The 115,343-nt window shown below is 61.9% G+C and carries 87 protein-coding genes, 1 tRNA gene, 2 pseudogenes and 1 riboswitch (1 of these 91 running past the window's edge); of the genes and pseudogenes, 41 read left to right on the top strand and 49 right to left on the bottom strand.

Annotation, left to right across the window (positions count from 1 at the left end; translation table 11 throughout):
* Positions 1–237: 237 nt before the first annotated feature.
* On the top strand, positions 238–396 hold the full coding sequence (locus OEG82_RS05960; protein WP_267611517.1) for a hypothetical protein: 159 nt from the start codon (positions 238–240) through the stop codon (positions 394–396).
* A complete protein-coding gene (locus tag OEG82_RS05965) occupies positions 377–790 on the top strand; it encodes a hypothetical protein (RefSeq protein WP_267611518.1) in 414 nt (137 codons plus the stop codon). The genes OEG82_RS05960 and OEG82_RS05965 overlap by 20 nt, the downstream gene beginning before the upstream one ends.
* 93 nt (positions 791–883) lie before the next feature.
* Here the strand turns inward: OEG82_RS05965 and OEG82_RS05970 are convergent, their stop codons facing one another.
* Both OEG82_RS05970 and OEG82_RS05975 read right to left on the bottom strand, forming a co-directional pair.
* Positions 884–2,170 carry an NAD(P)/FAD-dependent oxidoreductase gene (locus OEG82_RS05970; protein ID WP_267611519.1) on the bottom strand — a complete coding sequence of 429 codons (1,287 nt, stop codon included), beginning with the start codon at positions 2,168–2,170 and terminating at the stop codon, positions 884–886.
* A gap of 12 nt (positions 2,171–2,182) precedes the next feature.
* Positions 2,183–3,616: a glutamine synthetase family protein gene (locus OEG82_RS05975; RefSeq protein WP_267611520.1), complete on the bottom strand. Its 1,434-nt coding sequence runs from the start codon at positions 3,614–3,616 to the stop codon at positions 2,183–2,185.
* A gap of 317 nt (positions 3,617–3,933) precedes the next feature.
* On the opposite strand from OEG82_RS05975, the gene OEG82_RS05980 reads away from it, so the two are divergent.
* Both OEG82_RS05980 and OEG82_RS05985 read left to right on the top strand, forming a co-directional pair.
* Positions 3,934–5,517, top strand: coding sequence for a HAMP domain-containing protein (locus tag OEG82_RS05980; protein ID WP_267611521.1), 1,584 nt, complete (start codon positions 3,934–3,936; stop codon positions 5,515–5,517).
* Entirely contained in the window at positions 5,414–6,466 is a 1,053-nt protein-coding gene (locus OEG82_RS05985) for a methyl-accepting chemotaxis protein (protein ID WP_267611522.1), read from the top strand. Before OEG82_RS05980 ends, OEG82_RS05985 begins: the two co-directional genes overlap by 104 nt.
* Positions 6,467–6,822: 356 nt before the next feature.
* Here the strand turns inward: OEG82_RS05985 and OEG82_RS05990 are convergent, their stop codons facing one another.
* A complete protein-coding gene (locus OEG82_RS05990) occupies positions 6,823–7,794 on the bottom strand; it encodes an IS110 family RNA-guided transposase (RefSeq protein WP_267610634.1) in 972 nt (323 codons plus the stop codon).
* Between the two features lie 1,507 nt (positions 7,795–9,301).
* On the opposite strand from OEG82_RS05990, the gene OEG82_RS05995 reads away from it, so the two are divergent.
* A complete protein-coding gene (locus OEG82_RS05995) occupies positions 9,302–10,507 on the top strand; it encodes a multidrug effflux MFS transporter (protein ID WP_267611523.1) in 1,206 nt (401 codons plus the stop codon).
* A gap of 150 nt (positions 10,508–10,657) precedes the next feature.
* On the opposite strand, the gene OEG82_RS06000 is transcribed toward OEG82_RS05995, so the two are convergent.
* Complete coding sequence (locus OEG82_RS06000) at positions 10,658–10,894, bottom strand: SMc00767 family acetate metabolism repressor (RefSeq protein WP_267611524.1); 237 nt, start codon at positions 10,892–10,894, stop codon at positions 10,658–10,660.
* 86 nt (positions 10,895–10,980) lie between these two features.
* Positions 10,981–12,270 (bottom strand): isocitrate lyase, encoded by a 1,290-nt coding sequence (aceA, locus tag OEG82_RS06005; protein WP_267611526.1) that lies wholly within the window; start codon positions 12,268–12,270, stop codon positions 10,981–10,983.
* Between the two features lie 247 nt (positions 12,271–12,517).
* Here aceA and OEG82_RS06010 point away from each other — a divergent pair, with 247 nt between their 5' ends.
* From OEG82_RS06010 to OEG82_RS06035, 6 genes are all read left to right on the top strand, one after another.
* Positions 12,518–13,957 (top strand): helix-turn-helix domain-containing protein, encoded by a 1,440-nt coding sequence (locus tag OEG82_RS06010; RefSeq protein ID WP_267611527.1) that lies wholly within the window; start codon positions 12,518–12,520, stop codon positions 13,955–13,957.
* 241 nt (positions 13,958–14,198) lie between these two features.
* Positions 14,199–15,293 (top strand): polyamine ABC transporter substrate-binding protein, encoded by a 1,095-nt coding sequence (locus OEG82_RS06015; protein WP_267611528.1) that lies wholly within the window; start codon positions 14,199–14,201, stop codon positions 15,291–15,293.
* A gap of 73 nt (positions 15,294–15,366) precedes the next feature.
* Positions 15,367–16,506 carry an ABC transporter ATP-binding protein gene (locus OEG82_RS06020; protein WP_267611529.1) on the top strand — a complete coding sequence of 380 codons (1,140 nt, stop codon included), beginning with the start codon at positions 15,367–15,369 and terminating at the stop codon, positions 16,504–16,506.
* 2 nt (positions 16,507–16,508) lie between these two features.
* Positions 16,509–16,892, top strand: coding sequence for a hypothetical protein (locus tag OEG82_RS06025; protein ID WP_267611531.1), 384 nt, complete (start codon positions 16,509–16,511; stop codon positions 16,890–16,892).
* Between the two features lie 10 nt (positions 16,893–16,902).
* Entirely contained in the window at positions 16,903–17,811 is a 909-nt protein-coding gene (locus OEG82_RS06030; RefSeq protein WP_267611532.1) for an ABC transporter permease subunit, read from the top strand.
* A 10-nt stretch (positions 17,812–17,821) separates the two neighbouring features.
* A complete protein-coding gene (locus tag OEG82_RS06035; protein WP_267611533.1) occupies positions 17,822–18,643 on the top strand; it encodes an ABC transporter permease in 822 nt (273 codons plus the stop codon).
* Between the two features lie 9 nt (positions 18,644–18,652).
* On the opposite strand, the gene OEG82_RS06040 is transcribed toward OEG82_RS06035, so the two are convergent.
* Together OEG82_RS06040 and OEG82_RS06045 are read right to left on the bottom strand one after the other, a co-directional pair.
* Complete coding sequence (locus OEG82_RS06040) at positions 18,653–18,895, bottom strand: DUF6460 domain-containing protein (RefSeq protein WP_267611534.1); 243 nt, start codon at positions 18,893–18,895, stop codon at positions 18,653–18,655.
* Between the two features lie 110 nt (positions 18,896–19,005).
* A complete protein-coding gene (locus OEG82_RS06045) occupies positions 19,006–20,883 on the bottom strand; it encodes an AsmA family protein (protein ID WP_267611535.1) in 1,878 nt (625 codons plus the stop codon).
* A gap of 273 nt (positions 20,884–21,156) precedes the next feature.
* Here OEG82_RS06045 and OEG82_RS06050 point away from each other — a divergent pair.
* A pseudogene (locus OEG82_RS06050) lies at positions 21,157–23,108 on the top strand (acetoacetate--CoA ligase).
* A gap of 408 nt (positions 23,109–23,516) precedes the next feature.
* Here the strand turns inward: OEG82_RS06050 and OEG82_RS06055 are convergent.
* The gene (locus OEG82_RS06055; RefSeq protein WP_267611536.1) at positions 23,517–27,629 is read right to left on the bottom strand and encodes an ATP-binding protein; all 4,113 of its coding nucleotides are present in this window, start codon (positions 27,627–27,629) and stop codon (positions 23,517–23,519) included.
* A gap of 244 nt (positions 27,630–27,873) precedes the next feature.
* Between OEG82_RS06055 and OEG82_RS06060 the strand changes: the two genes are divergently transcribed.
* On the top strand, positions 27,874–28,329 hold the full coding sequence (locus OEG82_RS06060; protein ID WP_267611537.1) for a phasin family protein: 456 nt from the start codon (positions 27,874–27,876) through the stop codon (positions 28,327–28,329).
* A gap of 172 nt (positions 28,330–28,501) precedes the next feature.
* A tRNA-His gene (locus OEG82_RS06065) sits at positions 28,502–28,578 on the top strand.
* Positions 28,579–28,688: 110 nt separating this feature from the next.
* Here the strand turns inward: OEG82_RS06065 and OEG82_RS06070 are convergent.
* Positions 28,689–28,925 (bottom strand): Lrp/AsnC ligand binding domain-containing protein, encoded by a 237-nt coding sequence (locus OEG82_RS06070; RefSeq protein WP_267611538.1) that lies wholly within the window; start codon positions 28,923–28,925, stop codon positions 28,689–28,691.
* Between the two features lie 340 nt (positions 28,926–29,265).
* Here OEG82_RS06070 and OEG82_RS06075 point away from each other — a divergent pair, with 340 nt between their 5' ends.
* The 5 genes from OEG82_RS06075 (at position 29,266) to OEG82_RS06095 (ending at position 33,809) form a co-directional block, all read left to right on the top strand.
* The gene (locus OEG82_RS06075; protein WP_267611539.1) at positions 29,266–30,408 is read left to right on the top strand and encodes an ABC transporter substrate-binding protein; all 1,143 of its coding nucleotides are present in this window, start codon (positions 29,266–29,268) and stop codon (positions 30,406–30,408) included.
* 70 nt (positions 30,409–30,478) lie between these two features.
* Positions 30,479–31,399, top strand: a complete 921-nt coding sequence (locus tag OEG82_RS06080) for a branched-chain amino acid ABC transporter permease (RefSeq protein ID WP_267611540.1) — start codon at positions 30,479–30,481, stop codon at positions 31,397–31,399.
* Positions 31,392–32,381, top strand: a complete 990-nt coding sequence (locus tag OEG82_RS06085) for a branched-chain amino acid ABC transporter permease (RefSeq protein WP_267611541.1) — start codon at positions 31,392–31,394, stop codon at positions 32,379–32,381. The genes OEG82_RS06080 and OEG82_RS06085 overlap by 8 nt, the downstream gene beginning before the upstream one ends.
* Positions 32,374–33,126 (top strand): ABC transporter ATP-binding protein, encoded by a 753-nt coding sequence (locus OEG82_RS06090; RefSeq protein ID WP_267611543.1) that lies wholly within the window; start codon positions 32,374–32,376, stop codon positions 33,124–33,126. Before OEG82_RS06085 ends, OEG82_RS06090 begins: the two co-directional genes overlap by 8 nt.
* Entirely contained in the window at positions 33,123–33,809 is a 687-nt protein-coding gene (locus OEG82_RS06095) for an ABC transporter ATP-binding protein (protein ID WP_267611544.1), read from the top strand. The genes OEG82_RS06090 and OEG82_RS06095 overlap by 4 nt, the downstream gene beginning before the upstream one ends.
* 42 nt (positions 33,810–33,851) lie before the next feature.
* Here the strand turns inward: OEG82_RS06095 and OEG82_RS06100 are convergent, their stop codons facing one another.
* From OEG82_RS06100 to gcvT, 6 genes are all read right to left on the bottom strand, one after another.
* Positions 33,852–37,145: an efflux RND transporter permease subunit gene (locus OEG82_RS06100; protein WP_267611545.1), complete on the bottom strand. Its 3,294-nt coding sequence runs from the start codon at positions 37,143–37,145 to the stop codon at positions 33,852–33,854.
* A 10-nt stretch (positions 37,146–37,155) separates the two neighbouring features.
* Positions 37,156–38,358 (bottom strand): efflux RND transporter periplasmic adaptor subunit, encoded by a 1,203-nt coding sequence (locus OEG82_RS06105; RefSeq protein WP_267611546.1) that lies wholly within the window; start codon positions 38,356–38,358, stop codon positions 37,156–37,158.
* A gap of 11 nt (positions 38,359–38,369) precedes the next feature.
* A complete protein-coding gene (locus OEG82_RS06110) occupies positions 38,370–38,993 on the bottom strand; it encodes a TetR/AcrR family transcriptional regulator (RefSeq protein WP_267611547.1) in 624 nt (207 codons plus the stop codon).
* 476 nt (positions 38,994–39,469) lie between these two features.
* On the bottom strand, positions 39,470–42,322 hold the full coding sequence (gene gcvP, locus OEG82_RS06115; protein WP_267611548.1) for an aminomethyl-transferring glycine dehydrogenase: 2,853 nt from the start codon (positions 42,320–42,322) through the stop codon (positions 39,470–39,472).
* A gap of 8 nt (positions 42,323–42,330) precedes the next feature.
* The gene (gene gcvH, locus OEG82_RS06120; RefSeq protein WP_267611549.1) at positions 42,331–42,693 is read right to left on the bottom strand and encodes a glycine cleavage system protein GcvH; all 363 of its coding nucleotides are present in this window, start codon (positions 42,691–42,693) and stop codon (positions 42,331–42,333) included.
* A gap of 19 nt (positions 42,694–42,712) precedes the next feature.
* Positions 42,713–43,852 carry a glycine cleavage system aminomethyltransferase GcvT gene (gcvT, locus tag OEG82_RS06125; RefSeq protein ID WP_267611550.1) on the bottom strand — a complete coding sequence of 380 codons (1,140 nt, stop codon included), beginning with the start codon at positions 43,850–43,852 and terminating at the stop codon, positions 42,713–42,715.
* A 148-nt stretch (positions 43,853–44,000) separates the two neighbouring features.
* Positions 44,001–44,088, bottom strand: a riboswitch (glycine riboswitch).
* Positions 44,089–44,627: 539 nt separating this feature from the next.
* On the opposite strand from gcvT, the gene OEG82_RS06130 reads away from it, so the two are divergent.
* Complete coding sequence (locus OEG82_RS06130) at positions 44,628–45,878, top strand: hypothetical protein (protein WP_267611551.1); 1,251 nt, start codon at positions 44,628–44,630, stop codon at positions 45,876–45,878.
* A 122-nt stretch (positions 45,879–46,000) separates the two neighbouring features.
* Here the strand turns inward: OEG82_RS06130 and OEG82_RS06135 are convergent, their stop codons facing one another.
* From OEG82_RS06135 to OEG82_RS06165, 7 genes are all read right to left on the bottom strand, one after another.
* Entirely contained in the window at positions 46,001–46,603 is a 603-nt protein-coding gene (locus tag OEG82_RS06135) for an SDR family oxidoreductase (RefSeq protein WP_267611552.1), read from the bottom strand.
* A 22-nt stretch (positions 46,604–46,625) separates the two neighbouring features.
* The gene (locus tag OEG82_RS06140) at positions 46,626–47,240 is read right to left on the bottom strand and encodes a glutathione S-transferase family protein (RefSeq protein ID WP_267611553.1); all 615 of its coding nucleotides are present in this window, start codon (positions 47,238–47,240) and stop codon (positions 46,626–46,628) included.
* Positions 47,237–48,613 carry an NAD-dependent succinate-semialdehyde dehydrogenase gene (locus OEG82_RS06145; protein ID WP_267611554.1) on the bottom strand — a complete coding sequence of 459 codons (1,377 nt, stop codon included), beginning with the start codon at positions 48,611–48,613 and terminating at the stop codon, positions 47,237–47,239. Before OEG82_RS06145 ends, OEG82_RS06140 begins: the two co-directional genes overlap by 4 nt.
* Positions 48,614–48,707: 94 nt before the next feature.
* Positions 48,708–49,604 (bottom strand): metal ABC transporter permease, encoded by an 897-nt coding sequence (locus OEG82_RS06150; RefSeq protein WP_267611555.1) that lies wholly within the window; start codon positions 49,602–49,604, stop codon positions 48,708–48,710.
* Positions 49,604–50,467, bottom strand: coding sequence for a metal ABC transporter permease (locus tag OEG82_RS06155; protein WP_267611556.1), 864 nt, complete (start codon positions 50,465–50,467; stop codon positions 49,604–49,606). The genes OEG82_RS06150 and OEG82_RS06155 overlap by 1 nt, the downstream gene beginning before the upstream one ends.
* The gene (locus OEG82_RS06160) at positions 50,464–51,369 is read right to left on the bottom strand and encodes a manganese/iron ABC transporter ATP-binding protein (protein WP_267611557.1); all 906 of its coding nucleotides are present in this window, start codon (positions 51,367–51,369) and stop codon (positions 50,464–50,466) included. Before OEG82_RS06160 ends, OEG82_RS06155 begins: the two co-directional genes overlap by 4 nt.
* Complete coding sequence (locus OEG82_RS06165; RefSeq protein WP_267611558.1) at positions 51,366–52,256, bottom strand: metal ABC transporter substrate-binding protein; 891 nt, start codon at positions 52,254–52,256, stop codon at positions 51,366–51,368. The genes OEG82_RS06160 and OEG82_RS06165 overlap by 4 nt, the downstream gene beginning before the upstream one ends.
* Before the next feature lie 177 nt (positions 52,257–52,433).
* Between OEG82_RS06165 and OEG82_RS06170 the strand changes: the two genes are divergently transcribed.
* Complete coding sequence (locus OEG82_RS06170) at positions 52,434–53,834, top strand: cytochrome ubiquinol oxidase subunit I (RefSeq protein ID WP_267611559.1); 1,401 nt, start codon at positions 52,434–52,436, stop codon at positions 53,832–53,834.
* Positions 53,827–54,834, top strand: coding sequence for a cytochrome d ubiquinol oxidase subunit II (locus tag OEG82_RS06175; RefSeq protein ID WP_267611560.1), 1,008 nt, complete (start codon positions 53,827–53,829; stop codon positions 54,832–54,834). The genes OEG82_RS06170 and OEG82_RS06175 overlap by 8 nt, the downstream gene beginning before the upstream one ends.
* Before the next feature lie 14 nt (positions 54,835–54,848).
* Here OEG82_RS06175 and OEG82_RS06180 read toward each other — a convergent pair whose 3' ends face one another.
* A complete protein-coding gene (locus tag OEG82_RS06180) occupies positions 54,849–56,075 on the bottom strand; it encodes an ROK family transcriptional regulator (protein WP_267611561.1) in 1,227 nt (408 codons plus the stop codon).
* Between the two features lie 224 nt (positions 56,076–56,299).
* On the opposite strand from OEG82_RS06180, the gene OEG82_RS06185 reads away from it, so the two are divergent.
* From OEG82_RS06185 to OEG82_RS06200, 4 genes are all read left to right on the top strand, one after another.
* Positions 56,300–57,334 carry a sugar ABC transporter substrate-binding protein gene (locus tag OEG82_RS06185; RefSeq protein ID WP_267611562.1) on the top strand — a complete coding sequence of 345 codons (1,035 nt, stop codon included), beginning with the start codon at positions 56,300–56,302 and terminating at the stop codon, positions 57,332–57,334.
* A gap of 133 nt (positions 57,335–57,467) precedes the next feature.
* Positions 57,468–58,529: an ABC transporter permease gene (locus OEG82_RS06190; protein WP_267611563.1), complete on the top strand. Its 1,062-nt coding sequence runs from the start codon at positions 57,468–57,470 to the stop codon at positions 58,527–58,529.
* Complete coding sequence (locus OEG82_RS06195) at positions 58,529–59,305, top strand: ATP-binding cassette domain-containing protein (protein ID WP_267611565.1); 777 nt, start codon at positions 58,529–58,531, stop codon at positions 59,303–59,305. The genes OEG82_RS06190 and OEG82_RS06195 overlap by 1 nt, the downstream gene beginning before the upstream one ends.
* Positions 59,306–59,309: 4 nt before the next feature.
* Positions 59,310–59,945 carry a nucleoside triphosphate hydrolase gene (locus OEG82_RS06200; RefSeq protein ID WP_267611566.1) on the top strand — a complete coding sequence of 212 codons (636 nt, stop codon included), beginning with the start codon at positions 59,310–59,312 and terminating at the stop codon, positions 59,943–59,945.
* Between the two features lie 143 nt (positions 59,946–60,088).
* Here the strand turns inward: OEG82_RS06200 and OEG82_RS06205 are convergent, their stop codons facing one another.
* From OEG82_RS06205 to OEG82_RS06265, 13 genes and pseudogenes are all read right to left on the bottom strand, one after another.
* Positions 60,089–61,192 (bottom strand): branched-chain amino acid ABC transporter substrate-binding protein, encoded by a 1,104-nt coding sequence (locus OEG82_RS06205; RefSeq protein WP_267611567.1) that lies wholly within the window; start codon positions 61,190–61,192, stop codon positions 60,089–60,091.
* 169 nt (positions 61,193–61,361) lie between these two features.
* Complete coding sequence (locus tag OEG82_RS06210; protein WP_267611568.1) at positions 61,362–61,712, bottom strand: DUF6867 family protein; 351 nt, start codon at positions 61,710–61,712, stop codon at positions 61,362–61,364.
* A 117-nt stretch (positions 61,713–61,829) separates the two neighbouring features.
* A complete protein-coding gene (locus OEG82_RS06215) occupies positions 61,830–62,561 on the bottom strand; it encodes an ABC transporter ATP-binding protein (protein ID WP_267611569.1) in 732 nt (243 codons plus the stop codon).
* Positions 62,558–63,538 (bottom strand): ABC transporter ATP-binding protein, encoded by a 981-nt coding sequence (locus tag OEG82_RS06220; RefSeq protein WP_267611570.1) that lies wholly within the window; start codon positions 63,536–63,538, stop codon positions 62,558–62,560. The genes OEG82_RS06215 and OEG82_RS06220 overlap by 4 nt, the downstream gene beginning before the upstream one ends.
* An 11-nt stretch (positions 63,539–63,549) precedes the next feature.
* A pseudogene (livM, locus tag OEG82_RS06225) lies at positions 63,550–64,906 on the bottom strand (high-affinity branched-chain amino acid ABC transporter permease LivM).
* Positions 64,906–65,832, bottom strand: a complete 927-nt coding sequence (locus tag OEG82_RS06230; RefSeq protein ID WP_047031134.1) for an ABC transporter permease subunit — start codon at positions 65,830–65,832, stop codon at positions 64,906–64,908. Before OEG82_RS06230 ends, livM begins: the two are co-directional and overlap by 1 nt.
* A gap of 233 nt (positions 65,833–66,065) precedes the next feature.
* Positions 66,066–66,845: a cephalosporin hydroxylase family protein gene (locus OEG82_RS06235; protein ID WP_267611571.1), complete on the bottom strand. Its 780-nt coding sequence runs from the start codon at positions 66,843–66,845 to the stop codon at positions 66,066–66,068.
* Entirely contained in the window at positions 66,832–67,554 is a 723-nt protein-coding gene (locus tag OEG82_RS06240; RefSeq protein WP_267611572.1) for a WbqC family protein, read from the bottom strand. Before OEG82_RS06240 ends, OEG82_RS06235 begins: the two co-directional genes overlap by 14 nt.
* A gap of 96 nt (positions 67,555–67,650) precedes the next feature.
* A complete protein-coding gene (locus OEG82_RS06245; RefSeq protein ID WP_267611573.1) occupies positions 67,651–68,799 on the bottom strand; it encodes a class I SAM-dependent methyltransferase in 1,149 nt (382 codons plus the stop codon).
* A complete protein-coding gene (locus OEG82_RS06250) occupies positions 68,762–70,078 on the bottom strand; it encodes an NAD(P)-binding protein (protein WP_267611574.1) in 1,317 nt (438 codons plus the stop codon). Before OEG82_RS06250 ends, OEG82_RS06245 begins: the two co-directional genes overlap by 38 nt.
* Before the next feature lie 23 nt (positions 70,079–70,101).
* Positions 70,102–70,614, bottom strand: a complete 513-nt coding sequence (locus OEG82_RS06255; RefSeq protein WP_267611575.1) for a hypothetical protein — start codon at positions 70,612–70,614, stop codon at positions 70,102–70,104.
* Positions 70,615–70,969: 355 nt separating this feature from the next.
* Entirely contained in the window at positions 70,970–72,145 is a 1,176-nt protein-coding gene (locus OEG82_RS06260; protein ID WP_267611576.1) for a glycosyltransferase family 2 protein, read from the bottom strand.
* The gene (locus OEG82_RS06265; protein ID WP_267611577.1) at positions 72,142–73,344 is read right to left on the bottom strand and encodes a glycosyltransferase family A protein; all 1,203 of its coding nucleotides are present in this window, start codon (positions 73,342–73,344) and stop codon (positions 72,142–72,144) included. Before OEG82_RS06265 ends, OEG82_RS06260 begins: the two co-directional genes overlap by 4 nt.
* A 184-nt stretch (positions 73,345–73,528) precedes the next feature.
* On the opposite strand from OEG82_RS06265, the gene OEG82_RS06270 reads away from it, so the two are divergent.
* The 6 genes from OEG82_RS06270 to OEG82_RS06295 all read left to right on the top strand — a co-directional run bounded on the left by OEG82_RS06270 (position 73,529) and on the right by OEG82_RS06295 (position 79,250).
* Positions 73,529–74,743, top strand: coding sequence for a mandelate racemase/muconate lactonizing enzyme family protein (locus tag OEG82_RS06270; protein ID WP_267611578.1), 1,215 nt, complete (start codon positions 73,529–73,531; stop codon positions 74,741–74,743).
* Positions 74,744–74,976: 233 nt separating this feature from the next.
* On the top strand, positions 74,977–76,071 hold the full coding sequence (locus tag OEG82_RS06275) for an ABC transporter substrate-binding protein (protein WP_267611579.1): 1,095 nt from the start codon (positions 74,977–74,979) through the stop codon (positions 76,069–76,071).
* Between the two features lie 18 nt (positions 76,072–76,089).
* The gene (locus OEG82_RS06280) at positions 76,090–76,713 is read left to right on the top strand and encodes a hypothetical protein (RefSeq protein ID WP_267611580.1); all 624 of its coding nucleotides are present in this window, start codon (positions 76,090–76,092) and stop codon (positions 76,711–76,713) included.
* A complete protein-coding gene (locus tag OEG82_RS06285; protein ID WP_267611581.1) occupies positions 76,706–77,419 on the top strand; it encodes a hypothetical protein in 714 nt (237 codons plus the stop codon). Before OEG82_RS06280 ends, OEG82_RS06285 begins: the two co-directional genes overlap by 8 nt.
* Positions 77,419–78,486: a FecCD family ABC transporter permease gene (locus OEG82_RS06290; RefSeq protein ID WP_267611582.1), complete on the top strand. Its 1,068-nt coding sequence runs from the start codon at positions 77,419–77,421 to the stop codon at positions 78,484–78,486. The genes OEG82_RS06285 and OEG82_RS06290 overlap by 1 nt, the downstream gene beginning before the upstream one ends.
* A complete protein-coding gene (locus tag OEG82_RS06295) occupies positions 78,480–79,250 on the top strand; it encodes an ABC transporter ATP-binding protein (RefSeq protein WP_267611583.1) in 771 nt (256 codons plus the stop codon). Before OEG82_RS06290 ends, OEG82_RS06295 begins: the two co-directional genes overlap by 7 nt.
* A 38-nt stretch (positions 79,251–79,288) precedes the next feature.
* Here the strand turns inward: OEG82_RS06295 and OEG82_RS06300 are convergent, their stop codons facing one another.
* Positions 79,289–79,681, bottom strand: coding sequence for a VOC family protein (locus OEG82_RS06300; protein ID WP_267611584.1), 393 nt, complete (start codon positions 79,679–79,681; stop codon positions 79,289–79,291).
* A 185-nt stretch (positions 79,682–79,866) separates the two neighbouring features.
* Between OEG82_RS06300 and rpe the strand changes: the two genes are divergently transcribed.
* Positions 79,867–80,529 (top strand): ribulose-phosphate 3-epimerase, encoded by a 663-nt coding sequence (gene rpe / locus OEG82_RS06305; RefSeq protein ID WP_267611585.1) that lies wholly within the window; start codon positions 79,867–79,869, stop codon positions 80,527–80,529.
* 85 nt (positions 80,530–80,614) lie between these two features.
* Here rpe and OEG82_RS06310 read toward each other — a convergent pair whose 3' ends face one another.
* The 5 genes from OEG82_RS06310 to rocF all read right to left on the bottom strand — a co-directional run bounded on the left by OEG82_RS06310 (position 80,615) and on the right by rocF (position 85,831).
* Complete coding sequence (locus OEG82_RS06310; protein WP_267611586.1) at positions 80,615–81,973, bottom strand: uracil-xanthine permease family protein; 1,359 nt, start codon at positions 81,971–81,973, stop codon at positions 80,615–80,617.
* 233 nt (positions 81,974–82,206) lie between these two features.
* Positions 82,207–83,142 carry a LysR family transcriptional regulator gene (locus tag OEG82_RS06315; RefSeq protein ID WP_267611587.1) on the bottom strand — a complete coding sequence of 312 codons (936 nt, stop codon included), beginning with the start codon at positions 83,140–83,142 and terminating at the stop codon, positions 82,207–82,209.
* Between the two features lie 125 nt (positions 83,143–83,267).
* A complete protein-coding gene (locus tag OEG82_RS06320; RefSeq protein WP_267611588.1) occupies positions 83,268–83,747 on the bottom strand; it encodes a YaiI/YqxD family protein in 480 nt (159 codons plus the stop codon).
* Positions 83,748–83,815: 68 nt separating this feature from the next.
* A complete protein-coding gene (locus OEG82_RS06325; protein WP_267611589.1) occupies positions 83,816–84,868 on the bottom strand; it encodes an ornithine cyclodeaminase in 1,053 nt (350 codons plus the stop codon).
* Between the two features lie 39 nt (positions 84,869–84,907).
* Positions 84,908–85,831 (bottom strand): arginase, encoded by a 924-nt coding sequence (gene rocF / locus OEG82_RS06330; protein ID WP_267611590.1) that lies wholly within the window; start codon positions 85,829–85,831, stop codon positions 84,908–84,910.
* A gap of 51 nt (positions 85,832–85,882) precedes the next feature.
* On the opposite strand from rocF, the gene OEG82_RS06335 reads away from it, so the two are divergent.
* The 5 genes from OEG82_RS06335 (at position 85,883) to OEG82_RS06355 (ending at position 102,485) form a co-directional block, all read left to right on the top strand.
* A complete protein-coding gene (locus OEG82_RS06335) occupies positions 85,883–86,098 on the top strand; it encodes a hypothetical protein (RefSeq protein WP_267611591.1) in 216 nt (71 codons plus the stop codon).
* The gene (locus tag OEG82_RS06340; protein WP_267611592.1) at positions 86,082–86,525 is read left to right on the top strand and encodes an Lrp/AsnC family transcriptional regulator; all 444 of its coding nucleotides are present in this window, start codon (positions 86,082–86,084) and stop codon (positions 86,523–86,525) included. Before OEG82_RS06335 ends, OEG82_RS06340 begins: the two co-directional genes overlap by 17 nt.
* 551 nt (positions 86,526–87,076) lie before the next feature.
* A complete protein-coding gene (locus tag OEG82_RS06345; protein WP_267611593.1) occupies positions 87,077–101,053 on the top strand; it encodes an inverse autotransporter beta domain-containing protein in 13,977 nt (4,658 codons plus the stop codon).
* 186 nt (positions 101,054–101,239) lie between these two features.
* Positions 101,240–101,806: a phage tail protein gene (locus OEG82_RS06350; RefSeq protein WP_267611594.1), complete on the top strand. Its 567-nt coding sequence runs from the start codon at positions 101,240–101,242 to the stop codon at positions 101,804–101,806.
* 208 nt (positions 101,807–102,014) lie between these two features.
* Positions 102,015–102,485: a GNAT family N-acetyltransferase gene (locus OEG82_RS06355; protein WP_267614883.1), complete on the top strand. Its 471-nt coding sequence runs from the start codon at positions 102,015–102,017 to the stop codon at positions 102,483–102,485.
* Positions 102,486–102,774: 289 nt separating this feature from the next.
* On the opposite strand, the gene OEG82_RS06360 is transcribed toward OEG82_RS06355, so the two are convergent.
* The 4 genes from OEG82_RS06360 to OEG82_RS06375 form a co-directional block, all read right to left on the bottom strand.
* Entirely contained in the window at positions 102,775–103,158 is a 384-nt protein-coding gene (locus OEG82_RS06360; RefSeq protein WP_267611595.1) for a hypothetical protein, read from the bottom strand.
* Between the two features lie 5 nt (positions 103,159–103,163).
* Positions 103,164–103,709: an invasion associated locus B family protein gene (locus tag OEG82_RS06365; protein WP_267611596.1), complete on the bottom strand. Its 546-nt coding sequence runs from the start codon at positions 103,707–103,709 to the stop codon at positions 103,164–103,166.
* Positions 103,710–103,858: 149 nt separating this feature from the next.
* A complete protein-coding gene (locus tag OEG82_RS06370; RefSeq protein ID WP_267611597.1) occupies positions 103,859–104,695 on the bottom strand; it encodes an amidohydrolase family protein in 837 nt (278 codons plus the stop codon).
* A 186-nt stretch (positions 104,696–104,881) separates the two neighbouring features.
* On the bottom strand, positions 104,882–106,015 hold the full coding sequence (locus tag OEG82_RS06375; RefSeq protein ID WP_267611598.1) for an aminotransferase class V-fold PLP-dependent enzyme: 1,134 nt from the start codon (positions 106,013–106,015) through the stop codon (positions 104,882–104,884).
* A gap of 304 nt (positions 106,016–106,319) precedes the next feature.
* Between OEG82_RS06375 and OEG82_RS06380 the strand changes: the two genes are divergently transcribed.
* Positions 106,320–110,672: a CHASE domain-containing protein gene (locus OEG82_RS06380; RefSeq protein ID WP_267611599.1), complete on the top strand. Its 4,353-nt coding sequence runs from the start codon at positions 106,320–106,322 to the stop codon at positions 110,670–110,672.
* A 117-nt stretch (positions 110,673–110,789) separates the two neighbouring features.
* Complete coding sequence (locus tag OEG82_RS06385) at positions 110,790–111,176, top strand: response regulator (protein ID WP_267611600.1); 387 nt, start codon at positions 110,790–110,792, stop codon at positions 111,174–111,176.
* Between the two features lie 211 nt (positions 111,177–111,387).
* Here OEG82_RS06385 and OEG82_RS06390 read toward each other — a convergent pair whose 3' ends face one another.
* From OEG82_RS06390 to OEG82_RS06400, 3 genes are all read right to left on the bottom strand, one after another.
* Entirely contained in the window at positions 111,388–111,738 is a 351-nt protein-coding gene (locus OEG82_RS06390) for an Hpt domain-containing protein (RefSeq protein WP_267611601.1), read from the bottom strand.
* Between the two features lie 105 nt (positions 111,739–111,843).
* A complete protein-coding gene (locus tag OEG82_RS06395; RefSeq protein WP_267611602.1) occupies positions 111,844–113,094 on the bottom strand; it encodes a response regulator in 1,251 nt (416 codons plus the stop codon).
* A 67-nt stretch (positions 113,095–113,161) separates the two neighbouring features.
* A complete protein-coding gene (locus tag OEG82_RS06400) occupies positions 113,162–114,523 on the bottom strand; it encodes a GGDEF domain-containing protein (protein ID WP_267611603.1) in 1,362 nt (453 codons plus the stop codon).
* A 794-nt stretch (positions 114,524–115,317) separates the two neighbouring features.
* Here OEG82_RS06400 and OEG82_RS06405 point away from each other — a divergent pair.
* A protein-coding gene (locus OEG82_RS06405; protein WP_267611604.1) for a TolC family outer membrane protein crosses the window boundary here: on the top strand, positions 115,318–115,343 show its beginning. The gene runs 1,363 nt beyond the window's last position; only the first 26 of its 1,389 coding nucleotides appear in the window; the start codon lies at positions 115,318–115,320; its stop codon lies beyond the right edge, outside the window.

The following is a 115,343-nucleotide window of genomic DNA, read 5'->3' on the forward strand; positions in this document are numbered from 1 at the left end:
ACCTTAACACGTTGTCATCAGGCATTCAGTGGATGGCGCCGCCTCGACATGGAAATCGGGGTAGCAATCCCCTAAACCAAAACCCTGGGCTGTTTTCCAGAAACAGAAGCCTGGGCATCCTGCTGTGATAGTGCGCGCAGGCCGTCACGGCTGTCAGTCGGCCTGAATCATAGTCTTGAAAACGCTCAGATCTACCGCGAGATGGATCGAGGTCCGCATGGACAGGGAAGCACACTGATGAAGACTTATGAATTCAGCATCATCGCTTCCGGGCTCGATCCTCAGGCGCGCGATTTCCAGTCCCGCTTCCGCAAGGGCGGTTGCAAGGATGCCAGGGTCTCGTTCCAGAAAGGCTGCATCATCCTGGCCTTTGCCAGTGCAGGCCGAGAGCTTTGACCAGGCGGTTGCCTCCGCGATTGACAATGTCCTGGGCGTCGGCGCCGATCTCGTCCGGGTCGAGCCGGACCCGCTGGTCAGCCTGTCGGACATCGCCGCGCGCGTCGGTGTCTCCGGGGCCGCCGTCTCGCTCTATGCAAAGGGCAAGCGCGGCGCGAGATTTCCCGCCCCGGTCGCCAAGATCACCGATGACCGCACTCTCTGGCTCTGGCCGCCGGTGGCCCGCTGGTTCTACGCGCGCAGGCAAATGTCAGAGGACGCCCTGATCGAGGCGCTCGTCGTCAAGGAGGCCAATGACGCCATCGCCTCGGGCGAACTGGCCATGGCCCAGCGCTTGAAGCAATGCGCCCAGGCCGGTCTGCAGCCTGATTCGGGCGACTGGGCCGACTCGTAAAGCCCGGTCCGCCGCCGAAGCACTGCAGCAGCGCCCCGCACCCGGACCTGCAAGAGTGGGAGCCGGTTTACGGGAAAAACCAAGCGCTGTGCGTCAGAACTTGTCCCGGAGCGAAAACCAGGTCAGCGCCAGAAACAACAGCGGCGTTCTGAACCGGTCGCCGCCGGGGAAGGGGCCGACCTTGAGGTTGCGCATCACTTCGAGCTCATCCGATCCGCCATTGACGTGGTCGGCATAAAGCTTGCCGCAATAATTCGACAGCATCACCCCGTGGCCGGAAAACCCGCCGATCGAGGTGACATTGGGCATCACCTCGCGCACGAAGGGCCGCCGAGACAGCGTGATGCCCACCGAACCGCCCCAGGAATGGGTGATCTCGACACTGTCGAGCGCCGGGTAGATCTCCGCAATCTGCCGCCTGATATGGCTGGAAATATCGGTCGGATTGTCCGAGGTATAGGCCTCGCGCCCGCCAAACAGCAGCCGCCCATCGGCGCTCTTGCGGAAATAGCGCACCACGAAGCGCGAATCATCGACCGATTCCCCGCCCGGGATCACCGGGCTGTCGTCGCCCAGCGGCACGGTGGCGCCGATGAAGGAGCGGATCGGCATCACATGCGCGCTGGTCACCGGCTCCAGCCCGTCAATGAAGGCGTTGCACGCAACCAGCGCGCTTCCGGCAACGATGTCGCCCGCGTCGGTCTTTACCGTCACCTTTCCGCCGGCGCTGGAAATCGCCCCTGCGCGGGTGTTTTCATGCAGCCGCGCCCCGGCCTTGGATGCCGCCCGCGCCAGCCCGACCAGATATTTCAGCGGATTGATATGGCCGGTGCCCGCATCATAGGTGCCGCCATGATAGCGCGTCGAGCCGAGTTTTTGCGCCATCTCGTCCCTGTCGAGAAAGCTCAGATGCGCATAGCCATAGTCCTCGGCCATGATGCGGACGTGATCGCGGTAGTCCTTGACATAGCCCTGCTTGTGCGCCGCCGAGATCTGTCCCGGCCGGTAGTCGGCCTCGATCCCGTGCGCTGTGGCAAAATCCAGCAGATGCGCCTTGGCGCGCTCCGCCACGGCGAATTGCGCCCCGGCATTGTCGCGGCCGAAATCGGCCTCGCTCTCTTCCACCCAGGCGCGCTGGCCGGTGCCGAGCTGGCCGCCATTGCGACCCGAAGCGCCGTCGCCAAATCGCGCGCCTTCGATCAGCACCACGTCCTTGCCGCTGGCGGCCAGGTGATGCGCCGCCTGCAGCCCGGTGAAGCCGCCGCCGATGATCACCACATCGGCGGTCGCAGGTCCTGGTAGCCCTGCATAGGCGGGACGGTCCCCGATGGTCGCTTCATAGAAGGAGATACCCGGAGAGATGGGGCTTTGGTAAGTCATGGATTACAATTCTCAAACGTTAAGCAGCAGGAATTCGCGTTCCCACGGGCTGATCACCTGCATGAAGGTCTCGAATTCGCCGCGCTTGACCCCGACATAGGTGTTGATGAATTCCTGCCCGAACATCTCGGCAAATGCCGGTTCGCCTTCCAGCAGCGACAGCGCCTCCAGCAATCCACGCGGCAGGTCCACCGAGCCTTCGTTGACCGTCTTGTAGGCCGGGTCGCTCGGCACCAGCCCGTTGACCATGCCGAGATATCCGCAGGCCAGCGAGGCGGCCAGCGCCAGGTAGGAATTGGCATCCGACGAGGGCAGCCGGTTTTCCACCCGCCGCGCCACCGGCTCGGAATGCGGCACCCGGAACGCGGTCGTGCGGTTGTCATAGCCCCAGGCATTGTTGACCGGGCAGGCCATGTCCGGCGTCAGCCGCCGGTAGGAATTGACATAGGGCGCCATCATCACCAGCGCCCGCGGCACGTAATGCTGCATGCCGCCGATGAAGTGGAAGAAAGCTTCGCTCGGCTCGCCATCGGCCTTGGAAAACACGTTCTTGCCGGATTTGGCGTCGACCACCGACTGGTGGATATGCATCGCCGAGCCGGCATATTGCTGCATCGGCTTGGCCATGAAGGTGGCATACATGCCGTGCTTGAGCGCCGCCTCGCGGATGGTGCGCTTGAACATGAACACCTGGTCGGCCAGTTCCACCGGATCGCCGTGTCGCAGGTTGATTTCGAGCTGCGCCGGGCCTTCCTCATGGATCAGCGTGTCGATCTCCAGCCCCTGCTTGTCGGAGAAATCATAGATGTCGTCGACCAGCTCGTCGAACTCGTTCACCCCGGCGATCGAATAGGACTGCCCGCCGGTGATCGTCCGGCCGGAGCGGCCCCGCGGCGGTTTCAGCGGATAATCCGGGTCCTCGTGCTGTGCCACCAGGTAGAATTCGATTTCCGGCGCCACCACCGGCTTCCAGCCGCGCGCGGTATAGAGCTCGACAACCTTCTTGAGCACATTGCGCGGCGTGTAGCTGACCGGCTCGCCCTTGGTGGTAACCATGTCGCAGATCACCTGCGCCGTCGGGTCGGTTTCCCACGGCACCACCGACAGGGTCGACAGGTCCGGCACCAGCTTGAGGTCGCCATCGAGCGGATCATAGCGGAAATCTCCGGTTTCTTCCGGATACTCGCCCGAGATCGTGTGCCGGAACACCGCAGACGGCAGCGACAGCGAGGTATTGGAGGTGAATTTCGACGACGGCATCATCTTGCCGCGCGCCACGCCGGCAAAATCCGGGGTGATGCATTCGATATCTTCAATGCCGCGCACCCGCAGCCACTCGGTGGCCTGGGTCCAGTTGGCGACGCCGCGCTTGGCGTCGAGATATTTGGGGGCCGTCGGCTGCGCCGGTTTGGCTGAAGCCGGTTTGCCGGACTTGCGGGATGCCATAAATCACCATGGGTTTGCTGAGAATGGTGTGATCATAAAGGTTTTTTCACGCTGCGCCAGCCACACCGTGCGCGCTGTGCTGCACTGCACCTCTTGGCCGCCGGCCGGCCGCATGCCTGGTGCCCGGGCAGATTGCCCGACATCTGCACTGTAAAAACTTACCGGCGACTATTCAGGGGGCGTTAACCATCGGGTGCCATCATCTTCGTCAAGAGGGGAGACAAGCGCGAGGCGAAAGCCTGGCGCCTTGCATGATGCATCCCTTGCCTCTGCGGATCTTCCCGCATGTCAGACCATCCACCCCCGGGGACTGCATCATGAACATCGACAAGCTGCTCGCAGGCTTTTCCATCCAGACCAAGGTCGTGGTTCTGGTCATCCCGCTGCTTGCGGGCATTGCGGGCCTGGCCGCGATCAATCTCTACACCGGCTCGCTTTTGGGCGGACGGCTGATCGGCACCAGCGCCAGCATCGAAACGCTCAGCGGCTTCAAGCAGGCCTATGCCGGCATGAACGAATTTTTGCAGCTCGCCACCCCGGAAAAGCGCGACGAGGTCATCGTCGATCTCGATGCCCAGGTGGCCAAATTCGAAAACCTGCTGGCGCTCGCCGACAATGAGGCCGAAGCCGGCGCGCTGGAGCGGGCCCGCTCGGTTGCGGTCAGCCTGCGCGCGCGCACCACCGAATTGTGGGACGTGCATGGCGAGGAGGCCGCCGCCCGGGCCAGCATTTCCGAGATCCTGCAGATCCTGACCGATGCCAAGAACCGCACCAATCAGAGGGCCGAGCAGGTCTCGGCCGGCATCGCCGAAGATGAAAAGGGCGCCAAGGACCTGCTCTACGCCGCCGAAAAGCTCACCGAGGGCTCCGACGCGATTGCCAACATCGTCACCACCATCATGCGCGCCGCGACTCCGCAGGAGGCCATCGGGGTCGCCGAAGGACACAAGAAGCGGATCCAGCGCATGCTGACGCTTCTGATCCCGGCCATCCCGCAGGACCGGGTCGAGATCCGCGAGGCAATCACCACCAATCTCAAGGGCATTCTCGAGGTGATCAAGCTCGACACTGCCGGCCAGCCGCAGCTTGCCGAGCTGCAGGGCTATGCCAATGGCCTGCGCCCGCATGGCTACGCCTTGCAAAGCGTCAGCGGCGAGGTGGCCCGCAGCGGCATCCTGCGTTTTTCCGAACTCGACGAGATGATCATCAAGGGCCGGTCGATGGTCGCCCAGTCGAGCTCGTTCATCAAGCATGGCGGTGAGCTCGAAGTCGCCATCGTCCGCTTCCTCGGCGAACCGACCCGGGAGCGCGCCAAGCAGCTCGCCACCAAGCTGCAGAAGATCGAGCAGGACATCCAGCTGATCCGGCTTGCCGAGGGCGGCGACGAGCTGCTCGAAGCCTTCGGCGCCGGCACGCTCGACCAGATCCGGGTGCTGTTGCCGCTCAGCCGGCAGCTCATCGACAAGGTCGCGGCGCGACAGGCCGCCTTCGACGAGGCCTCGGCGCAGATCAACGATGCCTGGAGCAGCATCATCGTCTTTGCCGACAGCCAGCAGCAGGGCGCCACCGTCACCCGGCAGCGCGCCACCGGCATCAGCGTCGGCGCCGCCATCGGCGCGGCCATCTTCGCCCTGTTGGCCGCAACCGTGCTGATCGCCGCATTGCGCGGGCCGATCCGCCGTCTGGTCGCGGCCATGCGTGATGTCGCCGCCGGCAATCTCGATGTCGACATTGCCGACAATTCCCGTGCCGACGAGATCGGCGAGATGGCCCGTGCGCTTGATGTCTTCAAGCACAATGCCATCGACAAGATCCGGGTCGAGGACGAAAGCGCCCGCACCCGCGACATGGCCGCCCAGTGCGCGGGCCCAGTCCGATGCCGAGAAGGTCCAGGCCAATGAGGAGCTCGGCTTTGCCGTCCGTTCGCTCGGCGGCGCGCTGCGCAATCTCGCCCAGGGCGATCTCGTCGCCAGCATCGACACCCCCTTTGCCGAAGGGCTCGACAGCCTGCGCATCGATTTCAATGAATCGGTCGATCGCATGCGCGAGGTGATGCAATATATCCGCGACAATGCCGGTTCGATCAGCGCCAATTCCGGCCAGCTCCGGTCCGCCGCCGACGATCTCGCCCGCCGCACCGCCCAGCAGGCCGCCTCGCTGGAAGAGACCGCCGCCGCCGTCAACCAGATCTCCGCCACTGTGCGCTCCTCCACCGGCCGGGCCTCGGACACCGACAAGCTCGCCGGAGAAACAGCCTGCGACGCCCGCGCCTCGGGCGAGGTGGTCACCCGCGCTGTCGACGCCATGAGCCGCATCGAGGAGGCCGCCGGCAAGATCGGCCGCATCATCGGCGTCATCGACGAGATCGCCTTCCAGACCAACCTTCTGGCGCTCAATGCCGGTGTCGAGGCAGCACGCGCCGGCGAGGCGGGCCGCGGCTTTGCCGTCGTCGCCCAGGAAGTGCGCGAACTCGCGGGCCGCTCCGCCACCGCCGCCAAGGAGATCAAGCAGCTGATCGTCCGGTCCGGCGAGGAAGTCCGCTCCGGCGTCAGCCTGGTCGGCGAAACCGGCGAGGCGATTTCGCGGATCATCACCCGCGTCGAGGAAATCTCCGAAAATGTCGGCGCCATGGCCGCCGCCAGCCATGAACAGGCCGCCGGCCTCGCCGAGGTCAACACCGCCGTCACCCAGATGGACCAGATGACCCAGCAGAACGCGGCCATGGTCGAACAGACCACCGCCGCCAGCCACTCCCTGGCCCAGGAAGCCACCGACCTCAGCCGCCTCGTCGCCAATTTCCGCGTCGACCTCGAAGAGCACCACCACCCCGACCAGACCCGCGCCGCCTGACCCGCGGTGCGGACCGGCTTGCGATCACCCCCGGCCCGCGCCGCCTGCCACACGGCCAGCGGCAACGCCGATGTCCACTCGACACTCGGCACTCGGCACTCGCCGGCATCTCACCGTCGTCATCCCGGTCCCCGAGCCGGGATCCAGCTGCGTCCGCTTCTGCGGACGCGGGAGAGCGTCTTGCCAAAAACCATTACGCCGCAGGAGTTTACCGGCTCGCGGACGCTTGCCGCTGGATGCCGGAGCGGTGTACGCTATGACGGATGGCGAGGCCTGAAATTGTGCGGCTTGCTGGCGTCCGATCTCCCCCCTTGCGGGGGAGATGTCACGAAGTGACAGAGCATCTGTGTTTGCTGTCAAGGCGGAGTTGGTGTCCAGAGTCGGTTCTGGGCGAGCAGGCAATTGGCCAGGACGACGAGCTTGCGCATGATGGCGACAAGGATGACCTTGGGTGGTTTGCCTTCAGCCTGGAGCGTCTTGGCAAAGGCGGCAAGCGCCGGATTGTAGCGCCGTGCCGACAGGGCGGCCATGTAGAGCGCGCGCCGCGGGGCGCGCCTTCCCGCTCGAATGGAGCGCCGGCCATGCCTTTCGCCGCTGTCGTCGGCGATCGGGGCAACGCCCGCCAGCATCGCCGCCTGCTTGCCGGTGCAGGAGCCGAGTTCGTCCATTCCGGCGATCAGGGCGCTGGCGGTGATGCGGCCGATGCCGGGAACAGAGGTCAGGATCTCGGCCTTGCGGCAAAGATCCGGCTGGGCGGCGATACGGCGTTCGATTTCGGAATCCAGCCGTTCGACATGCCGCTCCAGCACCCCGATGAGCCGGCAAAGCTCTGCCCGCAGAAAGGCGACATCGGCCGCCTTGCAACGGTTCTTCAGCGCCGTGAGCTCGCCTTGGGCGCCCGACCTTGCATTGACCAGCTCCCGCAGGGCCTCGATGTCCGGGCTTGGAGGCGCACTCGGCTGCGGCCGAAGTGCAGCAGCCAGCAGCGCCAGCATGCGGGCATCGAGCCGATCGGTCTTGGCCAGATAGCCGTAGCAGCCTGCAAACTGCCGGGCGCGCCACGGATCGACGATCGCCACAGCAAAACCATCTCCACTGAGCGAGCGGTGAGCGGGACGATGGAACTTGCCGGTCGCCTCCATGATGATGCGATCGGGCCGCAGTCTGGTCAGCATCCGCTTGAACTGGCGGATGCCAGCCTTGTCGTTGCCGAACCGCCGGCTTTCAGCCTGCGGAAGGACATGAATGTCGAGCCACTCTTTACAGACGTCCACACCGACATAAACTGCGGACGTCGCGTCTTGTTCGAACGATACCTTGCCTTGCATGCGGGACTTGCTCCCCATCATCTGTTCAGGACAAACGTGAAGACGGACGGACCAAGCTCTGTCTCGGTTCAAACCAAGGGGGGAACGGTCCCGCCCGCCAGATCCCCCGGAGGTGGCCACCTCCGGGGGATCACGCCAAAACAATACCATCAAGGCGCGGGTCGAACATACAAGGGGGGTAACGGTCCTGCACACGCGGCCCATCCGGATAAACCGAGCCCACCCCCTTTGTAGGCTCGCGAAAATGCCGAAGTTCCGGGGATAAGAGCTATGATCGAACGCCGATGCCTCTCAATCGTCATCCCGGACCTGATCCGGGATCCAGCTGCGTCCGCTTCTGCGGACGCAGGAGAGCGTCTTGCCAAAAACCATTACGCCGCAAGAGTTTACCGGCTCGCGGACGCTCGCCCGCTGGATGCCTGGTCGGGGGCCGGCATGACGGGGCCTCTGGGCATGGGCAAAAAATCTGGGTCCTGTTTTTCCACACCCTCCAGCCCCATGCCATACTCGCCGTGCTCCCGCTGCCGGATGGATCGCGAACGTATCGGACCAGGCGGGAGGAAGGCCTTTCGGGATCTGCCGTAACGTGCGGCAAGTCGCGGAAGGAGGCGGTGGCCAGCGTGGCTCCGTCGGCGGGCCCGGGTCTCCTTGCGGATGACCGGGTTCAGCCGGCCACCGGGACGTCCTCGGCTCTTGCGCCTGCCGATCCGGCGGGGGTGGGAGCAGACAGCGGACCGGGCCTGTGGCGGAGTTGTACCCCGTCATGCATGTCGCGTTCATGGGGTTTCACCTGGACGATATGCATCACCTGACGGGGACAAGCTTCGTGCCGGAAACCACGCCAAACACCTGCGCCACGGCCCATCGTCCAGGGCCGCGGCCCGGGGCAACCCGGACACTCCCGCGTCGGGCAAAGGCCCTCAAGCGGGACAAGCAGGCAGGATGCCGCCTGTCGGATGCGGACATCATCCGGCGAGCTTCGGGTTCGCGCGCGAGCAGCGCCACCCCTATTCTGCCAATTCCAGAGGCGACGCCCGCGCGCGGCCCTCCGGACCCGGATTTTCTCAACCAGCCCGCCGGAGTTTTCACCGGACGGGGGATTTGCCGTGCCCGCTGACGGGTGACGGCCAAGCCACACTTCGGGCCGAAGACCCCACGGGCCGAAGACCCCGCGGACCGAAAGCCCCACAGACCGAAGGTTCTGCGGCAGGAGTGCAACAGCACCGCCCAAAAAGCAGTCTCCGGCGTCAGGTTTTTCTGGGCAGCCGCAATCCCGCGCGCTACACACGGTTTCGACACCCTATTTTCGGGAGCAGGTCGCATGAACAATTTTCCAGTCATCCGCTAGCGCGGCATAATCCGGCAACCCGTGCAGCCGCGCGGAGATCCGCGCCGGCCATTCTGCCGCCCGCTGGCTGCTGACAAGATCCGTCAGAGATTTTTCCTACCACAAGGTCCCCGGCCACCGTGCCGGCCCCTGTCTTCCTTTCATGACAAGGTCATCCCCATGTTGTCTCCCTTCCTTCGTTCCGCCATCGTCCTTGGCCTGGTCAGCGCCACCGGCCCGCTTGCCATCGACATGTTCCTGCCGTCGCTGCCGACCATTGCCGAAAATCTCGGCGGCACCATTGCCGGTGCGCAGCTCACCATCACCGCCTATTTCATCGCCTTCGGCCTCGCCCAGATGATCTATGGCCCGATGGCCGATGTGGTCGGCCGCAAGCCGCCGCTGATTGCCGGCCTGACGCTGTTCGTGCTGGGCTCGATCGGCTGCGCGCTGGCGCCCGACATGAACTGGCTGGTCGCCGCCCGCGTTGTCCAGGCGCTTGGCGGTGCTGCCGCCATGGTGATCCCGCGCGCCATCATCCGCGACATGCACACAGGCACCCAGGCCACCCGGCTGATGGCGCTGGTGATGCTGATCATCTCGGTCTCGCCGATGCTGGCGCCGCTGGCCGGCTCCGGCATCATCGCCATTGCCGGCTGGCGGACGATCTTTGCCATTCTGGCGGTCGCCGCCGGCGCCTCGATCCTGATCACGCTCACCCTGCAGCCCGAAACGCTGAAGCCCGAACACCGCGCTCCGGTGCGGCTGTCGGCGCTCATGGCCGGCATCAGGACCCTGCTGCGCGATCCGGTGTTCATGGGGCTCACCTTTGTCGGCGGTTTCGGCATGGCCAGCTTCTTCGTCTTCCTGGCCAGCGCCTCCTTCGTCTATACCGGCCATTACGGCCTGACGCCCACCGGCTTCAGCCTGGCGTTTGCCGCCAATGCCGCGGGCTTCTTCACCGCCACCCAGCTGGCCGCCAATCTCGGCGACAGGTTCGGTGCCGAGCGCGTGGTCACCTGGGCGGTCAGCGGCTTCCTGCTGGTCACGTTGGCGCTGCTGGTGCTGGTCTGGTTCGGCGTCGATTCCTTCGCGCTGCTGGTCGCCATGCTGATCTGCGCCAATTTCTGCCTCGGCCTGGTCATTCCCACGGCCATGGTGATGGCGCTCGATGATCACGGCGACATTGCCGGCCTGGCCTCGTCGCTGGGCGGCATGCTGCAGATGCTGGCGGGCGGCATCATGACCATGCTCGCCGGCCCCTTCTTCGACGGCACGCCGCTGCCGATGGTGGCGGCGATCGCGCTCGCTGCGGTACTGTCGTTCACCGCCATGCGCGCCACCGGCGCCGCCCGCAACCGCCGCCGGCTCGCCGTCGCGGTCTGACCCATCAGAAAACCCCGCCGCGATCTGGGTCGCGGCGGGGAGATTTGCCTGGAGGCAAACCGGGGTCAGGGGGAGCCCCGGGATCTTGGTCTGCGGAAGTGCCTGCCGGCAATTCCCGCTCTGTGCGGCAGCAGTGATCAGCGGCCCTGATCAGCGGCCTTGCGTAACGATCACCGGGATCAGCAAATCACCCCAGTTGCCGTCGCCGCCATGGTGGCGGGCGGAGCGGACCAGCTCCACCGAGACACCGGCATCCACGGCCTTCATGACCGAGTGGTTGAGGCGGTGCAGATCATTGGCGAGCATGCGGATCGCTGCCTGCTGGTCGGCATCCATGGCGGAAGACTGTTCTTCGGCACGTTCCTTGACGCGGGTCTGGGCTGTCATTGCATTTCTCCTCTGGCGGGGTTTGTGATGGTGAATGGGTCGTTGTTCGGGGGCCCCGCCCGCCAAAGCGGGCAGGGACTGTCTGGTTACTCCGCGGCGGGGCGGAACTGCGCCGATTCGGTGGATTCGCCCATCGCGGTGGTCGAGGACTTGCCGCCGGTGATCGCCATCGACACGGCGTCGAAATAGCCGGTGCCGACTTCGCGCTGGTGCTTGGTCGCGGTGTAGCCGTTGACCTCGGAAGCGAACTCCGCTTCCTGCAGTTCCGAATAGGCCGACATCTGCCGGTCCTTGTAGCCGCGGGCCAGTTCGAACATGCCGTGGTTGAGCTGGTGGAAGCCGGCCAGCGTGATGAACTGGAACTTGTAGCCCATAGCGCCGAGTTCGCGCTGGAATTTTGCAATCGTCGCATCGTCGAGATGCTTTTTCCAGTTGAACGATGGCGAGCAGTTATAGGCCAAGAGCTTGCCCGGATGATGCTTGTGCACGCCCTCGGCGAATTTGCGGGCCTGCTCCAGATCGGGTTTCGAGGTCTCGCACCAGATCAGGTCGCAATGCGGCGCATAGGACACGGCGCGGGCGATGCAGGAGTCGAGACCATTCTTGATGTTGTAAAAACCCTCGATCGTGCGGCCTGCGTCATAATCGACAAATTCGCGGTCCCGCTCGTCAATATCGGAGGTCAGCAATTTGGCAGCTTCAGCATCGGTCCGGGCGATGACAAGCGTCGGTGTGCCCATAACGTCCGCAGCAAGCCGCGCTGCGTTAAGATTGCGGATATGAGCTGCCGTGGGAATCAGAACCTTGCCGCCCAGATGTCCGCACTTCTTCTCGGAAGCCAGCTGGTCTTCGTAGTGAACGCCTGCAACGCCGGCCTCGATGAAGGCCTTCATGATTTCAAACGCGTTCAGCGGGCCGCCGAAACCGGCTTCGGCGTCGGCAACGATCGGCGCAAACCAGGTGTCGACCGACAGGCCGTTGCCTTCAGCTGTTTCGATCTGGTCGGCGCGCTGCAAGGTGCGGTTGATGCGCTTGGCCAGTTCAGGTGCGGCATTGGCAGGATAGAGCGACTGGTCGGGATACATCGACGAGGCAGTGTTGGAATCGGCAGCAACCTGCCAGCCGGAGAGGTAGATCGCCTTGAGGCCCGCGCGAACCTGCTGCATGGCCTGGTTGCCGGTCATGGCGCCCAGCGAATTGACGAAGTCTTCCTCGTGGATCAGCTTCCACAGCCGGTTTGCGCCCATTTCGGCAAGGCTGTACTTGATGTTGACCGAGCCGCGCAGCTTCTGGACATCGGCCGGGCTATAGGGGCGTTCGACGCCGTCATAGCGGCCTTCGGGAGCGGTCGGAACGAGATTGTAAAAATCAGTCATGAATTTTCTCCGGTCTTTTGTGTCTGGTTCGGGCGCATCAGCTTGGGAGCCGTTTGATCGCCTTCGATGTGACTGAATTTACATTGCGCCGCACACTAAGCGAGAAAATTCCATGTTTTCGGTCAATAAATGAAGTCAATCTGTCTTGTGTTTGACAAAACGGGTCTGTAAACTTGTCACAATTGTAAAAGCCGCGGACACGCAAATTGTGGCTTATCTCTGTAAAATCGTGTAAAGATCGGGTCCCATGGCTGAACAAAAGATATTCGCCGGGCCGCGCATCCGCCGCATCCGCAACGCCAAGGGCCTGACCCAGACGGCGATGGCCGAGGCGCTCGGCATTTCGCCCTCCTATCTCAACCTGATCGAGCGCAATCAGCGGCCGCTCACCGTGCAGCTGATCCTCAAACTGTCTTCCGTCTACAAGATTGATGTCGAGGAATTGCAGGGCGAGGGCGGCGGCACAACGCTTGCCGGTCTCAAGGAGGTCTTCGCCGATCCGCTGCTCGCCGGAGAACTGCCGGGCGACCAGGAAGTGGTTGAGATCGCCGAAGCCGCCCCCAATGCAAGTGCCGCCATCCTCAAGCTGCATCGCGCCTATCGCGAACAGGCCGCCCGCCTCTCCGATCTCTCGGCCATGCTCGCCCGCGATGGCCACAGCCCGGCGCTGTCGGGTGCGCGGCTGCCGATGGACGAGGTCCGCGAAGTGCTCGAAACCCGCCCCAATCACCATCCGGCGCTGGAAGAGGAGGCAGAAGCCTTCCACCAGTTGCTCAAGCCCGGCGATGATCTGATGGGCGCGCTCAAGGCCTGGCTCCGGAGCGAGCACGGTGTCGTCGTCCGCCTGCTGCCGGTGGCCACCATGCCCAATTGGCGCCGCCGCTATGACCGCCATTCGCAGCGGCTGTTCCTGTCCGAACGCCTGTCGCCATTCGACCAGTTGCGCGAGGTGGCGATGGAGGCGTCGCTGATCCGCATGAATGTCGCCATTGCCGCCGGCGTGGGCGAACTCAAGCTGACCAGCGACGAGGCCCGCCGCATCGCCCGCTTCGAACTCGCCCGCTATGCCGCCCACGCGCTGATGATGCCCTATCAGGCGTTCCATGCCGCAGCCCAGCGCGCCCGCTACGACATAGATGTGCTCAAATCGCGCTTCGGCGTCTCCTATGAGCAGGCCGCCAACCGGTTGACCACATTGTGCCGCCCCAGCCTTGAGGGTGTGCCGTTCTTCATGCTCGAGGTCGATGTCGCCGGCCACCGCTTCCGCCGCGCCGGCGCTCAGGGCTTCCCGCAGCAGCGCTTTGGCGGCAATTGCCCGAAACTGTCGATCCACGCCGCCTTCTCGCAGCCGGCGCAGGTGCTCGTTGAGGCGGTGGAACTGCCCGGCGGCGCCGAGTTCCTGACCGTGTCGCGGACACTGGAAGGCCCGCAGGGCGCGTTCTCGGAACGGCCGCGCCGCACCGCGCTGCTGCTCGGCTGCGATATCGGCTTCCGCGATGAAATCGTCTATGGCGAGGCGCTGCCGATGAACACCGGCAAGACCGTGCGGCCGGTGGCGATTCCGGTCGGCCCGGCCTGCCGCCTGTGCGAGCGTGTCGGCTGCCTGGCCCGCGCCGAACCGCCGATCACCCGGCCGCTTGGTCTGGACGAAATGGTCACCGGTCTGTCGGCCTTCGATTTCCAGTGATGCGCCCCGTTCGCGGCATTGGCGCCACCGTGTCCGACGTGCACGGACGCCGCCAGAATGCGCTGCAGCATTTTGCGTCGGTCATAATCGGGAAATGACTTGCTGGCCTCTTGTGCAAGCTGAGATTCCTCCTAAACTTGCCTGATCCGCCGCACCCGGCCGGCCAAGGCAGGGACGCGGACGTTCATCACTGGCCGTCCGGCCTGGCAGGTGACCAGATCAGAAAACGAGAGGAACAGGAATGCCCCTGAAGACCCGCCTATTCTCGGCAGCCGTCATGCTTGCTGCATCGACCATGCTTGCATCCGCCCAGGACCGCGTCGTCAATGTCTACAATTGGTCCGACTATATTGATGAGTCCATTCTCGAGGATTTCACCAAGGAAACCGGCATCACTGTTGTCTACGACGTGTTCGATTCCAACGAGGTGCTGGAGACCAAACTGCTTGCCGGCTCCACCGGCTATGACGTGGTGGTTCCGACCGGCACCTTCCTGGCCCGCCAGATCACCGCCGGCGTGTTCCAGAAGCTCGACAAGTCGAAGCTGCCCAACCTGGTCAACATGGATCCGGCGATCGCCGCGCGGCTGGAAAAATACGATCCCGGCAATGAATACGCCATCAACTACATGTGGGGCACCACCGGCATCGGCATCAATGTCGACAAGGTCAAGGAACGGCTGGGCGACACGCCGCTCGATTCCTGGGACATCGTCTTCGATCCGGCCAATCTGGCCAAGCTCGCCGATTGCGGCGTCTACATGCTCGACACCGCCGAGGAAATCGTGCCTGCGGCCCTGAACTATCTCGGCCTCGACCCCGATTCCAACTCGCCCGACGACATTGCCAAGGCCGAAGAGCTTCTCATCTCCGTCCGGCCCAGCGTCAAGAAATTCCACTCGTCGGAATATATTAACGCGCTTGCCAATGGCGACATCTGCCTGGCCGTCGGCTGGTCCGGCGATATCCTGCAGGCCCGCGACCGCGCCGCCGAAGCCGATCAGGGCGTGACAATCGACTATGTCATCCCCAAGGAAGGCGCGCTGATGTGGTTCGACAACATGGCCATCCCCAATGATGCCGCCCATGTCGACGAGGCCCATGAATTCCTCAACTACATCATGGATCCGGAAGTCATGGCCAAGGCGTCGAACTATGTCTACTACGCCAACGGCAATCTGGCCTCCAAGCCGTTCCTCAATGAAGACGTGATCGGCGACACCGCCATCTATCCCGATGAGGAAACGATCGGCCGGCTCTATTCCACCTCGCCCAAGGATCAGCGCACCCAGCGCGTCATGACCCGGACCTGGACCAAGATCGTCACCGGTCAGTAAATCGGAAACCTCACCCCCGGCACGGCAACGCGCCGGGGGTTTTCACTGCTACAGATCACGGGGACAAGCGGGCATGAAATCTCTGGGCAGCATCAGGCGCAGCTTCGAACCGTGGAATGATCCGGACCAGCGCCCCTATATCGCGTTCGAGAACATCACCAAGAAATTCGGCGATTTCGTCGCGGTCAAAGACCTGACGCTGCACATCTACCAGAAGGAATTCTTCGCGCTGCTCGGCGGCTCGGGCTGCGGCAAGTCCACGCTTCTGCGCATGCTCGCCGGCTTCGAGAACCCCACCGACGGTCAGATCCTGCTCGATGGCGAGAACATGGCCGGCGTGCCGCCCTACAAGCGCCCGGTCAACATGATGTTCCAGTCCTATGCGCTGTTTCCGCATATGAGCGTCGAGAAGAACATCGCCTTCGGCCTCAAGCAGGACGGCATGGCCAAATCCGAGATCGAGGACCGCGTCAGCGACATGCTCAAGCTGGTCAAGCTCGACCAGTTCGGCAAGCGCAAGCCGCATCAGCTCTCCGGCGGCCAGCGCCAGCGCGTCGCCCTTGCCCGCTCCATCGCCAAGCGCCCGAAAGTGCTGCTGCTGGACGAGCCGCTCGGCGCGCTCGACAAGAAGCTGCGCGAGGAAACCCAGTTCGAACTGATGGACCTGCAGCAGGACCTGGGGCTGACCTTCCTGGTCGTTACCCATGACCAGGAAGAGGCCATGACCATGGCCGACCGCATCGCCGTGATGGATCTCGGCCGCATCGTCCAGATCGGCACCCCGGTCGAAACCTATGAGGCGCCGAAATCCGAATTCGTCGCCAGCTTCATCGGCGACATCAACCTGTTCCGCGGCGAAGTCACCGGCATCAGCGACGGCGTGGCCGACATCGAGACCGCCGACGGCATGCATATCCGTTCCGAAACCGCCCAGCCGCTGCAGGCGGGCCAGAAAGTCAGCTTCGCCATCCGGCCGGAAAAGCTGCGCGTCTCGCGGATCAAGCCCGAGGGCGGCATCAATGCCGCTTCGGGCGAAGTCTGGGACATCGGTTATCTCGGCGACATGACGGTGTTTCACGTCAAGCTCGGCAATGGCGAGATCGTCAAGGCCTCGCTGCTCAACGCGGTCCGCACGGTTGAAGACCCCATCGGTTACGACGAAGAGATCTGGGTCTGCTTCAACACCGATGGCGGCGTCGTGCTGGGCAGTTGAGGATGACCATGACCCGCATGGACGAGGACGGCCAGCCGGAGGCGGCCCGGGCTTTCAGGGGCAATCGCATGGCCGCGATCGGCATGACGCTTGCCGCTGCTGCAACCCTGTTGCTGCTGCGGCCCGAACTTGCGCTGGTCTATGTCGTCCATATGGCGATCTCGGTCTATGCGCTGAGCCTGACCAGGCGCCACGGCCTGCTGGGCAAGGCTTGCCCGCTGCAGCAGCAGAACCTTGCCGCCTATGTCTCGGTGTCGACCATCGGTTTCCTGCTCAGCCTCTATGCCGCACCGGAAATGTTCGATCATATCGGCAGCATCATTTTTATCGTCATCGCCGCCGTGATGGCGGTTCTTGTCCTGTATGCGATCTGGGACCGGAAATGAGGACCGTGCAATGAAGTTGATCTCCGCCATCACCCGCCGCCTGGTCATTGCCGTTCCCTATGCCTGGCTCCTGATCTTCTTCCTGGTGCCCTTCGGCATCGTGCTCAAGATCTCGCTGTCGACCCCGATGATGGCGATGCCGCCCTATGCGCCGACCATCGACATGGCCGACGGCATTGCCGGCATCATCGATGCGTTCAGGCAGTTCAGTTTCGACAATTATCTCTGGCTGACCGAGGATTCGCTCTACATCAACGCCTATATTTCCTCGATCACCATCGCCTTCATCTCGACGGTGCTGACCCTGCTGATCGGCTTCCCGCTCGCCTATGGCATGGCCCGCGCCCCGTCCTCGCTGCGCCCGACGCTGTTGATGCTGGTGATCCTGCCGTTCTGGACCAGCTTCCTGATCCGCGTCTATGCCTGGATCGGCATCCTCAAGCCCGAGGGCTTGCTCAACCAGCTGCTGCTGGCCATCGGGGTGATCGATGAACCGCTGATCATTTTGAACACCGACACTGCCGTCTATATCGGCATCGTCTATTCCTATCTGCCCTTCATGGTGCTGCCGATCTATTCGGCGCTGGAAAAGATGGATTACACGCTGATCGAGGCAGCCCAGGACCTTGGCTGTCCGCAGATCACCGCCTTCTGGAAGATCACCTTTCCACTCGCCATTCCCGGCATCGTCGCAGGCTGCCTGCTGGTCTTCATTCCGGCGGTCGGCGAGTTCGTCATCCCAGATCTGCTTGGCGGCTCGCGCACCCTGATGATCGGCAAGACGTTGTGGAGCGAGTTCTTCAACAATCGCGACTGGCCGGTCTCCTCGGCCGTCGCCGTGCTGCTGCTGCTGATCCTGGTGATCCCGATCATGTTCTTCCAGCAGGCGCAGGCCAAGTCCCAGGAGAGCGGTCGATGAGGATGAACCCATGAACACGAGCTGGTCCCGCTTCAACATCGCCTCGGTGGTGTTCGGTTTCGCCTTCCTCTATCTGCCCATCGTTTTGCTGGTGGTCTATTCCTTCAACGAATCCCGTCTGGTCACCGTCTGGGCCGGGTTCTCGACCAAATGGTATCGCGAGCTGTTCAACAATCAGGGCCTGATGGATGCTGCCTGGGTGACCGTCCGGGTCGGCTTCGTCTCGGCCACCTTCGCCACCATTCTCGGCACGCTCGCAGCGCTCGCGCTGACCCGCTACACCCGGTTTAACGGCCGCATCCTGTTTTCCGGCATGGTCTTTGCTCCGCTGGTGATGCCCGAAGTGATCACCGGCCTGTCGCTGCTGCTCTTGTTCGTGGCAGTCGATTTCGGCCGCGGCTTCTGGACCGTCACCCTGGCCCACATCACCTTCACCATGTGTTTTGTCGCCGTGGTGGTGCAGTCAAGGCTGATGAGCTTCGACCGTTCGCTCGAGGAGGCGGCGATGGATCTCGGCGCCGGTCCGGTCACCACCTTCATGCAGATCACCCTGCCGGTGATCCTGCCGGCGGTGATCTCCGGCTGGATGCTGGCGTTTACCCTGTCGCTCGACGATCTGGTGATTGCCAGCTTCACCTCGGGACCGGGTGCGACCACCTTGCCGATGAAGATCTACAGCCAGGTGCGATTGGGCGTGACGCCCGAAATCAATGCCGTCTGCACGCTGCTGATCGGCACGGTTGCCATCGGCGTCATCATCGCCTCGGTTCTCAACAAGAGCCGCGAAGTCAGGCGCCAGCGCGACGAGCGCGCCGCCATCGCCGGCATTTGAAGGAGAAGATCAGTTGCGCGGCGGGCGCAGCAGATAGGTGACGAACCAGATCGGCACGATCACCATCGAGCCGAGCACGATATTGGGGATCGCCCAGGTCGCGCCCTCCTGCAGCAGCGTGAAGATGCGGTCCGGCGTCATCCCGATTTCGGCCAGCAGCTCGGCGGCGGACAGGTTGAGCGCCGACAGCACCGCGCCGGTGATCAGCGAGGCCAGTCCGATTTTGACAAGTGCCGAAATCACCCGCAGCATGATGCGCTCTTATCCCCTGTAGTCTGCGTGAGCCGTCCGGCCCACCGCAATGGCCGGATTGTCGCCAAATATGGCGGATTTCGCAAGCATCGCATCTGTCGCACTCCGGCTCACGGCGTTACCGGTGAAAACACCGGCTGCGGCCAGGAGCCGCCGACAAAGAACCTCAGCGGCGTAAGGCTTGCATCCGGGACCACGGCGGTGGCGTCGGCCGGCGGCGGTTTCGGCCCGACAACCCCGGCAATGGCAAGGCTCGAGCGCGAATAGGGGATTACCCCCGACAGCGAGATCATCTGCACCGGGCCGATCAGTTCGGCGGTCATCAGCTTGGCCTCGCCATCGGAAATCGAGGCTTCGAAATGGGCGCTGTCAAAGGCAAAGCCGGAGACTTCGCCCAGCTGCTCGAAATCGAAGAACCGCTCGGTTCTCGCCAGTTCGCGGAATTTCTGCAGGTTCAGCCCGGGCACGACGCCCTTGCCCACGGCCAGATCGATCTTGCCGGTCAGGTCAGACATTGCGGTGGCCCAGGTGGGGTAGGGCGAGGTCACTTCGACATCGAGCGAGCCGATGCCGCGCGGCAGCGGCCCGGTCAGCCCGAGCGCATCATAGAGCTCGCCGAAATTGGTCCGGCGCGCCGAGAGCTGCACCCGCACCCCGCCTTCGATGCCCTTTTCCGACAGCGCGATGCGGCCGATCAGGTTTCCGCCATAGACGGCGGCGTCGCCGACATCGAAATTCGCGCGGCCCTGTTCCACCCGCGCCGCCGCCGCCAGATTGGTCAGCGCCACCGGACCGAAACTCGCCGACTGCGCCGACAGCCGCAGATCCAGGCCGATCTCGCGCAGGAAGCGGGTGTCGATGGTCGAGGCGATGTCCTTGCCGGCGGCGGGCAGCGGCGTGAAGGCCTGCAGGAAGGAGGCGATGTCGAGCGTGTTGAACGCCAGCGTGCCGGCAATCAATGGCGGCTCCCCGTCGCGCAGGGTGACATCGAGCACACCGATGCCGCGGTTGCGGTCGACCAGGATGATCAGGTCGTCGAGTTTGGCCTTGGACTGTTCGGCGGTGATCTTGGCCGACAGGTCAAGCGCGCCGATCGCTTCGCCGGGCTTGATGTCGGTGCCCGACCATTCCAGCGCCCGCCGCACCGAGGCGCTCTTGAACTGCAGCGCCCCGCTGACAAACATGTTGGATCCCAGGCTGGCCGACCCCTTGAAATCCAGGTTGAGCGGCGCCGACGCTACCTTGATCTCCACCGGTGTCGAGCGCTGGCCCAACAGCAGCAGCGGCGCCGAGGTCGAGCCGGTTACAGTCAGTTGTTCGCCCCGGAAAATGGCGGTGATATTGGCCCGCGCGATCGCCGTCGGCGCCGTCCAGGCCAGCGTGCCGTTGATGGCCGTCAGCTTCTCGGCTGCCGCACCCGGATCGCGGGTCCAGCGGATGGTGCCGTCCTCGATCATGACCACGCCCAGCGCCGCCGAATCCGGAATGATGGCGGTTGCCGGAATGTCTTCGCCGGCCTGCAGCGCCAGGTCCCGGGCCACGGCCGCAGCGACTCCTTCGGCCAGGTCGCCGGACGAGGAGGACCAGTTCGAGGTGGCGTCGGGATAGAGCTCGACATTGAAGGTCGGGCGGATCAGCTTGAATTCGGAAAAGCTGGGAGCGCCGAGCACCGCCGAGAACAGGTTGAAATTGGCAACGATGCTGTCGGCGCGCAGGATCGGGTCGCCCTCGGAGAAGGTCGCCGGCCTGATCTCGACATTGTCGAGCTGGATCGTCGGCGTCGGCCAGAAGTCCAGCGAGGGCGCATCGCCCAGCGAGACGTTATGGCCGGCCCATGCGCTGATGTCGCGTTCCAGCCGGTCCCGCACCAGGCCGCTGGAAACCGCCAGCGGCAGGCTTGCAATCACGATCAGGATGACGATCACCACCGCAATGACGCCGGCAATCACCACACGTCCCCCGGGCCATTGCGCAATGTTGAAATTCAAACCCATGCTCCCAAGCCTCTGTCCCCATGCTCTGGTTAAAGCCTGCCGGGAGCGAATGCAATTGAAGACCATTGTGCGGCGGATTTTGGCGGGGGCAAACCATCATCTGTTTGCATCGCGCAGCGCCAATGTTAAGGCAGAGCGCATCATCCGGCCGGGTTCCCGCACGATCCTGTGCCAGCGTCGTTCCGCCCGGTTGCAGCACTGCCGCCATCCGTTAATGTGCGGCGGCCGCTGGTTCCATCGTGCCGCGCAAACCTGCAGGAGACTGACATGACCGATACACCGCTTTGGCGTCCCAATCCGCAAGACCTGCAGAACAGCCCGTGGATGGCCTTTGCCAGGATTGCCGGTGAACGGGCAGGGCGGTCGCTGGCCGATCCGCTGGACCTGCATCAATGGTCGATCACCGACCGGGAAGGGTTCTGGTCGGCGCTGTGGGACTATTGCGAGGTTCGCGGCAGCAAGGGCGAGCGCATCAGCGAAAATGGCGACGCCATGCCCGGCGCCCGGTTCTTCCCCGATGCGCACCTGAATTTCGCCGAGAATCTGCTGTCGCGCACCGGCGCCGAGCCCGCGATGCTGTTCAGGGCCGAGGACAAGCCGCAGCGCGCGATGAGCTGGGACGAGCTTCATGCGCTGGTCTCGCGGTTGCAACAGGCCTTCCGCGCCCATGGCGTGGGCAAGGGCGACCGGGTTGCGGCCATGATGCCGAACATGCCCGAGACCATCGCCTGCATGCTTGCGACCGCTTCCATCGGCGCGATCTGGTCCTCCTGCTCGCCCGATTTCGGCACCACCGGCGTGCTCGACCGCTTCGGCCAGATCGAACCGAAACTGTTCATCTCCTGCGACGGCTACTGGTACAATGGCAAGCGCCAGGAGGTGGCCGCCAAGCTTGTTGAAATTTCCGCATCGCTGAAGCCGGCCGCCACCGTCATCGTACCGCTGCTTGATGACGGCGAAGCCGTTGCCGCGGCCGTGGACGGCGCCGTCACGCTCGACGCCTTCGTCGCCGGTCATGCCGCAGCTCCCGTGGTCTATGAGCAGCTGCCGTTTTCGCACCCGCTCTATATCCTGTTTTCCTCCGGCACCACCGGCATCCCCAAATGCATCGTCCATTCGGCCGGCGGCACATTGCTGCAGCATCTCAAGGAACAGCGGCTGCATTGCGGTCTCGAGCCCGGCGAACGGCTGTTCTACTTCACCACCTGCGGCTGGATGATGTGGAACTGGCTGGCCTCAGGCCTCGCCGTCGGGGCGACGTTGTGCCTCTATGACGGCTCGCCGTTCTATCCCGACGGCAATGTCATTTTCGATTACGCGGCGGAGGAGAAGTTCTCGGTCCTGGGCACCTCGGCCAAGTTCATCGACGCGGTCCGCAAGGCCGGTCTCGAGCCGATCAAGACCCATGACCTGTCGCGGCTGAGAATGTTGACCTCCACCGGCTCGCCGCTGTCGCCGGAAGGCTTCAGCTTCGTCTATGAGGGCATCAAGCCGGATGTGCATCTGGCCTCGATTTCCGGCGGCACCGACATCGTCTCCTGCTTCGTGCTCGGCAATCCGGCGCTGCCGGTCTATCGCGGCGAGATCCAGGGTCCGGGTCTCGGCATGGCCGTCGATGTCTGGGACGAGGACGGACAGCCGATCATCGGCGAAAAGGGCGAACTGGTCTGCACCAAGCCGTTCCCGGCCATGCCGATCGGCTTCTGGAACGATCCCGGCGACGAGAAATACCGCGCCGCCTATTTCTCCCGCTTCGACAATATCTGGACCCATGGCGATTTCGCCGAGCGGACCGCGCATAACGGCATCATCATCCATGGCCGCTCGGACGCCACGCTCAATCCCGGCGGCGTGCGCATCGGCACGGCCGAAATCTACAATCAGGTGGAGCAGATGGACGAGGTGGCCGAGGCGATCTGCATCGGCCAGGACTGGGACGATGATGTCCGCGTCGTGCTGTTCGTCCGTCTCGCCGAGGGCGTGCAGCTTGACGATGCGCTCGAAGCCAGGATCCGTTCGAAGATCCGCAGCGGCGCGTCCCCCGGCATGTCCCGGCCCGGATCATCGCGGTCCGCGACATTCCCCGCACCAAGTCCGGCAAGATCGTGGAACTGGCGGTGCGTGACGTCGTCCATGGCCGTCCGGTGAAGAACAAGGAGGCGCTGGCCAATCCCGAAGCGCTGGACCTGTTTTCCGGGCTCGAAGCCCTCAAGAGCTGAGCAGGTTCTTCCGCGCCGGCAATTGCCGCTGCCGCATGCTCGGCCGGCATGAGGCGTCTGCAGCTGCTGAATCGCTACCCGGCACCGGTCTGTCAGCGAAAGTGCGGGGGATAAAAGCGGGTTTTGCGCGGAGGGGTTACAGCCTTCGGGCGGCCTGGGCGCGCTGTTGCGTCAATCGCGTCAAGGCGCGGAAAGCTTATGGTTAATCAAGTCTGACCAACTTTTTAACCACGCACTGCAACACAGAACTAATGGGTAATATCTTAACTAATCCTGAAAGGTGGCGGTAACAGTTTTCGCGCATTAATCCACGTGAACCTTGGATAGTTTCTAGTCCCACGGTGATGTTTAGCACAGATTGAAATTGTTACGGGGGCCCCGGTGGTCCCCGTTTTTTTGTCTTGTGTTTCAGTCAGCTAGCACGCGCTGCGGCGGGAAGGCGATTGACACCAGCGTGCCTTCGCCCGGCGCCGAGACGATATCGAACTGGGCGCGGTTGGCCTCGACCATGGCCTTGGTCAGCGGTAGCCCCAACCCGGTTCCCTCGCCGCGCTGGCGCGGTCCGGGGCCGACCTGGCCGAAGGGTTTCATCGCCTGCTCGAGTTCCTTGCGGTTCATCCCGATGCCGGTGTCGCGAATGCGGATGACCACATTCCCCGATGGCTCGTAGGATGTCGACACCACGATCTGGCCGCCCGAGGGCGTGTAGCGGATGGCGTTGGACAACAAATTGAGCGCGATCTGCTTGATCGAGCGTCGGTCGGCAACCACTTCCGGCACGCTGGTCGACAGGCTGGTGCGAATGATCACCCGCTGGCTGTTGGCCATCGGCTGCAGCAGCGACACGCTTTCGGCCAGGTGATCGTTGAGCGACACCGAAACGAACTCCATCTGCACCTGACCCGCCTCGATCTTGGAGATATCGAGCAGATCATTGACGATGTCGAGCACATGCTTGCCGGAATTGCCGATGTCATGGGCATATTCGAGATAGCGCGGGCTGCCGATCGGACCGAAGCGTTCCTCGACCATCATTTCCGAGAAGCCGATAATGGCATTGAGCGGGGTGCGGATTTCGTGGCTGACCCGGGCAAGGAAGTCGGTCTTGTGCGAATTGGCGGTCTCGGCGGCGCGTTTGGCGGTGCGCAGCTCCTCTTCGGTCCGCTTCCACTGGGTGATGTCGCGCAGGACCGCGCAATAGCCGTTGGAGCCCGACAGCCGGCCGATGGTCATGAACAGCGGCAGGAAGCCGCCACCGGCCTCGCGGCCGATCACCTCGCGCCCGTCATTGAGCACGCTGGAAACGCCGTGGTCGGCAAGGCCGCTGACATAATCCATCACCGCACGCTGGCTTTCATGCGCAAACAGCATGGCGAATGGCTGTCTCTGGGTCTCGGTCTCGTCATAGTTGAACAGCGCGCAGGCCGAGCCGTTCATCGAGCGGATGGTGCCGTCATTGTCGAGAATGACGACGCCGTCGGTGGCGGTCTCGAGGATGGAGCGCAGCTCCTGCGCCTCGATCTTCAGGGCGGCGCTGTCCGGCTCTGCCTGGGTTTCCTCGGGCTGACCCTCGGTCTCGGGCTCAGCCGGTTCCGTGAGGGCCACACCGGCCATGGCATCAGCGTCGATCGGTGACAGGGCCAGCAGCAAGGCGTGGCCGTCGCGCCAGTTGACCGAACGCAGCCGTGCGGTGACCATGCGGGTGCCGCCATCGGCCTTTCTGACCAGCATCGCGCCATCGATGGCCTGCTCGTCTTCCGACGGCCGGTCCAGCAGATGATCGAGGCCGCCGCTGGCGGCAAGCTCGTCAAGCGAGTTGTACCCGGTCAGAGCAAAGAACTCTGAATTGGCGTGGATCAGCATGTCACCGGCCTGCACCAGCAGCGCCACCGGAATGGCGTCGATGAAACCGGAACTCATCCCGGTGAGCATCACCTGCCGGGCCGGCAGGGCAAATGCCGAGGGCATCGGCGCGGCGGCCGGTGGTGTGACAGGTGCCGTGCCGCGCGGTGCCGGCGCAGCTTCGTCACTTGCAGCATCCGTCTGCGAAGCGGTATTGCCCGCGTCATCGTCGGAGCTACTTGCGGGCTCGTCGGTCTGGTCCTGGCCCAGGGGCGGTTGCCGGGTGCCGAAGGTCTTGCGGATCTCGGAGAACCTGTCTTCCTGCGCGACATCGGTGCGCGGCGCCGAGGTCTCGCTCAGGCGCACCCCGATTTCCCGGAACGCAGCCTGTTCGCCGGGGGAAAGCCCGTCGCGCGGACGGGTCCGGCGGGCTTCGAGGTCGATGATCTTGTCGCTGTCGCGCCGCATCGGTGTCTCGACCAGGTGGATGGCCGGCCGTTCGCCCCGGAACGGGTCATCGTGATCTTCCTGGGAAGCATCACCCGCGTCGCTGTCGCCGGCGCCGGATGTTTCATCTGAGCCGTCTCCGGTGAACTCGATCGCGCCGTCTTCACCATCGAAGTCATCGATGTCATCGAGGTCGGCGCCGTCCATCCGGGCAAGATCCTCGATGTCGCGTTCAAGCAACTGCATCTCGAGATCGGCTTCGTCTTCGGCGGTGTGCGGCTTGATGCCGGGCTGTTCGTCCGGAATTGGCGACCGCGTTTCCTTGGCGATCGCCGCCTCGATGGCCTCTGCGGTGAGCGGTTCGACCGGCTCCTCGACGATGCGTGGACGGGCGCCCGGCGCCAGCGCCAGGCCGAGGGCTTCGGGGTCGCGGCGGGTTTCGCCGGTGCGGACAATGCCGAATCCGCGGAAACCGTCAAAGCTGCGGTCGCGGGTATAGGTCGGCAAGGCCGCCAGATCCACCGGCGTGACCAGATCGGTGCCCTGCACCGGCCAGTAGACCGTCTTGCCGGACCAGGTGTCGCGGCGGTTGAGCAGGTCGGTGATGACATGGTCGGGATCGAGGTTGAACACCCGCGCCAGGTCCGGGAATTTGCGCCCGATCACATCGGCGGAATGGGGGCCGACGGTCTGGGCGAATTCGGGCGAGATCTCGCTGAACTCGCCTTCACGGTTGATCTTCCAGACAAAGCGCACCGGCTTGCCTTCCGGGTCGAAGCGGAACTCAGCCTTGCCGGGCTCGGCACTTGCCGCCGGCTCCTCCGCCTCGGCTTCGGGTCCTGTGGCGGCCAGCACATCGGATTCGTCTGGAATGTCGCTGTCCGTGTCCGTTTCCGCGTCGCTGTTGCTGTCGGTATCGCCGCCGGCGTCGCTGTCACTTTCGATGACGGCCTCGGTCTCACTCTCGGTGTCGGCGTCGCTGTGGATGTCGCGCTCGGCATCGGCGTCGCTGTCGGCAACGTCTCCGGCGGTCAGATCCTCAGGCTCGTCCGTCATTTCGGCACCAGGCGTGTCGCCCGCGTGGTCGCCGTCAGCCGGCTCGGCGCCCGGTTCGTCCTGCGGGTCAGGTTGTTCTGCGGCGATCATTTCCTCTGCAGGCTCGTCCGGAAGCGACTGGGTTGCGGATGCATCTGCATCAGTTACGGGTTCCGGGCTCTCGTCGGAAGGGCGGGCCGCTTCCTTCTCGGACTGCTCGGCCTTTTCCAGGCGCGCATTGAGATCGTCGCGGACGCGGCTGGTGTCGAAAACCACCCGGGGCGGTTTAGACGTCGCCGCCGCAACGGGCGCGTCAAGGCTCCGGTCCTGATCGGTGGCGTCGATATTTGCCTGCGCCGTGTCGGCGGTCTCGTCATCGTCACCCGCGCTCGGCTCGGGATCGGCGGATAGAATCTCCGGCTCATCAGCCGGGCCGGCCTGTGTCGGGTCTTCGGCGTCCGGCGCCATCCCTGCGCCGGCAACCGCCGCCGGTGCGGTGAAGTCCTCGGCCTCGGTCGCGATTTCATCCGCCGGCGCCGGCTCGACCGCAAACAGAAGATGCAGGGCCGGATCGTCCGCCAATCGTCCGATGGCGGTGGGCATCGGTCCGGTGCCGGCGTCGGACATGCGCTTGACCAGGCGGTCTCCCGCAGTGGCCACATCGGCGATCATCCGGGCGATGTCGCTGCCCGCCAGACCGATCGAATCGAAGGTGCTGGAGGCGGCCAGAACCCGGCCATCCTTGTCGAGCACCGCGACATGCGTCCCCGTGCCTTCAAAACCTGCTATGATCTGCCGTGCCCGAGCGCCGGGTCCGAGGATCTTTCCGGCATTGCTGCTGGTGAGCAACAGGGCAGGGGCGCCGTCGGGCAAGATGAAATCCTCGAGGCCGGCCGCAGTCATGGAACGGGAAAAACCGCTGTTCGTCCGCATCATGAAACTCTGCGCCTTTCCGGTGCGGCGCAGCAGACCGAGGGCGCTTTCGATCTGGCGTCTGGTGGCGGTTTGCCCGTCAAAGCCTTCGTCGAGGATGTCATAGATGCTGGAGAAGCCGAGCAGACTGGCCGCCGCGCCATTGGCCCAAAGCACCTCGCCAAGGTCCGGGCTCAGCACCGCCACCGCGTCGCCATTGGCAAAACGGTCCCGAACCGACGCGTGGACGGCCAGATCAATGAACGGATAGTGATGAGCCTGCATGGTCAAAATTCCAGTTTCGGCCAGGATATCCCCTTATATGGGGGCATATTAAGGTTTTATTAATAGCTTTGACGCCGCCGCGGGTCCAGCAAAGCCCGTTGCCGGCAGGGTTATTTGTCTGGAAACGGTTAACGCATGGTGCGTCGCACAATATATATTGCAGCGCACCATATTTTGTGCTAGGGTCTTTTTGAAATCAGGAACGGGGCCACGACGGTCCCAAATGTCTTCAAGGAGAAGTGACATGGCGACCAAGAAAACCGCAACTGCAGACGTCTTCGAATTTCCGGCTTTCGACATGACCAAGATGAGCGATGGCTACCGCGAAATGGCTGACAAGTCCGTCAACCAGACCAAGGAAGCCTATGCCAAGGTCAAGACCGTCGCCGAAGACGCCACCAAGGCAATCGAAGCCACGCTCGAAAATGCGCAGGCCGGCACCGTTGAACTGAGCCTCAAGGCCATCGACGCCGCCCGCGGCAATGCAGAGCACTCGCTCTCTCACATGGAAGCCCTGCTTGGCGTCAAGACCGTTGCCCAGATGATCGAACTTCAGACCGGCTTCTTCCGCAAGCAGGCCGAAATGATGGTCGACCAGGTCAAGACCATGCAGGACGCAGCCAAGAAGGTTGCCGAGGACGTTTCCAAGCCGGTCAAGACCGTTGCGGAAAAGGCCATGGACGAAATCAAGGTCGCCTGATTTCCCTGTCAGACCGAATTGTCGAAAGGCCGGATCCTCGTGTCCGGCCTTTTGCTGTGCAGCCTGGTGTCCGAAATCGGAAAAACTGGCTCAAGGCCTCTTGCAAAAACGGCCTGCCCGCCGTATGTGAGCGGCAATAAAGCGGATGAACATGTTTCATCGTCGCTGATACGCGGTTGTAGCTCAGTTGGTTAGAGCGCCGGATTGTGGATCCGGAGGTCGCTGGTTCAACCCCAGCCAACCGTACCATTTCCTCCCCATGAAAATGACTGCGGGCCTTGCGCCCGGTTCTTCGGCGCACACGCCCTCGCTGCGCCCGGCGCGACTGGTTCAAGCGGTGCTTGAGGAATTGCGGGCGCTCAGAACGCCTTGAAGGTCAGGATCGTATGGGTGCGCTCCACGCCCGGAACGGTGTGGATATTGTCGGCGACGAAGCGGCCTATATCGACATCATCCTCGATGTAGAACTTGGCCATCAGGTCGAACTGCCCGCTCACCGAGTAGATCTCGGAGGCAATTTCGCGGTTGGCGAGTTCGTCGGCAACCACATAGGCCTGGCCGAGCTTGCATTGAAACTCCACGAAAAAACACTGCATCGCCGCTCTCCTTCTGCCTCTGATCCATCATGTCGGTCATACCTTGGAACCACGCCCGGCGCGATGGCGCAAGGGCCAATCGCGGCCAATTTATTTTAAGCTTAAAAAAAGTACTGGAATTCTTCAGATCGGCTGATAAGCTCACCGGCAATGGCGATGATTGGGGCCTCGCGCGTTGACATTTTAATGCGGCTTGCTCCAATGCTCGAAGATGATGCGTGCAGGACTGTCCCTCATGTTCAGTGAGGTGCGGACTGGATCATTCGCCCGAAGGGGAAAAGCTGTTGCGACCGGACCGCCAACAAGGCCGGCGCTGCATCAAACACAGAGAGGAAGAACAATGAAAAAGACATTCATGGGATTGGCGGCGGCCGCGTCGCTGCTTGCCGGCGTTTCGATTGCTTCAGCCGAACCGGTCAAGGTCGGCATGATCACCACGCTCTCGGGCGGCGGCGCATCGCTCGGCATCGATTCCCGCGACGGTTTCCTGCTCGCGGTCAAGCAGTCCGGCAATTCGGACATCGAAGTCATTGTCGAGGATGACGCACAGAAGCCGGATCTGGCCGTGCAGCTGGCCGACAAGCTGATCCAGTCGGAAAAGGTCGACGTGCTCACCGGCATCGTCTGGTCCAACCTCGCCATGGCCGTCGTGCCGTCGGCGGTGGCGCAGGGAAAGTTCTATCTCTCCACCAATGCCGCACCGTCGGCCCTGGCCGGACCGGGCTGCAACCCCAACTATTTCTCGATCTCCTACCAGAACGACAATCTGCATGAAGCCGCTGGCGAATATGCCAATTCCGCGGGCATGAAGAAGGTGTTCATCATGGCGCCGAACTATCCGGCGGGCAAGGATTCGCTGTCGGGCTTCAAGCGCTTCTACAAGGGTGAGGTCACCAACGAGATCTACACCGAACTGGGCGCCCAGGACTACGCCAACGAGATCGCACAGATCCGCGCTTCCGGCGCTGATGGCGTGTTCTTCTTCCTGCCAGGCGGCATGGGCATCTCCTTCATGAAGCAATATGCCGGCGCCGGCGTGGAAGTGCCGCTGATCGGTCCGGCTTTCTCGTTCGATCAGAACATCCTGCAGGCCGTCGGCGACGCAGCACTCGGCGTCAAGAACACCTCGACCTGGTCGAAGGATCTCGACAACCAGGCCAACAAGGATTTTGTTGCCGCCTACCAGGCCGAATACGACCGCCTGCCGTCGATCTACGCGGCCCAGGGCTATGACACTGCCAATCTGCTGATCTCGGCCATGGGTGCTGCTGCCGTGACCGATCAGGACGCTTTCCGCAAGGCGCTGGAAGCGGCCGACTTCAACTCGGTTCGCGGCAAGTTCAGCTTCGGCCCCAATCACCACCCGATCCAGGACATCTATGTCCGCGAAGTGATCAAGGAAGGTGACATCTACACCAACAAGATCGTGGCCACCGCGCTCACCGACCGCGCCGATGCCTACGCCGCTGATTGCAAGATGTAAGCATCTCTCGAACCCGGGCGGACATTTCCGCCCGGGCCTTTTCCCCGCGCTGACGCGAGCCCGGTAATCAATGACCGTCGCACTTTTCCTGGAACAAATCTTCAACGGTCTGCAGCTCGGCGTCATGCTGTTCCTGATGGCCGCGGGCCTGACCCTGATTTTCGGTGTCATGGGCCTGATCAATCTCGCGCACGGCTCGCTGTTCATGGTCGGCGGTTTTGTCTGTGCCGCAGTCGCCGCCTGGACCGGATCCTTCTGGCTCGGCCTGATCGCCAGCCTCGCCGCGGCCGCCGCCCTCGGCGCCCTGGTCGAGATCGTGGTGATCCGCAGGCTTTATGACCGCGATCACCTTGATCAGGTGCTGGCGACCTTCGCCCTGGTGCTGATGTTTTCCGAAGGCGTCCGCTTCCTGTTCGGATCTTTCCCGCTCTATCTCGATCCGCCTGCGTTTCTCGCCGGCCCGGTGATGCTGCCCGGCGGTCTGCCCTATCCCGCCTACCGTCTGGCGATCATCGTCGCCGGTCTGGTTGTCGCGGCCGGGCTTGGCCTGCTGATCAGCCGCACCCGGCTCGGCATGCAGATCCGCGCCGGCGAAGCCGACCGCGAAATGATCGCGGCCCTGGGTGTCGATATCCGTTTTCTCTACACGGTCGTGTTTGCCGTTGGCGCAGCGCTGGCCGGCTTCGCCGGTGCTCTTATCGGCGCCATCCAGTCGGTTCAGGTCGGCATGGGCGAACCGGTTCTCATTCTCGCTTTCGTCGTCATCGTCATTGGCGGCATCGGCTCGATCAAGGGCGCCCTGGTCGCAGCCATTATTGTCGGCGTTGTCGACACCATGGGCCGGTTCCTGCTGCCGGTGATGCTGTCATCCGTGATGGAAGCCTCCGCGGCTGCCGGTGTCGGTTCGGCGATTGCCTCGATGCTGATCTATCTGCTGATGGCCGCCGTGCTGGTGTTCAAGCCAAAAGGGTTGTTTCCCGCCAATGCGTGACCTGATCACCGAACATCGTCTCAACATCGTGCTGGCGCTGATTCTGCTGGGCGGACCGCTGGTCGCGCACTTTGCCGATGAGCCGTTCCTGGTCACGCTCGCCACCCGCGCTGCCATTCTGGCGCTGGCGGGTGTCGGCCTCAATATCGCGCTGGGTCTCGGTGGCCTGGTGTCCTTTGGTCATGCTGCCTTCTTCGGGCTCGGCGGCTACGCGGTAGGCATTCTGGCCAGTCACCACCAGACCTACGTGCCGCTGATGACCGCGCCGTTCCTGATCAACGGCACCAACCAGATGCTGGTGCTGTGGCTGGTGGCGGTTCTGGTCAGTGGCCTGGCGGCGCTGTTGATTGGCGCGCTCAGCCTGCGCACATCCGGCGTCTATTTCATCATGATCACGCTGGCTTTCGCGCAGATGATCTACTACTTCGCCATTTCCTGGCCGGCCTATGGCGGCGAGGACGGGCTGTCGATCTATGTCCGCAATGCATTCCCCGGAATCAACACGCTGCGTCCGCTGGATTTCTTCCTGCTCTGCTACGCGGTGCTGATGCTGGTGCTTGTTGCCCAGTGGCGGATGACCGGCGCCCGCTTCGGTGTGGCGCTGCAGGCGGTGCGGCAGAACGAGGGACGCGTCGCAGCCCTCGGGCTCTCGCCCTACCGGATCAAGCTCGCGGCCTTCGTCATCTCCGGCATGGTCACCGGCCTGGCCGGCGCGCTCTATGCCGATCTCAACCGCTTTGTCAGCCCCTCGATGATGTCCTGGCACCTGTCGGGCGAGATCATGGTCTTCATCATTTTAGGCGGTGTCGCCCGGCTGTTCGGCCCGGTGGTCGGCGCTTGTCTGTTCGTGCTGTTCGAGCATGTCTTCGGCAGCTTCACCACCCACTGGCAGTTCTTCCTTGGCGCGGCGCTGCTCGCGGTCGTGCTATTTGCCCGTGGCGGCTTCATAGGTCTCGTCGTCGGGAGGGTACGGCATGATTGAACCGGTTCTCTCGCTCAGTGGCCTGAGCAAGTCATTCGGCGCGCTGAAGGTGACCGACAGCGTCGACCTCGACCTGTATCCGGGCGAGATCCACGCGCTGATCGGCCCTAATGGTGCCGGCAAGTCCAGCCTGATCAAGCTTGTCGCCGGCGAGCTCGCGGCAGATGCGGGGGCGATCCGTTTCGACGGACACGACATTGGCGAGCTGGACCAGCCGGCCCGCGCCCGTCTTGGCCTGACCCGCACCTTCCAGGTCTCGTCGTTGATCCCGGAATTTTCCGCCCGCGGCAATGTCATGTTCGCCGCCCAGGCGCGGCGCCGCTCCGTTTTCGGCTTCATCGGCCAGGTCAACAAGGATCCGCAGTTGATTGGCGAGGCGGAACAGGCGCTAGACCGCGTCGGCCTGAGCGCACGCTCCGGGGTGCGCGTCAGCGAACTGTCGCATGGTGAAAAGCGGCTTCTGGAAATCGCCATGGCGCTGGCCATGCGGCCGCGCATCTTCCTGATGGACGAGCCGATGGCGGGTCTGGGCCAGGAAGGCTCGAGCAAGCTGATCGGCTTTCTCGACAAGCTGCGCACGCAAGCCCCGATCCTGCTGATCGAGCACGACATGGATGCCGTCTTCCAGCTCGCCGACCGCATCTCCGTGCTGGTCGCCGGCAAGATCATCGCCCGCGGAAAGGCCGATGACATCCGCAACGACCCCGAAGTCCGCGCCGCCTATCTCGGGGAGGATGCAGCATGAGCCTTCTGGAAGTTTCCAAGCTGCAGGCCTTCTATGGTGCGTCGCAAGCCCTGTTCGGTGTCGATCTGCAGATCGCCGAGGGCGAGCTGGTGGCGCTGATGGGCCGCAACGGCATGGGCAAGACCACCACCGTGCGCGCCATCACCCGCATGCTGCGCACCACCGAGGGCGAGATCCGCTTCGATGGCCATGATCTCGCCGCCCTGCCGTCCTTCCGCGCCGCAAGGCTCGGCATCGGGCTGGCGCCGGAAGGCCGCCGCTGCTTTGCCAATCTCTCGGTCGAAGAAAACCTGCTGGCCTCGGCCCGCGCTGGTCCCTGGGATATCGACAAGGCCACCGCCCTGTTTCCGCGGCTGGGCGAACGCATGGCACAAAGCGCCTCCACGCTTTCGGGCGGCGAACAGCAGATGCTGGCGATTGCCCGGGCGCTGCTCACCAATCCGCGGCTGCTCATTCTCGATGAGGCAACCGAAGGGCTGGCGCCGGTGGTGCGGCAGGAAATCTGGGCGGCGATCGCCAGGCTCAAACAGGGCGGTCAATCCATCCTGGTCATCGACAAGGCGTTTTCCGAACTCCGCGCCGTCGCCGACCGCTGCGTCATCCTGGCCCGCGGTGAAAGCGTCTGGACCGGTACACCGGCCGGGCTGACCCGCGAGATCGAAACCGAATTCCTCGGCGTCTGACGCAAAGGCAAGGTCCGGGGCTGATCGCGCCCCGGTCCTCAACTACTCGGCAGCCTCGTGCGTGACCACCAGCTTCGGCGGCGTTCGCCCGGCCTGGCCCTCGAGCCGTGCCAGCCGCTTGCGCAGATCCGAGATTTCGCCGGCGGTCTCGCCGATGGCCGCGGTCATCGCTTCGGGTTCCATGACATCGGCTTCCTCTTCCTTCGGGCCGACAAAGCGGCCGAAGATCCAGCCCAGGAGCCGGGACAGGTCATCCATGATCAGGAAGAAGGACGGCACCACCACCAGGCTGAGCACCGTCGAGACGATGATGCCGCCGATCACCGCGATTGCCATCGGCGCGCGGAACGATCCGCCTTCGCCGACGCCGAGCGCGCTCGGCAGCATGCCGGCCGACATGGCGATCGAGGTCATGACGATCGGCCGGGCGCGTTTCTGCCCGGCTTCGATCATCGCCTCCACCCGGTCGCGGCCGGTGCGGATCAGCTCGACGGCGAAATCGACCAGCAGGATGGCGTTCTTGGTGACAATGCCCATCAGCATCAGGATGCCGATCAGCACCGGCATCGACAGCGCGTTGTTGGTCAGGATCAGGCCGGCCGCCACGCCGCCGATGGCCAGCGGCAGCGAGAACAGGATGGTGAAGGGCTGGATCACGTCCTTGAACAACAGGATCAGCACGGTCAGCACCAGCAGAAGCCCCATCAGCATGGCGTTGAGGAAGCTGTCCATCAGCTCGTTCTGGACTTCCGCATCGCCCGATTCGAGCACCTGAACGCCGGCCGGAAGCTCGGTCGACTGGACGATCTCGTTGAAACGCTGCTTGGCGGTGTCGAGCGCCACGCCGATCGGCAGGCTGGCGCCGATGGTCGCCTGCCGCTCGCGGTTGAAGCGCTTGATCGTCGACGGACCCTGGGTGATGACGATGTCGGCCACGGTCTTGAGCGGCACGGTGACGCCCTTGCTGGTCTGCACACGCAGGTTTCCGATGCGGTCAATGTCGGTGCGGTAGGCCGGATCGAGCTGCACCCGGATCGGGATCTGCCGGTTGTCGATCGAGATCTTGGCCAGAGCCGCGTCGACATCGCCGATGGTGGCGACCCGGACAATCTCGGCGATCTGCGCTGTGGTGACGCCGAGCCGGGCTGCCTCTTCGAGCCGCGGACGGATCTGCACTTCCGGGCGCGGCAGCGAGCCGGAGACGCTGACGCTGGAGAGCACATCCTGGGCCTTGAGCTTGGGTTCGAGAATCGCCACCGCCCGGTCGATCGCCGCATCATCGGTGGAAATCACATTATAGGTCAGGTCGCGTTCGCCGCGGTCATTGAGCTTGTAGGCGCGAATGTCGGGAACCACGGCCAGCTTGTCGAAGATCTCGGCCTCGATTTCGGCCTGCGAGCGGGTGCGGCCGAGCACCTCCATGCGCGGCAGCGAGGACGAGACGAACGGAACCGCACCGGCAAGTCCGTTGACGACCTTCTTGACGATGTTGTGCTCGATCTTTTCCAGCAGCACCGAGACCGAAGCGCGGCGGATGTCGAGTTCGCCCTTGGGCGATGTGCCGCCCAGAATGAACACGTCCTCGACGCCGTCGACTTCCCTGATGATAGTCCGCATGGTCTGGGTGGTCGCGTCGGTGTCGGCCAGCGTGGCGCCGGGCGGCAGCTCGACGGAGATGCTGACACGGGAGACGTCTTCGGGCGGCAGGAACGAGCCCGGCACCTGGCCCATGTAATAGACCGCGACCACCAGCGAGCCGATTGCCGCCAGCAGGGTGGTGTAACGCCAGCGCAGCGTCTTGGAGATGAACCAGGTGTAGCCGCGCATGATCCGTCCGCCACCCTCGGCCTCTTCATGGGCGTCGCTGTCGCGCATCAGATAGGCGGCCATCATCGGGGTGATCAGTCGCGCCACCAGCAGCGAGAACATCACTGCAACCGCCACCGTCATGCCGAACTGGATGAAATACTGCCCCGGAATGCCCGGCATGAACGACACCGGCACGAACACCGCGATGATGGTGAAGGTGGTGGCGATCACCGCCAGCCCGATCTCGTCGGCAGCCTCGACCGCGGCCCGATAGGGGGTCTTGCCCATGCGAATATGACGCGAGATGTTCTCGACCTCGACGATCGCGTCATCGACCAGGATCCCGGTCGCCAAGGTGATGGCGAGCAGGCTCACAAGGTTGAGCGAGAAGCCGAGCAGATCCATGATGTAGAAGGTCGGTATCGCCGACAGCGGCAGCGCGATCGCCGCGATCAGCGTGGCGCGCCAGTTCCTCAGAAACAGGAACACCACAAGCACGGCCAGCAGGGACCCTTCCACCAGCGTGTGCAGCGCCGATTCGTAATTTCCATAGGTGTAAAACACCGTGTCATCGACAGGCACCAGCTCGACATTGGGGTGCTCTGACCGGATCTCGTCGAGCGTCTCGGTCACCACTTCGGCAACCGAAACCTCACTGGCGCCCTTGGAGCGGAACACCGCGAAAGCCACGACCTGGTCGCCATTGTAGCGCCCGAATGACCGCAGTTCCTCATAGCTGTCATGCACGACGCCGAGATCACCGAGCCGGACGAAGCGGCCGTTGGGCAGCGCGATGGTGGTCCTGGCGAGTGCTTCCGCATCCCCGGCGTCGCCGAGCGTGCGGATTGCCTGTTCCTTGTTGCCGATCTCGCCGCGGCCGCCGCCGAGATTGGCGTTGGTTGCCCGAAGCTGCTTGCTCACATCGGCGGAGGTGACGCCGTAGGAATCAAGCCGCGCGGGATCGAGCTCAACGCGGATTTCCCGGTCGGCGCCGCCATAGCGCTCGACCTTGCCGACGCCGCGTTGGCCCTGCAGCGCGCGCTTGACGGTGTCATCGACGAACCAGGACGCCTCTTCCAGCGTCATGTCCGGCGCATGCACCGCGAAGGTCATGATTGCCTGGCCCTCGACATCGATGCGGGTGACGATCGGCTCTTCGACGGAGGCCGGCAGATCGCCGCGAACCCGGTCGATGGCGTCCTTGACGTCCTGGACCGCCTGATCGGTGGGCACTTCCATGCGGAACACCACGGTGGTGGTGGAGATGCCGTCCGACACGGTGGAGCCAATGTCGTCGACGCCGGTGATGCCGGCGACGGCATCCTCGATCTCCTTGGTGATCTGCGCTTCCATTTCCGACGGCGCCGCCCCCGACTGCACCACGGTGATTGCCACCAGCGGAATGTCGATATTGGGGAAACGGGTGATCGGCAGGGTCAGAAAGGATTGGATGCCGACAATCGTCAGCAGCGCGAAGGCGAGGATCGGCGCGATCGGATTGCGGATGGCCCAGGCGGAAAAATTCATTTCGCGGGCCTCATTCTGTGATCGCGGCGACATGGCCGCTGTCGGTTTCTTCCACCGGCTTGACCCGGTCGCCGTCGCGGACAAAGGCGCCGGCCTTGGCGACGATCAGGTCCCCGGCTACAAGCCCGCTGGTGATCTCGATCCTGCCGCCTTCGCGGATGCCGGTGGTGACCGGGCTACGCCGGGCGATTCCGTCCTCGATCCTGAGCACATCGGCTCCGTCGGTCCCGATATTGATCGAGGTCACCGGGACCACGATCGCGTCGCGTTCGGCCACGATGATTTCCGCATCGGCAAACATGCCGGCCCGCAAAGTCGACCCATCCGCGATCTCGATCCGCGCCAGGCCCAGCCGTGTGGTGGTGTTGAGCGTCGGCTCGATCAGCCGGATTGTTCCCGCAACCGGTTCGGCCGCGCCGATGAGATGGATCGAAACGATCTGGCCTTCGGCGATCCGGTGCATGTCGGCCTCGGCGATATCTGCCCGCATTTCCAGCTCACCGTCCTTGATCATGGTGAACAGGGGCCCGGCAGCAGCGCTGGCAATGGCCCCGACCCGGGCGCCACGTGCGGTGATGATGCCGGCAACCGGCGCCTTGACTGCCGTACGCGCCAGCCGCAAGTCGATGTCCTCGGCTTGCGCATCAATCAGCGTGATGTCGGCTTGTGCCACCTTGATCGATTCCTCGACCGAGCGGACCCGGGCCAGGCCCGCTGTCGCCTGGGCTTCGGCCTGTTCCGCCTGCACGGTCGAATAGGTGCCCTGCGCTGCCAGTTGCCTGGCGCGGTCGGACGCCTTGACCGATTCCTGTGCATTGGATTGGACTTCGGCGAGCTGGGCCTCAAGCTGGGCGATGGCAGCGAGCGCCTTGGCGCGGTTGGCCTCGAGCTGGCTGCGCTGCAGGATCAACTGATCCTTCGAAAGCGCGGCGAGCACAGACCCGGCTTCCACCCGGTCGCCGACATCGGCTTCAAGGCTCTCGATTGCCAGACCTTCCACCTGCGGGGCGACCAGCACCTCTTCGACGGCGGTGATCATGCCGTTGGCCAGGACCCGGTCGGTGATGTGGGCAGCTTCCGCCCGCACGGCAACAATGGCCGGCGGCAATGCACCGGCTGCCGCGGCAGTGTCAGTCTCGGCGGCACCGGCCGGCCGGCCTGCGGCGGCCAGGAGCAGCTCAAATGCGAACAGGAAGGCAAGTGCAGGGCGCATGAAGGATCCTGTCATTCCGTGGCTTGGGCGGGGGAGGCAAAAAGGGTCTGGCGCAGTGTCGCGAGCGCCAGCTCGGCAAGCGCCGCGGATTTTTCAGGCGTCATGGCTTCGCGTGCGCAGAACTTGCGCTGGGCAAAGCCGTGCACCACCAGCATCACCAGATGGGCGCGCGTTTCAAACTCGGCGCGGGCCCGGCTGCTGTCATCGCCGTGTATGCGCACCAGCGCGTCAACGATATTGCTGCGCACGGTCTCGTCCATGCCGCGCACCAGGGTGGCGATGTCGGGCGAACGGTGCGAGGCCGCCTGGACCTCGCTCCACAGCGCCGCGTCCTCGCAGGGCATGTTCTCGATGCGCTGCGCCAGCAGATGCATGAACATCGCGCCGGGGTCGGACGCGGTCCTGACCGTGTCGAACACAGCCTCGATCTCCATCAGGTCGCGCCTGACAAGGGCGGTGATGATGGCGTCCTTGGACGGAAAATAACGGTAGAAATTTCCCACGCTCATTTGCGTGGCCTGCGCCAGGTCCTGCATTGACGCGCCGTCGAACCCGTTCAGGGCGAAAACCGATTTCACCTTGTCGAGGATGTCCGAAACCCGTTGACTGGCAATGTCGACCGTGGGCGAGTCCATGCGATGATCCTTGAAATGCAACGCTGCGGCGGATGCAGACGGCGGTGAAACCGTGTATATGAATTTCATTCCTGCATCGTCGGCAAATAGATATAGTGAATGAATATTCATTCATCAAGTGCCGCATAATCTGTTAATCAAGAGTTGACGCGCAGCCAAACAAGTCACCGGTCAATACTTGCGGCCCGGCAACACTGTTTGCGAAAGCCGGGATATGAGCCGCATGGCCGCGGCTGCGAGATGAAGTCAATGCAGCATTATACAATCCGGCCAATGAAGAACCTGCGAGAGCGCTCGGGCGAGACATCTTGCCCTGCTTCGCGGGGATGCGCGGCGCGCCGTCAGATGGTTGGCCGATCATCTCCGGAATGGCGGACTTCATTTTGACTGCGATGGCCAAATTGCCCGGCCTGTTCGCCCGGCCGGCGGGAGCACGGAGGCGGCTGCATCAGCCGCCTCCGTTGAGTCATTTCTGGCTATTCCGCCGCTTCGGCATAATCCGACATTGGCGGGCAGGAGCAGACCAGGTTCCGGTCGCCATAGACATTGTCGACCCGGTTCACGGGGGCGAAATATTTGGCGTTGCGCATTGCGCCCGCCGGGAAACAGGCGGCTTCGCGGTCATAGGGCCGGTCCCAGGGGCCAACCAGATCCTCGATCGTGTGCGGCGCGTTCTTGAGCGGGTTGTTGTCCCGGTCGAGCGTACCGTCCTCGATCGCCTGCGCCTCTTCGCGGATTGTCAGCATGGCGGAGCAGAACCGGTCGAGCTCGGCTTTGACCTCCGATTCCGTCGGCTCGATCATCAGTGTACCGGCCACCGGCCAGCTCATGGTCGGCGCATGGAAACCGCAGTCGATCAGCCGCTTGGCGACGTCATCGACGGTGACACCGGCGCTCTGCGCCAGCGGCCGGGTGTCGAGGATGCACTCATGCGCCACCCGTCCGGCGGACGAGGTGTAGAGCACGTCATAAGCGCCCTTCAGCCGCGCCGCGATGTAGTTGGCGTTCAGGATCGCGATCCGGGTGGCCTGGGTCAGGCCTTCGCCGCCCATCATCAGGCAATAGGCCCAGGAGATCGGCAGGATCGAGGCCGAACCGAACGGTGCCGCCGACACCGCACCCGGCTTGCCGTCGGTGACGCAATGGCCCGGCAGATGCGGCGTCAGATGCGCCTTGACCCCGATCGGCCCCATGCCCGGGCCGCCGCCGCCATGCGGGATGCAGAAGGTCTTGTGCAGGTTGAGGTGGCTAACATCGGCGCCGATATCACCGGGCCGCGCCAGCCCGACCAGCGCATTGAGATTGGCGCCGTCGAGATAGACCTGGCCGCCATGGGCGTGGGTGATGTTGCAGACCTCGGTCGCCGTTTCCTCGAACACCCCGTGGGTGGACGGATAGGTGATCATGCAGGCGGCCAGATTGTCGGAATGCAGCTCCGCCTTGGCGCGGAAATCATCGAGATCAATGTCGCCATTGTCACGGGTGCGCACGGCCACAACGCTCATGCCCGCCATCTGCGCCGAAGCCGGGTTGGTGCCATGCGCCGAGGTCGGGATCAGGCAGACATGGCGATGGCCCTGACCATTGGCCCGGTGCCAGGCGCGGACGGTCATCAGCCCGGCAAATTCGCCCTGGGCGCCGGAATTGGGCTGCATCGAGATCGCGTCATAGCCGGTAATCCGGCACAGCTTGTCCGACAGGTCGTCGATCATCTGCGTGTAGCCCTGCGCCTGCTCGGCAGGCGCAAACGGATGGATATCGGCGAATTCCGGCCAGGTGATGCACAGCATTTCCGCCGTGGCATTGAGCTTCATGGTGCACGAGCCGAGCGGGATCATCGTCCGGTCCAGCGCCAGATCCTTGTCCGACAGGCGCCGGATATAGCGCGTCATCTCGCTTTCGGCCCGGTTCATGTGGAAGATCGGGTGTTCGAGATAGTCCGACTTGCGGGCCATCGCATCGGTGATCACCGGCTTTGCCAGCAGGTCATCAAACGAGAGATCGCCGCCAAAGGCGCGCCACACGGCTTCGACCGTGTCGCGGCGGGTGACCTCGTCCAGCGCGATGCCGATGCGATCGTCTCCGACCTTGCGCAGATTGAGGCCTTCGCCACGCGCAGCTTCAAGGATCTCGGCCTGACGGTCACCCACGGCCACGCTCACCGTGTCGAAGAAACGGTCGGTGTCGAGATCGAAACCCAGCTTCTTCAGGCCTGCGGCCAGGGTCGCGGCCCTGACATGCACGCGCCCGGCAATCGCCTGCAGTCCTTCCGGACCATGAAACACCGCATACATCGAGGCGATGATGGCCAGCAGCACCTGCGCGGTGCAGATGTTGGACGTGGCCTTCTCGCGGCGGATATGTTGCTCGCGGGTCTGCAGCGCCAGCCGGTAGGCCTGGTTGCCGCGCGCGTCGACGGTGACGCCGACCAGCCGGCCGGGCATCGAGCGCTTGTAGGCGTCTTTCACCGCCATATAGGCCGCATGCGGGCCGCCATAGCCCACGGGCACGCCAAAACGCTGCATCGAGCCAATGGCAATGTCTGCGCCCATCTCGCCGGGTGACTTGAGCAGCGTCAGCGACAGCGGATCGGCGGCGATCACGGCGATCGCCTTTTCCGCATGCAGCGAGGCAATCAGATCGGTGAAATCATGCACATGGCCGAACGTGCCGGGATACTGGAAAACCGCACCGAACACCTGGGCGGCGTCGAGGTCGCTGAACGGATCGCCGACAATGACCTCCCAGCCCAGCGGTTCGGCGCGGGTGCGGATGACGTCGATGGTTTGCGGGTGGCAATGGTGGTCGACGAAGAAGGCCTTGCTTTTGGATTTCGACGCCCGCTCGGCAATCGCCATGGCTTCCGCTGCCGCCGTCGCCTCGTCCAGCAACGAGGCATTGGCGATGTCGAGACCGGTCAGATCGGCGACCATGGTCTGGAAGTTGAGCAGCGCTTCCAGCCGGCCCTGGCTGATTTCCGGCTGGTAGGGCGTGTAGGCGGTGTACCAGGCCGGATTTTCCAGAATGGTGCGCTGGATCACCGGCGGCATGATGGTGCCGTGATACCCCTGACCGATCAGCGAGACCATCACCGTGTTCTTGCGCGCGGTGGCGCGCAGGTGATCGAGAACCTCGCGTTCGGTCATCGGATCGCCAAATGCCAGCGGTGTCTTCTGGCGGATCGAACCCGGCACGGTCTCGTCGATCAGCGCGTCCAGCGATGCGGCCCCGACCACCTTGAGCATGTCGGAAATTTCCGACGGAGACGGGCCGATGTGGCGGCGATTGGCGAAATCATAGGGATCGTAGTCGGTCAGGGTGATGCTCATTGCGTGTCTCAGCCGATCATTGCTTGGTAGGCGGTTTCATCCATCAGCTCATTGGCGGAACTGGCGTCATCGAGCTTGAGCTTGAAGAACCAGCCCGCACCTGTCGGATCGGAATTGACCAGCGACGGATCATCGACGATGGCCTGGTTGACTTCGGTGATCTCGCCGGCGAGCGGGCAATAGACATCGGAAGCCGCCTTGACCGATTCCACCGTCGATGCATCCGCACCCTTGTCGAGTTTTGCGCCCACATCGGGCAGTTCGACAAACACCAGGTCGCCGAGCTGTTCGGCGGCGTGTTCGGTGATCCCGACAGTTGCGACATCGCCCTCGATGTTGAGCCATTCGTGGTCTTCGGTGAATTTGAGCATGATGTGTTCCTGTCGTGGCTTAGCGTTTGTAGTTGGAAGGGACGAAGGGGAGGGCGGCAACGGTGATTTCGAGCCGTTTGCCGCGCACTTCGGCGTAGAGCCTGGTGCCGGTGGCAGCCAGCGCCGCGGGCACATAGCCCATGGCGACGGGGGCATTGGCGCTGGGGCCGAAGCCGCCGGAGGTGACGATGCCGGCCGGCTCGCCGCCGGTTTCCTGTTCGAAGATCTCGACTTCGGCGCGGATCGGCGCCTTGCCCGTGGGCTGAAGCCCGACGCGGGTGCGCGTGGCGCCGTTTTCGAACTGTCCGAGGATCACCCCGGCGCCGGGAAAGCCGCCTTCGCGGGCTCCGCCCTTGCGGCGCACCTTCTGGATCGCCCATTTCAGATTGGCTTCCACCGGCGTGGTGGTTTCGTCAATATCGTGCCCGTAAAGGCAGAGCCCGGCTTCAAGCCGGAGCGAATCGCGCGCGCCGAGCCCGATCGGGGCGATGGATTCATCCGACAGGATCAGCCGGGCGATGCGGTCGGTTTCCTCCGCCGGCAGCGAGATTTCATAGCCGTCCTCGCCGGTATAGCCCGAGCGCGACACCACCGCCGGAACGCCGGCGATTTCAAGCACCATGACATCCATGAACAGCATGTCGGCGGCTTCGGGCGCATAGGCCGAAAGCGCGGTTTCGGCGTCCGGCCCCTGCAGCGCGATCAGCCCGCGGTCAAACTGGGCCTCGATCTCGCAACTGTCGGACAGGGCCGCCTGAATGCGGGCCAGATCGGCATGCTTGCAGGCGGCATTGACGACGAGATAGAGATGATCGCCGCGATTGGCGACCATGAAATCGTCCTCCAGGCCGCCGTCTTCATTGGTGAACAGCCCGTAGCGCTGGCGCCCGGGCTTGAGATCGGCAATGTCGACCGGTGCGATGGTTTCCAGCGCCAGCGCGGCGTCGCGCAGATCGCCGCTTTTGGGGCGGATCAGGATCTGCCCCATATGCGAAACATCAAACAGTCCGGCATGGGAACGGGTGTAGATATGCTCCTTCATCACGCCCATGGGATACTGGATCGGCATGTCGTAGCCGGCAAATCCGGCCATGCGTGCGCCAAGTTCGAGATGCAGGGAATGAAGCGGTGTCTTAAGAAGGTCTGCTGTGGTGTCCACGCGGCAGTCTCCGTCTGGGTGCGGGAAAAACTCCGCGCACGGGCCAATCTTCAGGCGTCAGACGCCTTCGAATAGCCCCCTCTGTCCTTTTGCCTGAGATTGTTATCCCTTCGGCAGACGCTAGCGGGCGCCATTCTCCAGAGTCCGTCCTGTCACGTTGGTCCTTTTGCCTGAGAGTTTCCGGGGCGGTTGCTCCTTCGGCACCGGATAACTCCGGTTTCTCCCAACGATGTCACTACCTATGATGAATTGCGGGGAATTGGCAAGAGGCAAGCGCCGGAGGCCGGGTCTGCGCCAACAGGAACATCGTGCCGGGACGTTGCCGTGGATAGAATGTTCCGGTGGCTTGCCGCGCCGGAAGCCAATTCCCGGCCAGTAGCGCCGCGCCTGCAGCGGGTCTGTGCAGCGCATCCTCATCCGTCGCCACTGAGGAACACCAGGACTGTCACCCCCGCGAGATACCCTACTGAGACGCAAAGCAATCCGCGGGCGCAGAGCAAATCCGTGTAACCGTCATCCGGGTTTTGCTCGGGATTAGTAGATTTTGGGTTGATGCTGCAGGCTTGGCGAATTGATAGCAGGATGGCATAATATATTTTAATATCAGATTGTCCGGCGCGTGGTCGATTTAAAGAAGATATGCGAGGGGATTGTTACGAAACGGCAATATCTGTGAAACAAGGCGAGGATTTATGTTATGGTTGATTGTAAGACACCCGTTTATTCTACCGATAGGCGTAAAGGGCAGATAATAGCTGCAGTGGATGCTCCGAATTTGATCGACACGTTTACGCCTCCGAAGGGAAATGCGTCATTTGCCAAGAAGGATCTGGCGGACAAATCACATTCCAGCCAGGCCAGTGTGGCGATCACCTGGGACAGTGCCGAAGTGGAGCTGGATTCCAATCTGGTGTTGGAATTGAAGAAGGCCATTGACGCGGCAAGCGCTGTTATCGGCCAATTGACCGCGCAGTCCAAATCCCTTCTCGGAGCCGTCGAAACAGTGATCCGCGAGATCGTCAAACTGCAGAAAAACAGCGAAAAACAGCTGGAACTGGCGTGGGACTTCCACGTGGATGTAAAAGAGGAATCCGCTTTTCTCGTGCGCCATTCCCAGATCGTGGAATGGAAGGCTACCAAGGTCGGCGATCTTAAAGGTACCGGGTATGTCGATGCCGTGTCCACAGTACAGCTTCCGCAGGGGTTGGCGGAGGAACTTGATGTCACGCAACGTTACTCCACCAATCTGACCCAGCCACGCTTCGCCAACCAGAAATGTCACGTCACCTATCTTTCGGCGGGAAAGCGGATTTCCAATATTCGCACGGTTCTGAAAGTCACGCTGCCTTCCGTTGCGACACAACTCGGAGCACTTCTCGAAGATCTTCTGGATCTGATCAAAGTGATCGGGACCGCGGTCGGCAAGGCTGGGCAGGCAGTCTATGACAAGCTCAAGGGATCGATAGAAAGCCTTCTGTCGCCCTTCGCTTTGAAAGCCGGCCCTGCGCCCAAGGACGAGCCGGACGCCATCGATTACCTGTCCAAGGCGCTGGAGAAATTTCTGTCGGTGCTGTCAAAGCTCGCCGGTGAAGTGTCGGGTCGCATCAGCCTCGAACAGTCGACGCTGTCCTTCCAGGCCGTTAGCGACAGCTTCTACGACACCTGGCTCAGGGCAAAGGATCGCCGCGCCAAGATCGACGCGGTCCCCGATACCAGGAAACAGGCGCAAAAGGAGAACTCCGGATCGAATGGCGAAAGTCCCGAAGATGGAGAGGTTCCGTCGGGAGACAGCAATGCCAGTCTGCCGATCCCGTGGGCAGATGGGGCGGAAGCCGTTCCGGAGAGCGCACTGATCGCAGCCGAAGTGCCTTTGAGTGGCACCCATCTGGAATTGATAGCAATCAAGGACGGCATGCGTCTGGCCTATAACCCGGTTCGGCCCGGCGCATCCGAATTCATCATTTCGGCCCGCATGCTCGAAGAGATGCAGATTGAAGAATCCAAAAAGGACAAGAAGGACCGGTGACCTGGTTCATGAGTGACGACTTGGAGGGACAGGGGTGACAACGGCGGTATTGCGGTAGAGACCGAGGAGATGTCGACAACAGCAGCATAGCCGCGCTGAGACACCTCCTCTGATCGTCGTGATCAGGCTGACTGCATGTCCAGTGCCTGGCCGTCGAAGCGGCCTGTGGTGGCGGCTTGGGCGAGCAAATGGGCGACGTCGGCGCGGGAGGCCTTGGCGGTCTTGTCGACATCGTCGCCGAGGATCACGTCGGCGCTACGGCCGTCATTGGTCAGCGCCACCGGGCGCAGGATGGCATAGGTCAGGCCCGAGGCCTTGAGGTGTTCGTCGGCCTCGTGCTTGGCCTTGAGGTAATGGGCGAGATCGCCTTCGGGTTCGGACTGGTCGGCGCCGACGGAACTCAGCATCACGAAACGGCTGACGCCGGCTTCAACCGCCAGATCGACAAGGCGCTTTGCGCCGTCGCGGTCGACCTTGTCGGTCATCTCCGGTCCGGTCGAACCGCCCGATCCGGCGGCGAAGATGACGGCATCCATGCCGTTGCAGACGCCCGATTGCAGATCGGTCAGGTCACCCTGTCGCAGGCTCACGCCCTCGGGCAGATCGCTGGTGTCGGAGCTTTCGCGCACCAGTGCCGTGGGGGCGTGGCCCTGGTCAACGAGGTCCTTGACCAGCTGCAGGCCGGTTGTGCCGGTTGCGCCGGCGACGAGAATATTCATGCTCATAATGTATTTCCTTCAGATTGAATCAGTTGGGCGGCGCCATCGGGCCTGCGGCCCGGGTTGCCGCGATATAGCCGGGCTGCTCCTGCAGCACCTTCCAGTATTCGGCGATTTGCGGGTGATCGCCGAGCAGGCCGAGTGTGTCGAGAAGCGCCAGAATGTAGGAGATCTGGATGTCGGCCAGCATAAGCCTGCTGCCGAACAGCAGCGGACCTTCGCCCGGTTCCCCGGTGATGTAGTCGAGATGCTTGCCGAGTGCCGCCCCGGCGTCATCCGGCACGTCCTTGCCCCGGAAGGCTGGCATGATCGCCTGCAAGGCGACCTCGGCAAAGGACGCTTCGACATAGTCAAACAGCGCCTCATGCCGCCAGAATTCGCGGGTGCCCCGCGGCGGCCGGTGACTCTCATCGCCATATTTATCGACCAGATAGCGCAGGATCGTCGAGGATTCGGCGATCATCTCGCCATCGTCCTCGATCACCGGCGATTTGCCCAGCGGGTGAACCCGCGACAAGGCCTCCGGCGCGCGAAACTCCGGCGTCCGGTCATAGTCGATCCGTTCGCAGGGCTGCTCGAGATCCTCGAGCAGCCAGAGCACCCGGGTGGCCCGGGAGAATTTCAGGGTGTGGAGCGTGATCATGGCAGGAAGATCGCCTTGGTATTGACGAATTCCTTCATGCCGAAGCCGCCATGTTCGCGGCCATAGCCGGAATCCTTGACGCCGCCAAAGGGCATGTTCGGATCGGCGGCACCAAAGGAGTTGATCCGGATCATGCCGGTGTCGAAGTGTTCGCGGGCGAGTTTCAGCGCACGGTCCTCATCCCGGGAGAAGATACCGCCGCCCAGGCCATAGCGGCTTTCATTGGCAAGCCGCATCGCGTCCTCGTCATCCTTTGCGCGGATGACCGAGGCGACGGGACCGAAGATCTCGTCGTCAAAAGCCGGCATGCCAGGCGCAAGGTCTGCCAGCACGGTGGCCGGATAATAGGCGCCCTTGCGGTCCGGTGCTTCTCCGCCGCACAGCACGGTGGCGCCCTTGGCGACGCTGTCATCGACCTGACTCTTGACCGTGTCGAACTGGTCCTGGCTCGACAGCGGCCCAAGCTGGGTGTCCTCGTCGGTGGGATCCCCCAGAGTAATCTCCTTCATCTGTGCCACGAAGGCATCGACAAATGCGTCATAGACCTTGTCGGTGACGATGAAGCGCTTGGCCGACACGCAGGTCTCGCCATTGTTGTAGAGCCGCCCCATGACGGAGAACTTCACCGCGGTTTCGATGTCGGCGTCTTCGAGCACCAGATAGGCGTCGTTCGACCCCAGTTCGAGCACGGTCTTCTTCAGCGCCTTGGCTGCCACCGCGCCGATGTGGCGTCCGGCGCCGTCGCTGCCGGTCATGGTGACGCCGCGGACTTTCGGGTGGGCGATCAGCTTGTCGCTGACATCATGATCGATCAGGATCACCTGAAACAGATCCTCGGGCAGACCGGCCTCGATGCACAATTCGCGCAGTCTCAGGCCCGAGCCGGTGCAGATGCTGGCGTGTTTGAGCACGCAGCCATTGCCGGCCATCAGATTGGCGGCGAGCACGCGGACCGGCTGGTAGAGCGGAAAATTCCACGGCTGAATCGAATAGATCACGCCGATGGGCTGGTAGCTGACCACGCCGCGCTTCTGTTTTGCGCCATGGGTGCGTTCTTCATCGGCCAGCAGATCCGGGCCATTATTGGCGGTGTATTCAAAGATCGCCGCGCAGATTTCGACTTCGGTGAGGCCGTCCTTGATGAGCTTGCCGGTTTCCTGTGTCATCAGGGCTGCCAGCTCATCGGCATGGTCGCGCAGCTTTTGCGCGATCTTGCTCAGATAGGGCGCGCGGTCGGCGTGGGACAGCTTGCGCCATTCCAGAAACGCCGCGTGGCAGGCCTCAAGCCGATCAGTCGCTTCAGCCTCGCTCATCCGCTGGTAGGTCTGGATTTCTTCTTCGGTGGCGGGATTGATTGTGGTGATCGTAGACATGCGGACTCCTTGTGGGACTTGCTGGGCCAACGAACGGGGCTGGCATAAGTTCCTTCAGGGGCCGCATCAGCAGAAGCGGAGGGGGTGTTCGACATCATTGGCGCCTGGACGAGCCGCGGATCACCGTCGCTGCGCCATTGGTTTCACCCCTCGCGGCCTGGCGCAGGCGCATGTCGCGGATCTGGCTGACGATCAGCGCCAGAACGAACAGACCGGTCATCACCAGCACCATGGTCGGCGCCGGCTCGCTGTCGATGTGGTAGCTCAGGAAGATCCCGGCAACGCCGCTCAACACCACCGATCCGACTGCGACGCCGAGCATGCCGGCAAATGTGCGGGCGACCAGGAAGGCGATGGCGCCGGGCGCCACCAGGAGCGCGATCGACAGGATGATGCCGACGGCCTTGAGGCTGGCGACGATCATCAGCGCGATGGCCGTCAGCAATCCGTAATGCAGCCATCCGGTCCTGAGCCCGATCGCGCGCGCATGCATGCCGTCAAAAGCCTGGGCGACGAGATCGCGCCATTTGATCATCAGGAAGGCGCCGCACAGTGCCGCCAGCAGCGCGGTGGCGCCGATGTCGGACCAGCTCACGCCCAGCATGTCGCCGAACAGGATATGATCGAGATGCAGGCTGGAACGGACGCTGACATGCAGCACGATGCCAAGCCCGAACATGCCGGAAAACACGATGCCCATCACCGTGTCCTCCTTGACGCGGCTATTGGCATTGAGCCAGCCGGTGGCGACCGCGCAGAACAGCCCCGCGGCAAAGGCGCCGATCACCAGCGGCAGGCCGGCGATATAGGCCATGACAATGCCCGGCAGAACCGCGTGGCTCATGGCATCGCCCAGGAGCGACCAGCCCTTGAGCACCATCAGCGAACTCATCGCCGCCATCGGCAGGGCGATCAGGAAGGTTATCAGGAAGGCCTTCTGCATATAGGCGAAGCGGAACGGATCGATGAAGAAGTCGAGCACAGCGTCCATCACAGGGCTCCCGCATCAGCCGTCGCGCCGCGCGCCCGGGCGCGCTGGGCCAGCAGCCCGTGCCGCGGCGCGAAGACGAAGGCCGTGAGAAACAGGCCGGTCTGCAGCATGATCACCACGCCGCCGGTGGCGCCGTCGAGGAAATAGCTCAGATAGACCCCGACAAAGGAGGTGATCGATCCGATCGCCACGGCAATGACGATCAGTCGCGGAAACCTGTCGGTCAGGAGATAGGCGGTGGCGCCGGGCGTCACCACCAGCGCGATCACCAGAAAGGCGCCGACCGTCTGCATCGCAGCCACGGTCGAGGCCGCCAGCAGCGTGAAGAACACCGCCTTGAGGGCTGTCGCCGGAATGCCGATGGCGCGCGCATGGCTCTCGTCAAAAAACACCAGCATCAGGTCTTTCCAGATCACCGACAGCACCACCAGCGTGACCACGCCGATGATGATCAGCTGCGTGGTGTCGGAAGGTGTGATCGCCAGCACATTGCCCAGCACGATGGTCTGCACATTGATCGGCGTCGGCGAGATCGACACCATGAACAACCCGAGCGCAAAGAAGGAGACGAAGATCATGCCGATGATGGCGTCCTCGCGCAGCCGTGTGTGGGCGCGGATGGCGAGCATGGCCGCGGCCGCCAGGCCTCCGGCCAGAAATGCCCCGGCGGCAAAGGGCAGGCCCAGCATGTAGGCGCCGGCAACGCCGGGCACGATCGAGTGCGACAGCGCGTCGCCGATCAGCGACCAGCCCTTGAGCATCAGATAGCACGATAAAAAGGCGCAGATCGCCCCGGTCAGCGCCGACACCCACATGGCGTTGACCATGTATCCATAGCTGAAGGGTTCAAGCAGCAGGCTCATTTGCCTCCATCCCGGCCGGCGCCCTTGTCCTTGCGGGCCTTGAGCGCGGCTTCGCCATAGATCACGAAGGGGCGTTCGTCGTCGGTCAGCACCGTGACCTGTCGATGATCGTCATCATCATGCAGATCCTGTCCGCCGAGCACAAAGTGCCGAAGCACGCCGCCAAAGGCGTTCTGCAGATTGCTCTGCGTGAACACCTCGCTGGTCAGCCCTTCGGCCAGGATGCGGCGGTTGATCAGCACGGCCCGGTCGCAGAATTCCGGCACGCTGCCAAGATTGTGGGTGGAGACCAGCATCACCCGGCCCTCGGTGCGCAGCACTTTCAAAAGCTCGATGATCTGGGTTTCCGTGGTCACGTCGACGCCGGTGAAGGGTTCGTCGAGCAGGATCACCTGGCCTTCCTGGGCCAGTGCACGGGCGAGGAACACGCGCTTTTTCTGGCCGCCGGACAATTCGCCGATCTGGCGCTTGCGGAAGCTGGTCATGCCGACCCGTTCCAGCGCCTCGTCGACCGCGGCCCGGTCCTGCGGGCGGGTCATGCGCAGAAAATTCATGTGACCGTAGCGGCCCATCATCACCACGTCCTCGACCAGAACCGGAAAGGACCAGTCGATCTCCTCGCTCTGCGGCACATAGGCGACCAGATTGCGGCTGAGCGCTTCCTTGACACCCATGCCCATGATGCTGATCTCGCCGCTGGCCAGCGGCACGAAGCCCATCAGCGCCTTGAACAGGGTCGACTTGCCGCTGCCATTGATGCCGACAAGCGCGGTGATCGAGCCCTTCGGCACGGAGAATGCGGCGCCGTCGAGCGCCCGGTTGCCGTTGCGGTAGACCACGGTGACGTCGCGGACCTGAAGCCCGGTGGTGTCGGCGGCCAGTGCGGGAGCGGAGATGTTCATGGGTTTGCCGTCAGTCCGGTGACGATTGTTTCTGATGTTACCCTGAGCAGGTCGAGATAGGTGGGCACCGGGCCACCCGGCTCCGACAGCGAGTCCACATAGAGAACACCGCCATAGGCGATGCCGGTCTCGCGCGCCACCTGCTCCGCCGGCTTGGGCGAAACCGTGCTTTCCGAGAATATCACCGGAACCTCATTGTCGCGGATCAGGTCGATGATCCGGCGCACCTGTTGCGGCGATCCCCGGCTGTCGGCATTGATCGCCCAGATCGAGGCCTCTCTGAGGCCGAAATCCCGTGCCAGATAGGAAAAAGCGGCTTCGCTGCTGACCAGCCAGCGCTTTTCCTCCGGCAGCGCCTCTATGGCGGCCCGGATCGGCGCGAAGGTGGCGGCGATCTCGGCCTTGTAGGCTTCGCCATTGGCCAGATAGGCGGCCGCATTGTCCGGATCGGTCTCCGACAGCGCGCGCACGATGTTGTCGATATAGATATCGGCGTTGCCGGGCGACATCCAGGCATGCGGGTTGGCCCGGCCTTCATAGGCGCCTTCGGCGATCATGATCGGCTCGACTCCATCGGAGAGCACATAGGCCTTCACATTGCCGAGATTTTCCAGGTAGCGCTCGAACCATGTCTCCAGCCCGAGTCCGTTCCACAGCACGACATCGGCGCCAAGCCCGCGCTTGATGTCGCCCGGCGTTGGCCGGAACATGTGGATCTCGGCGCCTTCGCGGGTGATCGAGACCACCTCGGCATGGTCGCCGGCGATGTTGCGGGCCATGTCGGCGAATACCGTGAACGAGGTCAGGACCTTGATATCGGAAAGTGCCGGGGATGCCCCGCCGAGGATGAGCCCGAAAACGAGCCCGAGACGTGTGAACAAGTGCATGGATGCTTCCTGCGAATGGTTTGCAACTTTAATCTATGCGCATTGGCGCGGCTGTCAATGCTTTTGCAAATCATTTGCAACAACCCCGTCAGAGGTGGCGCACTGCGCTGCGGCACAATGTCATCTCCACCACGGGCGCCACCGCTCCATCTAGCAGGCAGATAAAAGGAGCTCGCCATGGACGCACTTCTGCTGTCCCGCATTCAGTTCGCCGCCAACATCTCGTTCCACATCCTGTTTCCGACCATCACGATCGCGCTCGGATGGTTGCTGCTCTGGTTCAGGCTCCGCTTCAACCGGACCGGCGACCAGGCCTATATGGATGCCTATTTCTTCTGGGTGAAAGTGTTTGCGCTGTCTTTTGCGATGGGCGTTGTTTCCGGCATCACCATGAGTTTCCAGTTCGGCACCAACTGGCCGGGTTTCATGGAAAGCGTCGGCAATATCGCGGGACCGCTGCTGGCCTATGAGGTGCTGACCGCGTTCTTCCTCGAAGCCGTGTTTCTCGGCATCATGCTGTTCGGCTCCCGCCGCGTTTCGGCCCGGGTCCACACGTTGGCAACCTTTCTGGTGGCCTTCGGCACCACCATGTCGGCGTTCTGGATCCTGGTGCTGAACTCCTGGATGCACACGCCGCAGGGCTTCGAGATCCGCGACGGGGTCGCCTATGCCACCGACTGGTTCGCCATCGTGTTCAACCCGTCCTTGCCCTATCGGCTGGTTCACATGCTGCTCGCCTCCGGCTTGACGGTGGCCTTTCTGGTTGCCGGTGTGTCGGCCCTGCGCTGGCTTGTTTCTGACCGCTCCCGCGCCAACATGCTGACGCTGCGCACCGGCCTGACGCTCGGCGCCATCCTCATTCCGCTGCAGATTTTTGCCGGCGACATGCACGGGCTCAACACGCTCGAACATCAGCCGCAAAAGGTTGCCGCGATGGAGGCCAACTGGGAAACCGGTCCGCGCGTGCCGCTGATCCTGTTCGCCATCCCCGATGAGGAGGCGCGGGAAAACCGGTTCGAGATCGGCATTCCCGGCGGCGCCAGCCTGATCCTCACCCATGACCCCGACGGTGTGGTGCCGGGCCTCAACGATTTTGTCGCCGAGGACGGCACGCTGCTGCATCCGCCGGTGACGCCGCTGTTTTTCGCATTCCGCATCATGGTCGGCGTCGGCTTCACCATGCTGTTCGTGGCCTGGGCCGGAAGCTGGATGATCTGGCGCCGGGGCGACATCAACCGGCCGCTGGCCTATGTGCTGGTGCCGATGGCGCTGTCGGGCTGGGCGGCGACGCTGGCCGGCTGGTACACCACCGAGATCGGCCGCCAGCCCTGGCTGGTCAGCGGAGTGCTGAAGACGTCCGATGCGGTCTCTGCGCTGCCGGCCGGCTCTGTCGGCATCACGCTTGCCGCCTATCTGCTGGTCTATGCGGGATTGATCCTCGCTTATCTCTCGGTCATCGTCGCGCTGGCGCTCAAGGCCGCCAAGACGCCGCATGAAGCGCCTCCCGGCATCAATGATCCGGGCATCGATCCGGACCCGGCAATGGCTGTGGCAACGGGGAGGGATGCACGTGGCTGAATTCGACTGGGCCCTGTGGCTGCCCTATATCTTCGCCGCACTGATGGGCTTCGCCATCCTGGTCTATGTCATTCTCGACGGTTTCGATCTCGGCATCGGCATCCTCTCGCCGCTGGCCGATGATGCCCAGAAGGACCGCATGGTGTCGGCCATCGGTCCGTTCTGGGATGCCAACGAGACCTGGCTGGTTCTGGCGGTGGGAGTGCTGCTGGTGGCATTCCCGGTGGCCCATGGTGTCATTCTGACCACGCTCTATTTCCCGGTCGCGGTGCTGCTCATCGGCCTGATCCTGCGCGGCGTCGCCTTCGAGTTCCGGGCCAAGGTCAGTGTCGCCGCAAAGCCGGTCTGGAACCGGATGTTCTTCGTCGGATCGCTGATGTCGGCGCTGGCGCAGGGCTATATGCTTGGCAGCTATGTTCTGGGCCTGGATACCGGCTGGGCGGCAGTGGGATTTGCGGTTCTGGTCGCCGTCTGCCTGGCAGCGGCCTATGCGGCGATCGGTGCAGCCTGGCTGATCCACAAGACCGAAGGCGAGCTGCAGAAGAAGGCCGTGGCCTGGCTGCGCGCTTCGCTCGGCCTGGTGGCGCTGGGCATGGCGGCGATCTCGCTGGCCACGCCACTGGCAAGTGCCCGGATCTGGGATCGCTGGCTGGGTTTCCCCGAAACCCTGTTTCTGGCGCCCTTGCCGGTCTTGACGGTTGGTCTGTTTGCCTGGCTCTGGCAGCTTTCAGGCAAGCTGCCGCTGGAGGGCGACCGCTTGAACCTGGCGCCCTTCGCAGCCCTAGCCGGGATCTTCGCGCTCGGCTTTGCCGGACTGGCCTGGTCGTTCTACCCCTATGTCGTGCCGGGCCGGATCACCATCGCTGAAGCCGCCAGCGCCACCGAGAGCCTTGCCATCATCCTGGTCGGAACCCTGTTCGTGCTGCCGGTGATCACCGGCTACTCGATCTGGGCCTACCGGATCTTCGGCGGCAAGGCGGTGGATCTGCGCTATGACTGACCGATAGGCCGTGCTTACGCACCGCCAAGGCGGGCGTTGCGGTCGATCAGATATTTATCAAACAGCGGCAGGCTGGCAGCACCCAGCGCGCGGGCGAGGTGGCCGACGGTTCCCGGCAGGATGCCCGGCAAATGCAGGCCGCGAAGATCGTAGCGCTCCGCTTCCGCCCGCGTCGCCGCGACGATCTTTTCCCGGACATCGACCGGCAGCCCGCCATCGATGATGACATGTTCGAAATCGATGATCGAGGCTGCCGAGACGACTGCCTGGGCGAGGCCGCGGGCGACGATGCCGATCCATTCATCGGCGAAGGCCTCGAAACCATCCCAGCTGTCGGGGCTGTTCCACAGCGGCGAGGGGTCGCGTCCGGCGGCCTTGAGCATGCGTTCGAGCAGCATGATCGAGGCCCTGTCGATCAATTGCACCGGCCGACCGTCGGGCCCGGCCACGGGCAGCGGGCCGAGCGCGCCGGCATTGCCGCTGCGGCCGGAATAGATGCTGCCATTGAGCACCACCCCGCCGCCGACAAAGGTGCCGATATAGAGATAGAGGAAATCATGCAGGCCGGGATGCTTGCCGAACACCAGTTCCGCGGCACAGGCGGCGGTGGCGTCGTTCTGCAGATAGACCGGCATGTCGCAGATGGCCGCCAGTTCCGCCCTGAGATCGCATCCGCGCCACAGCTCCATCTGCTCGCGCGGCGCTTCCGCCTGCTCGGTCCAGTTCCACAGTTCGAACGGTGTGGCGATGCCCACGCCGGCGACCCGGTCGCGGAATTCCGCCGGCAAGCCTGCCAGCATCTCGGCGATACCGTCGCGGGCGAAATCGATCACCAGCCGCGGTGTCGGCCAGGGATAGCTCTTGCGCAGAGCCGTCTGCGGCTCGCCGAGAAAATTGACCAGGATGAGTTCGGCGCTGCGGCGGCCGACCTTGAGGCCAAAGAAAAACGCGCCGTCGGGATTGATCGACAGCGGCACCGAGGGTTGCCCCACCTTGCCGCGGACCGGCTCCCCCTTGACGATCAGGTCCTCGGCCTCGAGTTCGCGCATGATCACGGAACCGGTCTGCGCCGAAAGCCCGGTCATCCGCGCGATGTCGGTCTTGGTCAGGTTGCCGTGCGAATAGACAAGGCTGAGCACCAGCCGTTGATTATAGGCGCGAAGGCCGCTCTGGTTCGTTCCTCTCAGCGATCTGCTCGCCGAGCCATGGCGGTCTTCGCCGATCTTCGGGTCATCCGGCACGTGACTGTTTCCTCCCGGCACCCGTATCTCTGCACGGGCGCTCCTTGCCAGACAATGCCGTAAAGAACGGTCTCCGTCAATTATTAAATAAGATTGATTTATTTATTGACGGGGCGATCTGTTTGTGCTGTTTTAGGGAGGACGCGGAGGAAGGGAGCACGACACATTCAGTTCGCCGCGCATGCAGACTGATCTGCAGAAACACATCCCGGGAGGATCAAATCATGTCGAATTCCACACTCAAGTCCGCGCTGCTCGCAGCCGTCGCATTTGGCGCCCTGGCAACGGCGCCCGCCTATGCCGCCAGCCACAGCATCGGCGCCTGCCTGATCACCAAGACCGACACCAACCCGTTCTTCGTCAAGATGAAGGAAGGCGCGGAAGCCAAGGCCGCAGAACTCGGCGTTTCGCTGAAGTCCTATGCCGGCAAGGTTGACGGCGACCATGAAACCCAGGTTGCAGCGATCGAGACCTGCATCGCCGATGGCGCCAAGGGCATTCTCATCACCGCCTCCGACACATCTTCCATCGTGTCCGCCGTCAAGCAGGCCCGCGATGCCGGCCTCGTGGTCATCGCGCTCGATACCCCGCTTGAGCCCATCGATGCCGCCGACGCCACATTCGCCACCGACAACTTCCTGGCCGGTGAACTGATCGGCAAATGGGCCGCAGCAACGCTCGGCGATGAAGCCGCCAATGCCAGGATCGCCATGCTTGATCTGGGCGTCAGCCAGCCCAGCGTCGGCGTGTTGCGCGACCAGGGCTTCCTCACCGGCTTCGGCATCGACGTCAAGGATCCCGGCAAATGGGGTGATGAAGATGATGCCCGCATCGTCGGCAATGACGTCACCGCCGGCAATGAAGAAGGCGGCCGCAAGGCGATGGAAAATCTCCTCGCCAAGGATCCGATGATCAATGTGGTCTACACCATCAATGAACCCGCCGCCGCCGGCGCCTATGAGGCGCTCAAGGCCATCGGCCGCGAAGGTGACGTGCTGATCGTCTCCGTCGATGGCGGCTGCCCGGGTGTGGCCAATGTCAAGGACGGCATCATCGGCGCCACCTCGCAGCAGTATCCCTTGCTGATGGCGTCGCTCGGCATTGAAGCCATCGCCGCCTGGGCCAAGGACGGCACCAAGCCGGCTCCGACCGAAGGCAAGGATTTCTTCGACACCGGCGTGTCGCTTGTCACCGACAAGCCCGCTGAAGGCGTCGAGTCGATCTCCGTCGCTGAAGGCATGGACCGCTGCTGGGGTTGATTGCCTCTCCTTTTAGGTAAAAGGTATCGAGGCGGCCTTCGGGCCGCCTCACTGCAAATTACACTCCATGCGCGGCCGCAAGAGGCCTGGCGCAAGGGCGTTTATCCATGCCGTGTGACGATGGGGAGGTACCATGTCCAGTACGCAGGAATTTGAGAAAGCCGCAGCTACCAGTCCGACGACTGTCGCGGAGTTCAAGTCACATGATCAGAGCGCGGTGAAGAGGCTGCAGCATGGTCTGCACCAGACACCCTGGGCAGTGCCAGCCATTGTTCTGGTCGGCTCGATCCTTGTCTTCGGCCTGTTGCTGGGGCAGAAATTCTTCTCGCCCTTTGCGCTCACGCTGATCCTTCAGCAGGTTCAGATCGTCGGCATCCTCGGCGTCGCCCAGTCGCTTGTGATCCTGACAGCCGGCATCGACCTGTCGGTCGGCGCCATCATGGTGCTGTCCTCGGTGGTCATGGGGCTGTTTTCCTTCCGCTACGGATGGCCGGCCGAACTGGCGGTTCTCGCCGGCATCGCCTGCGGAACCTTCTGCGGGTTCATCAACGGCTTTCTCGTCGCGGTGATGAAGCTGCCGCCCTTCATCGTCACGCTGGGCATGTGGCAGATCGTTCTGGCCACCAATTTTCTCTATTCGGCCAATGAAACCATCAGGGCCCAGGACATCGCCGACCAGGCGCCCCTGCTGCAGTTCTTCGGCAACAAGGTTGCCGTCGGCGGCGCCATCTTCACCTACGGCGTGATCTTCCTGGTGCTGCTGGTCCTGTTCATGGCCTATGTGCTCAAGCAGACCGCCTGGGGACGCCATGTCTATGCCGTGGGGGACGACCCTGAAGCGGCGGAACTGGCCGGTGTCCAGGTCAAGCGCACGCTGATCTCGGTCTACATGCTCTCGGGCCTGATCTGCGCCTTCGCCGGCTGGGCCCTGATCGGGCGGATCGGCTCGGTCTCGCCGACCTCGGGCCAGCTCGGCAATATCGAATCCATCACTGCGGTGGTGATCGGCGGCATCTCGCTGTTTGGCGGACGTGGCTCGATCATGGGCATGCTCTTCGGCGCATTGATCGTCGGCGTGTTCTCGCTCGGCCTCAGGCTGCTCGGCGCGGATGCGCAGTGGACTTACCTGCTCATTGGCGTGCTCATCATCGCCGCCGTCACCGTCGACCAGTGGATCAGAAAGGTGTCAGTCTGATGGAACCCATTCTCAAGGGCCGCAACCTCGTCAAACGCTACGGCCGCGTGGTCGCACTCGACAATTGCGATTTCGACCTTCACCACGGCGAGATTCTTGCCGTCATCGGCGACAACGGCGCCGGCAAGTCGACGCTGATCAAGGCCGTCTCCGGCGCAGTCGTCCCCGACTCGGGCAAGATCTGGCTCGAAGGCAAGGAAATCAACTTCCACACACCGCTGGACGGGCGCCATGCGGGCATAGAGACCGTCTACCAGACGCTCGCCATGTCGCCGGCGCTGTCGATCACCGACAACATGTTCATGGGCCGGGAACTCCGCAAACCCGGCTTTCTCGGCAAGGTGATGCGGCAGCTCGATCACAAGGCGATGGATGCCTTTGCCCGCGACAAGCTCAACGAGCTGGGGCTGCTGACCATCCAGAACATCAACCAGGCGGTCGAAACCCTCTCCGGCGGTCAGCGCCAGGGGGTGGCGGTGGCGCGCGCGGCCGCCTTCGGTTCCAAGGTCATCATCCTGGACGAACCGACGGCAGCGCTCGGCGTCAAGGAAAGCCGCCGGGTGCTGGAGCTGATCCTCGATGTCCGCTCGCGCGGCATCCCGATCATCCTGATCTCGCACAACATGCCGCATGTCTTCGAGGTGGCCGACCGGATCCACATCCACCGGCTCGGCAAGCGTCTCTGCGTCATCAATCCGAAGGACTACACCATGTCCGATGCCGTCGCCTTCATGACCGGGGCCAAGGAGCCGCCGGAAGAAGCGATAGCGGCCTGAAACGATGAAGCCCGAACAGACCGCCGCACAGCTGGTCGATGCCGCGATCGGCAGGGCAGGGCAGAGCCAGCGCTTCATCATTGCGCTGGCTGGTCCCCCCGGTGTCGGCAAGTCAACGCTTTCGGAAGCAATGGTGGCCGAGTTCGCCAGACGCGGGCAGGGCGCGGCAATCGTCCCCATGGACGGGTTTCACCTCGACAATGCCGTGCTTGATCTGCGCGGGACAAGGGCGCGCAAGGGTGCGCCCTTCACTTTTGATGCCGATGGCTATGCCGCCCTGCTCGTGCGTCTGCGGGCTGAACCCGATCGCGACATCGCGGTTCCGGTGTTTGACCGGGCGCTGGATCTGGCCCGCGCCGGCGGCAGCATCATCACGCCTGAGCACAGGTTCCTCATCGCCGAAGGCAATTATCTGCTGCTTGACGATCCGGTCTGGGCCCAGATGGCGGCCCTTTTCGATCTCACAGTCATGCTCAGGGCAGGACTGGAGGAGTTGCGCCAGCGGCTGCTTGACCGCTGGCTTGCGCTCGGCCTTGCCTACAATGACGCCCGCACAAGGGCGATGTCGAACGACATCCCCAATGCCGAGCTGGTGCTGGGCTCGTCACGGCCAGCCGATCTCGAAATTTCCAACGCATAGCGGCCTGCGCGCCAGCATCTCCGGTAGCCCCAGCGACTGCCTTTCGGCAGCCTGCGACAAGGCCTGGTGCTGCATGATCACGGCAACAAAAAAGCCCCGGCGCTTTCACGCCGGGGCTCCAGTCAAACAGTCCGACTGAAAGACTATTCGATTTCGGCGTATTTGCCGTCGGACCAGCGGTAGAACACATAGCCCGGAAGCGACACGTCGCCCTTGTCGTCGAAGTTCAGATCGCCGAGCACGGTGCTGAAGTCGCCCGAGTTGAGGGCTTCGCGGACCGCGTCATAATCGGTCGATCCGGCAGCCGTGGCAGCCTGTGCATAGGCCTGGATGGCCGCATAGGTGTAGAGCACATAGCCTTCGGTGGTCTTGCCTGCATCCTGCAACGCCTTGACGACGGCAGCAGCGCCTTCGCTCTTGGTCGGATCCGGCGAGAAGGTCATCAGGGTGCCTTCACCAGCGTCGCCGGTGATCGCCCAGTACTCGTCGGTCACAAGCGCATCGCCCGAAACCAGAACAGTGGACATGCCCTGTTCCTTCATCTGGCGGGCCATCAGGCCGGCTTCGGTGTGGTAGCCGCCGACATAGAGCACGTCGATGCCTTCCTGCTTCATCTTCGACACCAGCGCCGAATAGTCCTTTTCACCTGCGGTGTAGGCTTCATACATCGCAGCAGTGCCGCCGCCGGCTTCGAACGAACCCTTGGTGGCGTCTGCAAGACCCTTGCCATAGGCGGTCTTGTCGTGAACGAAGGCGATCTTCTTGCCTTCGAAGTTTTTCAGCAGATAGGCTGCGGCGGTTTCGCCCTGCTGGTCATCACGGCCGCAAACGCGGTAGGTGCCGCCATCGGCGCCGCCTGGACGCTCGTCGGTGAAGGTCGGGTTGGTCGAGGCCGGCGAAATCTGGATGATGCCTTCATCGGTATAGACCGCCGAAGCCGGGATCGAGGAGCCCGAGCAGAAGTGACCTGCCACGAACACCACGCCGCTGCCGGCAAACTGGTTGGCGACAGCAACAGCCTGCTTCGGATCGCAGGCGTCATCGCCGATTTCCAGCTTCAGCATTTCGCCGTTGACGCCACCTGCGGCGTTGATGTCGGCAACGGCCTGCTCGGCGCCGGTCTTCATCTGTTCCCCAAAGGATGCATACTGGCCGGTCATCGGACCTGCGGTCGCAATGACGATCTCGGCGGAGGCCGAAGACATTGCGAACCCGAGTGCGGCTCCTGCCAAAAGAATCTTCTTCATGGTATCTCCCTGCAGCGCTTGTTCGTTTTCCAATAACCGGTCCGCAAGCGCTGATTGTGTTCGGCGCCGGTGTTGGGGGGAATGTTTCCCCGTGTACAACCATCTAAGCCGATATTTCCAAAGAAATACAGAGCTTTTTGATGGCTATTCGAGCCGCCTTTTTGTGCGGTTATTTGTCCTTCGGCCGCCAGCCAAATGGCCCGGAACGGTCGAAGGCGAAACTGTACTGCTCGGCGATTTGGCCGGCGCGGGTGAACCGCATGCCGAGAAACGCAAAAATCAGAATGACAAGGAAGTCGACGACGAAATAATAGCCCGACAACAGTGTTCCGCCGAACAGGGCGAAATGGATGAAGCGGACCGCCAGGCCCAGGATCACCATATACCAGGCGAGCTGCAGGGGCGTTCTCCAGGTCGAGGCCACCGCCCGCCCGGTCATCCAGGCGGTGCCGCCGCCCAGGATCATCGTGACGATGATGAACTCGGCGATTGAAACTTCCCACAAGAGGCCGTTTTCCATCTCTTACCTCCCCTTTGCCGGGCCGCGTTCCATGGAAGCGGCACGGCAGGTTGCAACGTTTTGAATCGGTTCACCGGCGTCGCCGCCCGGGGAAGACCACATGGCCAAGGCCCGGCATCAATGCGCTCCGCCTTCGAGATAGGCGGCGCGAACCTCGTCACGTTTGAGCAGTTCGGCGCCGGTGCCCGACAGGGTGATGTTGCCATTGACCATCACATAGCCGCGGTGGGCCAGCTTGAGCGCGTGAAACGCGTTCTGCTCGACGAGGAACACGGTAAGCCCCTCATTGGTGTTGAGCTCCTTGATGATTTCGAAGATCTGCTTGACGATCAAGGGCGCCAGGCCAAGCGACGGCTCATCGAGCAGCAGCAGTTTCGGACGGCTCATCAGCGCCCGGGCGATGGCGAGCATCTGCTGTTCGCCGCCCGACAGCGTGCCGCCGCGCTGGCTGGCGCGCTCCTTGAGCCGCGGGAACAGGTCGAAGACCCGCTTGAGATCATCGTCGAAATGCTTGTCGTCGACGAGCTGCGAGCCCATCTGGAGATTTTCCAGCACGGTCATTCGGCCGAAGATGCGGCGGCCTTCCGGAGACTGGGCGATGCCCATCCGGATGATCTCGTGGGTCGGCATCCGGGTGATGTCCTGGCCGTCGAAGATGATCTCGCCGGCACGCGCCCGCGGACTGCCGCAGATCGTCATCATCAGCGTCGACTTGCCGGCGCCATTGGCGCCGATCAGCGTGACGATCTCGCCCTTTCTGACGTCGACATCGACGCCGCGCAGCGCGACGATCTTGCCGTAATAGGTTTCCACGCCGCGAATGGTCAGGAGGTTCTGGTCGTTACTCATGACTGGCCTCCCTTGTCGGTGTCTGCGGGGGTGTTGGCGGCATGCCTGACGGGCATGTCGATCTCCTCCTCGACAGCGGCGACTTCATCCTCATCGACACCGAGATAGGCCGAGATCACCTTCGGATCATTCTTGACGGTGTCCGCGCTGCCGTCGGAGATTTTCTGGCCATAGTCGAGCACCACCACATGGTCCGAGATCTCCATGACCACGCCCATATCGTGCTCGATCAGCAGGATCGAGGTGCCGTGTTCCTTGCGGATATATTGCAGCAGATTGTTGAGCTCGGTCGACTCGCGCGGGTTGAGGCCCGCGGCAGGCTCATCCAGGCACAGCAGATGCGGCCGCGTGCACATGGCGCGGGCGATTTCGAGCCGGCGCTGGTCGCCATAGGGCAGATCCGCGGCCGGGTCGTCGGCGCGCTCAATAAGGCCGGTCTTTTCCAGCCAGTAGGCGGCGAAGTCGATCGCCTCTGACCGGGCCTTCTGGTAGCCGGGCAGGTTGAAGATGCCGCCGATCGTCATCATCGACGCGATCATCAGCGGATTGTGCTGCGCCACCAAAAGATTTTCCAGCGCGGTCATGCCGCCGAACAGGCGGATGTTCTGGAACGTCCGGGCCACCTTGGCGCGCTTGGAGATTTCGAAATCCGGCATCCGCTCCAGCAGGAACACCCGGTTGTCGCCATCATCGTTGAACTGCCGTCCGGTGCGGGTCAGGGCCTCGATCTTGTCGGACTGGAAACCTTCGCCGTGGCGCATGACGATGCGGCCCTCGGTGGGCTTGTAAAAGCCGGTCACGCAGTTGAACACCGTGGTCTTGCCGGCGCCGTTGGGGCCGATCAGGGCGGTGATGTCGCCGCGGCCGACATTGAAGCTCAGATCATTGACGGCAACCAGTCCGCCAAAGCGCATGGTCAGGTGCTCGACGGAGAGAACAACATTGTTGTCCCAGTTGTGGGCGGGGGGCGTTTTCATAGCGGTTTCCATCAGTGGCCCTCGCCTTGAGCGACCATGTCAGAGCCGATCTTCTTGCGTTCCTTGTAGACCGCGGAAGGGTTCCTGCTCGAGATGATGCCGCGTGGTTTCCACACCATGATGAGCACCATGGCCAGGCCGAAAATCAGCATGCGATACTGGGTGGGTTCGAAATCGGGGCCGAAGATTTCCTTCAGGAAGCCGAGATTTCTCAGCAGCTCGATGCCGCCGATCATCACCACCGAAGCAATGACGACACCGACCTGCGAGCCAAGCCCGCCCAGCACCACGATCGCCAGAATGATCGCCGATTCCAGAAAGGTGAAGCTTTCCGGCGAGATGAAGCCCTGGCGGGTGGCGAAGAACGAACCGGCAAATCCGGCAAACATCGCGCCGATCGAGAATGCGGTCAGCTTGGTGTTGGTGGTGTTGATACCGAGCGAGCGGCAGGCGATTTCATCCTCGCGCAGCGCTTCCCAGTGCCCGGCCGATGGGCAGCTTGCGCAGCCGCAGGGTGACGAAATTGGTGATCAGCGCCAGCACCAGGATGATGTAGTAGAGATAGATGAAGCGGTGGATGGAATCATAGTCGAGATTGAAGAACTCGGCGAAGCCGCCGGAGCGGGAGAATTCCAGGCCGAAGAAGCTCGGCTTCGGAATGCCGGAAATTCCGTCCGGACCGCCGGTGAATTCGTACCAGTTGAGCAGCACCACGCGGATGATTTCCCCGAAGGCCAGCGTCACGATGGCGAGGTAATCGCCGCGCAGCCGCAAGACCGGAAATCCGAGAATAATTCCCCATGTTGCCGCCAGCAGGCCGGCCAGCGGCAGCGCCGTCCAGAACCCGATGTCGAAATACTGCGCCAGCAGCGCGAAGGAATAGGCGCCGACGGCGTAGAAAGCCACATAGCCAAGGTCGAGCAGTCCGGCGAGGCCGACCACGATGTTGAGACCCCAGCCGAGCATCACATAGGTCATGATCAGGATCGCCAGATCGATGAACTGGCGGTCGCGATCGGGATAGATCAGCATCACGAGGAACGGCAGCGTCAGCGCGATCAGTAGCAGGAACGGCCCGAGAAACCTGCCTACAACCGTCGTCAGTCCGGCGGGAACCGTGATGTTCAGCTCCCGGGTGACCGGCTTTTTCGCCTTGAACACGAACAGGTTGAGCAGCAACCGGCCGGCAAAGACAATGGCAATCGCCAGGAACCACAGGCCCCAGCGGTAGGTCAGGTCAAGACCGCCGGTGACAATGTCGGTTCGCAGCGCAAGGAAGAAGAAGCCCAGCACGGCGACAAGAACGGCGGCTATCGCCGCATCCTTGACGGATTCGGCCATCAGGCCGGTTTTCGGAGCGGCAGCCATTAGACTTTCTCGACTTCGGGTTTGCCGAGCAAGCCGGACGGCATGAAGATCAGCACGATGACCAGGATGGAGAAGGCGGCGACGTCCTTGTATTCCACCGAGAAATATCCCGACCAGAACACTTCGATCAGACCGATCAGCAGCCCGCCGAGCATGGCGCCCGGAAGCGAGCCGATCCCGCCCAGCACGGCTGCGGTAAACGCCTTAACACCTGCGAGGAAGCCGATGTAGAAATCGATCACGCCGTAAAGCAGTAGGAACATGAAGCCCGCCACGGCGGCGAGCGCCGCGCCCATCACAAAGGTCAGCGAGATGGTGCGGTCGACATTGACGCCGAGAAGTGCGGCCATCTTCTGGTCCTGCTCGCAGGCACGCTGCGAGCGGCCCAGAGAGGTCTTGGAGATCAGCAGCGAAAAGCCGATCATCAGCGCCAGGGTGGTGAAGATGATGATCATCTGCATATAGGACAGCTGCACCGCGATGGTGCCGTTCTCGGTCACGCCCTCGATCAGCGTGACGCCGCCCTGGATCTGCGGGGGCAGCGGCTTGACGCGCGCACCCTGGGTGATCTGGACGAAGTTCTGCAACACGATCGACATGCCGATGGCGGTGATCAACGGCGCCAGCCGGAACGAGCCGCGCAAGGGCCGGTAGGCAAGCCGTTCCACCGTCCAGCCCCAGGCCGAGGTGAAAAGCATGGCCACCAGCAGCGTCAGAAACAGGATCAGCGGCAGTGCGGTGATGCCCAGGGCGACCAGCGCCAGGAAGGTCGCAAGCGCGATGAACGAGCCCACCATGAAAATGTCGCCATGGGCGAAATTGATCATGCCGATGATGCCATAGACCATGGTGTAGCCGATGGCGATGAGCCCATAAATGGAACCCAGGGTGAGTCCATTGATAAGCTGTTGCAAAAAATATTCCATGAGGCAGCGGTCCCTCTTGTCTTTTTCTGGGGGCGCTTTGATGCGCCCTCTTTCCCCTGCCTGTCTCTATATCGTGTTTTCCGGAGCCGAGAATAGGAAAAAATGGCCGGTTGCAAGTTTTCAGAATTTCAATCGATTAAATGAAAAATGTCCTGCAAAATCCTAGGTTTCCGTGGTTCATGAACCGGAAAACCTGCAACCGCGGGTGTTTCGGGCGGCAAATCCGGCCCAAATCACCTGATGCGCTTGAGAAATCCGTCGGGCGCCACGGTGATCAGCAGTTTCTTGTCGATTCTGCCGTCGATCTCGAAATTCGCATCGCGCTTCAGGAATGCATGGACGGCGGATTTCGGACCATTGCCCGGCCCCCGGGGACGGTCGGCCGACATATGTTCCGGCATGTCCTCGAGCAGGGTGTCGAAAACGATGCAATAGCTGCCCGGCGAGACCAGCGGCGCATAGGCCTCGAGCTCGGCCAGGACATGATCACGGGTGTGGTTCGAATCCAGGCACACCAGGATCCGCTTGTAGCCTGAGGCGATTGCGGCCACCTGGGCGATTGTGGCGGCGGCGATGCTGGAGCCTTCGATCATGTCGATGCGCGGGGCCAGGGGATGCGCCTCGATGGCTTCGCGGTTGTGCGCCCGGATGTCGATGTCGATGCCGAGAACCTTGCGTTTCGGGTTGCGCGGGTCAAGCATTTCGCCACGCTCGGTGGCGTCACACAGATCGAGCAGCGCCAGCAGCGAGGCCGAATAGATCAGCGAGCCGCCATGGGCGATGCCGGTTTCGATGATCAGGTCCGGCCTGACCTTCCACACCAGTTCCTGCAGGGCCCAGGCATCATTCGGAAACTGGATTGCCGGACGGCCGAACCAGGAGAAATTGTAGCAATATTTGTGACGCGCCGACTCACTGAGCCAGGTTCTGGACAGCGCCTGCAGATCGCCATCAGCAGCAAGTCCGTCGATATTGTGCTCCACCTCGGCGCGAAATGTTTCATGCGGGTCCATCGATAAAATCCTTCCAGTTCCGCGTCTCTGACGCGATTGCCGCCACACCGTCGCGGCCGCAATTGGCGACCAGATCCAGCGCGGTGACATGGGGCGTGAACGCGCCATGCAATTGAGGGTAGGGCGTCCGCTGATAGTCCATATAGGACACCGATACAGCTTCGGCTTCAAAGCGCGCGTGGTCGAGATAGTTTCGCGCCCCGTGTCCGGTGACATAATCCGTGCCGCCGACCGCCTTGACCAGCGCCAGCACCCGCTCGCTGCCGGAGCCCGCGATGCCCAGGCTCCGGGAATCGACGAAACGTGTCGCGCCATCCAGACCGAAATACCGGCTCAAAGCCAGCATGCTTTCGCGAGCCAGGTCCGCGGCGGTCTCGTGTCCGCCGTCGATCACGGTTGTTGCCAGCGCCAGCGCATCGGCCGCATAGGGCGCGCCGTCAAGGCTCTGCGCCAGCATCGCCAGATGGCGATGCCGCCAGTCGGGCGAGGGCTGCAGCCGGACTGCGTCGATCGTCTGTCTCAATTGATGATCGTGCAGCGGCGCCGTCATCCAGGCCACCCCGCCAGGCATCTTGACCTGAACCCGGTTGCAAAAACCGCCCTTGGAAAATTGGACGTCGTCATAGTGGATGAACACGTCGGCAAGACGGATCTGCTCGAGCATGCCCACCCAGGGAAAATACATCGACTGGCTGATCACCACTCTCATGGTGCGACATACTCCATTTTGCGCGTCGTCACCAAACCGGCAAGCCATTGCCCGGCCGCGGAACCATCCTCGAAAAGGGCCAAAATTGGGCGCACGTCAATTCAGCAGATCCCTTATTGACACGATATTGCCGACATCAACGCCTCTTTCGATCAGGGATGTCCGGATTTCATCGAAGAATGTCATGGAGCCGACGAAAAAACTGGCGCCGTGATCCTTAGGCACTGCATCGAGAGACAATATCGGCAATTGATATCCGTCTATGAATTTGCCGGTCCACGAGGTGTTGGTGTCAAAGATCGGCGTGCGGCCGAAATCCCCGGCGGCGGCCAGATAAGGCAAAGACCTCAAAGGCACATAGCAGTTCTTGTTTTCAGTCCCGTCATACCAGGTTTGAAATGCGGAAATGGCACGTGCTGCACGGTCGAGATATCCGTCACAGATTGGCGGTTCAATCGCCGCCACACCCCTGTTCCGGCCCGCCAGCTTGCGTGCGGTGACATGAAAGGTGTTGCCGTAACTTCCACCTCGGACCTCGATTTCCGAGAACCCGGCGTGGAGCAGGATCAGGTGTATCGAGCGGGATGTGAACATATTCACATGCTGGTGCTCGAATTGCGATATGTCCCCCAGTTCAATGGACTGGGTGGAATTCGTCGTCGAGAAACAGAAGACCCCGCCATCGCACAAGCTGGCAAAGACCTGTTCGCTGAACCCGACAACATCGGGGATGTGCTCGAAGACATCATTGCAATAGATGAACTCTGTCGGGCTATCGATCAAACCCTGCCCAAAATACTCGTTTATCAGCTCGAAACCGAGTTTCTGGCTCCACTTTCTTGAGTATTCGGACGGGTCAATTCCGACAGCCCTGAAACCGTTGGCCTTCAGATATGCGATGGAAAAACCGGCTCCGCAGCCAATCTCGTAAGCGGTCCTTGGCGAAAAACGTTCGACTTCTCCGAGAAAGAAACGGTTCACACTCGATCCATAAGTGTCCATCTGGCCGGATTCCGGGTTGAGAAAGCCAATGTTCTCGTTCATCCGGTAAGCACGGTTTATGGTGTCCCATTCCAGCCGGGTTGGCTGATACCGCAAATAGTCGAATTCATGGTCGATGGAGACCCGAATGGGGAGAGTCTGGTCGATTTTGGGTGAAGCTTCCGTGGAACCGCTCAAGCGCCAGTAAAATGGCATTCTCGCAATTTCAACGCAATCGCTCGTAACAGTCCAGTGCGGATGCATATGCAGATCCTATGGTGTTGTGAGAGAAAAACTGGCCTGTGTCAGTCCGCATCCCCGAGAAATAAATCGGCTTTTTACCGAATGACGACGACATTTCCTGCTCGAACTTGTCCAGAATTGTTTTGTTTGCGAGCGTCGGGCTGCACAGCTTCATGGACCTTTCCAGACGGTGCGATGCAGCCACAGCACAATTGGGAAATATCCGGGAAATCTCATCACCGATTTCGGCTGTTTCCGGTGGCTTGCCGACGGGGTGAAGAAACTCGACCGAGAGCACGCTTTGTTCAGTGTCGCGCCTGTCCGGGTTGTAAGCTTCGTAATTGACGATCCGCGACGACTTCAGGGCCGGATCATGGCACAGAAGATAATAGGCGGGAAAATCCGCCCCTATGCGACGATCGAGCTGGAAATAGGCGATGGACAGCTCGATCTGATCCAGCTCATCGATCAAGTGCGGTGCCAGCGTGTGAATCGGGGCAGCAACGATACATGCATCGCAGGTGTCAGACAGGGCGACCCCATCGCTCAACACCCGCCCCTCATCGATGCTGATCTGTGTCTCGAGTTCGATCCTGACATTGTGTCTTTCGGCCCATGCAAGCGCACGCTCATTGAGGTCGGTGTGTCCGGCCTTGAAAACCAGCCCGACCCGGTCACCGTATATCTTTCCGAACGGCTCGGTTTGCACCGGGTTAGCAACAACCTGATCCAGCCACGCATCCTGCTTGAGGACATCCGCCTCCGCTTTGCCGCATACCACCAGTCTTCGAAGGTCATAGAAGCAATGCAAAGCCTGTTCGGTCAGGGTTTCTGCCTTCGCATGCCAGAGCTTTTCCAGTGTCGGAATTGTTACATCAAGTGCAGCGGTGCGGCCGAACCTGCGAATGGCTTCATCCCGCGCGTTTGCGGCGTGATCTTTCCCACCGTTTCCGGCGCGCATTTCAACCAGAATTTGCTCCAGATCCCGATGGTGCCTGACATCGGGATACACACTGTCAAAATTGCTTCTGCCGAATATATGGCTGGCACCGATGTCGACGTTCACGCCCTCCAGCAACTCGAAAACGTCTGCCCCGAAAATCTCGCACAGATAGGCATATTGCGCCTGATTGACGTAAATCACGTGCATCCCGAGTTCCTGCCGGCCAAACGGCGTGTCAACCTTGTTGTAAAGACCGGTGACTGACCGTCCACGTTCAAACAAAGTGACATTGATCCGCCTGTCGGCCAATGCCGCAGCCGATACCAGGCCACCGATGGATGCGCCCACAATACCCACCGTCTTTGTGTCCGACCGCATCGTCAGGCGCCCAATCTGAACCAGCTGATTTGCGGGCAATGCGCCACACGGTTCAGCGTCAGATTGTTCAATCCAAATGCTTCCGCCAGCGCCCTGGTCTCGCCCGGCCACATCGCCTGGTTGACTTCCTCAAGCACCACAATGCTGCCTCGGGTCAGTCTGGGTTTGATCTGTCGCAACAATTCCACTGTCGGGCCGTAAAGCCCAAGCCCGAAATTGGCCAGCGCTATCACTGTTTCGGGGTGCTCTTCCAAATAGCCACCGAAACTTTCGGGCAATGTTCCGGTGACCATCGAACCCTTTGGCATGTGGCCGAGCGGCCGGTTGAGATCCATCAGGTCTATTCCGCTGCGGATTTCGTCTTCGCCGGCAAAGGCCATGCCGCCCGGTTTCTTGAGCTCGATCGTCTCATCTGACCGGCTTTCATCAAAGTCGCCGATACCGGAAAACCCTTCAAAGGAGTCAAATCCGATTATTTTCCGGGTGTGATTGTAAGGCTCGTATATGGCGCTCAATTGCTGCCATGCGAAGAACGAAGACCCCCGGTAGACGCCGAAGTCACAGACAGAGCCATGGACATTCAGGATCTCCTTGAAAATCTCGTTTCTTGCCAGAAAGTGCCCCAGGGATTGCCTCGGGACATACCGGCAAAAGGCGTGCATTTTTTCGCTGAAACTCCCACTCGATTGTTCGAAGTAGGTTTCAATGTCCGAGAAATATCTCTTTTCGTCCTCGCGATAATTATTGGAATTTGACTGATCCAATTTGAATTCCTTCCATGCGATTACAGAAAATATCTGACTTCGTTCAGAAGTTCCCGCCGGTAGCTGGTGGTGAAAACTCTAGGCTTGGCACCGTTTTGCAAACGTATCAGCTTTCACTCAGCCGGCTTTCCAGCAGGCTCACCGGGAACATCATTCCATCGATGAGCTGGTAAAACTCGGCAGCCGTCTGCGCGTCGCCGATCGCCATGTCGAAATTCAGATATCCCTCGGCGTGGCCCATGAATTTGGGAATGTCGGCCCGGTGCCGGTAGACCGGGTTGAACAGCTTGACCGCCTTGGCGCCGCCCCATGCCTGGATTGCCGCTGCATAGGCTGCCTTCCTGGCGTTGAACCGGGCGCGGTCGGTTTCGGATTCGCAGTCGCCGGCACAGGCGGAAATGAAGCCCTCTTCCCAGCCGTTCAGTTCTATGCCGTAGCGCTGCTTGAGCCATTCGATGGTCTGCGCCGCCGATGCGGTCAGGCCCAGTTCGTACGGGAACGGGAAGTCCCCGGCCTCGAGCTCGCCGTCATTTTCCTCGCGGAAGGTCCTGACCCGTTCCCGGCCGGTCGCCGCATCGCGCAGGCCGGCGCTGTTGGATGCCTTGCACGAGCCGAACACCGACAGCGGCCGCTCCCAGTAGATGCAGACATCCGCCATCATCACGGTCTTGCAGTTGCTGTCATAGTCGACATTGGGGTGTTCGAAATAACAGTTGGAGAAAGCGTCCCGGATCCGGTCCATCAGGTCCTTCTTGAGCGCGCCGTGATAGACCCCGAACGGGCAGGCCGGGCGGTCCTTGGCGCCCTCCCAGAAGAACATCCTGCGCATCAGGTCCTTCTTCTCCATGTGCGCCAGATGGCTTCCGGTGGGGATCTTGGTGATTTCACGGCTGCTGCGCGCATCGGGCCAGACGAAATAGGATCTGCCCCAGGTGAAGGCATCGACATTGGGAACCCGGTCGCTGGTGACCCGGAGCGCTTCACACAGTTCCGGGTCGAGATAGTCGTCATCGCCGATGAAGCTGACCCATTCACCGCGCGCATGCTGCGGCATCCGCTCCCAGTTGTCCTTCATCGACAGCGGTTTCGGTTCGGGTGACAAAAGCCGCAGCCGGCTGTCATTCATCTCCGCGGCAAAATCGGCCAGCGGGGCTGCGTCGTCGGAATTGTCGCCGACCAGGATTTCGAAATCGTCACGCGTCGAGGCCAGCATGTGACGCACCGCGTCGATGGCGTAGCTCTGGCGGTTCCGGGTCGGAATGCAGATGGTCAGCCGGGTCATCGCGCAAAGGTCCTGACACCGGAGGCAACCCGTTCGACCGGCATGATGGCGTGCTCGCCGAAGCGGTAGAACTCGGCCGGTGTTTGCGAGGGATCCGCGTCCTCGCGGATGTAGAGATAGTCTTTCAGCACACCGCACATGCTGGCGGTCCCCGCATTGGGCTTGAAAGGGGGAGGCGCGAAACACTCACGCCATTTGCCACCGTCCCAGGCGTCGAAGCCGCGCTCGAAATAGGCCTTCTTGTCCTCATAGACCTGCTCGGATTCGACATGGCGCAATTCATCGGCCGCGGCACGGGCGAAGTTTTCGGGAAAGCCGGTCAGGTCGATCTTGTAGGTGCGGCAGAACCAGGATGTCGTCGAGGCGATCGCGGCGCAGATCGAGGCGCCCTTGTCGCTCACCGGAAACGGAAACACCGGATCGTCCAGATCGACCTTGCCGAGGGTTTCGCTTTGGAAGGTGGCAACGCGGTCGATCAAGGCCTTTTGCGATCTCGTGCCGGCCGAATTCGACGCCACGCATGCGCCCAGGACGGAGAGCGGGCGCTGGCAGTGGACCAGCATGCGCGCTTCGCGAATGGTCTTGCAGGTGCTTTCGAAATCGACGACGGGATGCTCGAAATAGCGGCCGCCGAATTTGCGCTTGATGCGCTCCATCAGCGATTTGCGGACGGCGCCATGATAGACGCCAAAGCCTCCGGCGGGGCGGCGCGTGCCTTCGGACCAGCGGAAGAGGCGGTCCTGAACGTCGGATTTGAGCACCACCAGGGTTTCATGGCTGACCGGCAGCACCGACAGCGCCGGGCTCGGCCGGTTGTCGGGCCAGTTGAAGCTCATCCGCGCCCAGCTCACGGCCTCGACTTCGGGATACAGCCGTTCGTAATATTTGAGCAGCAGCACGAGCTTCGGATCAAGATAGTCGTCGTCGCCGATCACCGAGACCCAGCGGCCTGCGGTTTCTCCCACCAGCCGTTCCCAATTGTCGACCATGGACAAGACCGTGTCTTCCGGTGCGATCAGGCGGAAGCGGGAATCGTGGAAATCCCCGGCAAAGAACTCGGCCAGCACCGAGCCGTCATCGGAATTGTCGCCGACCAGGACTTCGAAATCGGTGCGGTCGCTGGCGGCCAGCGCGCGGATTGTTTCGATGCAGTATGTCTGCCTGTTGCGGGTGGGCAGGCAGATGGAAAGTTGGATCATCAGAATTCTTCGCATGAGGCCATTGCTGCCTCCAGCCTGTCAGGCCAAGCTTGCCCGGTGCTTGCTCTTTTTTAGAGCCTTGTATTTCAACCGGCATTTTCCTTCAGCAGGGGCAAAGACACTGGATTTCGGTGGCCATACCTGATCGATTGCGCGCAAGAGAGCTAAATGTCCGGAGCCTGTCATGAAGATCACCGATGTCGAAACCTTTGTCGTCGCCAATCCGCCACCGCAGACCGGGGGGCGCTATTTCCTGTTCGTCAAACTGACCACCGATGGCGGTGTGGTGGGCTATGGCGAAGCCTATGACGCGGCCTTCGACCCGCATCTGACCGCGAAACTGATCGAGGATGTGGCGGCGCGCTATCTGGTCGGCCGCGATCCTCACGATATCGAGAACTTCTTCCGGCTCTGCTACTCCTCGGGATTTTCGCAGCGCCCGGACATGACCATGATGGCCTGCTGCTCTGCGATCGAGATGGCCTGCTGGGACATCATCGGCAAGGAAGCCGGCCAGCCGGTGCACAAATTGCTCGGCGGAAGGGTGCATGAGGGGCTGAGGTCCTACACCTATCTCTATCCGGACAGCGGCAGCGCCGATCCGCTTTCCACCGACAGCCCGAAGAATGTCTACAACGATCCCGAACTGGCCGCCGCCGCAGCGCGCGAGGCGGTGCGCCAGGGCTTTACCGCCGTCAAGTTCGATCCGGCCGGTCCCTACCGGGTGCAGGGCGGGCACCAGCCATTGCTGACCGACATCGATCTGTGTGCGCGCATGGTCACGGCTGTGCGGGAGGCTGTCGGCACCCGCGCCGACATCCTGTTCGGCACCCACGGCCAGTTTACCGCCGCCGGCGCCATCCGCATGGCCCGCGCGATCGAGGCGGCCGATCCGCTGTGGTTCGAGGAGCCGGTGCCGCCGGACCAGATCGCGGCAATGGCCGAAGTGGCGCGCGCCACCTCGATCCCGGTTGCCACCGGCGAGCGGCTGGTGACCAAGCACGAGTTCGCCCGCATCATCGAGGCCCGCGCCGCGGCGATCCTGCAGCCCAATCTCGGCCGCTCGGGCGGATTGCTCGAAACCAAGAAGATCGCCGGCATGGCCGAGGCCTTCGGCATCCAGATCGCGCCGCATTGCTATTGCGGGCCGCTGGTCGCCGCGGCCAATATCCAGCTCGCCGCCACGCTGCCGAATTTCCTGGTGCTTGAATCGATCAAGACCTGGGACGGGTTTCACGCCGAGCTGCTCAAGGAGAAGATCGCCTGGGACGACGGCTATGTCATTCCCTCCAACGAGCCGGGCCTGGGTGTCGAGCTGGACGAGGCCGTATGCAAGGCCAATCCCTGGAGCGGCGAGATGCTGCATCTGGAAATGACCCGCGAACCGATCCGCGCCTGACGCCGGCGGGCTGATCCGGACCCGCGCCAGCCATGCACTAGACGCGCCGGCCCGGATCCCCCGGGCCGGCTGCTGCTGCGTTCTGCCTCAGCAGGCCCGCCGCCGCATCACCGTCAGGATGGCGCGAAACGAGGTGCAAACGGCCTTCCCGGCGAAGGCGCATATCTTAACTTGACTATGGTTGTCATGTTTTATAATCCGGCTCCATTCGATATTCACGATTGGAGAAACCGGTGATTGATTCAACACTTTTACGCCAGCGCCTCGCTGGAACCGCGCTTGGTCTGGCCTGCCTGCTCATGGCTCCCGCCATTGCCGCTGCCGACGAGATCAGCGTCAAGGATTCCCGTGGCCAGGAAATCCTGGTTCAGCGCCCGGTCAAGAGCGTCGCGATTTTCCCATTGCCGATCCCCGAGGCGATGATTGCAATTGACGGCGGCACGGAGCGTCTGGTGGCGATCAATCCGCGGGCGAAATCAGCGCTGATGAACGGCGTCATCGGGCAGCTTTTCCCCGAAATTGCCGATATCCGTACCGATCTGGTCGCGCCGAATTTCATTCCCAATGTCGAGGAAATCCTCACCGCCAATCCCGATATCGTCGTGCAGTGGCAGCGCAAGGGCGATGAGCGCGTCGCTCCGATGGAAAATGGCGGCATCAAGGTGGCCACGGTCAGCACCGAATCCCGCGAAACCCGCCGTGGCTATGTCTCCATGCTCGGCCAGATCCTGGGCAAGGAAGACCGCGCGCAGAGCTTCCTGGACTGGGAAGACCGGACCGTCGAAGAAATTTCAGACGTGCTGGAGGGCGCCGACCGGCCGAAGCCGCGCATTGCCTTCATCGATGCCATGAACGGCAATGAATTCGTGGTCTTCGGGCGCGAAGAGGCCTATTTCCAGGTTTCCGGTCTCGCCAATGTCGCCACCGAGGCCGGCTTCACCGAAGGCTCGGTCAAGGTCGGCGCCGAGTCGCTGCTGACCTGGAACCCGGACATCGTCTTCGTCAATTACTACAATGACGCGATCAAGCCGGCTGACATTTTCGAGCACCCGGTTCTGGCCGGGCTCGACGCGGTCAAGAACGGCCGGGTCTACAAGACACCGGCGATCGACCCTGCGACGGCGGCCGGCGGCGAGCTGGCCTATCTCTGGTTTGCGAAGATCGGCTACCCGGATCTCTTCGAGGCCGACATGCGCACCCAGGTCGCCGATGGCTTCAAGCTGCTCTACGGCAAGGACCTGACGGCAACGCAGATCGACCAGCTCATGCAGATGGACTGGAACGGCGACAGCGCCGGATATGCCAAAGCCTTCGCGGCCTCCAACTGATCGGCAGGGGCATTCGGCGTGAAGGACATCGGTTTTGTAAGTTCGGGGGATGGCGCGCAGCTGCAATGCTACCGCGATTTCAGCGAATATCTCGACGAAGAGATCTACTTGCGCACCATCGACCGCGTTGATCTGGGCGCGTTCAAGGCGATTGTCCTGCCGGATTTTTCCAATCAGGGACTGCTGCGCATTCATGCGCGGCAGTTCAACGATTATCTCGCCAATGGCGGATTTCTGATTGTCTTCGAGCCCAATCGCATGGACGAATGGCTCGATGTCGTCACGGTGCAGTGGTTCTCGCGCGAAACCGAGGACTGGAAATGGTGGATGAAGCCGGGCGGCCGGATGGAGGCCTATCAACCCGAGCCGCGTCACGCCATGGCCCAGGCCATTCCGCTGGCGGATATGTGCTGGCACTTTTTCGGCGCGTTCCGCCTGCCCGACACGGCAACGCCGATTCTCAATCTCGACAATGACGAAGGGTGCCTGATGTATGATCAGCAGGTCGGCGGCGGCGGACGTCTGATTGCGTCGACCATCGACCCGCACACCCATCACGGCCGCCGGTTCATGCCGGCGACGACGCGTTTTCTCGAGGGGTTCTATCCCTGGCTCAAGGCGGAGGTCCAGCAACGTGGCTGACCGTGAACCCGTGCTTCGCGGCGGAGACCGGCCGCATCTCGTCTATGCCCGGTCGACCCGCAGCTACAATATCGACCGTTTCGGCGGACTGGTGCCGCAGGACTGGCGCTACACCCCGGTCGACATCTATGATCTGGAAACCATGGATCTGGACACCGTAGATGTGGTCTTTCTCTCCGGCATGCACGATCAGATCTTTCTCAAGTCGATCGAGCCGAAGCTGGTCGACTATCTGGCTTCGGGCGGCCATTTCGTCATCAACGGCCACATCATCATTCCCTGGCTGCCCTGCCTTTCGACGTTCAGGGCGGTCAGTCCGAAACCCTTCACCAACTGGATGATCCGCGCCTGTGAGCCCGGCCGCTATTTCGGCCGCATGGATTTCGAGAATTTTCATCGCCATGAAGGCCTTCTCGGCCAGTATGCGCGGGGTTATTCGCCGGCGCAGGAAGGGGCGCAATGGCTGTGCCTTATCGGAGGTCCGACGCCCGAGGGCGACATTCATGAGGGACCGGTCGACTGGGTCTGGCGCATGCCGGGCGGCGGCAAGGTCTTCGTCCACAATGGCGATCATATTGAACAGTTCTGCTCCGATCCGCGCTATCAGCCCAATCTGCTCCACGACATCCTCAATGCCTTGGTCCATCCCGACCCGGCCGAGGCCGATGGGCAGGATTGTCGAACTCAGCCGGCGGAGCGGGTCTGATGGCGGCCGGGACCGGGAGCGAAGTCATGCCGGCAGAGGCCGGCGAAGCGCAGTCCGGCCATGCGGTGCTGACGATGGCGGCGATGGTCGTGGTTCTGCTTCTGACCGTCATCGCCTCGCTGTCGATCGGCCGCTACACGATCAGCCTTGCAGATCTCGGCACGCTGGCGGCAAGCTGGGCCGGCATCGGCCCGGGCCGCGACGGCGTCGCCGAGCCGGTGTGGCGCATTGTCGAACTGGTGCGGGTGCCGCGCATGCTGATCGGCGCCTTTGTCGGCGCCGGGCTGGCGCTTTCGGGCGCAGTGCTGCAGGGCGTCTTCCGCAATCCACTGGTTGATCCGCATGTCATCGGCGTCTCGTCGGGGGCAGCCTTTGGCGGTGTGCTGGCGATCCTGATCGGGGCCGGCGCGGTCGCACTCTGGTCGATGGCATTCGCCTGCGGGTTGCTTGCGCTGCTGCTCGTGGTTGTCATGAGCCGCAAGGCCGGCCATTCCTCGATCCTGATGCTGGTTCTCTCGGGCGTCGTGGTGTCGGCGCTGTTCTCGGCCTTCGTCTCGCTGGCAACCTATCTCGCCGATCCCAATGACACGCTGCCCGCCATCGTGTTCTGGCTGATGGGCTCCTTTGCCAGCGCCACGCCGGAGCGGGCGCTCTACATGGTTCCGATCGTCACGGCGTTCGCCATTCCGCTGCTCTTGATGCGGTTCCGCATCAACATCCTGTCGCTGGGAGACGAAGAGGCCAAGGCGCTGGGGCTGAATGTGCAGTCGACCCGGTGGCTGGCGCTTTGCTGCGTCACCGGCATCACCGCCGCCAGTGTTGCCAATTCCGGTATCGTCGGATGGGTAGGCCTCGTGGTGCCGCATTTTGCCCGTGCTCTTGTCGGCCCGGACCATCGCCGCCTGCTGCCGGCATCGGCGCTGATGGGGGCGAGTTTCATGCTGGTGGTGGACACGATGGCGCGATCGATCGTCCCGGCCGAGATCCCCCTGGGGGTTCTGACGGCGATTGTCGGCGCGCCGGTCTTCATGCTGCTGTTGCACAGAACCCGGAGCGAGGCATGGTAGCCACGATGATTGCCGCGCAGGCCCTGGGGTTTCGCCATTCCGACACATCACCCTGGTTGTTTGAGAACCTGTCCTTCTCGCTGCAGCCCGGACAGACGCTGGCCTTGCTGGGACGCAACGGCCGCGGAAAGACCACCTTGCTCAAATGCCTGGCCGAGCTGATCAGGCCGACGGCCGGAACGATTAGCTCAGATGGGCCGCTGGGCTATGTGCCGCAGCATTTCGTCACCCCCTTTGCCTATAGCGTGTTCGACGTGGTGCTGATGGGTCGCGCCCGCCATATCGGCATGTTTTCCAATCCATCGGCACAGGACCGGCTGCGCACGGCGGAGGTGCTGGAACTGGTCGGGCTGTCGGCTTTTTCCGGGCGCGCCATCGGCACGCTGTCGGGCGGCGAGCGGCAACTGGCGCTGATCGCCCGGGCGCTGGCCTCGGAGGCGGATATCCTGCTGCTCGACGAACCCGCCTCGGCGCTGGACTTTCACAACCAGGCGCTGGTGCTGTCGATGCTGCGGCGGCTCTCGGCGCAACGCGGTCTGACAATCCTGATGACCACCCATGAGCCCACCCATGCGCTGCAGATTGCCGACCGGGCGGTATTTCTCTACGGATCGGGCAAGGTGGAGGAAGGCGCCATCGACATGATGTGCACCGAAGAAAAGCTCTCCGAACTCTACAGCCTGTCGATGAAACGGCTGGATTACCCCACTGGCGGCACGACCTCCTCCAACATCGTTGCCGATTACGCGTCAATGGATCGCTGATATCTCGGGAGGGCCGATCCCGCACGAGCCGGGCCAAGTCAGGCGAGACGGCCCTGGTCCCAGTCGGGATCGTCGAAACTCTGGATTTCCACGCGATAGCCGTCGGGCGAATGAAACAGCGAGCTGTAGACGCCGAATTCGGCACTGTGCTCCGGCCCGCTGACATATCGCACGCCCTTGGCCTCGAGAAAGTCGCGCCAGCCATCGACATCGGGTGACACGATGGTCAGCGTCACGCCGGCCGTGCCCTGCGGCCGGTCGGGCAGATTGCACACGCCGATATAGCTCAGCGGTGTCAGCCGGTAGATGTGGCAGGCGCCCTGGTCGACCACGAAGTCGAGCTCCATCACCTCGCGGAAAAACCGCGAACCGCGGTCGAGGTCGTCGGTATAGGTGAAGACGATGGAATGGCTGATCGGCGGTCTGGACATCATGGGCTCCTGTTAGAGCCGATCATCTTTAGCCGGAACCTGCCCGCAACGCCATGATTCGGGCAGGAGGTCGCAGTGCTTTGCACAGGCTTGATCGATGCGCCGCTTGACCGCGGCTTGCCTGATCGGGCAAACCGCACCGCAGGAACAAAGGCCGCCTGCGCCGCAACGTCGAGGAATCCATCGTGACCCGTCCCGTGCTGATCGCCCCATCCATCCTGTCTGCGGATTTTTCCCGCCTCGGCGAGGACATCGAAGGCGTCATGCGCGCCGGCGCCGACTGGATCCATCTTGACGTGATGGACGGCCATTTCGTCCCCAACATCACCTTCGGCCCCGGCATCATCAAGGCGGTGCGGCCCCGCACCGATGCGGTGTTCGATTGCCATCTGATGATCGAGCCCTGCGATCCCTATCTGGAAGCCTTTGCCGAGGCCGGCTGCGACATCATCACGGTGCATGCCGAAGCCACCGGGCATCTCGACCGCTCGCTGCAGGCGATCCGCGCGCTCGGCAAGAAGGCCGGCGTGTCGCTCAACCCGTCCACGCCGGAAAGCGTCATCGAATATGTGCTCGACCGGCTGGACCTGGTGCTTTTGATGACGGTCAATCCCGGCTTTGGTGGTCAGGCCTTCATTCCGTCGGTGATCGACAAGGTGGCACGGGTCAAGAAGATGATCGGCGATCGCCCGATCCAGATCGAGATCGACGGGGGCGTCACGCCAACGACTGCGCCGCTGGTCACCGCCGCCGGCGCCGATGTGCTGGTTGCCGGATCGGCCGTCTTCAAGGGCGCGGGCGAAGCCGACTGGGCCAGGAACATTGCGGCCATTCGGGCCTCTGTGTAAGCGCCAGACGGATCTGGTCATTTGTTGTAGTGTAAAAGCCCCCGGCATTGAACGGGGGCTTTTGTGTTGAGACTGCCGAGCAATGTCAGTCGTCGAGATTTTCCGGCAGCAGCAGATTGAGCACGATCGAGATCACGGCTGCGGGCAGCAGGCCGCTGGTCAGCAGGATCTGCGCGGTCTTGCCCAGGTGCTGCAGGGCTTCGGGCACCAGCTGCAGACCGAGGCTGATCGACAGCGCCGTGGCGAAGATCACCATGTTGCGCCGGTTCCAGTTGACGTCGGACAGCATGTTGACGCCGGCGGCGCAGACCATGCCGAACATGACGATGACGCCGCCGCCGAGCACATTGATCGGCACGGTGTTGATAATGGCCCCGATCTTCGGAATGAAGCCGCAGATGATCAAGAACAGCGCACCGATGGTCACAACATGGCGGCTCATTACCCCGGTCATGGCGATCAGGCCGACATTTTGTGAGAACGAGGTGTTGGGCAGGCCGCCAAAGACGCCGGCCACGGCGGTGCCGAGACCGTCGGCAAAGGTAGCACCTCCGATTTCCTTGTCGGTGGCTTCCCGGCCGGCGCCGCCCTTGGTGATGCCCGAGGTGTCGCCGACGGTTTCGATCGCCGAGACAATGGCCATGAAGCACATGCCCAGCACGATGGCGAAGTTGAACTCAAAGCCCCATTTGAACGGAATCGGCGGTGCGAAATAGCTCGCCCGCGCCAGATTGGAAAAACTCACCTGGCCCATCAGCAACGCGACGATATAGCCGGCGATGATGCCGATCAGCACCGCGGCGACGGCGGCAAAGCCGCGGGTGAAGAATTTGATCGCGAGTGTGACGACGATCACCACCAGTGCCGGGATCCACATGGCCAGGCTGCCGAATTCGGGCTTGCCCATTAGCGGAACGCCGCCGGCGGCATATTGCACCCCGACCTTGACCAGCGCCAGGCCGATCATCAGCACGATCAGACCGGTGACCATCGGCGGCAGCGCGTAGCGAATGCGCCCGACCACGAAGCCGAGACAGAAGTGAAACAGCCCGCCGATCATCACGCCGGTCATCAGGCCTGCCAGACCGGCCGTGCCCAGCCCGGCGACGGCAGGAATCATGATCGGGACGAAAGCGAAGCTGGTGCCCTGGACGATCGGCAGCCGCGCGCCGACCGGCCCCATGCCGATGGTCTGCAGCAGCGTGGCGATGCCGGCAAACAGCAGCGACATCTGGATCATGTAGGTCATGTCGGGAAAGCCCAAGGCACCCTGGTCCGAGCCGAAGCCGATGCCAGCGGCGCCGGCAACAATGATCGCCGGGGTCACATTGGACACAAACATGGCCAGCACATGTTGGATGCCCAGCGGGATCGCCTTGGCCAGCGGTGGTGTGTAGTCGGGATCCCGCAATTGTTCCGGAGTTCCAAGCGAAGTGTCAGCCATTGAACCAGTCCTTTTCCCCAGGGGGCGATTGTCTTGCCGGTTCGCCGCCCCCAATTGCCGCGAACCGGCTGATATGCCGGCCGTTCCGGTGGTCCTGTTGGGCAAGGAAGCATGCGCCTGCTCCTGCCCCCAGCCATCGCCTGGGCCCTGCGATATCAACGCAAGTCCCGTGCCATCATCTGCGAAGACTGCCGGTCAAACCGGACAGTACTCAAAGAAATTGCATTCTGCCTTCAAATTTTTCCGGAAGATGTTGCAGCAGCGGCCCGGTCTATCTCGGTGCGGATACCCTTGATGACGTGATCGATGAACAGTTTCACCTTCGGGTCCTGCAGCCGCTTGTGCGGATACAGGCAGGAAAACGGTTGCGGTGTGGGCGGCGTGGCAGGTGCGACTTCCACCAGCGTGCCGGCATCGAGCTCGGCTGCAACATTGTAGCGGGTCTTGCTGGCAATGCCGCACCCGGCAAGCGCCCAGGCCGTCAGCACATCGCCGTCGTCGCTTTCCAGCGAGCCCTCGGGGTGAAAGCCGCGGATCTCGCCATCGACCACCAGATTCCAGTAGAACTCGGTTGCGCCGGGATAGCGCAGCAACAGGCATTTGTGCTTGTTCGAGATGATCTCGTCGCCGTCCCTGGGCATGCCGTATTGCGCGATGTAGTCGGGAGAGGCCACCAGCACGCGCTCGAAATCATGGATGGCCCGCACCCGCAGGTCGGAATCGGGCAGCGGCCCGAGCACGAAGGCGGCGTCGAGTCCCTCCTGGGCAATGTCGACCTTGCGGTCCGACAGCCGCAGCCGGACATTGATATCGGGATACTCGGTCTTGAAAGCCGGAATCAGCGGCGCCACCAGTATCTTGCCCATGGCCAGTGGCGCGGAAACAAACAGCGTGCCTTTCGGATTGGCGGTAATTTCGGCAATGCCGCCCTCGACTTCGCGGATGGTGTCGAGGATCTTGATCGCGCCCTTGTAGAACAACTCGCCATGCGCGGTGGCGCGCAGGCTGCGGGTGGTGCGGTTGAACAGCCGCACGCCGAGGCTTTTTTCGAGATCCGAGATTCGGCTCGACGAGACTGCGGCCGACACCCGCAGATCCCGCGCCGCGGCCGACATGCTGCCCAGCTCATACACGCGCACAAATGTCCTGAGCATGTCCACATAGGCCATTGCCGATTCCCCCGTAACCGATTGCCGGTCCAATTGAACGCGCGAAGCGTGGATTGTCGAGAAAAAACAGAAAGCCAGGCCGATTGATCTGGTTGCGATGAAAATGACCGCTTGCCGGAAGCCGGCTAGCCGTGGCGCTTCAGCCGCACCAGTGCCAGGTCCAGCGCCGACAGGAAGCGTGACCTGTCGGCCTTGACGAAGGGGGCCGGGCCGCCGACCTGGGCGCCGCCGGCTCGCAGGTCGGCCATGATCGAGCGGGTGGCAACGGCCATGCCGATGGAATCATGCGTGAATGCCTTGCCGGTATGGCTCATCACCGCCGCCGCCTCGGCCTTCAGACAGCGCTCGGCCAGCAGGATGTCGGCGGTCACCACCACCGACCGCCTGGTCACGTGTTCGACGATGCGGTCATCGGCGGCATCGAAATTGCCCGGCACGATTTCGCGCTCGACCAGCGGTTCGGTCTCGATCCGGAAGAAGCTGTTGGAGACGAAGGTCACCTTGATGCCATGGCGCAGCGCCACCTTGACGCACTCCTCGCGCACCGGACAGGCATCGGCATCAACAAGCAGGCGGATCGGCGTGGCATCATCGGGACTGGTCATGCCGGTGCAATACCCCGTGTTTCCGGTTTCGCCAAGACCGGCGGCCGTGCTTTGACCGCCGGTCTTGCTCAGGCAGGTTCGGCGGCACGGGCCAGCATGCCGAACAGGTCGCGCGGATCGTCAGGGTCGGCGATCATGTCGAGCTGCAGGAAATGCCCGGTCTTGAGCGCCCGCTGATAGACATATTTCAGTGCCGAGAAATCCTCGATGGCAAAGCCGACACCGTCAAACAGGGTGATCTGCGAGGCCGACGTGCGGCCTTCGACCTGGCCGGTGATCACTTCCCACAATTCGGTCACCGGATAGTCTTCCGGCAATTGCTGGATCTCGCCCTCGATCCGCGTCTGTGGCGGATACTCGACGAAAATTTCCGAACGCAGCAGGATATCCTTGTGCAATTCGGTCTTGCCGGGGCAGTCGCCGCCAATCGCGTTGATATGGATGCCGCCGCCGATCATGTTGTCGGTCAGGATGGTGGCATATTGCTTGTCGGCGGTGCAGGTGGTGACGATCTGCGCGCCTTCCATGGCCTCCTGCGAAGAGGTGCAGGCAGTCACCTTGAGGCCTGAGCCGGCGAGATTGCGGGCGCATTTGGCGGTGGCGGCTGCATCGATGTCGTAGAGCCGGACTTCCTCGATGCCGACCACGGCCTTGAAGGCCAGCGCCTGGAACTCGGACTGGGCGCCATTGCCGATCAGCGCCATGACCTTCGAACCCTTTGGCGCCAGATGCCGCGCCGCCATGGAGGATGTCGCAGCCGTTCTCAGCGCCGTCAGAACGGTCATCTCGGAAAGCAGCACCGGATAGCCGGAGGAAACCTGCGCCAGCAGGCCGAAGGCGGTGACGGTCTGCAGTCCCTGCTTGGTGTTGGAGGGATGGCCGTTGACATATTTGAAGCCATAGAGATCGCCGTCCGACGTCGGCATCAGTTCGATCACCCCGACATCGGAATGGCTGCCGACCCGCGGTGTCTTGTCAAACAGCGGCCAGCGGGTGAAATCATGCTCGATGGCGTCGGCGAGCTCCTTCAGCACCGTCTCGATGCCGATGGAATGAACCAGCTTCATCATGTTCTCGACGCTGATGAACGGCACATAGGCAAGATGGGATGGGGGTGTCATGGTGTGTCTCCAGTCATGAGATGGCAGCGTTTCTGAAAATCAGTTGGTTCTGTTGACCCGGTCGAAGACCTTGCGGCCCATCAGGCTGGCGGTGAGGTCGACCATCAGCTGTGCAGTGCGTCCGCGCTCGTCCAGAAACGGGTTGAGCTCGACCAGGTCTAAAGAGCTGACGAGTTGCGATTCATGCAGCATTTCCATCACCAGATGGGCTTCGCGAAAAGTTGCTCCGCCGGGCACGGTGGTGCCGACAGCCGGTGCGATCGAGGGATCGAGAAAATCCACGTCGAGCGAAACATGCAGCAATCCGTTGGCCGCCCGGACCTGATCGAGAAACCCGCACAGCGGCGCGACGAATCCGCGTTCATCCAGCTCGCGCATGTCCACCGGCGTGATGCCGTGGGCATGCAGCGCCTTGCGCTCGTCGGTGTCGACGGAGCGGATGCCGAACAGGCAGATCCGGTCGGTCGGCACCGGATCGGGAAACGGCGGAAATGCCTCGAATTCACCGAGCCCGGCAATATAGGCCATCGGCGTGCCGTGCAGATTGCCCGAGCTTGTGGTCATCGGCGTGTGAAAATCGCTGTGTGCGTCGAGCCAGAGAACGAACAGTGGCCGCTGCTGCTGCCGGGCATGGGCTGCGACACCCGCCACCGAGCCCAGCGAAAGGCTGTGATCGCCGCCGAGAAAGATCGGAAATCCTGCAGCCATGGCCGCTTCGCCGGCCGACGCCAGCGCTTTCGTCCATTCAACGGTCTCGGGCAGATGGTGCACCGCCGGATTGCGGCTGCTGACGGGGGCCGGCGCGCGGGGCGCGACATCGCCGCGGTCATCGACCGTGCAGCCCAGGTCGGTGAGCGTTTCGGCCAGCCCGGCCACGCGATAGGACGCCGGCCCCATCAGGCAACCGGGATTGGACTGGCCGCTGTCGACAGGCGCACCGACCAGAATGCAATGATGGTTCATAGGTGTGTTCCTCGGTTCAGCCATTCCTTGCAGAGGCCGATGGCGGTTTGAATGGCGGATTTTGCCGATCCGGTGGCGCAAGCAGCATTTCTGGCAGACGGATTGTCCATTTTGGCAAGTGACGAAGGCCGAAATCCTGCATTCGTCCGGGAAATCGGAGAAAGTCGTGATCGAGCTTCGCTCTTTGCACAGTGGACCAACGCGATTATGATCAAACCGGAAAATCGGCCAACCAGATCGGCAGAAAGCAATGTCAACTTTGGATGATATCGACCTGCGGTTGATCGCAGCTCTGCGCCGCGATGGGCGCGCCACCATTTCCGATCTCGCCGCAAGGTTGAAACTGGCCCGCGCCACCGTGCGCAGCCGGATCGAGCGTCTTGTCGCCAGCGGCGAGATTGCCGGCTTCTCCGTGCTCACCCGCGCCGACGTCACCGCCGCGCCGGTGAGAGGCCTGACCCTGATCTGCATCGAGGGGCGCGGAACCGAACGCATCATCGCCCAATTGCAGGGTTTGCCTGCGGTGCAGGCGGTGCATTCCACCAATGGCCGCTGGGACCTGATCATCGAACTGGCGACCGATACCCTGCAGCAGTTGGACGACACGCTGGTACGGATTCGCAAACTTGAAGGCATCACCTCAAGCGAGACCAACCTGATCCTGTCGACGCGCCGTCCGGCCACCCGGCGCTAGAATTTCTGTCTGAAAAGACAGGCTTGTCTGTATTGGCACAATGTGCATGCGCAGATCATGCGGCCGCGCGGAGCCAATTCCGGGATGTTGCGAATTCTTTTTGTTTCACAGCCGCTTGTCGGCAAGTAGAGATGAAAATTCCGGCCGAATCAGAAGTATAAATGAATATCAGGATTCACGAGGATTCCCGCTTTTTTGTGAGGGTCTTTCTGTTTCAGTGGTGTTCAGTGAAGATGCGTCACCATCAAGAATCTCGTTGATTCCATTGAAAATAGTCGTCACGAAAGCAAGAATCTTGTCGCTAGTAAGAAATTATATACATGAAAGATGTTGCTGTATGGTGACAGATACAGGGTTCTATTTGGTATGAGTTGGGATTCCTTCTTGAATTCAACCCAGAGGTATGGTCAATGAAAACAAGGATAATGCTCTTTTAATACATCCTTTGAGCGCATCGCTGCTCTGAAGGGGGGAATTTGTTTCACTTTCGAAACAGGCTCGCATGTTCTTCGTGTCTGACGGCAACCCTTGCCACCATGTCGGCGGGGCTGGTGTCTTCAGCTGATGCCAGGGACCTTTGGAAAAATCTCCGCGACACCGGCGATACGGCGAAGAAGCCCACGGCGGCGCGGACATCCACGCCGGTCAAGGCGTCAAGGCTCGAGACCGCTGAGGCCACCTACGGTGTCTCCCAGCAGGACATGGATGACAATCTCGGGGTGTTGCTCGACAGGTCCTACGGCGCTTCAACCGGCACCGCCCGGGATTTTGTGCCCGGAATAGACGGTCTGGCCGGCGGCAAGAAATGGCGTCCCTATGTCGAGTTCACCGCCGCCCCCGGCAGCCGCACCATGGGGCAGATCAATCTGTTCGCGCCCTTGCTGCAGGCCCGGGATTCGCTGCTGTTTACCGATTTGCGCGCCTCCGCCTGGACCGATAATGTCCAGGAGGGCAATTTCGGCGTCGGCTACCGGCAGATCGTGCCCGGCGGATTCTTCGGAACCGACGCCATCTTCGGTATTTACGGCTTCGTTGATGCCCGCCATTCCGCCTATGACAACATGTTCTACCAGGGCACCCTTGGCGCCGAACTGATCACCGAGCACCTGGAATTCCGCGCCAACGGCTATTTGCCGTCCGGAAAACAATATGTGGTCGGCGTGACAGGTGTCGGAGTTGCGCTGGACGGCTCCAACATCGTCAATGTCGGCACCGATCTTATTGAACGGGCATTGCCCGGATTTGATGTCGAAGCCGGCGTCAAGATCGACTTTTCCGACGCGGCTATACGGCTCAACGCCGGCTATTTCCGCTTTGAACGTGGCGACACGCTGGTGGAGGGCCCGCGCTTCCGGGCCGAGGTGGAGATTGAAGATCCCTTCGGCTTCGACGGCGCCAAGCTGACCCTCGGCGGCGAGATCCGCGACGACAAGGTGCGAGGCACCGAAGCCAGCGGGATCGTCCGTTTGCGGATGCCGATCGGCGGCGTCAGCAGATCGGTCGAGGCCGAGCGCCGGCTTACCGGTCTGGACCGGCTGATGACCCGCCGGGTGTACCGTGACGATGATATCGTCTCGCCGGTGGTCAAGGGCGCGGCGACCGTGACGCTGGCGCCGGTGACGGATGCAACAAGCGGCGAAACCCTCCAGGCGTTCTTCGTCGCCAACACAGCGCAAGGCACGGCTGACTGCACCAGCGTCGCCAATGCCTGCGAATTCGTTACCGCCCAGGGTCTGGCTGGCGCCGGCGACACGTTCATGCCGGTGGATGTCGCCGGCGCGATTGGCTCTGTCTTCACCCTCAACAGCGACCGGCAGCAGGTGATTGGCGCCGGTGACAGCGGCAGCGCCACGGTGATCCTGCCCGATTCCGCCAGCAGTGTCCTGATCGTCACCAGTCTTGGCGGGCGGCCGATCGTCAGCGGCATCAATATCGGTCATTTCGCCGATACCGGGATCGCCGGCCTGACCACCAATTCCGCCACCGGCATCACCGGCAGCGGCTTTGCCGGTTCGGTGACGATCAGTGATGTCAGATCGATCGATGGCGGTCTGAATTTTTCCGGCTCCGCCGCCGCGATCTCGGTCAGCGATGCTGTGTTCAACAATGGCGCCAATCCCGGCATCGTGCTGACCGGCCTGACAGGCAGCGCCAACTTCACCGATGTGGACGTGATCAGCGCCGGCGGGACCAGCCTGAGCATCGATGGCGGGTCGCTCGACGTCACCTTAGACAGCGATTCAACGCTGACCCAATCGGGCGCGGGCTCAACCGTGGAGGTGCTCAACAGTCATTCCGGCACACTGACCTCCGACGCGACCATCAGCGCCAGCAACGGCTCCGGTCTGCAATTCAACAATGCGGACGGCAGTTACAATTTCAACGGTCCGTCAAATCTTGGTGGCGGCGACGCCGGGATCGATATCCTCGGCGGCTCGGCTGGCACATTCAGCTTCGGCGCCGGCACCGCGATCCTGTTGCCGACCGGCATGGCCTTCAATGTCACCGGCAGCACCGCAACGGTGACCTATAACGGCGCGATCACCCAGACCAATGCCGCCAATGCGATTTCGGTCACTGCCAATACCGGCGGCTCGGTGACATTCGGCGGCCTGGTCACAGCGAATACAGGCACCGCGACTGCCATCAATCTGGCCGGCAATGCGGGTGCTGCCGTGGCCTTCTCCGGCGGTCTCGACATCGACACCACCACCGGCACCGGTTTCTCGGCAACCGGCGGCGGCAGCGTGTCCGTGGCCGCAAGCGCCGGCGATGAAAGCATCACCTCGGCGGCCGGACAGGCGCTCAATCTCAACGGCGTCAGCATCGGTACCGGCGGGATAACCTTCGACAGCATCGTGTCGACCGGCAGCGGTTCGACCGGCATCGGAATTGATGGCGTCAGCGGCGGCGCGTTCAACGTATCTGGCGCGACCTCGGTTTCCGGCTCGACCGGCAATGCCATCCAGCTCACCGGCAATGCCGCTGCGTTGAATTTCAACGGCGCAACCACCATCACCATGACCAGCGCCGCCGTTGGCGTTGATTTTTCCGGCACCACCAGCGGCGCGGTCAGTTTCGCCGATCTCGACATCGCGCTGCAAAGCGCCAATGCCACCGGTTTGGACCTGTCCGGTGCGGTGCTCAACGCCAATGTAACGGCGACTGATTTCGATCTGACGTCGACCAGCACTGCGGGCACCACCGGCGTCAATCTGTCGGGCGCCACCGGCACCGGCACGGTGCAGTTGGGCGATACCGATGTTGGCGGCGGGAGCGCCAGCATCGCCGGCGTGAATGTGGGCGTGCAGTTCAGTGCCACATCCGATGCCACATTCATATTCGGCGACGGCGAGAACACGACCGACAAGCTCAGCTCGATCTCGGCCACCACGGCCATTGCCGGCGGTTCGACCGTGACGCTCGGGTCCTATGATTTCGATGATGTGAACTTCACCGGTGTGCTCGATTTCGCCGCAGCGGGGAACCCCATCGTTTTCGTCGCCGCCACCGCCACCGGCGACGGCAGCGGCTCCAGCGTCGACAACCGCGCCAATGTCACCACCGCCGACGCGATCACCACGGCCGGCACCACATTTGTCCTGATCAATGACGGCGCCGCCATCGACGACGCCGACGGCTTCACGCTGGTCGACGGCCAGACCATGGCCTCCTTCGGCAATGGCCGCAGCTTTGCCACCAGCGGCCTGGTCATTCCCGCCAATTTCTCGGGCGTTCCCGGCGCGAGCGCAACCGTCACTGATCCGACCGGCAATGGTGCTGCGATCCTGACACGCACCGGCGGCGCCGGCGAGACGCTGATCGTCTCGGGCACGGTCAATCTGCAGGACTTCATCCTGTCCAACGCGGCTGCCGGCGCCGGTCTTTCCGCCACCGGCGCGACCTCGATCACCTCGACCGGACTGACCGTGCAGAATGTTGCCGGCCAGGGCATTGATCTCAATTCGCTCACCGGCGCGGCCTCCACCTTCAGCAACACGGTGGTGTCGACCACCACCGGCAACGCCATCGATATCGTCAACTCGACGGTCAGCTTCATCGGCGGTCTCGACATCGACACCACCACCGGCACGGGTTTCTCGGCAACCGGCGGCGGCAGCGTGTCCGTGGCCGCAAGCGCCGGCGATGAAAGCATCACCTCGACGGCCGGGCAGGCGCTCAATCTCAACGGCGTCAGCATCGGTGCCGGCGGTGTCACATTCGACAGCATCTCATCGACTGGCAGTGCCACCACCGGCATCGGAATTGATGGCGTCAGCGGCGGCGCGTTCAACGTGTCTGGCGCGACCTCGGTTTCCGGCTCGACCGGCAATGCCATCCAGCTCACCGGCAATGCCGCTGCGTTGAATTTCGACGGCGCAACCACCATCACCATGACCAGCGCCGCCGTTGGCGTTGATTTTTCCGGCACCACCAGCGGCGCGGTCAGTTTCGCCGATCTCGACATCGCACTGCAAAGTGCCAATGCCACCGGTTTGGACCTGTCCGGTGCGGTGATCAACGCCAATGTAACGGCGACGGATTTCGATCTGGCGTCGACCAGCACTGCGGGCACCACCGGCGTCAATCTGTCGGGCGCCACCGGAACCGGCACGGTGCAGTTGGGTGATACCAATCTTGGCGGCGGGAGCGCCAGCATCGCCGGCGTGAATGTAGGCGTGCAGTTCAGTGCCACATCCGATGCCACATTCATATTCGGCGACGGCGAGGGCACGACCGACAAGCTCAGCTCGATCTCGGCCACCACGGCCATTGCCGGCGGTTCGACCGTGACGCTTGGGTCCTATGATTTCGATGATGTGAACTTCACCGGTGTGCTCGATTTCGCGCCGTCTGCCAGCCCGGTCTTCGTGGCGGCAACCGCCACCGGAGACGGCACGGGGCGTGATGTCGACAACCGCGCCACTGTTGCCACCGCCGATGCGATCGTGGCCACCGGTATCACCTTCGTGCTGATCAATGACGGCGCTGCCATTGACGACGTTGATGGTTTCACATTGACCAATGGCCAGACCATGGCGTCGTTCGGCAATGGCCGGACCTTCACCAGCAGCGGCCTGGTTATTCCGACCAATTTTTCCGGGGTTCCGACCGGTGCAGGCGTAACAATCACCGATCCGACCGGCAATGGTGCTGCGATCCTGACCCGCACCGGCGGCGCCGGCGAGACGCTTATCGTCTCGGGTACGGTCAATCTGCAGGACTTCATCCTGTCAAACGCGGCTGCCGGGTCCGGTCTTTCCGCCACCGGCGCAACCTCGATCACCTCGACCGGACTGACCGTGCAGAATGTCGCAGGCCAGGGCATTGATCTCAATTCGCTCACAGGCGCGGCCTCCACCTTCAGCAACACGGTGGTGTCGACCACCACGGGCAACGCCATCGATATCGTCAACTCGACGGTCAGCTTCACCGGCGGGCTCGACATCGACACCACCACCGGCACCGGTTTTTCAGCAACCGGCGGCGGGACGATCAGTGTGGCCGCGACAAGCGGCACGGAAACGATCACCACCGTCACCGGCCAGATCCTGAATTTGTCGAACGTCTCGATCGGAGCGGGCGGCGTCAGCTTCGACAGCCTGACTGCCACAGGAACAATCGCCAACACCGCCATCCTGTTGAGCAATGTCGACGGCACCGGCAACACCTTTTCAGGCGGCGCGGTCTCCATCGCCGGCACGTCGGGCGCGTTGAGTTACGGCATCGAGATCTCCGGCGGTTCGGACGCCACTTTCACCTTTGCTTCGGCCACGATCGAAGACACTTCCTCAAATGCCATACACCTCGATGGCACCAATGGACCGGTGACGTTTGATACGGTGGATATCGATGGCGTGTCCGGTCGCGGGATAAATATCCAGGATGCGACCCGGAATATTACGATCGGTGGCGGAACGATCGGAGCCACCACATCGGTCAGTGGTTTCTCTGTCCGGATTGAAAATCAAGCGGCGAGCAGCACTGTTTCGCTGACCAATCTCGATATTTCAAGCTCCAATTCCGATAATCTTAATATTTTCAATGCTGCCGGGACAGTTGTGGTGACGGGCGGTACGTTCACCCACACCAATGGCAGTGATGTTGTCGATATTTCCGGCGGTTCGGCAACGATCACGATCGGCGCCAATCTTGTCAATACCGGCGTCGGCAGCGCAGTCGAGATTGACGCCACGTCCGGCGCGATCAGTTTCACCGGAACGGTTACCAACAGCGGTGGCGGCTATTTGCTCGATATTGGTAACCCCGGCGCGATAACCGGCGGCACGATCAGTTTCAGCGGAGACATGGGTGATACCGGGTCTCAAGCCATACGGATCCAGAATATCAATGCTGGTGCGGCTTTGACCGTCAGCGGCGCCACGACGCTCACCACGCCCACAGGCACCGGCATTTCGCTCACCAACAATGCCGGAACGGTCACTTTCGCCGACGTGACGATCAGCAACCCCGGCGGCAATGGCATCGACATCACCGGCACCAATGGAGCCATCAGTTTCGGCGATGTCGATATCACCGGTCTGGGCGGCAATGTCGGCCTCGACCTCAATGGCGCGACGCTGGCCGGCGCCTTGAATTTCAATTCGCTCGATGTCACCGGTACCGGCGCAGCAGGCTCCATCGGTATCGACCTGCGCGGATTGACCGGCGGCCAGATTGTCAATATCGGCGCACAGGCGAACCCGGCGGTGGGGCCGTCGAGCACCATTTCCGTTGTCGGGACCGGCGTGTTCTTTGACGCCGCCTCGAATGCGAATTTCACCTTCGGTGATGGCGAAGCCACGGACGACAAGCTGAGCTCGATTTCGGCCACCGCAGCAATTGACGGCGGCTCGGCTGTGACGCTCGGTTCCTATGATTTCGACGATGTGAACTTCACCGGCACATTTGATTTCGCCACCAGCGGGGCGAACCTGGTGTTCGTGGCGGCCAATGCCACCGGTGACGGATCCGGCTCAAGCGTGAGCAATCGCGCCACTGTTGCCACCGCCGATGCGATGGGCACGTCCGGTCTCGTCTTCGTGCTGATCAATGACGGCAATGAGATCAATGATAGCGATGGCTTTACGCTGGTCGACGGCCAGACCATGGCCTCCTTCGGCAATGGCCGCACTTTCACCAGCAGCGGACTGGTCATTCCCGCCAATTTCTCGGGCATTCCAGGCGGAGGCGCAACCGTCACCGACCCGACCGGCAATGGTGCTGCGATCCTCACCCGCACCGGCGGTGCCGGCGACACCTTGATCGTCTCGGGCACGGTCAATCTGCAGGACTTTATCCTGTCGAACGCTGCTGCCGGGGCTGGCCTTTCCGCCACCGGCGCAACCTCGATCACCTCGACCGGCCTGACGGTTCAGAATGTGGCCGGCCAGGGCATTGATCTCAATACGCTCACCGGTGCGGCCTCGACCTTCAGCAACACCACCGTTTCGAGCACCACCGGAAACGCCATCGACATCGTCAATTCGACGGTCAGTTTCACCGGCGGCCTCGATATCAGCACAACCAACGGCATCGGCTTCAACGCCACCGGTGGAGGCACGATCTCGGTCGCCGCGTCGGCGGGCATCGAGCAGATTGTTGCCACCGGCACCGGCACGGCGATCAATCTTGATGGCATTACCGTGGCAGCCGGCGGCATCAATTTCGATCAGGTGACGACGGCCGCGACGGCTACAGCCAATGGTGTCGATATCAATGACGCCGCAGGCGGCACGATTACGCTGAGCAATGTCACTCTGGCAGGTACTGTTGCGACCGCGGGACTCGATATTTCCGGCAATGCCCGCACCTCCAACGTGGTGGTCACAGGCGGCACGATCGCCAATGGTGTGGCCATCTCGGGCAGTGGCAGCGGCACCGTGACGATTGGCGCCAGTATTGCCAAGTCTGCCGGCTATGCGGTCCAGATCGCCAGCCGCGACGCCGGCGCCGGTCAGGTTGATTTCAACGGCACGGTGACGAGTTCCACCGGTGCGGTCTCGATCCAGTCCAACACCGCAGGCACCGTCAATTTCAATGCAGCCGTAACCGGCACCGGGGGAAACACCGCCGGCGCCATCAATATCGGCACCACCACCGGCGGCACCGTGACATTCGCGGGCCTCGTTGACCTTGACGTAACCGGCGCCGGCACCGGTGTCGCAATCGCCAACACCAATGCCGGCGGCACCTTCAATTTCACCGGTGGCCTGGATATCACATCCGTGAACGGCATAGCGCTTGAAGTCCTCAGCGGTACCCTGGCCATCTCCAATGCCGGCACCGAGGCGATTTCGGTCACCGGGACGGCTGCCAACGCGGTCAATCTGAACGGCGTGACCCTTGCCGCAGGTGGCGTGCATTTCGACACCATCTCCAGCACCGGCGCACTGACCGGGGAGGGCCTGCGTTTCATCAATGTTTCCGGCGGTGCCTTTACCGTCAGCGACGGCAATGCCGGCACGTCGAACGATGTGCGCGTCGCGGATTTTTCCAACAATGGCGGCATCTATATCCAGGGATCTTCGCCGGATTTCACCTTCTCCAGCGTCGATATCGATCAGGCGTCGGGTGCAAGCGGCCACGGCGTATCACTCAGCGACAATACCGGCACGATCCAGCTCCTGGGCGGCACCATCGACGGCGCCTTTGCCGATGGCGTGACCATCTCCAACTCCGCCAATGTGACGCTGGACGGCATCAGCTTCGGCGGAACGGATGCGCTCGGCGATGATGCCGTGGCTATCTCCCACTCCAGCGCGGTTTTCGGCAGCACGATCGTGCTGAGCAACCTGACTGTCGCCGCGAGCACCAATATCGGCGATCGCGGGATTGATGTGGGCGCATCCGGTGCCGGCCAGACACTGAACCTGACCCTGCTTGATAACGACATCCACGCGGCGAACGAGGCCGTGTTTGCAGCGACTTCGGGGACCGGCTTGCTGGTGCTTGATCTCGGTTCGGCCGGCAGCAACAGCTTTGAACGCGCCACGACGGGCAATACGGTTTCGGTGACAGGCAATGCGCTCAATTCGGCCAACGTAACCGGTCTTGGCGGTCTCACCGTCATCGGCAACGGTACCGGTGGCGGCGTGCTGTTTGATGAAGTCACCTTCGATGCCGACACCGGCACGGCCGGTATCCAGACCGTGACAGCGACCGGCACGGTTCAGATCGGCCAGAGCGCCGGCGCGCGCGTCAACGGCAAGGGTCTGTCCTTCATCGACCCGACCGGCGATCTCGGCTTGATCACGCTCACCATCTTCAACGATGGCGGCACCGGGCTCGAGGTCAACACCAAGGGTGCGGGCACGACGTTCAACCTGAGCAATAGCGGCGGCAGCGTTGACACCACCAACGGCACGGCCCTGTTCCTCGATCCGCTGACCATGAACCTGGCCTTCAGCACGGTAACTGCCGCAGGCGGCGCCAATGGCGTCTTCATCGATGAAGGGGATGCAGCCGGCGGCGCCGGCGCCAATGCGCTTACGATCAACACGCTCAATGTTACGGGTACCACCGGCGCGGCGCTGCGGATCAACGAATCGACCGGAGCGTTCACCTTCGGCACGACCACGATCGACAATACCACCGGTGGCGGCGTTGATCTGGATCTCGGCGGTGGCGACGCGACCGTTGTCAGTTTCATCAACGGCCTTGAGATCAACACCACAACGGGAACCGGATTCGACGCCAACGGCACCGCCGGCACGGCCCTGACCGTCACTATTACCGATTCGGGCACCGAAACCATCACGGCCACTGCGGGCCAGGCGCTCACCCTCAATGGGGTTGTGATTGGCACCGCTGGCGCGAATTTTGACAGCCTCTCGTCAACCGGCAGCGGTGCGGCGGGTATCGACCTCGATGGTCTGACCGGCGGGGCCTTCACAGTAACGGGGACGACAACGGTTTCGGGTGCCACCGGCGCTGCCATTCAGCTCACCGGCAATTCCGCATCCATCAACTTCAGTGGCGCCACAAGCATCACGATGGCCAATGCACCGGTCGGTGTCGATTTCGCCGGCACAAATGGCCCGGTCAGTTTCGGCGCAACCACGATCACCGGCGTTGGTGATGCCGCCAGCCAGAAGGGCATTGATTTCAACGGCGCGACGCTTGGCGGAGCTGTGAATTTCGCCTCTGTCGCCATCAGCGGGCCGGACACGGCCACCACCTCCATCGGTGTTGACCTGACCGGTGTGCTGGGCGACCAGGTGGTCAATCTGGGGTCGGGGGCCGGAGCGACAAGCTCGATCACGGATCTGCACCGCGGCGTGGTGATCGACACCACGGCAGCCGTCCAGTTCACCTTTGGCGACGGCGAGAGCGCCAGTGACACAGGCTCCAGCATCAACGTCAATGGCCAGAGCGGCGCGTTCACGGTCGACGCCGGCGGCGGCACGCTCGGCGCGTCCGGTTATGATTTTGACGATGTGAGCTTCGGCGCCGGCGACGAGGCCAATTTCCCGACGACACCTGGCAGTGCGATCTTCATCAGCGAAACCGGTGGCGCGATCAGCGCAGGAACCCATAATCTCAGCGTGGCGCTGAATACGATCACGGTGGCCGCAGCGGAAGCATTGGGCGACAGCGACCAGACCTTCGTGTTTGTTGCCCATACCGGCGCGGGCACCATCGATCTGACCGGTGGCGGCACGGATGGCTTCACGCTCAAGGCCGGCCAGTCGCTCAATGGCTTTGACGATGGCAACTCGATTGCCTTCGGAACCACCAAGCCGGCAAATATTTCGGGCGACTTCGGCGTGCTGGGCGGAAACGTGACGCAGAATTCGGTGACCGCCAGCAACTCGAACGGAGCTGCGACATCGATTGTGACCACAGCCGGCGGGTCGACCATCCAGAACACCGTGTTCGACGCCTCGGGTCTTGGCGCAGGCGATGCGGTGATCCGGGTTGACGGCATTGCCGCGGCAAACACGGTCACCATCAACAATGTCGAGATCAGCAATGTGGGAACCGGCGCAACCGCCGTTGTTCTCAACAACAATGCCTCCGGCGTTGCGCTGACCGATGTCGATCTTTTCGGCACCAATGCGGGCACGGCGCTCGAGATCGATGCCGGAACGGCTTCCACTGCCGCCATCACCGTCGACGCCGCCTCGAGTCTGAGCGGCACCACCGGCACCGTGGTCAGCATTGGCGCCGGTGCGCGTGACGTGACCATAAGCACGGCGATTTCCACCACCGGCAGCGTGGGCAAGGTGATCGACATCGATGGCCAGACCGGCGGCACAATCGGCTTTGCAGCGATCACCTCCGCGACGTCGACCGCCGACAATGTGATTGAAACCACGGCTCAGACCGGCGGTGCGCTGACCTTCGGCGATGTGTCCATCACCGGTTTCGGCAACAATGCGGCCGACACGGCGATCGAGCTTGCCGGCACCGGCGGGTCAGTCAGCTTCGCCGATCTCGACATCACCACCACCAATGGCGGCGGTTTCTTCGCCAGCGGCGCGGGTCTGTCTGTTGCCGCGACCTCCGGCGATTTCAATATCGCCGGCGCCGAAGCCCTGTCCATGAATGGCGTCACCGCCAACAATTTCCAGCTCACTTCGATCACCGCAAATGGCGCAGGCACCGCCGCGGAAGCGCTGAAATTTGATAATCTCGGGTCGAGCTCCACCTTCACGGTCACCGGCGCCACGACGCTCGACAATTACACCGGCGCAGGCATCGAGGTCAGCAGCCAGAGCGAAGACGACGCGACATTCAATTTTGCAGCCACCAACATCAACACCACCGCGGGGCAGGTTTCATCCACGGGTGATGGCGTCTCGCTGCTGACCATCGGTGGTGCGAATTTCGATTTCAATATGGGCGCGCTGACCATCGGCAATGCCACCGAAAACATGGATGAGGGTTTTAATGTCACAAACATCACCGGAGCGGGCTCTGCGGTCGATATCGCCAGCCTGACAGCCACCCGCCAATCCTACGCGTTCTACGTCACCAATTTTGATGTTGCTGGTGCGAGCATCACCGTTGCCGGTACCACCGACATCACGAATGCCCGGACTGGCGCTGTTTCGATCCTCAATTCTGATGGCAATGTCACATTTGGTGGTCAGACAACAATCACCAACAATGTCGGCTTTGACGGCCAGGGTGTTGATCTGGGCCTTGGTGCAGGCGGCGCCAATACCGGAACCTACAGTTTTGCCGGCCTTGATGTCACGGTGAATGGCGCAGGCGTATACGGCCTGCGCGCCCAGACCACCGGCACGCTGAACATTGCCGGCGCCACCAACGACATCATTTCCAACAATGGCACGGCGATACTGATCAACCCGACCGTGACCAACATCACATTGCAGAATGTGACCTCAAGCAATTCCGGCACGAACGGCGTTGATCTCGAGCTTGCGACGGGATCGACCTTCACGGTGACCGGCATCACCACGATCACCAGCTCCACGGGGACCGGCCTGGTGATCGACGATTCGAACGCCACCTTCACTTTCGGCAATGTGGTTATCGACAACACCGCCACGGCCGGTGGCGGTGTTGCGATCACCGGTGGCGCGGGCAACACCGCGACGGTGAATTTCAATGCCGGCCTCAATGTCGACACGGCCTCTGGTGTCGGCTTCAGCGCCGTCGGCACAGGCGGAGCGCTGACGCTGAATATTGCCAATGCGGGCACCGAGACGATCAACACCACGACCGGCAGGATTGTCATGCTGGACGATCTGCTGATCGGCGCTGCGGGCGTTCATTTTGACACCCTGGCGGCCTCAGGCCGGGTCGCCAATGAAGGCGTGCTGTTGTCCAATGTCGATGGCAGCGGAAACACTTTTTCCGCCGGCACGGTCAATGTTTTCGATACGGATCTGGTGGGTTTCCGTATCGACGACAATTCGGCTGCGACCTTCAATATTGGTAGCCTGACAGTCGATGGATCCGATCAGATCGGGCTCGACATTACCGGCACACATGGCACCATTACATTCGGCGACGTGGATATCGACGGCAGCGGCACCATGGGCGTCAATATCGCCGCCGGCGCAAATACGGTGAACATCAACGGCGGTACAATTGGAGCGACAGCTTCGCCTACCACCTTCGGAGTGCGCATCAACGGTGGCAGCGGCACGGTGAATATTGCCGCGACGGTCTCCAAGACCACCGCCGGATCCAACCTGATTGAAGTCACCGGCCGGACAGGCGGAGCTGTCACGTTTTCCGGTGCGCTCAGTGCGACAGGCTCATCGACCGGCATTTCCGTCAACAACAGCACCGGCGGCACCATCAACTTCAATGGCGCCACCACGCTCAACACTGCTACCAATGATGCCATCACGCTGAACGGCAACAACGGCGCCGGCATCACGTTCAGCAATGTCGACATCGACACCACCACAGGCAACGGCATCGATGCCAGCGGGGTCAACACGGATATCAACGTCAGCGGCACCGTGGATGTCGCCACATCGGGCAATCGCGCCTTCGAGTTCACAACTACTTCGGGCGATTACGACTATTCCGGCGTGACCTCGACCCAGTCGGGCATCAGCGCCCAAGCCTTTGGCGCCACGCATATCGGAACTTACAGTCTCGGCACGCACACGGTGACAACACCCGGCTTGAATGCGCTGACGATTGCCAGCACAACGCTCGATCTCACCTATGCTTCCTTTACCGTTGACGGCACCAGTCCGAGCGAAGCGGCGATTCAGATTGACAATGTCAGCGGCAGCCTGACCATCAATGGCGGCACGATCCGTTCCGCTGGCGGAGGTGCGCTAGGTCGGGGCATCGACTTGCAGAATGATGACGGCGTACTCAACAATTTCACTTTGACCACGGCGAATACTCAGTTCGACGTCACCAATGACGCCATCTTCGCCGAAACCACGACCGCCGGATCGACGCTCAATATCAATGTCAGCGGCATAACGGCAGCCTCGAATATTGGCGCCCAAGCCGTCGAGATCGAGTGGGACGACGGTGGTGGCACGGCGGTGATCACCAACAACGTCTTCGACGATGGCAGCAGTACTGCGGGTCTTATTGAAATTGACCAAGGTGGGAACGGCTTGACGTCCGTCACGCTTAGCAACAATACAATGTCCAATCCGGGGGGCGAGGGCATTGATATCCGGACCTTCGAGGACGCACAAATGAGGGTGCTGATCTCGGGCAACACGGTGACGTCGTCGGCGAATGAGGCAATACGGCTCGAGGCCGAGGGAACCTCAAACCTGCAGGCGACGGTAACCAACAATAGTGTTGTCTCTGTCACCAACGGGTCCGGAATTTATATCGAAGTCAGCGCTGCCACAGCGACAGCCTGTCTGAATGCGACCTTCAACAACAATGGTGCCGGTGGCCCGCCAGCAGCCGGAACCGGCGGACAATCCATCGAACTCAACAATTCAGGCGCTGGTACCCTCAATATCAGCCAGGCCGACCCGACGGCAGTCGGCGTCGCAAATAATGGTGCAACTGTCTTGTCGACGGGAGGCATTACCGGAAATCAATCCTGTGCCGTTCCGTGATTGAGAGAATATATAGTTCTTTGCCTGGTATGCGATAAAATGTTTGTGTAATGATAGGGTATTGCTGCTGATGTATTCAGTAAATATTTTCACTAATTGAGAAAAATTACTCATATATTATAAATGTTAGTTGATTTTTGATAATAATTGTGCTGCTATTGTAAGTATAACATTTGGAGGAAAAGCATGGCTGACCCATTTGTCGGTGAAATACGTTTGTTTGGTTTCAATTTTGAGCCACGGGGCTGGGCGTTCTGTGCGGGGCAGATCCTGCCCATTAGCCAAAATACAGCCCTGTTTTCCTTGATCGGCACATTTTATGGCGGCGATGGGCGCACAACCTTCGCCCTGCCGGATTTGCGCGGCCGCGCGGCGTTGTCGTATGGACGTGGTCCAGGGCTATCCGACTACCAGATAGGCCAAAAGGAAGGCACCGAGACCGTAACCCTGAACACGACAGAGATGCCGGCCCATACGCATTCGCTGACCGGGGTAACCGGGACTGCTTCGCTGCATGGGGTTAGCCAGGGTGGTGGCGAATCTTCGCCGGCCGGAAATTATATGGCGGCTCTGGATGATGCCTATGCAGCTTCGGGCACCGAAGTCGCCATGAATGCAAATTCTGTGAAGGTCAGTCTGGCCGGTGGCCAGGTGGGCACGACCGGCGGAAGCCTGCCGCACAACAACATGCAGCCGAGCTTGGCATGCAATTACTGCATAGCGCTTGTAGGGATTTTTCCGTCACGGAGCTGACCGGCAAGCCAGCAGGGCAATCACATGCGCGAAGTATCTCAAGCAGCGCTTGACCGGATGGATGGTGGCCATGGTGGTTCTGACCAGATAAGTGCCCGTTTCGGTGCATATAATGGATGAAACACCAGATCTGGCGGGGCGCGCGCAGTGTGAAGATAAGGACCGCGGGGTAGGCAGTCCTGCGGTTCCTCTTAGCCGGGCCGGGGCACTGGGTCTCACGTGCCGTCCGATGACAACCGAAGATCTCGGGTTTCTCTCAAGACTTTACGCCTCCACCCGGGCCGATGAACTGGCGCCCTGGCCGTGGAGCGACGCGCAGAAGGCCACATTTCTGGACATGCAGTTCCAGGCCCAGCACAGCCACTATCTCGCGCATTATCCCGATGCCCTGTGGCTTGTGCTGGAGCGGGCCGGCAAGCCGGTCGGACGGCTCTATCTGGAATATTGGCCGGGTGAACACCGCATCATCGACATTGCCTTGATGCCTGACACGCGCGGTCAGGGTGTCGGCACGGCTCTGCTGATGGATGTCATGGATGGCGCTGCGCGCGCCTCAAAACCGGTCGGCATTCATGTCGAAAAGAACAACCCGGCCATGCGTCTGTACAGGCGGCTTGGTTTCAAGACGGTCGAGGACAAGGGCGTTTATGACCTGCTGCGATGGCAGCCGCCGGGTTGACTCTTGGGGTTCAGACGACACGGCCTCATAGCGGACGCCGTTGCTGTCCTGGCCAGCGCGATGAACAGCTCATTCGCGCCCGGACTCTCATGGGTCGGACATGACTGCCTTGCTGCAGCACTCGCGCTTTCCGATTGTCGCAGCAGCGGGAAAGTGCCGCCGATGCGTTCGCTCCTCCCATTGCGCCACTTCGATCAAGCGCAGATATCTCGCCCGCATGATGCATGATTAGGCAACACTTCCGCCGTCCAGCGACAGGAAAATCCCGGCTCCCAGATCTGCCGCTTGATCACTGGTCCTGTTTCGGGATCTGGAAAATCCGCAAGGGTTTGAGAAACCTTGCGGCAGCGGACGCCCCGGTCTTGGCGGGTTCGGGCGGGACAGGCCGGCTGATCATCGCGCCGCGCCGGATCTCGTGAAATGTCGATTCAATCAGGCTGTCGAAGCCGCCGCGATACATGCCGGACAGGAAGGCGATGGTATTGGCCGCTTCATTGCCGAATTGCCAGCCGCAGTCGCTGAACCGGCATCCCGACAGCACCGGAACCTCGCCGCCGGAATAGACCATGGTGCATTTGGAAAACACGCAATTGACGAAGGCCGACCCGTCCAGAGCGATGTTCTTGTCAAAGAAGCTCTGGTCCTTGAACTTGCCCTTGATGTCGCCGGTCATGTTGGTCAGCCGGCGGCCAGCTTGTCATAGGCTGCCGAAAATCCGATCAGGCTGATAGGCACGGCAAAGGTCTGCCCGGAGACGGCGTGAAAGCTGAATTTCACCGATGTGCCGGCCTTCAGCTCGGCCAGCAATTCATCGCTGATCGGCAGGTTCGAAAATGCACCCTGCGCGTTGCTGGTCTGAACCGCCACGTTGAAGGCGTCCTTGTCGTCGACCTGCACGTCGACACCCTTGAGAAAATCGACCCCATGCGGCAGCGCCAGCGTGAGAGTGTGATTGGCCGCGTCCTTCTGCGGGCGGACCACGACGGTCAGAAGCCGCTGGTTTGTTTCCTGGACAACGACATTCTGCACCATCTGGCACAAAAGCGGAGACTCGGCAGTTTCCCCCGTGCCGCAATTAACTGCCCAGTTGTTCTTTGGCGTCTGGGGCGTTGCCGCAGCGGACGGACGGTCAGTGGTCTGTGCGTAGGCCGCCGACATCGACAGGACGATGCCCGCCGCCAGTAATGCTGTGCGACTGCGTGTCTTGCTGTTTGTAAGGGTCAAGAATGAAACTCCCGGTTATATTGTATTCATGCCGTTCCACGGAGAATCTTATTGCATCGCCGGTAAAATCTTTCAAGTCGGAGCTTCGTTACTGGCCGTGTGACTGACAGACTATATGCCGCGTCGATCGGCCCTCGCCGGAGGACGATTCAGAGCGACCAGATCCGTTCGGCATTGGCGCTGAGCAGTTTCCGTTTTTCGTCCAGACTGACGCCTTCGAGCAGCGCATGGGTGGCGGAAATCCAGGCCAGCAGGCCGCCGCCGAGCGTGCAGACCGGCCAGTCGCTGCCCCAGACCACCCTGTCCCAGCCGAAACAGGAGATGGTGTGCTCGACCCAGGGCCGCAAGGTCTCGGCGATCCAGCTCTCCGGATCGGCATAGGCGACAATTCCGGAAATCTTGGCGGTCACGTTCGGCCGTCTGGCGAGGTCCGTCATGTTGTCGTGCCAGGGCTGCCAGGCGTCGCCCCTGATGTCGGGAACGCCGCAGTGATCCAGGATGAAATGGACGTCCGGCGCCAGATCGGCGAGCGCCATGGCCTTGGGCAATTGCCGCGGCAGCACACACAGATCGAAGGTCAGGCCGGACCCCGCCACCCGGGCAATGTTTTCGCGAAACAGCGGCTGCTCGGAAAGCCCGTCCGGCATGACGTGAAGCACGCGCCGCAAGCCCTTGACCAGCGGATTGCCCGACTGGCGTTCCAGAAATGCGGCAAAATCCTTGTTCTCGGGCCGGCAGGCCGCGATCGCTCCGACGATCAGGCTGTCCGGCTGGACTGCAAGGGCAGCAACATTGCTGATTTCGTCCTCGATGCGGTCCGGAGCGACATCGACTTCCATGTGCAGCGTCCGGGAAATGCCGGCGCGGCGCGCTTCCAGCGCATAGCTCTCGTAGGACCATGGCTGGTTGAGGGCCGGGACTCCCGCAAGCCGGGGATAGTCCAGCACCGTCTGATCAATCACATGCAGATGGGTGTCGATGATCATGCTGCTGTCTCCTCGCGAACCGGATTGCGGCAGGCCGAAGCCCGCGGCAAATAGTTTCACAGGGAAATGGAATTTTCAAATAGCAAATTGCTCATGATGCGGCGCGCGGTCAATGATCCGCCGTGCGTCCGACAAACGCACGGCGGATTGATCCGGTGGTGTCAATTCTCCGCCCGGGGTGGGAACTCAGCCTGCCGCCAGCGTGTCGAGCACGGCTTCAAGCTTGGCCACGGTGCCATCCACATCTCCAAGCTTGTCGAGCCCGAACAGGCCGATGCGGAAGGTGCGGAAATCGGCCGGTTCGTCACACATCAGCGGAACGCCGGCGGCAATCTGCATGCCCTGCGCCAGGAATTTCTTGCCGTTCTGGAATTCGGGATCCCCGGTGTAGCTGACCACAACGCCCGGCGCCTCGAAACCCGGTGCAGCGACGGACTTGAAGCCCTGTCCCTCCAGCAAGGCGCGCACCTTGCGGCCAAGGTCCCATTGCCGTTTGCGGGCGAGCTCGAAACCGAAGTCGCGGGTCTCGATCATCCGGTCGCGCAGCACCAGCAGCGCATCGGTCGGCATGGTCGAGTGATAGGCATGGCCGCCACCGACATAGGCCTGCATGATGTCGTGCCATTTGCCCAGGTCCACCGCGAAGCTCGAGCTGCGGGTCTCGCCGAGCCGCGCCAACGCGCGGGCGCCGAGCATGACCAGGCCGGCCGATGGCGAGGCGCTCCAGCCCTTTTGCGGCGCGGAGATCAGCACATCGACGCCGGTCGCCTTCATGTCCACCCAAATGCTGCCCGAGGCAATGCAGTCAAGCACGAACAATGCGCCGACCTCGTGCGCAGCGGCGGCGAGGGCTGAAAGATATTCATCGGGCAGAATGACACCGGACGAAGTCTCCACATGCGGCGCAAAGACAACGCTGGGACGCTCTTCCCGGATTTTGGCCGTAACCACTTCAATCGGCTGCGGCGCAAAGGCGGAGGTGCTTTCATTGCCGACCTGGCTGGCCTTGATCACGCTTGTGTCCGATGGAATCTTGCCCATCTCGAATATCTGCGTCCAGCGGTAGGAGAACCAGCCATTGCGGATCACCATCACCTTCTGGTCGGTGGCGAACTGGCGGGCCACCGCCTCCATGCCGAAAGTTCCGCCGCCCGGCACGATCACCGCTGCTTCGGCCTGGTAAACTTCGCACAACAGCCCGTTGAGATCGGTCATGACAGTCTGAAACGTCTTTGACATGTGGTTGAGGGACCGGTCGGTAAAGACCACCGAAAATTCCATCAGACCATCAGGATCCACTGGTGACGCTGTCATATTCATGCCCTTCACTCCTCTTGTCATCTGCCAGTCCATGCACAGGCGCGGGCCAAGCTATAGGCCTGTTTTGACCAAGATTGAAGCCGCAACCTTTACACCAAGAGAATTGCCGGTCCATGTCCGCGTGATCGCCGGATCATGCTTTCATGTCTGCTACCGTTTCTGAAAGATGCACGGCGCAGTACTAGTTCTGGCGCGATTTGTCCGGCTCTGTTTCTAAGGGAACATTAACACCAAAGACCCAGTTTGATGCAGTCTTGGCTGCTGCTGCCTTGGCTGATCCGACAATCAGGGTGAATGGCTCAATATGGTAGAAAATCGGACTGTCGTGTTCCTGGCAAAGGTGCTCCTGATCGCCGTGATCTACTGTGGCGCGGGTCAGCTTGGCCTGTCATTGGCCGTTCCTCCCGGCTATGCGACATTCATCTGGCCGCCGTCCGGCATAGGGCTTGGCGCGCTGATCCTGTATGGATGGCGTCTGTGGCCCGGCATATTGATCGGCTCGGTCCTTCTGAGCAGTTTCATCACCCCCATGTACACTGCCGAAGCCGGCCTTGATCAGGCCAGGGCGCTCACCGCTGTCGCGGTCGCCATCGGCTCCAGCCTTCAGGCTCTGGCGGGCTATGCACTGGTCAAGCGGTTGTTCGGCATTCCGCTGCAATTCACCCGAATCCGCGATGTGCTTGTGCTGTTCTTCGCGGTCGGCCCGGTCGTGTGCATGATATCGCCAAGCATCGGGGTCGCGGCGCTGTATCTGTCCGGGGCCGTGCCGGCCGGTGAGCTGTTTGACAGCTGGCTGACATGGTGGCTGGGCGGAATTTTCGGCATTGTCGTGTTCCTGCCGCTGGTGCTGATCGCCCCGTTCGGTCCGCAACGACTTTCCTGGCGCGGCAAGGCGCTGGGCAATCTGCAGGTCACGGCCATGCTGATCCTGCTGATACCGCTCGGCCTGACGTTCTATGCCTGGAAGATTTCATCCGAAGCCACCCACGACAATGGCAGGATCCAGTTTGAATCCCTGGCGCTGGAGAGCAAGAAGGCGCTCCTGAGCCGGATAAATTCCTATGAGAATGCGCTCCTGGGTGGCGTTGCCTATTTTCAGGGGTCGCACAGCATCAACCGCCATGAATGGAACCGTTATGTTGATGTGCTCGATATCAAGAGGAATTTTCCCGGCATCAATGGCCTCGGCTGGATAGCCTCGCTGGCGCCCAAGGGCGTTGAGCCGTTTTTGCGCACCACCCGTGCGGATGGCGCCAGGAACTTTGCGATCCACCCCGAAGTTGATGGCGACGCCCACTATGTCATCACCTATATCGAGCCCGAAGATGTCAACCGGCAGGCGCTTGGCCTCAACATCGCCTTTGAGGAAAACCGCAAACAGGCCGCCGACCTGTCGCGGAAGACCGGAAAACCGGCCATCACCAAACGCATTATCCTGGTTCAGGACAAGGAACAAGCGCCGGGCTTCCTGCTGTTGTACCCGATGTACCGGGACGGCTTCGAGCGCGGATCCTCCGTGGAAAGATGGGCCGTGTTCGATGGCTGGATCTATGCGCCGTTCATCGCCAAGAAATTCATGCGGAACCTGACCAAGAGCCAGGGAAACACCCTCAGCCTGCGGATTTACGACGAAGGCCGCGAAGACCCTGACACGCTGATCTATGAAAGCAACAAGACCCAGCAGAAAGGTCCTGTTTCCACCTATTCCAAGCGCGAACATATCGAAATCATGCAGCAGCAATGGCTGGTTGTGTGGGAGAGCACGCTCGGGTTCGAGGAAGGTTGGCGCAGCTACAACCCGGTTCTGATCCTGTCGGGCGGCTTGCTGATTACTTTCCTGTCGGGCCTGTTCCTGTTTGTCACAACCGCGCGTCTCACCGGAGCGGTGGAGCGAACCTATGGCCGGCAGGCCCTGGTGTTGCCGGCCTTTGTCTTTGTGGTGCTGGCCGTGGGATCGGTTTCGCTTTACCGCGCTCTCAATGACAAGGAGGTGGCGCATCTCAAGGCCATGATCAGCAGCGAAATCAGCAAGATCGACCTTCTCATCAATGCCGAATCCGAAGCCAAGCTGCTGGCCCTGGAACGCATGGCGTCAAGAATGCAGTCCGCCCCCGACAGCCTGTCCTATCTGTGGGGCGTCGATGCGCGCAATTACATATCCGATCTCGCCGGTTTGAGGGCTGTGGCCTGGGTCAATGCCAAAGGCCAGATGGTTGATACCCAGCAATCGACGCAGAATGACCGTCTGGTCTGGATCGATGCCATACAAAAGGGCGCGCAGGCCGATCTGGCGAAGGCGGCGGTTCGGAAGAACATGACCCTCATCAGCCCTCCGGTCCAGTTGGCGGGCAAGGAGCAGGCTTTCATTGCCTATCTGCCGCTGGTTCGGAATGGCGCCTCCGAAGGCTATCTGGCTGCGGTGTTCTCTGTGAGCAGGTTTTTCAGCAACGAGATCCTGCCCGAGACCCTGGACCGGTACAAGTTTCTGATCACCTATGACGGTGATCCTCAGCTTGAATTCGGCAATCTGACCCAGCCCGTGGCCACGCCCTGGGCGCTCGAGAGCACGATACAGGTTCCAGACAAGCGCTGGTCGATCCGAATTGTTCCGACAAAGGGCTTCCTGAACACGCAGCAGACGCTGTTGCCGGACTCGGCCCTGATCGCCGGTATGCTGATTGCGCTTCTGACCGCCATCACTGCACACATGACGCTCTTGTCACGGCTCAAGACCGCAGATCTGGAAGCCTCGAATGAGCGCATCAAGCAGGAGGCGACCCGCAATTCAACGGTGATGAACACGGTGCTGGACGGCGTGTTGACGGTCAGTTCCGAAGCAACGATTGAATCGATCAATCCGGCAGCGTTGCGGATTTTTGGCTATGCGCGGGGCGAAGTGGTGGGCCGCAACGTCAATATGCTGATGCCGCCTGACAATGACTATATAGGGCACTATCTCAAAACCGGCGAAGGACTGACGATAGGCAGCGGCCAGCAGGTGGCCGCCCGGCGCAAGGACGGATCCATCTTCCCGATGGATTTCTCCGTCAACGAGATGCATCTCGATGGCAGACGCATGCTGGTCAGCACGCTCCGCGATACAAGCGAAGCCGTCGCGGCTGCACGCGCATTGAGCGAATCCAACGCGCTCAAATCGGCAGTCATGGCCAGCACGGAATACATGATCATAGCCACCGACCTTGACGGCAAGGTCATGGTCTTCAACGAGGCGGCCGAAGCTGCATTGGGCTACTCGGCGGCGGAGATCGTCGGCAAGCAGACGCCGGCACTCTGGCATGATGACGCCGAGGTTGAGGAACGCGCACGGGTTCTCACCACCGAACTGGGCATGCCGGTCAGCCCCGGGTTCGAGACCTTCACCAAGAGAGTTGACGTCAAGGGTATTGATGAGAACGAATGGACCTTCATTCACAGGGACGGGACTCGCTTCCCGGTTCTGCTGACGGGAACCGCGCTGCGCAATGGCGAGCACGAGACCACAGGCTATCTGGGCGTTATCGTCGACCTCACCAAGCGGAAGGAAATCGACCGTCTGAAATCCGATTTCGTGTCCATCGTCAGCCATGAATTGCGGACTCCGCTGACATCCATTCGCGGTGCTCTGGGCCTGGTCATGGGCGCCATGTCAAAGGAATTGCCGGACAAGGCGCTTCGCCTTGTCGATATTGCTCACAAGAACTGTGAGCGGTTGACGCTGCTGATCAATGACATTCTCGACATTGACAAGATAGCCTCCGGCCAGATGCGGTTCGAGATGAAGCAGCAGGACCTGGGTTCGCTTCTTGAACTGGCGGTGGATGTCAACGAACCCTATGCGGCCAATCTTGGCGTGCGCATCAAGAGCGGCAAGGTCGATCCGGATATGGCCATCAATGTCGATCCGGAACGGTTTGCGCAGGTGATGGCCAATCTCCTGTCCAATGCGGCCAAGTTTTCCGACAGCGGTGACGTTGTCGAGGTCTCGGCCCGCCGTCACGGCGAAATGGTTCGTGTCGTGGTCAAGGATCAGGGCGTGGGCATTGCCGAGGAATTCCGGTCGCAGATATTCGGCAAGTTCCTGCAAAGCGACTCCTCCTCGACTCGCGTGAAGGGCGGCAGCGGGCTGGGCCTGCACATCAGCAAACAAATTGTCGAGCGAATGGGTGGGGTGATCGGCTTCGAAACAGAAACCGGCAAGGGCACCACCTTCTGGGTCGACTTTCCGGTGCCCGAGCCGGAAAATCCGGCGGGGCCGGTGAATGGGGATGAGGAACAGCACTTGCTGCTTCATTATCGTCAGCGCGAGGTGCCCGCCTTGCTGCATATCGAGGATGACGAAGACCTGAGCCGGATACTGGCCACCTATCTGCACGGCACTGCCAGTGTCGTCACCGCTACGACCCTGAAAAGCGCGGAAGCCCTGTTGCGTGACAAGCAGTTCGATCTGATCGTGCTTGATCTCGGATTGCCGGATGGCTCAGGGCTCGAATTTCTCGAGAAACTGACCAGTCTTGTCGAGATTCCGGTGCCGGTGATGATCCTGTCAGCCTCGGAAGTGTCTGACCAGGTCAAGCGCAAGGTGGCCTCGGTAATGGTCAAGTCGCGGGCCACCGAAGCCAGCATCGTCCAGAAAATTCAACATCTGATGGCGGCTTGAATGATCGCCATGTCGAAGCTCCTGAACACGCAGCAGCCCGCTCCGGTCACACTGATGTCCGCACGCAGTGCCCATGTCGATGACACCGCTGATCAGCCAAAAACATGAAAGTTGCCCATGTCTGACGCCCTCAAAGTGCTCTATGTCGATGATGAAGACGACATCCGCGAGATCGCCGGCATGGCGCTTCAGCTCGATCCCGACATTGAACTGAAAACCTCCGCGTCGGGCGCGGATGCCCTCAGCGTGGTCCAGGACTGGGTGCCGGACCTGATTCTGCTCGACGTGATGATGCCGGGCATGGACGGCCCGCAGACCCTCAACCGGCTGCGTCAGGACCCGGCGCGCGCGTCGATACCGGTGGTGTTCATCACGGCCAGAACCCAGCCGGAGGACATGGAAATGTTCATGGAACTGGGCGCGGCAAGCGTGATCTGCAAACCGTTTGACCCGATGACCCTGGCGACGCAGACAAGAGAATTGTTTTCAACAATCCAGCGGTGAATCGGACCGCCGGCGGCTCGCGCGATCGCGTGTCCGATCAAGCGGACGCGTCGCGGGGTGCGGACTGTGTTCGGGGATGATCGGATCCAGAGGCGGAAGGCGGCAATCGCGCGCATCACCCGGAAGGAATACATTCGTTCCAGACAGGGCGTAGCCGTCAAGTCCGGAGACACGGTCAGCAGAATGGTGCCGTTGCAGCCCGCAGGCGGATTCAGACGAGCGCGGTGAGCTGATCCATCAACTCATCGAGGATTTGGGCCAGGTCCGCTTCACGGTACTTGGCCTCGCGCAGCTTGGTCTCGACCTTGAAGGCGGTAACGCCCAGTTCTTTGTATCCGAAGATCGCCGATGCGCCGGCCAGCGAATGCGCAAGTTTGATCAGATCCGCACGCTGCTGTTGCGCAAGCCCGCCGGCCTCGGCCGGGTCACCGAGGATCTGCCGGATCTGGGCCAGATTTTCCTTGCATCGCTCAACAAACAGCAGCCGCAACTGCGCAACACGGTCCTTTGCTTCATCGGACAGTTTGTCGAGTTGGTTGCCGTTATGTGCTTGGCTGGCCATGGCTTGAAACTTTCTGTTGTGCAGAAGGCCGGAGATCGCCTCCGCCCATCATCTTTCCCGCCAGTCACGCCGCGCCGACGCGGCAGGGCATGGCTGGCCGTTCTTTCAGTCGGAGAATTCGATTCCGACTTCATTGTTGATATGCCAGCATTTGCGCACCGGCCGGAGCGGGCCCGAGCCGGAGATTTGCAGCAGGAAATTTTCCGGCAGTGCCAGCGGCTGATCCAGCCGGATGCGGGCGCCCCCGTCGGATATGTTGCGGATGGTGCAACTGATCTTGGACGACCATTCCTCGATCGCGATGAAGGCGGGTTTCAGGGTCCGCATGCGCAGCGACTTCCGCCGCTCCCTTGCCTCTGTCACGCCCGAACCTGTATCTGCCAGGGTCTCCGGCAGCGCGCTCCAGTCATTGGGGTTGCTTTGCGCCCGCAAGGCGTCGCGCTGGTGCCCCTGTTCGACAGCAAGCGACTGCATCATCCCTGCGAGATCGGCATGCTCGCTCGAGACAGCCACCCCGATCAGCGGTGAAATCTGCAATTCCACCGATTTGAGGTGGTAGGAGAAGGTCAGTTTCTCCATCAGGCGGCGCTGACATTCGAGGATGTTGTCCTCCGTCACGTTCCTGTCCATGACATAGCGGAAACTGTCTTCGTCGAACCGGCCGCAAAAATCGTCGGAGCGGATGGTGGAGCGGATTTTTCCGGCAAAGCTGCGCAGGACTTCATCGGCATTGGCGATGCCGAAATTGGTGCCGATCGCGTCATAATCGGCCAGGCAGATCGAGAAGATTGCAAAATCCCGGCGGAACTTGATGGCGGAGGTCGCCACATGCGCCAGCTTGGTGTCGAGTTCTGCGCGGCAATACATCCCGGTCAGATCGTCGAACATCGCCTTCTTGCGCAGGGCGGAGACCTCGGCAAAGCGAGCGACTTCGCTTTCATGACGGACGATTGTCTTCCTGATGACGCTGGTCATTTCCTCCAGGCGCAGGTTTCGCTTCGGCAGGAAGTCGTAAAATCCCATCCGGAAAGCCTTGATTGCCGTCCGTTGGGATTCGTCAGCCGAGAGCATGATCACGGGCGCGAGATCGGGAAACCGCAGCTTGAGCTGTTCATGCAGCCGGAAACCGTTCTCGGCGTGAAGGTTGTAGTCGAGAAGGATGCAGTCGGGCATCTCCTTTTCCAGGACCTGCACCAGGGTGGCGCTGTCGCCCGCCTCCATCGTCCGGATGTGTTCCTGCTTGAGCAATGAAGCAAGATGTCCGCAATAGAGCTTGTCATCATCGACGATGCAGACCGACCGGCCATTGAGCGTTATGGCTGAGCTTCGCAGTTCTTGATCATAGGCCACATTCATTTTTATAATCCAATCCTGTGGATCAGGAAACCCGGGAGGAAAACATCGGTGGGCGTCCTGATCTCAATCAACTGTCGCCCTCTTCCGCGGCGTCATCGAGGGAGGCGGCCAGTTCGTCATTTTCGGCAATGACCACCTGGTCACGGCCATTGCTCTTGGCCAGGTACAGCGCCTTGTCTGCCTGGGCAAAAAGCGTGGCGCTGTCGCCATTGGCAGCGCTGCCGGCAACGCCGATGCTCACGGTCAGCGAGAACTGTTCGTCCTGGCCATCAAAGACCATTTTCGCAAAGTGCTTGCGGAAATTTTCCATCACTTCGAAGATTGTCTCGGGCGAGGTGTCGAGCAGCAGCACCGCGAATTCCTCGCCGCCATAGCGTCCGACGACATCTGACTGCCGGACCCAGCCAACCAGGGCGCGCGCCAGAATCGAAAGGACCTTGTCGCCGACCGGATGTCCCCAGGTGTCATTGACCTTCTTGAAATGGTCGACATCGATCATGGCGATGCAGAATTGCAGTTGCGTGCGCCTGGACCGGGCCATCTCCTGTCCGACCCGCTCCTTGAAGCGCCGGTGGTTGAGCAAACCGGTCAGGCCGTCGCGCTCGATCAGGTTGCGCATGATGCGGGCCCGCTGCACGCGCAGGCGGATCAGCGTGACCAGTGCATCGAGATCCGCCCGTTTCGAGATGAAATCATCGCCGCCGAAGTGCCGCGCCTTCATCTGCACCTGCTTGTCCTCCTCGGACGACAGGAAAACGATCGGGATTGAGAGATGATTCTGGTGCTGGCGAATGATCTTGGCGATCTCGATGCCGTTTGTGCCGGGCATCTGGAGATCCATGATGATCAGATCGAAAAAGGAGCGCTCGATCGTCGCGATGATCTCGAGCGGATCATTGAGGATCGCCACTGTCATGCCATTGGCGCGCAGCATCTCTGCATAAACCGCGGATGCCAGCGGGTCGTCATCGACCAGCAGGATCGATGCCGGCTGGGTGGTGACCTGGCCGCCAAGATATTCCAGCCAGTTGATGAACTCGGCCTGGTCGATCGGTGCGCGCATCACTGTATTGACATTTGATTGCGCGCATTTGGCCCGGAACGCGAAGGATGTTTCGGACGAAATCATGATCTTGGGCGGGGTCTCGCCAAGGTCGCGGCAGATGTCGAAGGCATCGGGAAGCGAGCCGTCGATCACCACAATCGTGCCGGTGCTGGTCTCGTCGACCAGGCTGAGCTGCGAGCGGGCTGTGACGGTCCTGGCTTCATAGCTCATAGGCGCCAGGATCAGGGCCACGGCATCAAGAAATTCTCCACCGCCAATGACATGCACGGATGGCTGCGATGCATTGCTGAATACGGTCTCGACCGGCGCCGCAGGGGCGTCCTCGAAACCGATCTCGGGAGATATGGCATTCAACATATTCATATATCTCTCGGGTTCATGAGGGCGAAGTAAAAAATAAAAATCCTGATGTGCAGGTATGAGATCGGGTTCAGAAATCAAGCTTGGTTGTTGATGATTTACTGCTTGATATTGTGAGTTTCCGGATCATGATTTAGGAATCCTTACAGGTGCTCATTTTATATATTCGAGTTGACGCAATCTGCAGACGAGATTGTGAAATCTTTACATAATACTAATATGAAATTGCCATTAAGCGTTCCTTAAATGGCCAGTCTCGATTCTAATACATGATTTTTCGGTGAGAGCGCCGCTCGAGAGGCCCGTCCGGGTCAAGAGTTTTCGGACATCTCCACGTGAATTCGGGCCGCCCTGCCGCCCCTGCGGGCTTTCCGTCTCGCGCAGAGCAGTTTTACCGGATCGGAAATGCCCTGCTGCCGTCCTCGCCAGCAACGGAGGCAGACGTGTCGTCTGTCAGAAATTGAAACAGTTGTTCGCTTCGCGCGAGCCTTTGCCGCCATCGGCCAGCTCCATTTTCTTCACCTCAAGCTGTGTGCCCGTTCGGGCAAGATGGCGCAGATTAAATCCGGCGGGGCAGGAGATGTTCGCATGTGACGGATTTGTACTTCAAGCATGAAATTTGGCTAAATAATTGATTGGGTGACCAAATTGGCGCTGGCAGATGTGGAAAAGACTCGCGCGGCCGGTTGTAACCCTTTATAAGGCACGTTGCTGTAGACCATGGGTTGTTGAACGGGGTGGGGAAAACAATGATTAGGTTCTTATCGAAGTCGGTTTGCTTTCTGGCGGCCGCGACAATGCTCTCTGCGGTTCCTGCCGGGGC

The organism is Hoeflea ulvae (genome assembly GCF_026619435.1).
GTDB lineage: Bacteria > Pseudomonadota > Alphaproteobacteria > Rhizobiales > Rhizobiaceae > Hoeflea > Hoeflea ulvae.

Bases quoted from the DNA above. Each gene is read 5' to 3' on its own strand.
- OEG82_RS05960 (WP_267611517.1), top strand. From the start codon at position 238: ATGAAGACTTATGAATTCAGCATCATCGCTTCCGGGCTCGATCCTCAG.
- OEG82_RS05970 (WP_267611519.1), bottom strand. From the start codon at position 2,170: ATGACTTACCAAAGCCCCATCTCTCCGGGTATCTCCTTCTATGAAGCG.
- OEG82_RS05975 (WP_267611520.1), bottom strand. From the start codon at position 3,616: ATGGCATCCCGCAAGTCCGGCAAACCGGCTTCAGCCAAACCGGCGCAG.
- OEG82_RS05980 (WP_267611521.1), top strand. From the start codon at position 3,934: ATGAACATCGACAAGCTGCTCGCAGGCTTTTCCATCCAGACCAAGGTC.
- OEG82_RS05985 (WP_267611522.1), top strand. From the start codon at position 5,414: ATGCCATCGACAAGATCCGGGTCGAGGACGAAAGCGCCCGCACCCGCG.
- OEG82_RS05990 (WP_267610634.1), bottom strand. From the start codon at position 7,794: ATGCAAGGCAAGGTATCGTTCGAACAAGACGCGACGTCCGCAGTTTAT.
- OEG82_RS05995 (WP_267611523.1), top strand. From the start codon at position 9,302: ATGTTGTCTCCCTTCCTTCGTTCCGCCATCGTCCTTGGCCTGGTCAGC.
- OEG82_RS06000 (WP_267611524.1), bottom strand. From the start codon at position 10,894: ATGACAGCCCAGACCCGCGTCAAGGAACGTGCCGAAGAACAGTCTTCC.
- aceA (WP_267611526.1), bottom strand. From the start codon at position 12,270: ATGACTGATTTTTACAATCTCGTTCCGACCGCTCCCGAAGGCCGCTAT.
- OEG82_RS06010 (WP_267611527.1), top strand. From the start codon at position 12,518: ATGGCTGAACAAAAGATATTCGCCGGGCCGCGCATCCGCCGCATCCGC.
- OEG82_RS06015 (WP_267611528.1), top strand. From the start codon at position 14,199: ATGCCCCTGAAGACCCGCCTATTCTCGGCAGCCGTCATGCTTGCTGCA.
- OEG82_RS06020 (WP_267611529.1), top strand. From the start codon at position 15,367: ATGAAATCTCTGGGCAGCATCAGGCGCAGCTTCGAACCGTGGAATGAT.
- OEG82_RS06025 (WP_267611531.1), top strand. From the start codon at position 16,509: ATGACCATGACCCGCATGGACGAGGACGGCCAGCCGGAGGCGGCCCGG.
- OEG82_RS06030 (WP_267611532.1), top strand. From the start codon at position 16,903: ATGAAGTTGATCTCCGCCATCACCCGCCGCCTGGTCATTGCCGTTCCC.
- OEG82_RS06035 (WP_267611533.1), top strand. From the start codon at position 17,822: ATGAACACGAGCTGGTCCCGCTTCAACATCGCCTCGGTGGTGTTCGGT.
- OEG82_RS06040 (WP_267611534.1), bottom strand. From the start codon at position 18,895: ATGCTGCGGGTGATTTCGGCACTTGTCAAAATCGGACTGGCCTCGCTG.
- OEG82_RS06055 (WP_267611536.1), bottom strand. From the start codon at position 27,629: ATGCAGGCTCATCACTATCCGTTCATTGATCTGGCCGTCCACGCGTCG.
- OEG82_RS06060 (WP_267611537.1), top strand. From the start codon at position 27,874: ATGGCGACCAAGAAAACCGCAACTGCAGACGTCTTCGAATTTCCGGCT.
- OEG82_RS06070 (WP_267611538.1), bottom strand. From the start codon at position 28,925: ATGCAGTGTTTTTTCGTGGAGTTTCAATGCAAGCTCGGCCAGGCCTAT.
- OEG82_RS06075 (WP_267611539.1), top strand. From the start codon at position 29,266: ATGAAAAAGACATTCATGGGATTGGCGGCGGCCGCGTCGCTGCTTGCC.
- OEG82_RS06080 (WP_267611540.1), top strand. From the start codon at position 30,479: ATGACCGTCGCACTTTTCCTGGAACAAATCTTCAACGGTCTGCAGCTC.
- OEG82_RS06085 (WP_267611541.1), top strand. From the start codon at position 31,392: ATGCGTGACCTGATCACCGAACATCGTCTCAACATCGTGCTGGCGCTG.
- OEG82_RS06090 (WP_267611543.1), top strand. From the start codon at position 32,374: ATGATTGAACCGGTTCTCTCGCTCAGTGGCCTGAGCAAGTCATTCGGC.
- OEG82_RS06095 (WP_267611544.1), top strand. From the start codon at position 33,123: ATGAGCCTTCTGGAAGTTTCCAAGCTGCAGGCCTTCTATGGTGCGTCG.
- OEG82_RS06100 (WP_267611545.1), bottom strand. From the start codon at position 37,145: ATGAATTTTTCCGCCTGGGCCATCCGCAATCCGATCGCGCCGATCCTC.
- OEG82_RS06105 (WP_267611546.1), bottom strand. From the start codon at position 38,358: ATGCGCCCTGCACTTGCCTTCCTGTTCGCATTTGAGCTGCTCCTGGCC.
- OEG82_RS06110 (WP_267611547.1), bottom strand. From the start codon at position 38,993: ATGGACTCGCCCACGGTCGACATTGCCAGTCAACGGGTTTCGGACATC.
- gcvP (WP_267611548.1), bottom strand. From the start codon at position 42,322: ATGAGCATCACCCTGACCGACTACGATCCCTATGATTTCGCCAATCGC.
- gcvH (WP_267611549.1), bottom strand. From the start codon at position 42,693: ATGCTCAAATTCACCGAAGACCACGAATGGCTCAACATCGAGGGCGAT.
- OEG82_RS06135 (WP_267611552.1), bottom strand. From the start codon at position 46,603: ATGAGCATGAATATTCTCGTCGCCGGCGCAACCGGCACAACCGGCCTG.
- OEG82_RS06140 (WP_267611553.1), bottom strand. From the start codon at position 47,240: ATGATCACGCTCCACACCCTGAAATTCTCCCGGGCCACCCGGGTGCTC.
- OEG82_RS06145 (WP_267611554.1), bottom strand. From the start codon at position 48,613: ATGTCTACGATCACCACAATCAATCCCGCCACCGAAGAAGAAATCCAG.
- OEG82_RS06150 (WP_267611555.1), bottom strand. From the start codon at position 49,604: ATGGACGCTGTGCTCGACTTCTTCATCGATCCGTTCCGCTTCGCCTAT.
- OEG82_RS06155 (WP_267611556.1), bottom strand. From the start codon at position 50,467: ATGAGCCTGCTGCTTGAACCCTTCAGCTATGGATACATGGTCAACGCC.
- OEG82_RS06160 (WP_267611557.1), bottom strand. From the start codon at position 51,369: ATGAACATCTCCGCTCCCGCACTGGCCGCCGACACCACCGGGCTTCAG.
- OEG82_RS06165 (WP_267611558.1), bottom strand. From the start codon at position 52,256: ATGCACTTGTTCACACGTCTCGGGCTCGTTTTCGGGCTCATCCTCGGC.
- OEG82_RS06170 (WP_267611559.1), top strand. From the start codon at position 52,434: ATGGACGCACTTCTGCTGTCCCGCATTCAGTTCGCCGCCAACATCTCG.
- OEG82_RS06185 (WP_267611562.1), top strand. From the start codon at position 56,300: ATGTCGAATTCCACACTCAAGTCCGCGCTGCTCGCAGCCGTCGCATTT.
- OEG82_RS06190 (WP_267611563.1), top strand. From the start codon at position 57,468: ATGTCCAGTACGCAGGAATTTGAGAAAGCCGCAGCTACCAGTCCGACG.
- OEG82_RS06195 (WP_267611565.1), top strand. From the start codon at position 58,529: ATGGAACCCATTCTCAAGGGCCGCAACCTCGTCAAACGCTACGGCCGC.
- OEG82_RS06200 (WP_267611566.1), top strand. From the start codon at position 59,310: ATGAAGCCCGAACAGACCGCCGCACAGCTGGTCGATGCCGCGATCGGC.
- OEG82_RS06205 (WP_267611567.1), bottom strand. From the start codon at position 61,192: ATGAAGAAGATTCTTTTGGCAGGAGCCGCACTCGGGTTCGCAATGTCT.
- OEG82_RS06210 (WP_267611568.1), bottom strand. From the start codon at position 61,712: ATGGAAAACGGCCTCTTGTGGGAAGTTTCAATCGCCGAGTTCATCATC.
- OEG82_RS06215 (WP_267611569.1), bottom strand. From the start codon at position 62,561: ATGAGTAACGACCAGAACCTCCTGACCATTCGCGGCGTGGAAACCTAT.
- OEG82_RS06220 (WP_267611570.1), bottom strand. From the start codon at position 63,538: ATGAAAACGCCCCCCGCCCACAACTGGGACAACAATGTTGTTCTCTCC.
- OEG82_RS06230 (WP_047031134.1), bottom strand. From the start codon at position 65,832: ATGGAATATTTTTTGCAACAGCTTATCAATGGACTCACCCTGGGTTCC.
- OEG82_RS06235 (WP_267611571.1), bottom strand. From the start codon at position 66,845: ATGGACCCGCATGAAACATTTCGCGCCGAGGTGGAGCACAATATCGAC.
- OEG82_RS06240 (WP_267611572.1), bottom strand. From the start codon at position 67,554: ATGAGAGTGGTGATCAGCCAGTCGATGTATTTTCCCTGGGTGGGCATG.
- OEG82_RS06245 (WP_267611573.1), bottom strand. From the start codon at position 68,799: ATGCATCCGCACTGGACTGTTACGAGCGATTGCGTTGAAATTGCGAGA.
- OEG82_RS06260 (WP_267611576.1), bottom strand. From the start codon at position 72,145: ATGACCCGGCTGACCATCTGCATTCCGACCCGGAACCGCCAGAGCTAC.
- OEG82_RS06265 (WP_267611577.1), bottom strand. From the start codon at position 73,344: ATGATCCAACTTTCCATCTGCCTGCCCACCCGCAACAGGCAGACATAC.
- OEG82_RS06270 (WP_267611578.1), top strand. From the start codon at position 73,529: ATGAAGATCACCGATGTCGAAACCTTTGTCGTCGCCAATCCGCCACCG.
- OEG82_RS06290 (WP_267611582.1), top strand. From the start codon at position 77,419: ATGGCGGCCGGGACCGGGAGCGAAGTCATGCCGGCAGAGGCCGGCGAA.
- OEG82_RS06295 (WP_267611583.1), top strand. From the start codon at position 78,480: ATGGTAGCCACGATGATTGCCGCGCAGGCCCTGGGGTTTCGCCATTCC.
- OEG82_RS06300 (WP_267611584.1), bottom strand. From the start codon at position 79,681: ATGTCCAGACCGCCGATCAGCCATTCCATCGTCTTCACCTATACCGAC.
- OEG82_RS06310 (WP_267611586.1), bottom strand. From the start codon at position 81,973: ATGGCTGACACTTCGCTTGGAACTCCGGAACAATTGCGGGATCCCGAC.
- OEG82_RS06315 (WP_267611587.1), bottom strand. From the start codon at position 83,142: ATGGCCTATGTGGACATGCTCAGGACATTTGTGCGCGTGTATGAGCTG.
- OEG82_RS06320 (WP_267611588.1), bottom strand. From the start codon at position 83,747: ATGACCAGTCCCGATGATGCCACGCCGATCCGCCTGCTTGTTGATGCC.
- OEG82_RS06325 (WP_267611589.1), bottom strand. From the start codon at position 84,868: ATGACACCCCCATCCCATCTTGCCTATGTGCCGTTCATCAGCGTCGAG.
- rocF (WP_267611590.1), bottom strand. From the start codon at position 85,831: ATGAACCATCATTGCATTCTGGTCGGTGCGCCTGTCGACAGCGGCCAG.
- OEG82_RS06335 (WP_267611591.1), top strand. From the start codon at position 85,883: ATGGCGGATTTTGCCGATCCGGTGGCGCAAGCAGCATTTCTGGCAGAC.
- OEG82_RS06340 (WP_267611592.1), top strand. From the start codon at position 86,082: ATGTCAACTTTGGATGATATCGACCTGCGGTTGATCGCAGCTCTGCGC.
- OEG82_RS06350 (WP_267611594.1), top strand. From the start codon at position 101,240: ATGGCTGACCCATTTGTCGGTGAAATACGTTTGTTTGGTTTCAATTTT.
- OEG82_RS06360 (WP_267611595.1), bottom strand. From the start codon at position 103,158: ATGACCGGCGACATCAAGGGCAAGTTCAAGGACCAGAGCTTCTTTGAC.
- OEG82_RS06370 (WP_267611597.1), bottom strand. From the start codon at position 104,695: ATGATCATCGACACCCATCTGCATGTGATTGATCAGACGGTGCTGGAC.
- OEG82_RS06375 (WP_267611598.1), bottom strand. From the start codon at position 106,015: ATGAATATGACAGCGTCACCAGTGGATCCTGATGGTCTGATGGAATTT.
- OEG82_RS06380 (WP_267611599.1), top strand. From the start codon at position 106,320: ATGGTAGAAAATCGGACTGTCGTGTTCCTGGCAAAGGTGCTCCTGATC.
- OEG82_RS06385 (WP_267611600.1), top strand. From the start codon at position 110,790: ATGTCTGACGCCCTCAAAGTGCTCTATGTCGATGATGAAGACGACATC.
- OEG82_RS06390 (WP_267611601.1), bottom strand. From the start codon at position 111,738: ATGGCCAGCCAAGCACATAACGGCAACCAACTCGACAAACTGTCCGAT.
- OEG82_RS06395 (WP_267611602.1), bottom strand. From the start codon at position 113,094: ATGAATGTGGCCTATGATCAAGAACTGCGAAGCTCAGCCATAACGCTC.
- OEG82_RS06400 (WP_267611603.1), bottom strand. From the start codon at position 114,523: ATGAATATGTTGAATGCCATATCTCCCGAGATCGGTTTCGAGGACGCC.